The sequence below is a fragment of the Winogradskyella sp. genome (assembly GCF_028289625.1).
GTDB lineage: Bacteria > Bacteroidota > Bacteroidia > Flavobacteriales > Flavobacteriaceae > Winogradskyella.
Genome location: NZ_JANQOM010000040.1, coordinates 1 through 84,331 on the forward strand (window position 1 = coordinate 1; position 84,331 = coordinate 84,331).

General features: G+C 35.3%; 69 protein-coding genes, 2 tRNA genes and 1 rRNA gene. 44 read left to right on the top strand and 28 right to left on the bottom strand.

Annotated features, from left to right (window positions below):
- Positions 1-35: 35 nt before the first annotated feature.
- The 3 genes from rrf to Q0992_RS08695 all read left to right on the top strand — a co-directional run bounded on the left by rrf (position 36) and on the right by Q0992_RS08695 (position 3,648).
- Positions 36-143, top strand: a 5S ribosomal RNA gene (gene rrf, locus Q0992_RS08685).
- 209 nt (positions 144-352) lie between these two features.
- On the top strand, positions 353-2,452 hold the full coding sequence (gene pta, locus Q0992_RS08690; RefSeq protein ID WP_299522551.1) for a phosphate acetyltransferase: 2,100 nt from the start codon (positions 353-355) through the stop codon (positions 2,450-2,452).
- 2 nt (positions 2,453-2,454) lie between these two features.
- A complete protein-coding gene (locus Q0992_RS08695; protein ID WP_299522554.1) occupies positions 2,455-3,648 on the top strand; it encodes an acetate/propionate family kinase in 1,194 nt (397 codons plus the stop codon).
- A 50-nt stretch (positions 3,649-3,698) separates the two neighbouring features.
- Here Q0992_RS08695 and Q0992_RS08700 read toward each other — a convergent pair whose 3' ends face one another.
- Positions 3,699-4,841 (bottom strand): acyl-CoA dehydrogenase, encoded by a 1,143-nt coding sequence (locus Q0992_RS08700; protein ID WP_299522557.1) that lies wholly within the window; start codon positions 4,839-4,841, stop codon positions 3,699-3,701.
- A 91-nt stretch (positions 4,842-4,932) separates the two neighbouring features.
- On the opposite strand from Q0992_RS08700, the gene Q0992_RS08705 reads away from it, so the two are divergent.
- The 9 genes from Q0992_RS08705 (at position 4,933) to Q0992_RS08745 (ending at position 12,318) form a co-directional block, all read left to right on the top strand.
- A complete protein-coding gene (locus tag Q0992_RS08705; RefSeq protein WP_299522560.1) occupies positions 4,933-6,000 on the top strand; it encodes an anhydro-N-acetylmuramic acid kinase in 1,068 nt (355 codons plus the stop codon).
- Positions 6,001-6,073: 73 nt separating this feature from the next.
- Positions 6,074-7,300, top strand: coding sequence for a Glu/Leu/Phe/Val dehydrogenase dimerization domain-containing protein (locus Q0992_RS08710; RefSeq protein WP_299522738.1), 1,227 nt, complete (start codon positions 6,074-6,076; stop codon positions 7,298-7,300).
- A gap of 13 nt (positions 7,301-7,313) precedes the next feature.
- On the top strand, positions 7,314-8,705 hold the full coding sequence (nhaD, locus tag Q0992_RS08715; protein ID WP_299522563.1) for a sodium:proton antiporter NhaD: 1,392 nt from the start codon (positions 7,314-7,316) through the stop codon (positions 8,703-8,705).
- 63 nt (positions 8,706-8,768) lie between these two features.
- Positions 8,769-9,464, top strand: a complete 696-nt coding sequence (locus Q0992_RS08720) for a MotA/TolQ/ExbB proton channel family protein (protein WP_299522566.1) — start codon at positions 8,769-8,771, stop codon at positions 9,462-9,464.
- 1 nt (position 9,465) lies between these two features.
- Positions 9,466-9,858 (top strand): biopolymer transporter ExbD, encoded by a 393-nt coding sequence (locus tag Q0992_RS08725; RefSeq protein WP_299522569.1) that lies wholly within the window; start codon positions 9,466-9,468, stop codon positions 9,856-9,858.
- A 42-nt stretch (positions 9,859-9,900) separates the two neighbouring features.
- The gene (locus Q0992_RS08730) at positions 9,901-10,749 is read left to right on the top strand and encodes an energy transducer TonB (protein WP_299522572.1); all 849 of its coding nucleotides are present in this window, start codon (positions 9,901-9,903) and stop codon (positions 10,747-10,749) included.
- Positions 10,750-10,752: 3 nt separating this feature from the next.
- Positions 10,753-11,970, top strand: coding sequence for a folylpolyglutamate synthase/dihydrofolate synthase family protein (locus tag Q0992_RS08735; protein WP_299522575.1), 1,218 nt, complete (start codon positions 10,753-10,755; stop codon positions 11,968-11,970).
- A 77-nt stretch (positions 11,971-12,047) separates the two neighbouring features.
- Positions 12,048-12,122: transfer RNA gene (locus Q0992_RS08740), tRNA-Val, on the top strand.
- Between the two features lie 121 nt (positions 12,123-12,243).
- Positions 12,244-12,318 (top strand) — tRNA-Val (locus Q0992_RS08745).
- 285 nt (positions 12,319-12,603) lie between these two features.
- On the opposite strand, the gene murF is transcribed toward Q0992_RS08745, so the two are convergent.
- On the bottom strand, positions 12,604-13,887 hold the full coding sequence (gene murF, locus Q0992_RS08750; protein ID WP_299522578.1) for a UDP-N-acetylmuramoyl-tripeptide--D-alanyl-D-alanine ligase: 1,284 nt from the start codon (positions 13,885-13,887) through the stop codon (positions 12,604-12,606).
- A gap of 86 nt (positions 13,888-13,973) precedes the next feature.
- Positions 13,974-15,653 (bottom strand): gliding motility lipoprotein GldJ, encoded by a 1,680-nt coding sequence (gldJ, locus tag Q0992_RS08755; RefSeq protein ID WP_299522741.1) that lies wholly within the window; start codon positions 15,651-15,653, stop codon positions 13,974-13,976.
- A gap of 332 nt (positions 15,654-15,985) precedes the next feature.
- On the opposite strand from gldJ, the gene porU reads away from it, so the two are divergent.
- From porU to Q0992_RS08845, 18 genes are all read left to right on the top strand, one after another.
- Positions 15,986-19,837, top strand: coding sequence for a type IX secretion system sortase PorU (porU, locus tag Q0992_RS08760; protein WP_299522580.1), 3,852 nt, complete (start codon positions 15,986-15,988; stop codon positions 19,835-19,837).
- Positions 19,838-19,901: 64 nt separating this feature from the next.
- Positions 19,902-21,131: a type IX secretion system outer membrane channel protein PorV gene (gene porV, locus Q0992_RS08765; protein ID WP_299522583.1), complete on the top strand. Its 1,230-nt coding sequence runs from the start codon at positions 19,902-19,904 to the stop codon at positions 21,129-21,131.
- Between the two features lie 76 nt (positions 21,132-21,207).
- Positions 21,208-21,690 (top strand): cytidine deaminase, encoded by a 483-nt coding sequence (cdd, locus tag Q0992_RS08770; protein ID WP_299522586.1) that lies wholly within the window; start codon positions 21,208-21,210, stop codon positions 21,688-21,690.
- A gap of 93 nt (positions 21,691-21,783) precedes the next feature.
- Positions 21,784-22,782 carry a pyruvate dehydrogenase (acetyl-transferring) E1 component subunit alpha gene (gene pdhA / locus Q0992_RS08775; RefSeq protein ID WP_299522589.1) on the top strand — a complete coding sequence of 333 codons (999 nt, stop codon included), beginning with the start codon at positions 21,784-21,786 and terminating at the stop codon, positions 22,780-22,782.
- 3 nt (positions 22,783-22,785) lie between these two features.
- Positions 22,786-24,429: a pyruvate dehydrogenase complex dihydrolipoamide acetyltransferase gene (locus tag Q0992_RS08780; protein WP_299522591.1), complete on the top strand. Its 1,644-nt coding sequence runs from the start codon at positions 22,786-22,788 to the stop codon at positions 24,427-24,429.
- Between the two features lie 87 nt (positions 24,430-24,516).
- A complete protein-coding gene (locus Q0992_RS08785) occupies positions 24,517-25,482 on the top strand; it encodes a M20/M25/M40 family metallo-hydrolase (protein ID WP_299522594.1) in 966 nt (321 codons plus the stop codon).
- Positions 25,475-26,158, top strand: a complete 684-nt coding sequence (locus Q0992_RS08790) for an SDR family oxidoreductase (RefSeq protein WP_299522597.1) — start codon at positions 25,475-25,477, stop codon at positions 26,156-26,158. The genes Q0992_RS08785 and Q0992_RS08790 overlap by 8 nt, the downstream gene beginning before the upstream one ends.
- Before the next feature lie 92 nt (positions 26,159-26,250).
- Positions 26,251-29,025: a gliding motility-associated C-terminal domain-containing protein gene (locus tag Q0992_RS08795; RefSeq protein ID WP_299522600.1), complete on the top strand. Its 2,775-nt coding sequence runs from the start codon at positions 26,251-26,253 to the stop codon at positions 29,023-29,025.
- A gap of 10 nt (positions 29,026-29,035) precedes the next feature.
- Positions 29,036-29,950, top strand: coding sequence for a type IX secretion system membrane protein PorP/SprF (locus Q0992_RS08800; protein ID WP_299522603.1), 915 nt, complete (start codon positions 29,036-29,038; stop codon positions 29,948-29,950).
- Position 29,951: 1 nt separating this feature from the next.
- A complete protein-coding gene (locus Q0992_RS08805) occupies positions 29,952-31,985 on the top strand; it encodes an OmpA family protein (protein ID WP_299522606.1) in 2,034 nt (677 codons plus the stop codon).
- Between the two features lie 23 nt (positions 31,986-32,008).
- Entirely contained in the window at positions 32,009-32,647 is a 639-nt protein-coding gene (locus Q0992_RS08810) for an HAD family phosphatase (RefSeq protein ID WP_299522609.1), read from the top strand.
- 93 nt (positions 32,648-32,740) lie between these two features.
- Positions 32,741-36,712 (top strand): FG-GAP-like repeat-containing protein, encoded by a 3,972-nt coding sequence (locus Q0992_RS08815; RefSeq protein WP_299522612.1) that lies wholly within the window; start codon positions 32,741-32,743, stop codon positions 36,710-36,712.
- A gap of 158 nt (positions 36,713-36,870) precedes the next feature.
- Complete coding sequence (locus Q0992_RS08820) at positions 36,871-40,158, top strand: GEVED domain-containing protein (RefSeq protein WP_299522614.1); 3,288 nt, start codon at positions 36,871-36,873, stop codon at positions 40,156-40,158.
- A 73-nt stretch (positions 40,159-40,231) separates the two neighbouring features.
- Complete coding sequence (locus tag Q0992_RS08825; protein ID WP_299522744.1) at positions 40,232-41,236, top strand: glycosyltransferase; 1,005 nt, start codon at positions 40,232-40,234, stop codon at positions 41,234-41,236.
- Between the two features lie 2 nt (positions 41,237-41,238).
- Positions 41,239-42,195, top strand: coding sequence for a hypothetical protein (locus Q0992_RS08830; protein WP_299522617.1), 957 nt, complete (start codon positions 41,239-41,241; stop codon positions 42,193-42,195).
- A 1-nt stretch (position 42,196) separates the two neighbouring features.
- On the top strand, positions 42,197-42,790 hold the full coding sequence (coaE, locus tag Q0992_RS08835) for a dephospho-CoA kinase (protein WP_299522621.1): 594 nt from the start codon (positions 42,197-42,199) through the stop codon (positions 42,788-42,790).
- Between the two features lie 67 nt (positions 42,791-42,857).
- Positions 42,858-44,429 (top strand): sensor histidine kinase KdpD, encoded by a 1,572-nt coding sequence (locus Q0992_RS08840; RefSeq protein ID WP_299522623.1) that lies wholly within the window; start codon positions 42,858-42,860, stop codon positions 44,427-44,429.
- A gap of 9 nt (positions 44,430-44,438) precedes the next feature.
- A complete protein-coding gene (locus Q0992_RS08845; protein ID WP_111682981.1) occupies positions 44,439-45,149 on the top strand; it encodes a response regulator transcription factor in 711 nt (236 codons plus the stop codon).
- Between the two features lie 39 nt (positions 45,150-45,188).
- Here Q0992_RS08845 and miaA read toward each other — a convergent pair whose 3' ends face one another.
- The 9 genes from miaA to Q0992_RS08890 form a co-directional block, all read right to left on the bottom strand.
- On the bottom strand, positions 45,189-46,091 hold the full coding sequence (miaA, locus tag Q0992_RS08850) for a tRNA (adenosine(37)-N6)-dimethylallyltransferase MiaA (protein WP_299522626.1): 903 nt from the start codon (positions 46,089-46,091) through the stop codon (positions 45,189-45,191).
- Positions 46,084-46,917 carry an ion transporter gene (locus Q0992_RS08855; protein ID WP_299522629.1) on the bottom strand — a complete coding sequence of 278 codons (834 nt, stop codon included), beginning with the start codon at positions 46,915-46,917 and terminating at the stop codon, positions 46,084-46,086. Before Q0992_RS08855 ends, miaA begins: the two co-directional genes overlap by 8 nt.
- Before the next feature lie 24 nt (positions 46,918-46,941).
- A complete protein-coding gene (locus Q0992_RS08860; RefSeq protein WP_299522632.1) occupies positions 46,942-48,888 on the bottom strand; it encodes a DUF3857 domain-containing protein in 1,947 nt (648 codons plus the stop codon).
- 8 nt (positions 48,889-48,896) lie between these two features.
- Positions 48,897-50,258 carry an exonuclease domain-containing protein gene (locus tag Q0992_RS08865; protein ID WP_299522747.1) on the bottom strand — a complete coding sequence of 454 codons (1,362 nt, stop codon included), beginning with the start codon at positions 50,256-50,258 and terminating at the stop codon, positions 48,897-48,899.
- Positions 50,259-50,271: 13 nt separating this feature from the next.
- A complete protein-coding gene (locus Q0992_RS08870; RefSeq protein ID WP_299522635.1) occupies positions 50,272-50,934 on the bottom strand; it encodes a YggS family pyridoxal phosphate-dependent enzyme in 663 nt (220 codons plus the stop codon).
- Entirely contained in the window at positions 50,924-52,162 is a 1,239-nt protein-coding gene (locus Q0992_RS08875; RefSeq protein ID WP_299522638.1) for a DUF1015 domain-containing protein, read from the bottom strand. Before Q0992_RS08875 ends, Q0992_RS08870 begins: the two co-directional genes overlap by 11 nt.
- Positions 52,163-52,810 (bottom strand): M23 family metallopeptidase, encoded by a 648-nt coding sequence (locus Q0992_RS08880; RefSeq protein WP_299522641.1) that lies wholly within the window; start codon positions 52,808-52,810, stop codon positions 52,163-52,165.
- A 3-nt stretch (positions 52,811-52,813) separates the two neighbouring features.
- On the bottom strand, positions 52,814-53,701 hold the full coding sequence (locus tag Q0992_RS08885) for a 3-hydroxybutyryl-CoA dehydrogenase (protein WP_299522644.1): 888 nt from the start codon (positions 53,699-53,701) through the stop codon (positions 52,814-52,816).
- Positions 53,702-53,794: 93 nt separating this feature from the next.
- Positions 53,795-54,754 carry a Gfo/Idh/MocA family oxidoreductase gene (locus Q0992_RS08890; protein ID WP_299522647.1) on the bottom strand — a complete coding sequence of 320 codons (960 nt, stop codon included), beginning with the start codon at positions 54,752-54,754 and terminating at the stop codon, positions 53,795-53,797.
- Between the two features lie 142 nt (positions 54,755-54,896).
- Between Q0992_RS08890 and Q0992_RS08895 the strand changes: the two genes are divergently transcribed.
- Positions 54,897-55,541: a protein-L-isoaspartate(D-aspartate) O-methyltransferase gene (locus tag Q0992_RS08895; RefSeq protein ID WP_299522650.1), complete on the top strand. Its 645-nt coding sequence runs from the start codon at positions 54,897-54,899 to the stop codon at positions 55,539-55,541.
- Here Q0992_RS08895 and Q0992_RS08900 read toward each other — a convergent pair.
- The gene (locus tag Q0992_RS08900; RefSeq protein WP_299522653.1) at positions 55,538-57,373 is read right to left on the bottom strand and encodes a Xaa-Pro dipeptidyl-peptidase; all 1,836 of its coding nucleotides are present in this window, start codon (positions 57,371-57,373) and stop codon (positions 55,538-55,540) included. The two genes, Q0992_RS08895 and Q0992_RS08900, sit on opposite strands and share 4 nt — an antisense overlap.
- A gap of 187 nt (positions 57,374-57,560) precedes the next feature.
- Between Q0992_RS08900 and Q0992_RS08905 the strand changes: the two genes are divergently transcribed.
- On the top strand, positions 57,561-58,118 hold the full coding sequence (locus Q0992_RS08905) for a hypothetical protein (protein WP_299522656.1): 558 nt from the start codon (positions 57,561-57,563) through the stop codon (positions 58,116-58,118).
- 68 nt (positions 58,119-58,186) lie between these two features.
- Positions 58,187-59,767: a hypothetical protein gene (locus tag Q0992_RS08910; RefSeq protein WP_299522659.1), complete on the top strand. Its 1,581-nt coding sequence runs from the start codon at positions 58,187-58,189 to the stop codon at positions 59,765-59,767.
- A gap of 170 nt (positions 59,768-59,937) precedes the next feature.
- On the opposite strand, the gene Q0992_RS08915 is transcribed toward Q0992_RS08910, so the two are convergent.
- The 4 genes from Q0992_RS08915 to smpB all read right to left on the bottom strand — a co-directional run bounded on the left by Q0992_RS08915 (position 59,938) and on the right by smpB (position 64,066).
- Positions 59,938-60,459 carry a hypothetical protein gene (locus Q0992_RS08915; RefSeq protein WP_299522661.1) on the bottom strand — a complete coding sequence of 174 codons (522 nt, stop codon included), beginning with the start codon at positions 60,457-60,459 and terminating at the stop codon, positions 59,938-59,940.
- Between the two features lie 10 nt (positions 60,460-60,469).
- Positions 60,470-61,021 carry a hypothetical protein gene (locus Q0992_RS08920; protein WP_299522664.1) on the bottom strand — a complete coding sequence of 184 codons (552 nt, stop codon included), beginning with the start codon at positions 61,019-61,021 and terminating at the stop codon, positions 60,470-60,472.
- Between the two features lie 9 nt (positions 61,022-61,030).
- A complete protein-coding gene (locus Q0992_RS08925; protein ID WP_299522667.1) occupies positions 61,031-63,493 on the bottom strand; it encodes a DUF5686 and carboxypeptidase regulatory-like domain-containing protein in 2,463 nt (820 codons plus the stop codon).
- A gap of 114 nt (positions 63,494-63,607) precedes the next feature.
- Positions 63,608-64,066: an SsrA-binding protein SmpB gene (gene smpB / locus Q0992_RS08930; RefSeq protein WP_299522670.1), complete on the bottom strand. Its 459-nt coding sequence runs from the start codon at positions 64,064-64,066 to the stop codon at positions 63,608-63,610.
- A 108-nt stretch (positions 64,067-64,174) separates the two neighbouring features.
- Between smpB and Q0992_RS08935 the strand changes: the two genes are divergently transcribed.
- On the top strand, positions 64,175-64,930 hold the full coding sequence (locus Q0992_RS08935) for a DUF6503 family protein (RefSeq protein WP_299522673.1): 756 nt from the start codon (positions 64,175-64,177) through the stop codon (positions 64,928-64,930).
- Positions 64,931-64,988: 58 nt separating this feature from the next.
- On the opposite strand, the gene Q0992_RS08940 is transcribed toward Q0992_RS08935, so the two are convergent.
- The 8 genes from Q0992_RS08940 to deoC form a co-directional block, all read right to left on the bottom strand.
- Positions 64,989-65,762, bottom strand: a complete 774-nt coding sequence (locus Q0992_RS08940; RefSeq protein ID WP_299522676.1) for an SDR family oxidoreductase — start codon at positions 65,760-65,762, stop codon at positions 64,989-64,991.
- 29 nt (positions 65,763-65,791) lie between these two features.
- A complete protein-coding gene (locus Q0992_RS08945; protein WP_299522679.1) occupies positions 65,792-67,081 on the bottom strand; it encodes a carbamoyl-phosphate-synthetase in 1,290 nt (429 codons plus the stop codon).
- Between the two features lie 46 nt (positions 67,082-67,127).
- Positions 67,128-68,363: a glycosyltransferase family 2 protein gene (locus tag Q0992_RS08950; RefSeq protein ID WP_299522682.1), complete on the bottom strand. Its 1,236-nt coding sequence runs from the start codon at positions 68,361-68,363 to the stop codon at positions 67,128-67,130.
- A 5-nt stretch (positions 68,364-68,368) separates the two neighbouring features.
- Positions 68,369-69,193, bottom strand: a complete 825-nt coding sequence (locus Q0992_RS08955) for an SMP-30/gluconolactonase/LRE family protein (RefSeq protein WP_299522685.1) — start codon at positions 69,191-69,193, stop codon at positions 68,369-68,371.
- Between the two features lie 10 nt (positions 69,194-69,203).
- Positions 69,204-69,950, bottom strand: a complete 747-nt coding sequence (locus Q0992_RS08960) for an SDR family NAD(P)-dependent oxidoreductase (protein WP_299522688.1) — start codon at positions 69,948-69,950, stop codon at positions 69,204-69,206.
- A gap of 213 nt (positions 69,951-70,163) precedes the next feature.
- On the bottom strand, positions 70,164-71,054 hold the full coding sequence (locus Q0992_RS08965; protein WP_299522691.1) for a histidine phosphatase family protein: 891 nt from the start codon (positions 71,052-71,054) through the stop codon (positions 70,164-70,166).
- Between the two features lie 75 nt (positions 71,055-71,129).
- Positions 71,130-71,828: a purine-nucleoside phosphorylase gene (gene deoD, locus Q0992_RS08970; protein WP_299522694.1), complete on the bottom strand. Its 699-nt coding sequence runs from the start codon at positions 71,826-71,828 to the stop codon at positions 71,130-71,132.
- Between the two features lie 28 nt (positions 71,829-71,856).
- Positions 71,857-72,519, bottom strand: a complete 663-nt coding sequence (gene deoC, locus Q0992_RS08975) for a deoxyribose-phosphate aldolase (protein ID WP_299522697.1) — start codon at positions 72,517-72,519, stop codon at positions 71,857-71,859.
- 341 nt (positions 72,520-72,860) lie between these two features.
- Between deoC and Q0992_RS08980 the strand changes: the two genes are divergently transcribed.
- On the top strand, positions 72,861-73,481 hold the full coding sequence (locus tag Q0992_RS08980; RefSeq protein ID WP_299522700.1) for an OmpW family outer membrane protein: 621 nt from the start codon (positions 72,861-72,863) through the stop codon (positions 73,479-73,481).
- Between the two features lie 76 nt (positions 73,482-73,557).
- Here the strand turns inward: Q0992_RS08980 and Q0992_RS08985 are convergent, their stop codons facing one another.
- The 3 genes from Q0992_RS08985 to clpB form a co-directional block, all read right to left on the bottom strand.
- Positions 73,558-74,418, bottom strand: coding sequence for a TraB/GumN family protein (locus Q0992_RS08985; protein WP_299522703.1), 861 nt, complete (start codon positions 74,416-74,418; stop codon positions 73,558-73,560).
- A 194-nt stretch (positions 74,419-74,612) separates the two neighbouring features.
- Entirely contained in the window at positions 74,613-75,017 is a 405-nt protein-coding gene (locus tag Q0992_RS08990) for a hypothetical protein (protein ID WP_299522705.1), read from the bottom strand.
- Between the two features lie 113 nt (positions 75,018-75,130).
- On the bottom strand, positions 75,131-77,737 hold the full coding sequence (gene clpB / locus Q0992_RS08995) for an ATP-dependent chaperone ClpB (protein WP_299522708.1): 2,607 nt from the start codon (positions 77,735-77,737) through the stop codon (positions 75,131-75,133).
- 142 nt (positions 77,738-77,879) lie between these two features.
- On the opposite strand from clpB, the gene Q0992_RS09000 reads away from it, so the two are divergent.
- The 9 genes from Q0992_RS09000 (at position 77,880) to Q0992_RS09040 (ending at position 84,261) form a co-directional block, all read left to right on the top strand.
- On the top strand, positions 77,880-78,353 hold the full coding sequence (locus tag Q0992_RS09000) for an isoprenylcysteine carboxylmethyltransferase family protein (RefSeq protein ID WP_299522711.1): 474 nt from the start codon (positions 77,880-77,882) through the stop codon (positions 78,351-78,353).
- A gap of 79 nt (positions 78,354-78,432) precedes the next feature.
- Complete coding sequence (gene ytxJ / locus Q0992_RS09005; protein WP_299522714.1) at positions 78,433-78,810, top strand: bacillithiol system redox-active protein YtxJ; 378 nt, start codon at positions 78,433-78,435, stop codon at positions 78,808-78,810.
- A 35-nt stretch (positions 78,811-78,845) separates the two neighbouring features.
- The gene (locus Q0992_RS09010) at positions 78,846-79,412 is read left to right on the top strand and encodes a Crp/Fnr family transcriptional regulator (RefSeq protein WP_299522717.1); all 567 of its coding nucleotides are present in this window, start codon (positions 78,846-78,848) and stop codon (positions 79,410-79,412) included.
- Between the two features lie 67 nt (positions 79,413-79,479).
- The gene (locus tag Q0992_RS09015) at positions 79,480-79,740 is read left to right on the top strand and encodes a hypothetical protein (protein WP_299522720.1); all 261 of its coding nucleotides are present in this window, start codon (positions 79,480-79,482) and stop codon (positions 79,738-79,740) included.
- Positions 79,730-80,557: an ABC transporter six-transmembrane domain-containing protein gene (locus Q0992_RS09020; RefSeq protein WP_299522723.1), complete on the top strand. Its 828-nt coding sequence runs from the start codon at positions 79,730-79,732 to the stop codon at positions 80,555-80,557. The genes Q0992_RS09015 and Q0992_RS09020 overlap by 11 nt, the downstream gene beginning before the upstream one ends.
- Before the next feature lie 64 nt (positions 80,558-80,621).
- Complete coding sequence (locus Q0992_RS09025; RefSeq protein ID WP_299522726.1) at positions 80,622-81,134, top strand: DUF2147 domain-containing protein; 513 nt, start codon at positions 80,622-80,624, stop codon at positions 81,132-81,134.
- A 1-nt stretch (position 81,135) separates the two neighbouring features.
- Positions 81,136-81,855 (top strand): VOC family protein, encoded by a 720-nt coding sequence (locus Q0992_RS09030; RefSeq protein ID WP_299522729.1) that lies wholly within the window; start codon positions 81,136-81,138, stop codon positions 81,853-81,855.
- Positions 81,856-82,142: 287 nt separating this feature from the next.
- Positions 82,143-83,219, top strand: a complete 1,077-nt coding sequence (locus Q0992_RS09035) for a hypothetical protein (protein ID WP_299522732.1) — start codon at positions 82,143-82,145, stop codon at positions 83,217-83,219.
- A 148-nt stretch (positions 83,220-83,367) separates the two neighbouring features.
- Positions 83,368-84,261 carry a hypothetical protein gene (locus Q0992_RS09040; RefSeq protein WP_299522735.1) on the top strand — a complete coding sequence of 298 codons (894 nt, stop codon included), beginning with the start codon at positions 83,368-83,370 and terminating at the stop codon, positions 84,259-84,261.
- Positions 84,262-84,331: the final 70 nt, after the last annotated feature.

An 84,331-nucleotide genomic window follows, 5' to 3' on the forward strand; every position in this document is an offset into this window, starting at 1 on the left:
AGCTGGCTTCTACCGAATACTGGTTACCGACCTTTTAAGGTGGCTATAGCGTCGGGGCTCACCTCTTACCATTCCGAACAGAGAAGTTAAGCCCGTCAGCGCCGATGGTACTGCGTCCGTGGAAGAGTAGGTCGCCGCCTTTTTTTGAATCCTGGTTCTAGTTTATAGGACCAGGATTTTTTTGTTTAAACTTATTTAGAAACAAGACCTTTACCTTAATCGTCTAAGCTAGTTTTTCTTCAAGATTGGTACTTGTATTTTTATTGTTTTCTTCATATTAGATAGATAATTCTGAAGATTTATTTTGGTATCTTACCCAATAATTTTTTACCAGAATGCCGAAATCCCTACTATGAATAAAGCCATATATATTGCTTCAAATGGATCTGATAGTGGTAAGTCAATTCTTACTGTTGGATTAATGAATGCCCTATTAAGACACAAGCCTAAAGTTGGTTATTTCCGCCCAATTATTGAATCAACAGAAAATGGATTAAAAGATAACCACATCAATACCGTTTTATCATATTTTTCTATAGATATGGACTATAGGGATGCTTATGGGTATTCTAATAAGGAACTCGTTAAACAATGGAGCAACGGTAATAGAGAAATAATCCTAGAAACAATCATTACAAAATATAAGAAACTTGAGGAATCGTTTGATTTTGTAATCGTTGAAGGCAGTGATTTTTCCCACTTTAGTTCTATTATAGAATTAGACTTAAATATCCTTATTGCAAAGAACTTGGGAATCCCTGTTATAATTATTTCTGGGGTTTTAGACAAACCTGTAGAATCATTCTTGGACAGTTTGCAATTAACATATGATTCTTTTATACAAAAAGATGTTAATGTTATTTCTGTTATAGCTAATAAAGTGCGTAAAGAAGAAATGCGACTCATAGAGCAAAGTCTAAAATCTAGTCTCCCGAATGCAGTGATTGTTAATTCTATTCCAATTAACGAAAAACTTAAGAATCCAACGATGAAGGAGTTGTCAGACTTTATAGAGGCCGAAGTCCTTTTTGGGAATGATTTACTAGATAGACCAACTGGTGAAATTGCAATTGGCGCAATGCATTTGCAACATTTCTTGGAGCATCTTACGGAAGATGCCGTTATTGTTACTCCTGCAGATCGTGAGGATATCTTAATGGGAAGTCTTCAAGCTCATATTTCTGCTAATTACCCTAGTTTGGCTGGGGTAGTGCTTAGTGGTGAAATGGAGTTATCCGATTCTGTTATAAGGTTAATTGAAGGATTGGAAAAAATAATACCTATTGTAGCGGTCCAAGAACCTACGTTTAATATAGCGTTTCAATTAGCCAATGTACGTTCTCATATTTACGCTACAAATACCAATAAAATTAGAATGTCAATAGATATGTTTGAGAAATATGTTGATGTCGAGAAACTTATGACTCATTTAGAATCCTATGAAGTAAATAAAGCCATGACTCCTCGAATGTTTCAATATTATCTGATGAAACGGGCAATGCAAGAACGCAAACATATTGTACTCCCTGAGGGAAATGACGACCGTATACTTATTGCGGCTTCAAAGATTCAAGAGTTGGATATTCTCGATTTAACTATTTTGGGTCATCCTGATAAGGTGACAGCTTCAATAGAGCGCCTAAACATTTCTTTTAATTTTGAGAAGACACAGATTATAAATCCTGAAGAGTCAAAATATTTTCAGGATTTTACAAAAACGTTATATGAGCTCAGAAAACACAAAGGCTTAAGTCCTGCCATGGCAGAAGATTTAATGATTGATGTATCCTATTTTGGTACTATGATGGTCTATAAAGGGCTTGCAGATGGTATGGTTTCGGGCGCAGCTCATACAACCGCACACACCATTAAGCCCGCTCTTCAGTTTATTAAGACTAGACCAGGATTCTCAGTGGTTTCCTCTGTATTTTTTATGTGCTTAGAGGACCGTGTTTCTGTTTTTGGTGATTGTGCTATTAATCCCAACCCAACTGCTGAAGAACTCTCAGATATAGCTATAGCTTCAGCAGATTCTAGTATCGCTTTTGGTATCGATGCAAAAATAGCAATGTTGTCATACTCATCTGGTGTCTCAGGCAAGGGAGCTGATGTGGAAATTGTTAAAAAGGCCACAGCAATTGTTAAATCCAAACGACCTGACCTCAAAGTAGAAGGTCCAATTCAATATGATGCAGCCGTAGACCCTGAAGTTGGAAGAAAAAAATTACCCAATTCTGAAGTAGCTGGTCAGGCTAGTGTTTTAATTTTCCCCGACTTGAACACTGGAAATAATACTTATAAGGCTGTTCAAAGAGAAACAGGGGCTCTTGCTATTGGTCCAATGCTTCAAGGGCTCAACAAACCAATTAATGATTTGAGTAGAGGATGTACAGTTGAAGATATATTTAATACTGTAATTATAACCGCTATTCAAGCCCAAGACCAAAATTGATAATGAAATTATTAGTTCTTAATTCAGGCAGTTCTTCACTTAAGTACCAACTATTTTCAATGCCAGATGAAATAGTTTTATGCTCTGGTATTGTTGAGAGAATTGGATTAAGCGATTCGAAATACAAACATAAATCTCATAAGTATAGTTCAGAAGCAACGGTAGAAATTGCTAATCATAACCAAGGCTTGAATTATGTGGTAAATCTGTTATTAGATGAAGAGTTTGGTGTTGTTTCTTCAATTGATGAAATTGAAGCTGTTGGTCACCGTGTTGTACATGGTGGTAGTGCTTTTAAAGATACAATTGAAGTTACAGAAGAAGTAAAATCCACTATAGAATCTTTAATTCATCTGGCACCGCTTCATAATCCAGCAAATCTTGAGGGTATAAAGGTGTCAGAATCTGTTTTCACAAAAGCACTTCAAGTCGCAGTATTCGATACGGCTTTTCATCAAACAATTCCCCCTAAAGCCTATAAATATGCTATACCAAATGATTTATTAGATGACCATGATGTCCGACTATACGGTTTTCATGGTAGTAGCCATAAATACGTGTCAAAACGGGCTATTGATTATTTGGGTAGAAATCATTCAAAGATCATAACGATTCATTTGGGTAACGGATGTAGTATGACGGCTGTTGAAAATGGTCAAAGCATTGATCATAGTTTGGGGTTCTCTCCAGTTAATGGTTTAATAATGGGTACGCGTTCAGGAGATATTGACCACTCTTTGATTTTTTATTTAATTAATAATCTGAATTATGACCTAAATGAGGTGAACACATTACTACAATCAAAAAGTGGTTTATTGGGTTTAACAGGAATGAGTGATATGCGTGATATCGAAGCTGGGGCAAACAAAGGAAATTCTTTGTGCCAATTAGCTTTAGAAATGACCGCCTACAGAATTAAAAAATATATTGGTGCTTACATCGCAGCAATGAATGGTTTAGATTGCATTGTTTTTACCGCTGGCATAGGAGAGAATTCAGTATTAATGCGGCAAATGGTTTGTAGTGATTTAGAGACCTTTGGTATTGAGTTGGATGTTTCTAAAAATGAACAAAACTCACATGAAATAAAGGAGATTAACAAAGAAAGTTCTAAAATAAAAATTTTGGTCATACCAACGAATGAGGAATTGGAGATAGCAAGACAGACCTATCGATTATTCTCAGAAAGGCTATAAAAAACCGAGTAATCTACTCGGTTTTTTATATTCTTATGTATGAATTAATACTATCCTTTTATGACACCTCTAGAGATTACAATTTTCTGTATCTCCGAAGTACCTTCATAAATCTGGGTAATTTTTGCATCGCGCATTAAACGCTCTACATGGTATTCTTTTACAAAACCATTTCCACCATGTATCTGCACGGCTTCAACAGTCTGTTCCATTGCTACTTTACTGGCATAAAGTTTAGCCATAGCACTAGACATATCGTAATTATGACCTTGGTCTTTATCCCAGGCGGCTTTCATTACTAACATACGAGCAGCTTCAATTTCAGTATACATATCAGCAAGCTTAAACGCAATGGCCTGATGGTTTGCAATTTCGGTACCAAAGGCCTTTCGTTCTTTTGAATATTTTAAAGCCAATTCATAAGCACCTGAAGCAATACCTAAAGCTTGTGCAGCAATGCCTATTCTACCACCTGAAAGTGTTTTCATGGCAAATTTGAATCCAAAGCCATCTTCACCAATTCTATTTTCTTTAGGAACTTTTACGTCATTAAACTGAAGTGTATGTGTGTCACTACCACGAATGCCTAGTTTATCTTCTTTTGGACCAATATCAAATCCTGGCATCCCTTTCTCGATAATAAAAGCATTAATACCACGATGCCCTTTTTCCCTGTCTGTTTGCGCTATAACCAAATACACATCAGAGCGCCCACCATTAGTAATCCAGTTTTTAGTGCCATTAAGAATATAATGGTCTCCCATGTCAATCGCAGTTGTTTTTTGCGAGGTAGCATCACTACCTGCTTCTGGCTCACTGAGACAAAAAGCACCTATTTGCTCGCCTGTGGCAAGTTTAGTTAGATATTTCTCTTTTTGAGCTTCCGTACCAAAAGCTTCAAGCCCATAACAAACCAAAGAATTATTTACGGATACCATAACAGAAGCAGAAGCATCAATTTTGGACAATTCTTCCATAATCAGCACATAAGAAATAGCATCCATGCCACTACCTCCATATTTAGGGTCTACCATAATACCCATAAACCCTAGCTCACCCATTTTGCGAACTAATTCATCGGGAAACGTTTGTGCATTATCACGTTCTATAACACCTGGAAGAAGTTCGGTCTGTGCAAAATCTCTCGCCGCATCTCTAATCATTAAATGTTCTTCAGTTAAGCTAAAATCCATAAAGTAAGTTAATTATTGATTTGTTAAAAAATTCATGCAAAGATAACTTTTTCTTGCTGTATTTTCAACAAGGAATGTTATTTTTACTAATATGACAAAGTCTAAGTACAATGTGATAGCAGTAATGTCTGGGACATCTTTAGATGGTGTAGATATTATTCATGCAACTTACACATTCAATAACCATTGGTCATTCAAAATTCACCAGTCCGAAACTGTAAAATACTCAAAGCAATGGACGTCAATTTTGGGTCAATTGGTCCATAAGTCATCCGAAGAGTTATATAAAATAGATGTTAATTATTCAAAATATTTGGCCTCGGTAATTTCAGACTTTGTCAATAGACATGCCTTAGATCAAATTGATTTTGTGTCATCTCATGGCCATACCGCTTTGCATCAACCCGAAAACCAATTGACCTATCAAATTGGAAATCAACAGATTTTAGCTGAGGCTCTCAATAGAAAAGTGATTTGCGACTTCAGAATTCAGGATGTGGAACTTGGAGGACAAGGTGCACCTCTCGTGCCTGTAGGTGACCGATTGTTATTTGGCGAATACGATTTCTGTTTAAACCTAGGAGGATTTGCAAATATCTCCTTTGAAAATCAAGATGAGCGCATTGCCTATGATATATGCCCTGTAAATATTGTTTTGAACAACTATGTGAAGCAATTGAATTTGGAATTTGATGATAAAGGAGAATTGGCATCGCAAGGCACTATCAATGAAAGATTACTGAATCAACTCAATCAGCTTGAGTTTTATAATCAACTTCCGCCAAAATCCTTAGGTTTAGAATGGGTGAAGTCTGAAATCCTTCCAATCATTACGTCTTATCAAATTGAAATTAAAGATATACTTCGGACTTTTGTAGAACACATAGCAATTCAAATTTCAAAGGTTTTAAATATTGAAAATACCAGCGTCTTAGTTACAGGTGGTGGTGCATACAATGATTTTTTGATGGATAGGATTAAAATGCTATCAAAATCTGAAGTTAGTATTCCCAGTAAGGAAATCATCGAATTTAAAGAGGCATTGGTGTTTGGTTTATTGGGAGTTCTTAAAGATAGAGATGCGATTAATTGTCTTAAAAGTGTTACTGGAGCAAGCCAAGATCATTCTTCAGGAAAAATTTTATTTCCTAAAGCTTAAAATTAATATTTAATTATCTTTTAGGTATTAGAGTTTTTTATATTTGTTACAGCTAACTAATTAACATAAATTGATAAAGGAATTACTACACAAGTTCGAGAACAAATCTCCCGAAATAGTTTTTCAATGGAATGACTCTGAAACCGATGCCGAAGGTTGGGTCGTTATAAATTCGCTAAGAGGTGGTGCATCAGGTGGCGGCACGAGAATGCGAAAAGGATTAGATAGAAATGAGGTATTGTCACTAGCCAAAACTATGGAAGTGAAGTTCACCGTTTCTGGCCCGTCAATTGGTGGTGCCAAGTCTGGCATCAATTTTGACCCTCACGACCCAAGAAAAAAAGCAGTTTTAGAGCGTTGGTATGCTGCGGTTTCACCATTATTGAAAAGCTATTATGGAACAGGTGGCGATCTAAATGTGGATGAAATTCATGAAGTGATTCCAATCACTGAAGATAGTGGAGTATGGCACCCACAAGAGGGTGTTTTTGAAGGGCATTTCAAACCAACTCAAGCCGATAAAATCAATCGCATTGGCCAGCTAAGACAGGGTGTTAAAAAGGTTATAGAGAACCCAAAGTACTCACCAAATGTTTCTAGAAAATATACTGTAGCGGATATGATTACAGGATACGGTGTGGCTATTGCGGCAAAACATTTTTACACCATTTATGGAAGCACGATTAAAGGAAAACGTGTTGTGGTTCAAGGGTTTGGCAATGTAGGTGCTTCAGCGGCATTTTATTTTGCACAGATGGGTGCGAAAGTTGTTGGACTATTAGACAAAGAAGGCGGTTTAATAAAAACTGAAGGGTTTTCATTCAAGGAGATTACAGAACTTTATCTCAACAAAAGTGGAAATACTATGGTTGCAGACAATCTTATACCTTTTGAAGCGATAAACGAACAAATATGGTCTTTAGAAACAGAAGTTTTTGCACCATGTGCGGCATCGCGATTAGTTACGAAAGAACAGATTGACCAGATGATTGCTACTGGACTCGAACTCATTACTTGTGGAGCAAATGTACCATTTGCGGATAAGGAAATTTTCTTCGGGCCGATTATGGAACACACTGACCAAAAGGTAAGCTTAATACCAGATTTTATTTCAAATTGTGGAATGGCAAGAATTTTTGCCTACTTTATGGAACGCAAGGTGCAAATGACCGATGAAGCCATATTTAATGATACATCAAGAGTGATAAAAAAAGCGATAAAAGAAGTTAAAAAGAATAATCCACATAATATTGGCATTAGTGAAACCGCTTTTGAAATTGCACTAAGACAATTAATATAAACATCCTTATACTATGGAAACCGTTATAATTCTCGTGTTTGTTTTTGGTTATTTAGCCATTACGTTAGAGCATAATATTAAAATTGATAAGTTGATACCTGCTTTAGTAATGATGGCCATAAGTTGGGCATTGATTTCTCTGGGCATTGATGACTTTTCGCAATGGTTCGATTCAGCCAAGCATAGTTTGATGGATAATTTTGGATTGTTAGACCATGAGGAAAAAATGCATTTGATGGAAGAAACCTTACTCCATCATTTAGGTAAAACAGCAGAAATATTGGTTTTTCTCTTAGGAGCAATGACCATAGTAGAAATTATAGATTATTTTGATGGGTTTTCGACAATAAAATCTGTTGTTAATTTCAATAGCCGAAAGAAATTGTTGTGGATGTTTTCTTCATTAGCATTCATCTTATCAGCCATTATAGACAACCTAACCGCAACGATAGTTTTAATATCCATACTTCAAAAGATAGTTAAGGATAGAGATGTTAGAATCTGGTATGCTGGTTTAATAATAATAGCAGCAAATGCAGGTGGTGCATGGTCGCCGATAGGTGATGTTACAACAACCATGCTTTGGATAGGAGATAAAGTGTCTACAGGTAAATTATTTATTTATCTTTTCATTCCATCCTTATTATGTATGGTGGTACCAACATTTATTGCTTCACTTTTAAAACCTTTTAAGGGGGAATTAGAATTACAAGCTGATGATAACAAACCAAAGAGTAAGTTCGGTTCAACCATGTTATTTTTAGGGCTTGGTGCTATAGTATTTGTACCGATTTTTAAAGTGATTACACATTTGCCACCGTATGTTGGTATGATGTTGTCACTTGGTGTTGTGGCGGTTTTTGCAGAAATTTATAGTAATTCTAAGTTCGCTATATCTGCAGCAGTTTCAGAAGAACACCATGAGCATGCAAGCCATAGTCCAGTACATCATTCCTTATCTAAAATAGAATTACCTAGTATCCTATTTTTCTTGGGGATTTTAATGGCTGTTGCAGCATTAGAGTCTTTAGGCATTCTTTTTGGTTTTGCCAATACCTTACAAGATACAATGCCAATGTTGGGTACTGAATTACATGGAGAAGGTGTTTCTGATTTAGTGGTGCTTTTACTAGGCGTAGGTTCTGCAGTTATAGATAATGTGCCATTAGTAGCGGCAAGTTTAGGCATGTTCTCTGAGCCACTTGATAACGAATTATGGCATTTTATTGCCTACTCTGCAGGTACAGGTGGAAGTATGTTAATCATTGGTTCTGCTGCAGGAGTCGTTGCCATGGGAATGGAAAAAATAGACTTTTTCTGGTACTTAAGGAAAATAGCTTGGTTAGCACTTGTAGGATTTATAGCAGGTGCTGCAGCCTTTATGATAACAAGAGCTATTTTCTAACATACTTAAGTAAAAAACTTAACGTTATAACTTACAGAAACTTTTTAACTTAAAACTTATTATATGATATTACTAAGTAATATTCAAGACGAGGTAGAGGCGCTTACCGAAGGTGAGCAAGTTGAAAAAACCCTATCGATTATTGAGTTAATTACAAGCGGTGGTAGCTCAGGAATGGTGATTATTCTTATTTTGTTCTTACTGCTTATAATGGCGACCTATATTTATTTTGAACGAATTTTTGCGATTAAAGCAGCATCAAAAGTAGATTCAAATTTTATGAATCAAATTAAAGATCATGTGAGCCATGGTAAAATTGATTCTGCCCAGATGCTCTGCGCACAGCAGAATTCACCAGTTTCGCGATTAATAGCTAAAGGCATCACAAGAATTGGGAAACCTCTCGAAGACATTAATACAGCTATTGAAAATGCTGGGCGTTTAGAGATTTATAGTTTGGAAAAAAACGTCAGTATTTTGGCAACTATATCTGGTGTAGCACCAATGATAGGGTTTTTAGGAACCGTTGTGGGTATGATCCTGTCAATTTTTGAATTGGCAAATGCAGGTGGTACCATACAAATGGATGTACTGGCAAGTGGTTTATATACAGCGATGACAACAACCGTTGGTGGACTTATTGTTGGTATTATTGCTTACGTGGCCTATAATCACGTTGTTGTAAGAACAAATAAGGTCGTATATCAGATGGAGGCCAACTCTGTAGAATTTTTAGATCACCTAAACGAGCCTATCTAAAATGAACATTAGAGGACGAAATAAAGTCACACCAGAATTCAATATGGCATCCATGACCGATATTGTGTTCTTACTGTTGATCTTTTTTATGATTGCATCGACGTTGGTCACTACCAATGCCATAGATATCATATTGCCAAAAGCAAGTGGGAAGACCCAAAATAAGAAATCGACTGCAGTAAGTATCAAAAAGGATTTAACCTATTATATCGATCAGAAACGTGTAGGGGAGAGTGTTTTGGAAAGTCAATTAGTATCGATTTTATCAGAGCAAGAGCAACCAACGATTGTATTAAGAGCCGAAAAATCCGTACCTGTTGAGAATGTAGTAAAGGTTATGGATATTGCCAATAGGAATAAGTTTAAAGTCATATTAGCAGTAAAGCCCAACTAAACGGCATTGTTTTTGAAACGATACAAGTAAAGTGTATGTAAGATGAAATATTTTGAGACCAAACACCAACGTAATTCAGCAAGAATCACGGCATTAATTGCTTTGATTTTGTTCTTGCTGTTGTTTTATTTTGGTCCTCCGTATTTAGATCCACCTACTGAGTATGGTGTTGCCGTCAATTTTGGAACTACCGATTTTGGAAGTGGTAATAGACCTTTAGCCCAACCTAGAAAAGCCGTTGAAGAAAAAGTTGTGGAAGAATCCCAGCCTGAAACTTCTGAGGCCCAACCCACTGAGACTTCTACCAAGGCGGAGGAAGTTATGACCGAAGAGAATGCCGAAGCTATTGCTATAAAGAAACAAAAAGAAGCAGAAGCCAAAGCAAAGGCTGAAGCAGAGCGTATTGAACGTGAAAAGCGTGAAGCTGAAGAGCGAAAAAGAAAAGAAGAAGACGCAAAAATAAAAAAGCTGGATAATCTTATTGGAGGTGTAAAAAACTCCAATGGTAATGATAATGGTGGAGAAGGTCCAGATAATCGAGGTGGTAATAAAGGACAGTTAGATGGTGACCCTTATGCGCCTAGTTATTTTGGTGGTTCAGGACCAGGGAAAGGTGGAGTAGGCTATGGATTAGGAGGAAGAGGGCGACCATCAAAACGAATTTACAAGCAAGATTGCAATGAGTATGGTTTAGTTGTTGTTAGAATAGAAGTCAATCGACAAGGCAAAGTCATAAAAGCAGAACCTGGGATTAGAGGCACAACAAACACACATCCTTGTTTATTAGAGCCAGCTAAGAAAATTGCCTTATCTCACAAATGGCCAGCCGATGCAGATGCACCAGCAAAACAAATAGGTTTTGTGAGTATTAACTTTGATGTAGGTCAATAATCTATGAATTACCAAGATACAATCAATTGGATGTTTCAACAGCTTCCAATGTATCAGAATAAAGGTAAAGCAGCATACAAGGAAGATTTATCGAACACGATAAAGCTTGCAAAGCATCTTAAACATCCTGAAAGACAATTTAAATCCATTCACGTCGCAGGTACCAATGGCAAGGGCTCAACAAGTCACATGCTGGCTTCGGTCCTTCAAGAAGCAGGTTATAAAGTAGGCTTATATACCTCTCCACATTTAAAAGATTTTAGAGAACGTATTCGTATCAATAGTAAAGTTATTAGCAAACAATTTGTCATTGGTTTTATCGAGAGGAATAAGTCATTTTTTGAAGCCAACAACCTATCCTTTTTTGAAATGACTGTGGGTATGGCCTTCGATTATTTTGCCAAAAAAGATGTTGATTTAGCAGTGATTGAGGTCGGTATGGGTGGCCGTTTGGATTCTACAAACATAATCACTCCAGAATTGTCCATTATCACCAATATTGGGTTTGATCATATGCAGTTTTTAGGCAATACCCTTGAAAAAATAGCAGGAGAAAAAGCGGGAATTATCAAAAAAGGCATTCCAATAGTTATTGGCCAAACACAACCCGAAACCAAAGCTGTTTTTAACGATAAAGCCCATGCGAATGGTTCGGACATTTGTTTTGCAGATCAATTAATTGATGAGGAGCTAGAAAGTGATTTAAAAGGAAGCTACCAACACCATAACATTAAAACCGTGATGCAATCCGTGAAGCTTTTAAAGCAGATGGGTTTTAAAATTTCTAACGACCAGTTAAAAAAGGGATTGCTCAACGTCACAAAGCATACAGGTTTGCAAGGCCGTTGGCAAGTGTTGCAACTAAATCCTAAAGTGATTTGCGATACGGCACATAATAAGGAAGGACTGACTTATGTTATGGAGCAAGTGCAAACGGAGACTTTTAAGCAATTACATATCGTTTTTGGTGTGGTTAGTGACAAGGACCTAAATACCATAATTCCTTTATTGCCTAAAGATGCCGTTTACTACTTCTGTAAGCCTAACATACAACGTGGTTTAGATGCAGAACAATTAGCTCTGATTTTTAAGAAAGAGGGGCGAATTGGTAAAGCTTTTGAAAGTGTTGAAATAGCTTATAAAACGGCACTAAATAAGGCCAATAAAGATGATTTAATTTACGTTGGTGGAAGTACTTTTGTAGTCGCTGAAATAATTTGATTTTTTTGTAAAAAACCTTTTGAGATTTTAAAAACTAGTCTATATTTGCATCCCGATTGTTAACGGGACAATCATTAGGGCGCGTAGCTCAGTTGGTTCAGAGCACTTGGTTTACACCCAAGGGGTCAGGGGTTCGAATCCCTTCGCGCCCACGAATAAATCAAAAGCAAGCAAAATCATAAAGCTTGCTTTTTTGATTTTGTGAGGTTTTGATTTTCAAAGCTGAAAGCTTTGGGATATGTAATCCCTTTTTTATGTATATTGTAAAGCAAAGGGTCATTAACTCAGTTGGTTTAGAGTGTTACCTTGACAGGGTAGAAGTCACTGGTTCGAATCCAGTATGACCCACATCAAGCAGAAAATCCAAACGATAGTTTGGGTTTTTTTATTCATGAAAATTAATAGGATTGATTTTATGGAAGTTTCGTGAATAAAAAAACAATAATCGCTTCGCGATTAGGATTTTCTATTTGCAGTAGTGGATTTTATCTGGAACAAGGTTATTAATCCAGTATGACCCACCTTCGCTCGCCGAAGCTTTGTCAGAAGCGAAGGCGAGCTTTTTATTTTACTTCTATATTCTTCGATTAGAATGATGGAAGGCGAGCTTCGGCGGGTCAAGCCCACAGTATGCTAAATCAAATCCAAAATCCGTTCTAAGGCCATACCTCTTGAGCCTTTAATCAACACCGTTGTATTTTCAAGATTTAAGCTTCCGAGCATCGGTTTTAAATCTTCAAAGTTTGCAAATTTTTGAGCGGAGTGGTGGTGTGTTTCGGTTTTACAAAAGTTTTCACCAATTAAGTAAATGTGTTCTTCAAAATTAGCTTCAGCAAAATCAACAATGGCTTGGTGTTCTTGCTCTGCTTCATCACCTAATTCAAACATATCGCCTAAAAAAAGATATTTGGTGTCGGCTTGTAATTGCTTTAAGTTTTTAAGTGCGGCCAACATACTTGTTGGATTGGCATTATAGGCATCTAAAATAATTTGGGTCGTGTCTTTTTTTATGATTTCAGAACGGTTGTTCTTGGGTTGATAGTTTTCAATGCCTTTCTTAATTTGCACAGCAGATACTTTAAAATGGTGTCCCATAGCCACAGCTATGGCCATATTACCATAATTGTAATCACCAATAAGCTGACTGTCGATTTCTTTACCGTCATATTTTAAAGACACAAATGGATTGGCTTTTGTAAATTCTACAACACAATCGTTGTCAGCATCTTTGCCAAATGTTACTGTATTTGGATAATTGCCAATCTGTTTCATCTGCTTAGAGTCATCCGTATTTATAAAAACAGTTTTGCTGTCGTTCCTTAGATAATCGTATAATTCAGACTTTCCTTTGATAACGCCTTCAACACCACCAAAACCTTCTAAATGGGCTTTGCCAAAATTGGTAATGACGCCATAGTCTGGCAGTGCTATATTCGATAAAAACTCTATTTCCTTTTGATGATTTGCTCCCATTTCTATAATACCAAAGTCTTGGTCTTCTGTAAATGATAACAATGTGAGCGGGACACCAATATGATTGTTGAGGTTGCCTATCGTGGCCCTAACATTATAGGTGGTTACTAAAACAGCATAAATCAATTCTTTTGTGGTGGTTTTTCCATTACTTCCGGTTAGGGAAATAATAGGAACCTTAATGGCATTTCTATGGTATGTAGCTAATTGCTGTAGGGTAGTTAATACATCATTAACTAAGAAGCAATTGGCATTTATAACAGCCTTGTCATCATCAATCACACAATATTTAGCACCATTTTCAAACGCTTGACTTACAAATTGGTTACCATCAAAGTTGTCGCCCTTAAGCGCAAAATACATGGCATCCTTGTTAATTTTCCGTGTATCCGTGGAAACGGAAGAACTAGCTTTAAACTTTTGATATAATGTCTCTATGTCCATGGGCTTAAAAATAAAAAAGTCCTGATAAAAACTTATCAGGACTTTTAAAATATTAATACAATTTCGGTGGCTTAGACTGTTGAAGTCTAATTGCGTCTCTTTTGTGATTTCACGGATTTTGAACCTACTCTAGATACTGCACATCTAAATCCGATATAATCCGTTGCCATATCTTGAGGGAAATAACGACGTTGCGCAGGGTCAATCCAGTAAGCTCTGTCTCTCCAAGATCCTCCTTTAAAGACTCTTACTTCATCATTGATAAGGGAGGTTCTATTGTTGGATTTATCATATCCCCTAATCATATTCCCATCTGTAGAATCCATTTCAACTCTGTGCTTAGGTGAGTTGTACATTTTTCTAGTGACATCAACTCTATCTTCACCTTCGTCAAAATTTTCTCTGTAATAACGTGATGAACGCTTGTCACCATCTCTAAAGTTTCTGTTGTCACTCTTATCAAATTGTGTTCTTAGATAAGTGTCTTGGTCATCAACAGGTATTTTTGCGATTTCACCTGGAAGGTTTCTAGCGATGATTTTACCATTGCTTAAGGTATCATATACAATTTCATCGACAGTAACAACTTTTACGGTACCATCTTCATTTAAGGCATTTTTAGTATACACATTACCTCTATAATAGTTGAAGTCATTAAACTCGTCATCAACAATAGGACGATAAACGTCAGCAACCCATTCTGCTACATTACCTGCCATGTCATATAATCCATAATCATTAGGTTGATAAGATTTTACTTCAGCAGTAATGTCCGCACCATCATCAGACCAACCGGCAATTCCGCCATAGTCACCTTTACCTTGCTTAAAGTTGGCTAACTGATCTCCACGGTTAACACGCTTACCAGATCTTGTGTATTGGCCATCCCATGGGTATTTTTTACGTCCTCTATAAACATTATAGCTTCTTATTTCGCTCATCCCTAAGGCAGCATATTCCCATTCAGCTTCAGTTGGGAGCCTATACTTTACCGGAATTAAGCCAGATTCTCTATTAGCATACACATTAATTGGATTACCTTCTGCATCGGTTTGCTGTCTTCTTCTACCACCTTCTAATACTTCAGAATTTCCGCCGTAGGTTTGTGTCGGAGCATTAATATATGTATCGACATCAAAAGTACTTTCTGCATTTAAATCGGTAAGGTGAGCATCTCGTTTAATATAACCTGCTTCTTGTAAGGACATCTCAGCCACACGGTTAGATCTCCAGTTAGCATATTCAACAGCTTGGATCCAACTTACACCAACAACAGGGTAATTGGCATAACCTGGATGACGCAAGTAATTTTCTGTCATCATCTCATTATATCCTAAACGATTTCTCCAAACTAATGTATCTGGAAGTGCTCCTTTATAAATTAGAGCATAATTAGGATCATCTGGTGGATAAACACTCTTTAAATAGTGTAAATAATATAAATAATTAATATTAGTCACCTCACTCTCATCCATGTAAAATGATTGAATGTGTTGTTGGTTTGGAGTATTATTCCAGTCATGCATTGGGTCGTCCTGTACTTTACCCATTGTAAAAGTTCCGCCTTCTATAAATGCAGTACCAGGAGGTGTTTCTTGCTCTTTAAAATTAGTGTTGTACTGGAAACCACCATTTTTGTCGTTGATTTTCCAGCCTGTAGCACTATCTACATTACCAGAATTAGATGAACGCTTACAGCTAACTATGCTAGCACAAAGCGTAAATGCTATTAAAAATTTGAGGTTTGAGACATTTTTCATATCCATATGTTTAAGTAAGCTCATTAAATTTAGTTTCGCAATATAAGAATTAAAGGTAAACTGACAACTTTTTTTTGCTTGAAAATTCAAAAAAATATGCATTTCATCCTTTTTTTTATACACAATAACGGATTTTTGGCAATTTATCGAGGTATTTTGCTCTTTAATAACGGGTGCCAAAATAAATTATTGTTGTATTTTTGAAATAAAAAATAGAGCCTTATAATAACATAAAAATTTAGGCGTTATTTTACTGTGAATTTAGAGCTTTAATGTCGGGTTAGCGATATCCTAATAGTTTTGAATTTACTGCATACCAAAAACCACTAGAATCTTAAATGAAAAATTGCTACATTTTTATTTCAATGTTATTGACCTTATTCTGTTTTGGGCAACAAAAACAGTTTAATATTGAATGGAATGGGGAAACGGTACTGGAAACTGCTTTTGAAAAAATTACGGTTCCAAGCTTTGATGCTAAACATTTTAATTTTGATGATGAAAAAGGCTTGACGTTTTTCGCTCAATGGGAAAGTAATGGCGGATTTGTTGATGAGAATACAGTAACCGTATCAAATATCTCTTATGAGACCATTAGCCAATCCGAGCTTAAGAATTTAAATCCACAACTTATCCCTGATGAAATTAAGTACCGACTTGTAAATACGAAAGCCAGAAACAAAAGCGCCTATTATTTTGAAATAAGTCCCATTATTAGGGATAGAGGTATTTATAAAAAAGTTAAGTCCTTTACTGTAAATTATTCCACAGGGTCCAGTAGGTCATTTACACCTAAGACTTCAGAAATCACGAATTCAGTGTTAAGCACAGGTGATTGGTATAAATTTTATATTGAGGAAACAGGTGTTTTTCGATTAACCAGAGGATTTCTAAACAGCTTGGGGATTAACACCAACTCCGTTGACCCTAGAACCATAAAAATATATGGTAACGGCGGAAGGATGCTGCCATTATTAAATTCTGAGAATTATCCATTTGATGTTGTTGAAAATGCCATAAAATTTGTAGGTGAAGAAGATGGTAGTTTTGATAATGGCGATTATATTTTGTTTTATGGTGAAGGGCCAACTACATATAGTCAAGAGAGTCAAACCAATTTAAATTTATATACCGATAAGACCTATTATTATGTAAATGTCAGTTCAGGTAATGGTAAAAGAATTCAAGCCATGCCAAATATCGATGCACCTACCGATATTATAATTGACACTTTTCAAGACTATCAATTTTATGAAGTTGATGAACATAACTTGGCAAAATTAGGAAGGCGATGGTTTGGTGATGAATTTGATATTGAGAATCAGCGTGTGTATAATTTCCAGTTTCCAAATTTGGTGACTAGCCAACCGGTTCGTTTTGATATTGCTGTTGGCTCAGTTTCCGAGACATCTGGTACTACTATGGGCATTACTATCAACGGTAATTTTGTGTCTAGTTTAAATTTAGGTGTTATCAATCCTGGTTCAGTATTAGGAACATCGGCTTCGTATGGTGAAAACCTAACTATTTCTTCTGATTTAATAACAGTTACTTTAGACTATAGCAATAATGGAAACCCTTCAGCTAACGCGTATTTAGATTACATTAATATTGAAGCTACAAGAGCTTTAACATATGCAGGTGATCAATTGATTTTTAGCAATAGGGAAGTTATAACAACCTCAGGAATTGCAGAATATAATTTGTCTAATGCATCAGGAGTACAAGAAATCTGGGATGTCACCGATAGGTTTAACGTTACAAATTTTTTGAATTCAGAAAGCCAAAGCACAATATCCTTTAAAGCTTTATCAGGTGAAGAAAGAACCTATTTGGCATTTTCGTCTGGTAATTTTCTACAGCCATCCAGAGACTCTGATACAAGATTAGCTAATCAAAACTTAAAAGGAACGATTTTTAATAATTCTCAGGGAGCTTTTGAGGATATTGACTATATCATTTTATCACCAGCACAGCTTTTATCACAAGCAGAGCGATTAGCAGAAATCAATAGAAATTTATACAATCTTAATGTTAGGGTAGTTGATCTTCAAACTATTTACAATGAGTTCAGTACTGGTAGTCAAGATATAGCTGCATTAAGAAACTTTGTGAAGTACGTCTATGATAATGCAAGTATTCAAGCTGAAAGATTAAAATATTTATGTCTATTTGGGGAAGGGTCCTACGATTATAAAGACAGAATAAATAATAATACCAATTTAGTACCATCTTGGTATTCTACAAGTAGTTTTAGTCTCACCAATTCATTTGTTTCTGATGATTTTTATACTATGATGGACGAAAACGAAGGCTCAATGGGTAGTGCTGATAGAATGGACATAGCCGTTGGTAGAATCTTGGCAGAAGATCTTCAGCGTGCGAGAGAAATGGTAGATAAAATAGAAGCCTATCATCAACCTGAAGCTTATGGAAGTTGGCGCAATAATGTACTTCTTATTTCTGATGACGTTGATGAGTTATGGGAACGAATCTTACAAGAAACGACAGATGGTTTAGGTACAGAAATTGAAACGGAGAAACCATTTTTCAATGTCATTAAAATCCATTCAGATGCCTTTCAACAGGAATCATCTTCTGCAGGTGATAGGTATCCAGAAGTTAATAAAGCTGCTAGGGATGCAATAGAAGTAGGAGCCAGTGTGGTAAATTACTTTGGACACGGTGGTGAAAATGGACTAGCTAAAGAGCGTATTTTTGATATTTTTGATGCTCAAGAGATTAATAACATTTGTAAGTTTAATCTATTTGTCACTGTAACTTGTGAATATACCAAATTCGATGACCCAAATCGACCTACAGCTGGTGAGTTTACGTTTTGGAATAAAAATGGTGGTGCTATAGCTTTATTGACAACCACTAGACAAATCTTTGTAACTACAGGTGTTACTTTTAATAATGTATTAGACGATTATTTATTTGCTTTTGGATCCAATGACTATCCGACTATCGGTGAAGCATTACGTTTAACAAAGACGGATAATAGTTTAGGCAGTTCATCGCAAAAGCGACTGGTTTTTTTAATTGGAGATCCAGCCATGAAGTTAGCGTTTCCTGAGCCAGACATTAGGTTAACGAGAGTGAATGATGTAGATATCACACAACCTATCGATACCCTGCAAGCCTTAAGTTATACCAAATTAGCTGGCGAAGTGGTAGATACTAACGGTAATTTACTTGCAAACTATAATGGTACTTTAACGGCTACAGTATATGATAAAAGGATAGAACGACAGACCTTGGCAAATGATGGAGTTTCCGACAACAGCGGTCAAGTTATCTTAGATTTTACAACTCTTGGTGAGATTATTTTTAGAGGTCAGGCCAGTATAACCAATGGACAATTTGAGTTCGATTTTGTAGTGCCTAGAGATATTATTATTCCTGTAGGTAATGGAAAAGTAAGTTTTTATGCACAAACAACTAATCCATTGTCTAACCAGGCAGGTGCGAATTTTGATATTCAAGTCGGTGGAATAAATGAAAATGCTCCAGAAGATAATATCGGGCCAGTCATTAATCTATTTATGAATGACGAAAACTTTGTGTCTGGTGGTATAACCAATGAATCACCTAATTTACTGGCCAAGTTACAAGATGATAACGGAATAAATACGGCAAGTGGTATCGGCCATGATATCACGGCCATTATTGATGGTGATGAAACCAATCCCATAGTACTGAATGACTACTATCAGGCTAATATAGATGACTATACCAACGGCACCGTAACTTTCCCCTTTAGGGATTTAGAGCCTGGGCTGCACACACTAACTCTAAAGGCCTGGGATGTTTATAATAATTCCTCTACCTCAGAGATTCAATTTACAGTATTCGATAAAGACGAGGAGTTAGTTATTAATAATGTTCTAAATTATCCTAACCCTTTTGTCAATTACACAGAGTTTTGGTTTAATCATAATAGTGTTGAGCCTTTGGATATTTCGGTGCAAATATTTACAGTTTCTGGGAAATTGGTAAGAACATTGAATGGACAAACAACAGGTGGAAGTAAGTCTGTAAGTTCGTTATCTAAAGACATTGTTTGGGATGGTAGGGACGATTTTGGAGATAAAATCGGAAAAGGAGTCTATGTCTATAAACTAAAAGTGAGATCTAACCGTTTAAATAAGCAAGTTGAAAAGATTCAAAAACTTGTCATACTCTAATAATAAACTATATTTGCTAGCTGTTTAACGTTAAACACATAGCATTAAGAACTTAATATTCAATATGAAGAAATACGTATTAATCCTTGTCGCTTTAATAATATTCAATTTTTCTTTTGCTCAAGAAACCATAACATTCCCTGATCAATCTTCTGTAATTACTACTGGTGTTCCATTTATGCTAATTGCGCCAGACGCAAGGTCAGCAGCGATGGGAGATATGGGTGTAGCTACATCAATGGATGCATATTCCCAACAATACAATCCAGCAAAATATGTATTTTCCGAAGCAAAATCTGGCGTGAGTTTAAGTTATACACCATATTTAAGTAGATTAGTAAATGATATTTCAATAAGTTACGCTACTTATTATAACAGATTAAATGAATTCAGTGCGGTTTCTGCCAGCTTTAAATATTTTAGTTTAGGTGAAATTACCTTAACACAGGGTCAAGACGATCCTGGTATTAATGTTCAACCAAACGAGTTAACTGCAGATATAGCTTATACACTAAGGCTTGCCGATCAATTTGCGATGTCTGTGGCAATACGCTATCTAAGATCGGACTTAAGAATAGATCAAGTGGATCCGAATGCAGATGCTGCAGGTTCTTTTGGTGCTGATATAACCGGATATTATCAAAGTGAGGAAGAGGCTTATAATGATTTTAATGGACGTTGGAGGTTAGGATTTGCCATTCAGAATCTTGGTCCCAAATTTAGCTATGATGATGGTGGAAGGGAAAATTTTCAACCTACAATTTTAAGACTGGGTGGAGGCTTTGATTTTATATTTGATGAATACAGCAAATTAGCTGTTACTGCTGAGGTCACTAAGTTATTGGTGCCTACGCCACCACTATTCGGATTTGTAGATAGTAATGGTGATGGAGTCCAAACTGAAGATGATCCAAGTACACCTGATGTAAATGAAAATGAACCAACCATTATAACTCAAGGACAAGATAATGATGTTAGTTTTTTAAATGGGGTGTTTCAATCTTTTGGTGATGCACCAGGTGGATTTAGCGAAGAACTGAGAGAATTTACTTGGGCTTTAAGTGCAGAGTATACCTATCAAGAAAACTTTGCGTTTAGGGCAGGTTACTTTAATGAAGCTGAAGATAAAGGTGCACGTAGGTTTTTTGGCTTAGGTGCAGGATTTAAGTACACCACAATCAATTTGGATTTGTCCTATTTATTCTCGGCATCGCGAGTGCAAAGTCCGTTAGAAAACACATTGCGTTTTTCATTGACGTTTAATTTTGGAGATGGAGAATATGATGAATATTAGAAACAAATAAGTAAAGTATTTTAAAAACTATTGTCTCAAAAGCAATAGTTTTTTTGTCTAAAACAGATTTTGAAATATGAAGGAAGTAAGTATTGAAACTAAGCTGCAAGTTTTTGATGATGTTAGTGATCTTCCTGATAATGTTCAGAAATTAATGGCATCTGCTGCAGAAGCTAGGGATAATGCCTATGCGCCCTATTCAAAGTTTAAAGTTGGCGCGGCCATTTTGTTAGACAATAACGAGATTATTACAGGTAGTAATCAAGAAAATGCCTCTTATCCTTCGGGCCTATGTGCCGAACGTACAGCAATATTTTACGCAGGTGCAAAATATCCTGATGCTAAAATGCTTATAATGGCGCTTACAGCTTCCTCAAATAATCAAGTAACAGATAAACCAATACCACCATGTGGTGCGTGCAGACAAGCAATTGCTGAGTACGAGATAAAGCAAGATTTACCTATAGAGATTTATTTTATGGGTGCCACGGGAAAGGTTGTGAAATCAAACTCATTGGCAAATTTATTGCCATTAGGTTTCGATAGAAGTTTCCTATAACGTTTTCGTTTCAAAATTTACAATTTTCGGTTTTTTGGTTATTGACTAATATCTTATTTTTGTTATTCTGATTAAAAAGAACGAATCAAAAAAATGCAAAAGATAACTAAAGAAGTTTACCTAAAATGGTACGAGGATATGCTGTTTTGGCGTAAGTTTGAAGACAAACTCGCCGCAGTTTATATTCAACAAAAAGTTCGTGGATTTCTTCACTTATATAATGGACAGGAAGCAGTTTTAGCAGGTGCTTTACATGCCATGGATTTAACCAAGGACAAAATGATTACAGCTTATAGAAATCATGTTCAGCCTATCGGTATGGGTGTTGATCCAAAGCGTGTGATGGCAGAATTATTTGGAAAAGCAACTGGAACATCCCAAGGTTTAGGTGGGTCCATGCATATTTTCTCTAAGGAATATCGATTTTACGGTGGCCATGGTATCGTAGGAGGTCAAATACCTCTAGGTGCTGGTATAGCCTTTGGTGATAAATACCACGGTAGTGATGCGGTTACCTTATGTTGCTTTGGTGATGGTGCGGCCAGACAAGGATCGCTTCATGAAACGTTTAATTTGGCGATGCTCTGGAACTTACCGGTAATTTTTGTCTGCGAAAATAATGGTTATGCTATGGGTACTTCTGTAGAACGTACGGCAAACCATACAGACATCTGGAAATTAGGTTTAGGTTATGAAATGCCATCAGGTCCGGTAGATGGGATGAATCCTGTAAAAGTAGCAGAAGCTTTTGATGAAGCTATACAGCGTGCAAGAAAAGGCGGTGGACCATCGTTCTTAGAAGTTAAGACCTATAGATACAGAGGACATTCAATGTCCGATGCTCAACATTATAGAACTAAAGATGAAGTGGAAGAGTATAAGAAGATAGATCCAATTACTCAAGTTAAGGATGTTATTTTAGAAAAGAACTACGCTACTGAAGACGAAATAAAAGACATAGACAAACGTGTTAAAGCACGTGTTGCCGAGTGTGAAAAGTTTGCTGAAGAATCTCCTTACCCGGAAATAAATGTGATGTACGACTCAGTTTACGAACAAGAAGATTACCCATTTATACCACATAAATTATAAGCTATGGCAGAAGTGATTAATATGCCGCGTTTAAGTGATACCATGGAAGAAGGTACCGTAGCGGCTTGGCTAAAGAAAGTTGGTGATAAGATTGAAGAAGGCGATATTTTAGCTGAAATTGAGACCGATAAAGCCACCATGGAGTTTGAATCTTTTTATGAAGGCACGCTTTTACACATAGGCGTTCAAGAAGGAGAAACCACAAAAGTAGATCATTTATTGGCAATTATTGGTGAAGAGGGAGAAGACATTTCTTCATTGTTAAACGGAAACGCTGAAGTACAAGAATCTGATGCCATTCCAGAAGGAGAAGATTCCATTGCAGATGTTTCTGATGTTGATTTTGATGAATCTTCAGAGGAACTGCCAGAAGGTGTTATTGTCGTAACGATGCCTCGTTTAAGTGATACTATGGAAGAAGGTACTGTAGCGACTTGGTTGAAAAAAGTTGGTGATGAGGTTGAAGAAGGAGATATTTTGGCCGAGATTGAAACCGACAAGGCTACTATGGAATTCGAATCTTTCCAATCAGGGACATTGCTTCATGTAGGATTGCAAGAAGGAGAATCTGCAAAAGTTGATGCTTTATTGGCTATTATAGGGCCTGCAGGTACAGATGTGTCCAATGTTGCCAAAAACTTTAAGGCAGGAAGTGCTGAGCCAAAGCCAGAGCCAAAGACTTCAGCTAGCTCAGCCAACAAAGAAGAAAAGCCCGTTGAAGCTCCAAAAGCTATTGAAGCTAAATCAGAAGCTGTAGCGTTTGCAGCGCCTGTTACAAGTGCTAATGGTAGAATTTTTGTTTCTCCATTAGCCAAGAAAATGGCAGCAGAAAAAGGCATTGATTTATCGCAAGTTAAAGGTTCGGGGGAAAATGGCCGAATCATTAAAAGGGATATTGAGAGCTTTACACCTTCGGCTGCAACTCAATCTTCTGCTCCGGTTGCTAAGTTTGTGCCTTCGGGTCAAGAAGACTTTGATGAAGTTCCTAACTCAAATATGCGAAAGGCAATTGCTAAGAATTTAGCCAAGTCTAAATTCACAGCTCCGCATTATTATCTAAATGTGGAATTTGATATGGAGAATGCTATCGCGTTTAGGGCACAGTATAATTCTATACCTGATACTAAGATATCTTACAACGATATGATTGTAAAAGCTTGCGCCTTAGCATTAAAGCAACATCCGCAAGTAAACTCGCAATGGTTTGATGATAGAATGAAGCTCAACAATCATGTACATATCGGAGTTGCTGTAGCAGTGCCTGACGGTTTGGTAGTCCCTGTTGTGAAATTTGCTAACGAGCAGAGCTTAACGCAAATAGGAGCAGCTGTAAAAGAATTCGCTGGTAAAGCAAGAAACAAGAAGCTAACCTTGGATGAAATGGAAGGAAGTACGTTTACTATTTCTAACTTAGGTATGTTTGGTATAGAGAGTTTCACTTCCATTATTAATCAACCTAACTCAGCGATTCTATCGGTTGGAGCTATAGTATCCAAACCAGTGGTAAAAAATGGTGAAGTGGTTCCAGGTAATACAATGAAACTCACGATGGCTTGTGATCATAGAACGGTTGACGGAGCTACGGGAGCACAATTCCTCGAAACTTTAAAAGGCTACATTGAGAATCCGATAACTATGCTTGTATAAGAAAATATTAAATAAGTAATAAATTAAGAATCCTATTTCAATCCATTGAAATAGGATTTTTTATCTTTAAACCCAAAATATTCCAACGTGAAAAAAACGCTTTTACTTGTTACTGTTACACTATTATTTTCTTGTGGAGTCCAACAAAAAAGCGCGGATGAAGAAGGTTCAAAAAAAATAACCATCACAGTAAGGGACATTCAAGAGAGTATGGAATTTCTAGCTTCTGATGAATTGGAAGGACGTGCAACAGGAACTGAAGGTATAGAAAAGGCAGCCGTTTTTATTGAAAATTACTTCGAAGAGAATAACATCAAACCTTACTTTGAGACCTATAGGGATTCCTTCAATATTGGAGAAATCGTTGGTTATAATATTGTAGGTATGATTGAAGGTAACGACCCAGAACTGAAAAATGAATTTGTAATTCTTGGTGGTCATTACGATCACATAGGAAAGGGGAAAGAAGTTGATGGAGATAGTATTGCCAACGGTGCTAACGATGATGCTTCAGGAACTGTTGCTGCCATGAAGTTTGGTAAATATTTTGCCAAATCAAAAACCACTAAGCGTAGTATTCTGATTACTTTGTATGCAGCAGAAGAAATGGGTCTCAAAGGATCTGCACATTTAGCCGAGCGATTGAAGAACAAGGGGTTGGATGCTTACACTATGATTAATTTTGAAATGATTGGTGTACCAAGGGCAGCAGACAAGGCTATGGCGTACATGAGCGGTTATAATCGCTCTAATTTTGCACCAACATTAAATAAATATGCAGGTGAAAAGATTTTAGGCTTGTTTCCAAAGGCGCAACAATTTAAACTATTCTATAGATCGGATAATTTTCCGTTTTACCAGGCTTTTAACATGCCAGCGCATGCGATATCTACCTTTGATTTCACCAATTTCGACTATTATCACCATGTTGATGATGAGCCTGATAAAATGGATTATGAGCACATGACAAGTTTTATAACTAAAATGATTCCTGCATTAGAAGGTATGATGAATGCACCAACTAAAGAAGTAGTATTGACAGAAGATGAATAAAAATATAATTATAACAGGAACGAGTAGAGGTATTGGGTTTGAATTGGTAAAGCTTTTTGCAAGTCAAGGACATCATGTTTTGGCATTGTCAAGGAATGCCAAACCTATTCAATCATTAGATTTAAGTAATGTAAAATCTTTTGAGTGCGATTTATGTGCCATTGAAGATTACACTAGGGTTGAAGCATTCATTTCAGAAGAGTGGAAGCACGTAGATATACTTATAAATAATGCTGGTACATTACTAAATAAACCTTTCTCTGAAACCACTATTAACGATTTTGAACAGGTTTATAAAACCAATGTTTTCGGTGTTTCAGAAATGACTCGGGTCGTGCTTCCATTTATGAAAAATGATAGCCATGTCGTTACTATAAGTAGTATGGGAGGTATACAGGGCAGTATGAAATTTCCGGGTTTAGCAGCTTACAGTTCTAGTAAAGGTGCTGTAATAACGTTAACAGAATTGTTGGCCGAAGAATATAAAGAAACAGGTCCACAGTTTAATGTATTGGCCATAGGAGCTGTACAAACCGAAATGCTAAAAGAAGCCTTTCCAGATTATCAGGCACCAACAACGGCTTTAGAAATGGCCATGTATATTAAGGACTTTGCGCTTACGGGTAACAAGTACTACAATGGTAAAGTGCTTCAAGTGTCTAATTCTACACCTTAAAATCTTTTTTAGGATTAATTTGTCAATATTTTGAAAGTAATAGTCCACAATTATTTTTTTGTTTATCTTTTCCGAAAATTATTAGTATACATTTGAACAACTTTAGAGGTATGGTATTGTTCATGGCTATATTTTCGTTTATAGCCGTGAGTGCACAGTGTAACCTACAGGAAACCATAGTTATTTGTGACATGACACAAATAGATGGTGATAACGATGGCACACCAGACGGAATCATTAACTTATATGATGAATATACTAATCTTACCGGTAACACCATACAAGCAGGTACATGGTTTGATCCAAATTTTACTTTTGCGTTAAATGAAAATACGGGTGATTTATCTCTTTGGGACTTAAACGAATCATCAACATCTCCAACCGATTATAGTTTTGAACTTACCAATAGTAATTGCGGTTCGGCAGATGTTGCATTAACCATTAATTTGGTTCTTGGGCCCTTTTCGGGTATAGCTTTGCCAACAAATTTAGATGGTGTCAACGTGCAGGTTTGTGATCAAGGATCAACACCTGTGGATTTATGTATTCCATTACCAGATATGGATCTTTTTGAGGCCTTGGAATCTTTGCCTAGTCCTCATGCAAATGGACAATGGATGTATGAGGGCAGTAGTCCTAATTTTAATGGTATTAATGGGTCTGAATTATCTGTCACTGTTCCTTATGCTCCAGGCCCTCCTTTAGTAGATGAAGAAACGTTTGAGTTGGTTTACAGAGTCCAAGGCATTGCACCATGTGACCTTGTTCAGGAAACCAGAGTTAAGATTTCTGTAGTTCGACAGGTGTTTTCAGGATTAGCCCAAAATCAAAGGGTTTGTGAAACATCAATCTTAAATGGAGATTTTGATAATGATATAGACCTAACCGATGACCAATTTTTATTTCTGGAAGACATAGAGGGAACTTGGGAAATGGATATGTTTGGTCAGGTGACTTCCCTAGGAGATTCAGAAATAAATATCAATGATATCTACCAACAGATTGTAACCAATAATCCCAGATTTGGATGTGTAGATATTGATTTTACGTATGCTGTAGAACAACGGTCCGGTGTTTGTGAAGACGCTTCTACGACCATTAGTTTTAAACTTTACGAATATTTAAGACCTTTCTCTCAGGATAATTTCCCAGAGTTCTGTGAAGATGATTCGTCTTTGCCTGCAACAATTAATCTCTACGATCAGTTAGCATTTACAAGCGAAAACGGTGTTCTTTTCGATTATCCTTCAAACGCCTGTACACAATGGAGTTTGGTTTCAGGTCCTTCAGACTTAGGTCTGGTAACTAATGGTGGAGGTTGTACACCAACTCCCGGATATTCGTATCTTGGACAGGTTAATTTAGTTGGAGCAGAACCTGGAACTTATACTTTTAGATATACGGTAAGCCCAGAAGTCAATTGTAATCCAGATAACTTTACGGCTGTCGATTATATAGACGCATGTACTTCAACTCCAGATCTTACTGGCTTTTGTGATGCGGAATCTGCTGAGGTGGTTATAGTCATCTATCCCAAGAATTATGCAGGGGAAGACACTATTGGGCTTTCCTTTTGCGAAACTGATCTTGGTAGTTCAATCGATTTAATTACGTTATTAAATACCAACGGTATTGATGATCCCATATACGTTGGGCCATTAGGAAATTGGTTCGATTTGGATACAGGTAACCCAGTTACCAACCCTTTTGTTATTCCAGAAATTAACGATCAGCAGACATTCAATTTTGTTTATTCTACAATGACACCTAACAATTGTTTGGATAGAGCAGACCTTTCATTTACAATCTATGAGCAATATCTATCTGGGACTGATAATGCTGTACAAGTGTGCAACGATGAATCCGCCTTCAATTTATTTGATTTATTAGGAAGCGATGTTAGTACTATTGGCAGTTGGGCAGGACCTAACGGATTTGTTGCCACGACTAACGACGTATTTTTCGACCCATCATCATTTGATGCTGGCGACTATATCTATACAGTTCCTGATAACGGTGACGCTACTGTTTTTTGCACTGGCAGCCAAGCTATAGTGACCGTTTCAGTTGTTCAAAATGCCAATGCAGGAATGGACATGCAAACCATGGTTTGTAGATCAGATCTTCAAGTCGATTTACTCAATGTACTAGATGCTTCTGCAGATTTGGGTGGAATCTTTGAGGATATCGATAATACAAATGCACTTAATGGGAGTATAGTCGATGTTTCTTTGTTAGATGAAGGCGATTACAATTTTCAGTATACCGTACAAGGAGATTCACAATGTAACGCTTCAATGGCAATCCTAACGGTAAGCGTTATGGATGTCGAAGCTCCAAATGCGCAAAACCAAACTTTCTGCCTCACAGATGCTGCAACTATTACGGATTTAGAAATTTTAAGTTCAGCCTTTGATTTTAATTGGTACGATACCCCAGAATCCACGGATATTTTACCATTGGACTTGCTCTTGGTAAATGGAGAAGATTATTATGTTTCTGCATTAGACAGTGATGGGTGTGAATCTGCTAGAACTCAAATTACAGTTACCTTACTGCCTTTTAATGATAGCACCTGTGACGATTGTGAAATTAACGATGGTATTTCAGATAACAACGATGGCGAAAATGAAGTACTGGATTTATGTAATTTGCCAGACATCTTTCCAGCTTATGAAATTGAGATATTTAACCGTTATGGCACTTTGGTTTTTAGAGGCAATAATAGCACAGGATTATTTGATGGTACTTCTAACGTGTCCTTAACTATAGGAAATCGACTCCCGTCTGGGACTTATTTCTATGTGTTTAACCCAAATGATGGCATAACCGACGCATTTCAAGGAAGCCTATATTTAAGTAGATGAGAGCAATAAAATGAAAATAAGACTATACTATATTTTAATCTTTTTTTGCTGCACTACACTATATGCGCAACAAGAACCACATTACACACAATACATGTATAATATGAGTATTGTTAATCCTGCATATGTGATTAATGAACCAAGTTTTGTTGAGGTGGGTACACTATATCGTACTCAATGGGTTGGTATCGACGGTGCACCTAGAACAGCCAACGCCTTTGCTAATATTCCCTTAAGTGATAAAATAGAGATAAGCCTTAACTATCTTAATGATGAAATAGGAGATAATATAAAACAAACCGAAAACATGTTTAGTGTGGATTTTGCTTATAAAATTAAGCTTAACGAGACCCTAAATATGTCTTTTGGAATGCGAGCGGGTTTTGATCATCTGAGCACAAATGTTTTTGAAAGTAATGTGAGCGGTGATTCTTTTTTTGATAATACGCAGAAGACTGTTCTTAATATAGGTGCAGGAGTGTTTATGTTTCACGAAGATTATTACGTAGGTCTATCGTCACCAAACTTATTACCGAATGAAATAGATGCAAACAACGATGTGTTTTACCAAAATGAACTTCATCTGTTTCTTATCGGTGGTTACGTTTTTGACATTAATAGTGATTTAAAACTGAAACCCTCAACAGTTGTGAAGTATGTTAATGGTGCGCCATTATCCTTTGATATTTCGGCAAATGCGTTATATCAAGAGAAGTTTGAATTAGGTGTGTCTTACAGATATGATGATGCCTTTACAGCTATGGCAGGTGTAGAAGTATTTACAGGTTTAAGATTTGGTTATGCGTACGACTTTAATACCAATGCGCTTAATGACTTTAATAACGGCAGTCACGAATTTATCTTAACCTATCGATTTGATGTCCTGGGATTAAGTAAAAAGTATTCATCTCCGAGATTCTATTAATATGTTAAAAAAAATTATTTTATTCATACACTTGATAGCTGTTTCGCAGTTTGTGTTTTCCCAAGGAAAATCCAGAGCAGATCGCTTTTTCGAAAAAGGAGATTATATCAATGCAGCAAAGTATTATGAAATTGATTTAGAAGATGAAAACCATAAGAAAGATCTGGAGAATATAGTCATCTCTTATTATAATATTTTTGAATACAGAAGGGCGTCACGTTATTTAAGACAATTGGTTAATGGAAGATTTGTAGAGACAGACAAAGCCTATGATAACGAGTTCAACTTTAAATTCTATCAGGTATTATCGGCTTTGGGCGATTATGAAAAAGGGCTTGATTATTTAAAGCTTTACAAAGAGAACAATTCAAAATCTTTTAATAAAGAGGAGACTATAAATACCATTGAGGATTTTAGACTCATGGATTCTGATTATAAGATTAAATTGGCAGATTTTAATTCGTTGGCATCAGATTTTGGTGCCGTTCGTTTCAACGATCGTGTATACTTTACCTCCGACAGGGAAGACAATGCAAATGCATTATTTGAAAAGAAATTTAAATGGACACAAAGACGATTTTTAGACCTATATTCCATTAAAGTTTCAGAAAAGAATGAATCTCAAGGCGCAGCGTTAAAATTATCGGAGACTATTAATTCTAAATTCCATGAGGGTAACTTTTGTTTTAGTAAGGATGGCAAAACGCTATATATATCCCGAAGTAATGTCACAAAAGGTAAAAAGGAATTTGACGACAGTAAAAACAATAATATCCATTTATACCAATCAAATTTTATTGATGGTGAATGGTCAGAACCAGAAAAATTGTCCTTTAACAAAAAAGAATTTTCTTATCAACATCCTGCATTAAGCCCAGATGGAAAAAGATTATATTTTTCTTCGAACCAAGAAGGCGGTATCGGAAATTTCGATTTGTATTATGTTGATATCAATGCAGACGGTAACTTTAGCGAACCTATAAATTTGGGACCGACTGTTAATACCGAAAATAGGGAACATTTTCCCTTTATAAATAGTGAAGGCCACCTATTTTTTTCTTCAAATGGCCATTTAGGTTTAGGGATGCTAGACATCTTTGTGTCGGAGTTTGTGAATAATGAATTTACCCGACCTATAAATCTTGGAGCTCCTATCAATTCTCAATATGATGACTTTAATTTAAATTATTACAACAATACTCAAGGTTTCTTTGCTTCAAACAGAAAGCGAGCAGACGACAATATTTATAGTTTTAATCAAACAGGTGAGATTTTTATTAGGGAATACATTAATAAGTTCGTAATAAGGGATAAGGAAACAGAACAATACGTGCCAAATGTTTCCGTTACTTTAGCGGATAAAAGGGGAAATAAAATTTATGAGAATGTATTAGACTCAATAGCGCGTTTTAATAAAAACCTCTTGGCAGGCAATTATGTATTAAATGCTACTAGCGAAAACTATAAAGAGGGTGCATTAAGGCTAAAGGTTTTGGAAGAGCAAGATCAAGAGCATATTTTATTACTTAATAAAATACCGCCTCCGCCACCACCAGATCCCGTAGAAATTATAATTGCCGAGAAAAAAATCGATGAGGATTTAAAAGAAGAGGATCCTAAACGTTTCGAAATGCTTACGGACATTGAAGGTCCGCCTATCGTAGAAAAGGACGGTAAATTGTTCTTTGAGCTAGAGCCTATTTATTTTGATTTCGATATGTGGAATATCCGCGAAGACTCTAAATTAGTATTAGATGAATTGGCCAAAAAGTTAGAGCGTTATCCAGATATCTACATTAAAATCAGTGCCCATACGGATAGTAGAGGTACTGCGCGTTATAATCAAATTCTTTCAGAGAAGCGTGCTGAGTCTACAAGAAACTATTTAGCATTGGTTGGCTACGTCAATGCAAGACGCATTAAATTTCAAGGATTTGGTGAACGTTTCCCGATTGTGGAATGCCCCGACAATGATTGTACAGAAGAAGAGTTTCAATTGAATAGACGCAGCGAGTTCGAAATCGTTGAATATTAGACTTCGTAAATTCAACAGCTAATATGTCCAAATACAAGTGTATTATTTTCGATTGTGATGGGGTTTTAGTAGATAGCGAGCCATTAAGCAATCAGGTTATGGTAGAATTGGCCAACGAGCTTGGTGCAAACATAGATTTAGACTATGCTTATCAACACTTTAAAGGAAATTCATTTCAGAATTGCTCAAATCAAATTTCGGCATTAATAGGGAAAGAAGTACCAAAGGATTTAGAGCTTCAATACAGGCAACGTTCTTCGGAAAAATTCAAGGCCGAAATTCAACCCATCGATGGTGTAAAAGAGTTATTGAGTAATTTAAGTATTTCTTATTGTGTGGCCTCAAGTGGTCCTAAGAGTAAAATTCGACTTAATTTACAACTCACAGGGTTGCTGCCTTATTTTGAAGGAAATATTTTCAGTTGTTATACTATTCAAAAATGGAAACCAAATCCAGCAGTATTTCTATGGGCAGCAAGGACCATGGGATATGATTCAAAGGATTGTTTAGTGATAGAAGACAGTCTAACAGGAGTTGAGGCAGCGGTAAATGGAGGTTTTGATGTATTTGGATTTACCGCTCACGATTATAAGGACGAATTACAGAAAAAAGCGACCAAAACTTTCAAAAGTATGATTAGGTTACCAGAATTATTAGATTAAAAGGGTAATTTCTATATTTATGAAAAAATAGGGTTTATGCTAAGAAAATTATTCTACTACAATTTTTTCCTTTTTTCCTATCTACTTACAGTAATGACTACTTTTATAAGCTATGCGCAAACTTTTGATCGTGTAGAAGATATTGTTGGCTTAGGTGTGTTAGAGGACAATAACGGAGTTGCCGTTGCAGATTATGATGGGGATAATGATTTAGATATTTTTGTTGTTGCCAAAGCAAAGGATAATCCACAAAATCCCCGAACAATAAGCCGATTATTTCGTAATGATAACGACGGTTCATTTACAGATGTAACTCTAATAGCGGGTTTTACAGATTTGTATACAGATAGTGATTCAGATGATTTTTTGGGATTAGCAGGCTTTAAATATGGGGCTTATTGGGGGGACTATAATAATGATGGTTTCCCGGATTTGTTTATGACCTTTCTAGACAGGGTGCAATTATGGCGTAATCAGGGAGATGGTACATTTACCAATATAATACAATCTTCAGGAATCACTGAGGTCAATGGATGCGGCAATACGGGTGCTACATGGTTTGATTATAACAATGACGGTTTTTTAGACCTCTTTATTGCTGATTGGCAACGCTGTGGTCAAAATAAACTATATCTTAATAATGGCGATGAGAGCTTTCAAGCTATTGGTGAGTCGACAGGTATATCTAGCACTGAAAACTATGCTAGTTTTGTTGGGTTACCATTTGATTTTAATACAGATGGGTTTATCGATTTATACGTAACTAACGATGTACACCATCCCAATGAATTGTTCATTAACCAAAATGGATTTAGTTTTTTAGACGAGGCTGCTAACTATAATATAAATACTACGGGTGAGGATATGGCCATTACTATAGGTGATTATAACTTAGATGGTGATTTCGATTTTTTTATAACAGCAATAGATTTAAACTTTTTGCTAACAAATAATGGTGATGGAACATTTACTGAGACCGCATCAGATTTTGGTATTAATAATACCTTGTGGTCTTGGGGCACTAAGTTCTCTGATTTCGATTTAGATAGTGATGAGGATTTGATCATTGTAAACGGTTATTTTTTACAAGATAGAGCAAACGAACCTAATTTTTACTTCAAGAATTTGTTTGCAGAGGGACAAGCCACGTTTCAAGATATCTCTACGAGTTTAGGTTTAGATGAATTGGGAACAAGTGTTGAAGCCTTGGATTTTGATTACGACAATGATGGAGATATAGATTTATTGGTTACTAACAGTAATAAAGAATGCTTTTTTTATGAAAACAGGCTTTTAAATTTTGATGATACCGAGACGTCCCAGAACTGGCTGAAAGTCCAATTGGAAGGAACAACATCAAATCGAGATGCCATAGGGACAACCTTGACCATTACTACGGCCAACGGTATCCTTAAGCGTTATTATTCTGGTGTCGGGTTTTTGGGTCAGAGTTTGCAGGGCGTTCATTTTGGGCTTGGTAATGCCACGGAGGTCCTTAGTCTGGAAGTTAAATGGCCTTCGGGTGTATCAGATATTTATAATAATATAGGTACCAATAAAACCATTAAACTAACCGAGGATGTCGATTTGGAAGTATTGGACATCCTACCGAGCCAAAAGATTTATGGTTGTACAGATTCGGTTTCGTGTAATTATAATCCAGATGCTGTTCTAGATGATGGTTCTTGTGCTTATTTGCCATCTCAAGATATTGTTGGCAATACAAGTTCTTCATTTTTAAGGACAGAGACCTATACTTATAACATTTCTCCTGGTTCCACAGTTCATTGGCAAGTTATGGGAGGAGAAATATTAGAGGGTGAAGATACTGACACGATTTTAGTGAGATGGCATTTGGAAGAAACAGGTCGTGTTTCTGTAATTGAGTCAGACAATCAGTGTTCAAGTTTGGTAGTGGCTATTGATATTAATTTAGGTGTAGGCAATTTGCCTGAAGATATATCTATTGCTAGACTCTGGAATGAAGCCCTATTGGAAGCTATTAGGGATGATTTTGCAAGACCGACGGTACACGCCAGAAATTTATTTCATACCAGTTTGGCGATGTATGACATTTGGTCAATTTATGATGATATGGCAACGCCTTATCTCATTGGAAATACTGTAAATGGTTATTCAAGTGCATTAGAAGATTTTATCCCAAGTGAAGACTTAGAGATCTCTGTAAATAAATCAATAAGTTATGCAATGTATCGTCTTTTGTCGCATCGTTTTCAAAACTCGCCTGGTGTCGATGAAACACAGTCACGATTAGATTTGTTAATGGATAGACTTGGTTATAATACAAATTTCATATCGTTGATGTATGAAGACGGAGATGCAGCCGCCTTTGGTAATTTTGTAGCTCAGACAATCATAGATTATGGTTTGCAAGACGGGTCGAGGGAGGCTACTGGATACGACAATGCTTATTATGAACCTGTTAATCAAGCTTATGCACTTGATATTAACGACAATCCACCTATTAATGACCCAAATCGATGGCAACCTTTGGGCCTCGACACCTTTATAGATCAAGGTGGTAACCTAGTAGATGGCAACGTACCGCCGTTTTTAAGCCCGGAATGGGGAAATGTGTTTGGATTTGCCTTAAAGGAAGAGGATATGGTGGTATATGAAAGAGATGGGAATAATTACAATGTTTTTCATGATCCATCACATCCACCCTATATAAGTTTAACCGAAGATAATACTGATAGTGACCATTATAAATGGGGATTCACTATGGTATCTGTTTGGCAAGCACATTTAGACCAAACTGATGGTGTGATGTGGGATATTTCACCTAATTCAATAGGTAATGTGGATATTAGTACATTTCCAACCAATTATTCAGATTACCCAAGTTTTTATGATTATTTCAATGGTGGATCCAATAGTAACGGTCATGCCTTAAATCCCATAACTGGAAGTCCTTATGAAGTAAATATGGTGCCGAGAGGCGACTATGCCAGAGTTCTTGCTGAGTTTTGGGCTGATGGGCCTGATTCAGAAACGCCACCTGGCCATTGGTTTACTATATTAAATTATGTAAACGATCACCCTTTATTTGAAAAACGATTTGAAGGTGTGGGTGAAATATTAAATCCATTAGAATGGGATGTTAAGGCCTATTTTATTCTTGGTGGTGGTATGCACGATGCCGCAATTTCTGCTTGGAGTGTAAAGGGATGGTACGATTATATTCGCCCTATTTCAGCAATACGTGCTATGGCAGAGCGTGGTCAGAGCACTGATAACACCTTACCAAATTATGATCATGGTGGAATACCATTGATAAATGGTTATATAGAAGTTGTTGAGATGGATGATCCATTAGCTGGGTCTGCCAATCAGCATGTTGGAAAGATAAAGCTTTACACTTGGCGAGGTCATGATTTTATTGATGATACAGAAACAAATCAAGCTGGAGTAGGATGGATTCTGGCTGAAGATTGGTATCCATATCAGCGCCCTACTTTTGTTACGCCGCCCTTTGCAGGCTATGTTTCGGGACATTCTACATATTCTAGGACCGCTGCAGAGTTAATGACCATGATGACAGGGAGTGAATTTTTCCCAGGTGGTTTAGGTGAATTTGTGGCAAAGGCCAACGAGTTTTTGGTTTTTGAAGATGGCCCTTCGGTGGATGTAGTGTTGCAATGGGCAACCTATAGAGATGCTTCAGACCAAACCAGCCTTAGTAGAATTTGGGGAGGTATCCATCCACCAGCGGATGATATTCCTGGACGCTTTATTGGACAGGCTGTTGCAGAGGATACTTTTGATTTTGCTGTACCTTATTTTAATGGTTCGTTGAGTATCGATGAGCATAAACAACCAATGACTCTTTATCCAAACCCAACAACCCATAGAGAGATTTATATCACTAATACCAATGGTGCGGAGAACATAGAGGTCTTTGATATTAGCGGCAGAAAAATAGATTTGGCGAACAGAACCCACAATGGCAGTATTACAAGGTTGGAATTCGGGAATACGGCTTCGGGCCTTTACGTGTTGAAAATTGATAATACTTCAAAGATGATTGCAGTGAATAGGTAACACCTTATCACTTAGATTCGATGTAAAATTCTTTCATTTTTTATAATTCCTCCTTAAATAACTTTTAGTCGATTTTTTATGTTTTTAATCGATTTGCAAGATTGATGATAAATAATTAACATATTTTTAATGAATTACTAACTTTAACATATGCTTTTATGAAAAAAATTACGTTTTTATGTCTTGTTATGTCGATTTTTTGCTGGCAAGGCCATGCGCAACTTGTTCCTGATGATACTTGTACTACAAGTTTTACAGATATTAGTGGCACTGGCACAGATTTAGCTTTGACTGATGAAAGTGAGGCCAACATTACTTTATCTTTTGCTTTTGAATTAGACGGTGTATCATCATCAGATTTACGTGTCGGTAATAATGGTGGTGTATTGTTTAATGCAACTACAGGTGATGTAACTACAACATCGAGCCCAACAGCCCAAGGTTTTTATCCTTTAGCTACGGATATAGGTGATGATTTTGGTGCTGTATACTGGGAAGAAATAGGATCAGCTCCGAACCGTATTTTAGTAGTACAATGGAATGATAGACCGCATTATGACGCCGCTACATTTGGTCAAACTACAGGAGGTGGTACGTTTCAATTACTTTTGTATGAAACAACTAATGAAATTAGATTTATTTATGAAGATTTGATTTTTGATGATCCTACTTTTGATGATGGTATAACAGCAGGTGTTCATGTAATTGGTGCTAATGGTACTTATACTTACTCATTAGAATCTTCTCTTGCAGGGATATCTTGTGTAGAATGGAACGCGCCTGCTTGTCCTTTTCCTTCAAACTTAACAGCAACAAGTATTAGTACAGATAGTGCTCTTTTAGGTTGGACAGAAACAGGTTCTGCTACAACTTGGAATATAGAAGTTGTAGATGTAGATGCTAATCCTCCAGGAACTTCTACAGGAACACCTACTGAAACAGGTGTAACAAATCCTTACATGCAAATGGGTTTAACATCAAATACTAATTATGAATTTTACGTACAAGCCATTTGTGGAGGCGATACTAGCGAATGGGTAGGTCCTTTTGCTTTTGCAACGGAATGTCTAGTGTTTACACCAGATTATAGTGCAGATATGAGTACGAATGTCCCTGACTGTTGGGAAGAGGCTGGTAGTGGTACTCCAGCAACCGGACCTGGTGACTTTGGTAGTGGTCTTTGGTTTGCGAGTAATCATAATGGCACACCTAGTAACGTAATTAATTTGTTTTTTGACAATAGAGAAGACTGGATTATTTCTCCAGAATTTGACTTATCTTCAGCCACAGTACCTGAGCTTGTTGTTTATGTGGCTTTAACGGAATCTACTACTAGTGGATCTGGAGCAGATTTAGGCTCCGATGATTTAGTAGCATTATTAATGACTACTGATGGTGGGGCTAATTGGACTACGATGCAATCTTGGGAACAGGGAGACGTACCTACGGATGTAGGCGAACAAATAACCTATGATTTATCTGCCGTCACCGGTAATGTGCAATTTGCCTTTTACGGGAGTGATGGTCCTGTAAATGATGATGAGGACATCTATTTTCATGTAAGTCAATTTACTGTTAGAGAAGCACCTACCGCCGCACCAGACTGTCCTGCAAATGTAGTAGGAACTCCTGATGCAAGTTGCGGTAATTTTGTAAACGATATATCTTGGATGGCTAGTACCGGTGCAGATGGTTATAACATTACTCTAGGTACAACACCAGGTGGAAATGATGTAGAAGATAACACGGACCTAGGTGATGTAACCAATTATACATTTGAGGGTACAGCAAATACAACGTATTATTATACTATTACTGCATATAATAGTTTTGGAAGTTCTGCTGGTTGTACTGAAGGTGACTTCACTACGGCAATGGACACTTGTTACTGTATTCCACCTTCAACTAGTACCAATACTACTACATTGATAGATGATGTAACAACAACAGGTGCACTATCGGATATATCTAATACAGATACTGGTCTATCGATGGATCGTTATGGCGACTTTACAGCAACTAATTCTGTTACAAGCTTTGCAAATGGTACTTTTGATTTTTCAGTTGAAATTGAAGGTGGAACGGTTGGTTGTGCGATTTGGGTTGATTGGAACAATGATTTCGTATTTGATCCTTCTACAGAAGTTGTGTATAATACAACAGCTTTTGGAAGTGGACCTTTTACGGGCACGATTACTGTTCCAGGTAGTGCAGCTAATGGAGATTATAGAATGCGTATAATGATAGATTTTAATGATTCTAATCCAGATGACGATGCTTGTGCTTATAATTTTGAAAGAGGAGAAACGGAAGATTATACACTAACTGTAACCGATGCTCCAACAGATACATTTGATTTTTTCAATCTTCAATTTCCAGCAACAGGTAATATTGAAACAGGTGATGAGTTTTTGGTATTTGCACAGGCCTTTGAATCGGGTCTTACCGATGCCTCGGATATGCCTGCAACAGGTGTTGAAGCTTGGATAGGTTACAGCACAGTAGATTCAAGCCCAGATACGGATGCTGACTGGACTTGGGTAGCTGCTGCCACTAATCCTGGTTTTGATTTTACACAAAATAACGATGAATATTTCTTAGATCTTGGAGCTGAAGTAGGTGCGGGCACCTATTATTATGCAAGCAGATGGAGGCTTAACAGTGGGCCTTTCACTTATGGCGGTATTTTACCCGATGGTTCCAATGGTGGTGAATGGGGTACTGGTGGTTTTGCATCTGGTGTTTTAACCGTGACTGACCCTCCACCTCCTGCGAATGATGATTGCTCTGGTGCAATTGCACTTACACCAGGAGCTATTTTTGATGATAATCCTATTGATGGGACGGTAGCCTTTGCTACTGCTGATGCCGAGGATGTAGACACTTGTGGTGAACCTGGCCCAGGTGTATGGTATTCAGTTGTTGTTCCTGCTAGTGGTGATATTACCATCGAAATAGGAGATACTTCAGGTGGTGGTACAGGTTTTGATTCTGTAATTGAAGCCTTTTCAGGTACTTGTGGGGCCTTAACATCTATCGATTGTGACGATGATGGTGTTCCTGGTTTTGCTGATAACTATTCATTGTTAGAGCTTTCAGGGCTTACACCTGGAGAGACAATATATATTAGAGTATGGGAATATGATGGTGATGAATCAGAGCCTTTCTCAATATCTGCATACAGTGCTACTCTAAGTACAGGTGATTTAGATAATGAATCTGCATTTACGTATTATCCGAACCCAGTTAAAAATACATTAACACTTAATGCACAAAATACTATTGAGAATGTGACCATGTATAACATGCTAGGGCAGGAAGTATTGAGAGCTACACCTAATAATGTAGATAGCGTACTAGATATGTCTAGCTTACAAAATGGTACTTATTTTGTAAAAGTTACCATAGCTGACACTACAAAAACAGTTAGAGTAATAAAACAATAAACTAAACGCTTATAAATTGCCAAAAGCCACCTTTAAGGTGGCTTTTGTATTTTCTTTGGTTACATTTGCAGCTATGGCGACATTAGACTTCTCTTTTATTATACCTGTGTTTAATAGGCCTGGCGAAATCAGGGAACTTCTAGACAGTTTTGTGAAGCTAGAAGGTAATCTCGAGTTTGAAATTGTTATCGTAGAGGATGGGTCTACAGATACTTCAGAAGCAATTGCAAATAGTTTTGGTTCTAAATTAAACATATCATATTATTTTAAAGAGAACTCTGGGCCAGGTGACTCCAGAAATTTTGGTATGCAAAAAGCAAAAGGGGATTATTTTATCATATTGGATTCCGATGTTATTTTGCCTTCTAACTATTTATTGGAAGTAAATACTTTTTTAGCGACTAACTATTACGATTGTTTTGGTGGGCCTGATGCTGCACATAAGTCATTTTCTAATCTTCAGAAGGCTATTAATTTTGCCATGACTTCTTTTATAACTACTGGTGGTATAAGAGGTGGAAAGCAACAATTAGAAAATTTTCAACCTCGAAGCTTTAATATGGGTTTATCTAAAAAAGCATTTATGGACTCTGGAGGGTTTGGCAAGATACATCCAGGAGAAGACCCTGATTTGTCATTACGATTGAAAAAAATGGGTTATAAGACAACGTTAATAGCAAATGCTTATGTATACCATAAACGTCGAATATCTTGGTCTAAATTTTATAACCAGGTGCATAAATTTGGTTTGGTAAGACCCATTCTTAACGAGTGGCATCCTAATTCTAAAAGTATAGTGTATTGGTTTCCAACATTATTTTTATTAGGGTTATTGATTTCTATATTACTTTTGATTTTTGATATTAGACTTCCTTTGTATATATATCTTTTTTATCTTGTTTTAGCATTTATCCTGGCATTAATATCTACTAAGAGCATTATTGTAGCCACACAGTCTATATTGGCTATTATAATACAATTTTTAGGTTATGGTTACGGTTTTCTTAAATCTACATTTGCCCTTTCGGTTTTGAGAAAAAAACCAAAAGAGGCGTTTCCTAATTTATTTTTTAAATAAGTATGGGTTCAAGAAGTAAGTCGAACATATTTAGTATTCTGAAAAAGCGCGATGTAAAGCGTTTTAGCATATTTATTTCTATTGCCTTTATTTTCTTAATTATTTCTAAGCTTTCTAATGATTATAAGCAGCTAATAAAACTTAAGGTCAATTTGACTGATACTGAAGAAGAAGTAATTCTTCAACAAGACTCTTCAAATGTTATTGACGTTTTAGTAGAAGCTAAGGGTTTTGCCTTAGTACCTTATATTTTTAATAAGTATAAAACAATTGTTTTAAGTTCAAAGACCGATATGGTTACTAAACCCTCTCATTATCTATTTGATGTACAGAAAAATAGATTTCTAATCGAGGGACAATTGGGGTCATCTTATAATGTATTATCCATTAGTCCAGATACGCTAATATTACCATATTCTAAAAGGGCTTCGAAATATATTCCTGTGGATTTGGATGCAAATATTGAATACGCTACAGGGTTTGATATAAAAGGTGGGTTTACGTTTAGCGTAGATAGTGTTAAAATTGTCGGTGCACAGGATAAGATTGAAAATGTGAACACTATCTCAACCAAAGAATTAAAACTAAGTAAAGTTAATAGTTTTATAGATGAAGACATTGAAATAGAAGCTATTGATGATATTGATGTATTTCCTAAAGTGGTCAATGTTAAAGCAGATGTAAAGCGTTTTACTGAAGGGACCATTGAAGTGCCTGTAACCATAACTGGCAAGCCAAATAATATTACAATTAATTATTTCCCCAAAACTGTTACGATTTCGTATTATGTGGATTTGGATAGTTATAGCTCAATTTCTACTAATGATTTTGAGGTAGAATGTAATTTTAATCAAATTGATGAAGACCAAACCTTTTTTTTACCAAAAATCACAAAAAGTCCTAACTTTATTAAGCGTGTAAATATTAAACAAAAGCGTGTAGATTTTATAAAATTATAACATGGTAATAGTTGGTCTTACAGGTGGAATAGGTAGTGGTAAAACCACAATTAGTAAGTACTTTGAATCTTATGGTATACCTATTTATATCGCCGATAAAGAGGCCAAGGCCTTGATGAATCGCTCTAAAGTTGTAAGACGAAAACTAATTCAACTTTTCGGTCAATCAGCCTATAAAAATGGTGCATTAAACAGGGAATATTTGGCCACTAAAATTTTTAGCGACAAATCGCTTTTATCTAAGATGAATGCTATTGTACATCCCAGGGTAGCATCGCATTTTAAGCGTTGGTTAAAAAAACAGGATGCCCCTTATGTAATTAAAGAGGCTGCCATCATTTTTGAAAATGATTTAGAATATCAATATGATTATACCATCACTGTAGTCACTAATGAGGATTTGAGGATAGAACGTGTTATGAAACGCGATAATGTATCGGCTGAAAAAGTTAAATCCATAATAAGAAACCAACTTTCTGATAACGAAAAGATTAAAAAATCAGATTTCGTTATAGAGAATAATGACTTAGAAACTTCAGAAAAACAGGCACTAGAAATACATCAAGCCATACTCAAAAAAACATTACAATCTTAGTCATTCCGTTTGTTAATGTAAGGTTAAACATAATTTATGCTAAATGTTAAAATGTTAAATTTGGTCGATGGGTAAAAGACTATTCATCTTATTGGTGGTTTTAATGAGTTTATCGCTCATTGGAATCATCTTTGTGCAATCATTTTTTATTAATAATAGTTTAGAGAATGAGGAAAAGAATTTTACCCGAAGCGTTACAATAGCTCTAAGTTTTGTATCAAGAGATATACAAGATTATGAGATAAAAAGATTTTATGGTTTAATTCAGCCTTATTTAGCAGAAAATAAGGAGCCGGATTCTACAATCATAAGACAGCTTTACATTACTACAGAAGACGATATAAATGATCAAACCATCATACATCGTAATACTGTATTGGAAGAACGGTTTAAAGTGCCGCCTTCATTGTTCTTTGAAATTGATGCAGACAGCATAGATGTAAGTAATTTTACTAGCGAGCGCACTACGAATTATTACGAAAGGTCTACAATAGATGGCGGTTTGGCTATAAAGCCAACCAAAACCTTAGTAGAGTATTCTAATCTACCAGAAATAGGAAAACAAATCTATAAAGATTCATATAAAACTTTGCTCAGAGATGTTCCGATCTACAAAAGAGTTACGTCCCACCAGGTCGAGACTTTACTAAGACGACAACTCAAGGATGAGGGTATAGAATTAGATTTTGAGTTTGCTATATATGATGATGATTTAGCTACTAAAGTACATACAAGAAACTTCGACAAGAGTGGTGCTTATATTGGCGTTCCAATTTTTTTGGATAATAATAATGAAAGCAATTATAGGCTTTGGGTAGATTTCCCTGATAGAAAAAAGTTTTTACTGTCATCAATACTATGGATGATACTATTGTCAATATTGTTTACAAGTGTTATTATAGTAGCTTATTCCAGTGCGATCTATCAGTTAATAAAACAACGTCAAATATCGCAGATAAAGACGGATTTTATTAATAATATGACCCATGAGTTTAAAACACCAATCGCCACTATAAACCTAGCTTTGGATGCGATAAAAAACCCTAAGATTATTGCTGATCAAGATAAAGTAAAACGCTATTTGGGTATGATTAAGGATGAAAATAAGCGTATGCATGCACAAGTAGAAAATGTACTGAGAATATCCAAGTTAGAGAAAAACGAACTCAATATCAGTAAGGAACGCTTAAAATTGCACGACTTAATTGGTAATGCTGTTGATCATGTAGCGTTAATTGTAGAAGATAGAAAAGGTTATGTGAAGACACATTTGGAAGCTGCAAAGTCATCAGTTTTGGCTAATGAAACACATTTTACGAATGTAATAGTCAATATTTTAGATAATGCTATTAAGTATTCAGATGATGCCCCTAAAATTGATGTTTATACCGAAAATATCGGTAATAACATCATCTTGAAGATAGCCGATCAAGGTAATGGTATGTCTAAGCAAGTTGCTAAGCGTGTGTTCGAGAAATTTTACAGAGAACATACAGGTAATGTACATAATGTAAAAGGACATGGACTAGGGTTAGCTTATGTTAAACGAATAGTGGATGATCATCAAGGTCATGTATCAGTAGAAAGTGAAAAAGGAAAGGGCAGTACTTTTATTATAAAGTTGCCATTAATATCATAAAAACGAATTATGGAAGAACAAAACAAGAAAATTCTTTTGGTTGAAGACGATCCAAATTTTGGAACTGTTCTAAAAGACTATTTAATGATGAACGATTACGACGTTGTCCATGCCAAAAACGGAATGGAGGGTTTTGAAAAGTTCAAAAAAGATGATTACGATCTATGCATTTTAGATGTAATGATGCCTTATAAAGACGGATTCACATTAGCTAAGGAAATCCGCGAAAAGAACACGGATGTGCCTATCATATTTTTAACGGCAAAAGCTATGAAAGAAGATGTATTAAAAGGATACAAAGTAGGTGCAGACGATTATCTTAATAAGCCTTTTGATAGTGAGGTTTTACTCATGAAGATTAAGGCGATTATGCAACGCAAAGCAACTGACTCCGTCGCAGACAGCAAACAATTTGAGTTTAAGATTGGACGTTTTGATTTGAATTCTAAGCTTCGTTTTCTAAAATTTGATGGTGGCGAACCGACAAAGCTTTCGCCAAAAGAAAATGAATTGTTGCGTTTACTAGCACTGCACGAAAATGATTTAATGCCAAGAGAATTAGCACTGACCAAAATATGGAGAGATGACAATTATTTTACATCTAGAAGTATGGATGTATACATTGCAAAACTTCGTAAATATCTAAAACCAGACCCTAAAGTAGAAATTTTAAATATTCATGGTGAGGGATTTAGGTTGGTCATCAATAAAGACAGTTAATTCTAAATATATATCTATCCGGCCAAGTGCCGGATTTTTTTATAACTGATTTTCAATATAATTTATGATGTCTTTGGTATTGGTTTTATAATCAAACCATTTAATACCAACATCTTTTCTGAACCAGGTGAGTTGACGTTTGGCAAATCGTCTTGTATTTTTCTTTATTTCTGAAATGGCAAAGTCTAGAGTATAATGCCCTTTAAGATATTGAAATAATTCTTTATAGCCTACTGTGTTCAATGCATTAAGATGTCTAAGCGGAAATAAGTTTTCAGCCTCTTTTATTAGCCCATCTTCTATCATTATATCGACACGCTGATTGATTCTATCGTAGATGATGGAGCGATCAGCATCCAATCCTACCAAAATGGTTTTAAAAGGACGCTTTTTTTCTGGGTTTGTTAAAAACGAAGAATAAGGTTTATTGGTACCTATGCAAATTTCTAGAGCTCTAACAACACGTTGTGGATTATCTATGGCAATGGTTTCGAAAGCTATCGGGTCCAATACCATTAACTTATCCTGTAACGATTGAATACCAAGGGATTTAAGTTCTTTATTAAGTTGGTGCCTAATCGTTTTGTCTACCTCGGGAAAATTATCCAGCCCTTTGGTTACCGCTTTAACATATAAACCAGACCCTCCAACCATAATAGCGGAAGGATTGTTTTTGTGAATACCTTCAATAGCCTCTATAGCATCCCTTTCAAAATCTCCTACTGTATAATCCTCTTCAACGGATTTGTGCTGTATAAAATGATGTTTAGTAGCTTTTAATTCTTCAGGTGAAGGTACGGCAGTTCCAATATACATTTCTTTATAAAACTGCCTTGAATCTGAGGATATAATTTCTGTATTAAAATATTGGGCTAATTTTATACTTAATGCTGTTTTGCCAATAGCTGTAGGTCCTACTATGGAAATCAGTATTTTAGTCATAATGCAACTTGTGTCCACAATTGTAGCAGAATTCTGCATCATCACGATGATTTTCGGCTAGGCAGTTTGAACAGCATTGTGTATTTGTATGTACGTTACGCTTATTAAACTTGGTCATTTCTGATGATACAATTCCGGTAGGAACCGCAATAATAGCATAACCCATAATCATGATTAAGGATGCTATTAATTGACCAAGAGGTGTTGCCGGTGCTATATCTCCATAACCGACAGTCGTTAATGTAACTATGGCCCAATATACACTTCTGGGTATACTAGAAAAGCCACTACCTTCTTCACTTTCTACCAAATACATTACTGTACCAAGTATAACGCACAATATAATCACGAATAACAAGAAAACACCAATTTTAGCACGGCTCGTTTTTAAAGCTCTAATGAAGTTAGTAGATGCGCCTATATAGCGTGTTAGTTTTAGAATCCTAAAAACCCGCAATAGTCTTAAGGCCCTTAAAGCTACAAGCGAATGTGTACCAACAAATATTAAGGACAAATATTTAGGAATGGTTGACAACAAGTCGATAACACCATAAAAGCTGGTAATATATTTGATAGGTTTTTTTACTGAAACAATTCTTGCAATGTATTCTATTGAGAAAAGTATCGTAATAACCCATTCTGAGATATTTAGAAAATTATGAAATTTTTCATCAAAACTTTTTACACTTTCCAGCATAACTAAAATGATACTTGCTAGAATGGCAATTAGTAAAACAACATCAAACAACTTTCCCGCAGGTGTGTCTGCTTCATATATTATCTCATGGAGTCTAGTTCGCCAAGTATGTTTGGTTGTGGGTTCCATATGCTAAAAATACAAAAAGTAGGCTTATTGTTTTTCTAATACAATTATGCTGTTCTTTTGAGTTTCTACCACCTTATCCATAAATGTCTTTAAATAAGCATAGTATCCCGATTCGTAAATGGCTTTATCGAATTTAACCTTAAAGTATAGTGATAATTTATTGTCCTTTACTTCAAAATTACTGACAAACGAACCAGCCTTATCAGGTAATGCATAGTTTAGAGATTGAGGTATCTCAAGGATTTTTAGATTATTTCCAAGATCAATGCTCATAACATATAAATATGAATCCCTATATCCGAAGTCGATAGGATAAGTTCGCTCTTGTAGTTTAAACGGGTTTTCTTCAAAAAATGTTATTAGAAAAGGATTGAGATAGATTTTATTACCAATAAATTCAGGTTCAAATGTAAAATTGATATGTTCTTTAAGACTGAAATCTTTTTTATCAAAATCGATGACTTCAAGATTATCGATTTCAAAATTAGTGTAATTCTCAGCTTTGATTTTTTTGTAGTCTTGGACATTTTCATCAAATCTACGCTTTAACAAATGTGAATGATAGCCTGAAAAATTACTCTCCAATTCGCCAGAAATAGATGTTTCGTCAAAAGTATTGAGTTGAACCCTATGTTGTCTTACAGAATATTTTTTAGGGTCAATATCTACCCAATAACTCCCATCTTTAAAATCAATAAGTCTACCATATTGGTTGAGGCATCTGTAAGGAAGTTCACCAAAAGATAAATATGGATTAGTGGCATCTAGTAAATAATTAGTCCCGTTAACATTCACGCTGACAATTACATAATTAAATTCAGTAAGTATAGGATATAATTTAGTAGCTAGACCACGTTCTCTAGTAGACAATAGAATAGGGTAAACCTCATAATTCTCATTAAACAGTAGATTAAGTAACAACAGATTAATTTCAAAAGCGTTACCTACTTTATTGTTTAACAAATCCTTTACCGAAACTTCAAATCGACCGTATTTTTTATCCCATCTGTAATTATCTAAAACATAATTATATATCGCTTTCGTCTTATCAAGTGGGTTTTCAATGTTACTTATTTCTGCTGGTAATACTTTTTTAACAAGGCTTTTTTTATTGATTTGTCGGCCGAAATCAGAATCATTTTTTAACTCCTGGTCTGTATATTCCCATGTGTTAGTAATCCTGTCAACACTACCATCAAAACCACGTACTACACTGAGCTCATACTCAATTCTCGACATGTAGTTTAGCGGAGTTGTTGTAAAGGCCTCAGCTTTATATGCAGGAATATTTTTCATTACATATTTTGACATAGAACAATCGGCACTTCCACCTCCTCCAACCTCCAAACAGTTCTTCTCTAACCAAGATTCATTAGTCTCTAAAGGAATACTACCCACTAGTTTTGTATGGTATTCATAGTTTGCGGGTATACTAGTATTATATTCACTATATAGTACTGGATCTGGACCTTGAAAATACCATGGTTGATATTTCGAAATAAATCGTGATTCGGTCTCGTAACTAATGGTTATGACACTGCCTACTTTAACTTTCGGTAGTACAATCTTAACTAATGTATAGTCTTTATTATCTTCTTCAAAAATACCACTTTTTGTTAGCTTGGTTCTTTCCATGTCACCATCAACGAGATTATAAGTTGCACCTTTAATATTCTTTATAGATTCTTTTGAAGATTTTCCTTTATAGAGTCTAACTTCAAATTCACCACGTTCAATGCCTTCAGCCTTTAATATTTTAATTTTTTGCTTTAGTTGAAATACTAACTTAAACGTTTTTCTGTCGATATAGCTATTTCCGTAATCGTAAATTACTAGTGCATTGGCAGTAGAATCTTTTTTGTAAGTATTAAGCAATAAATCAGGTCTTAAAACCTGCATGTCAACGTTGTAACTCTGGCCAAAACAAAATGCACTAATAATAAGAAGGATTGATACAAAGTTTAATTTCATAATTAGGCTTATAGTTGAATGATTTTCAGTCTTTTGTTCTTTCGCATATAACTTTGAATAATATGCTGGGTGTCTCTGTTGTTCTCCATTGGAGTTATGAGTGATTCCAAGATGTCTCGATTATTAATCTGATAGTTTAAATCAAAAAAACCAATACCTTTAAAGATACCATCTTCTATGAGAATAACACTTCTCTCGTCAATATCTCTTCCTCTATCAATAAGAATCATATCTTTATTGTTATATGAGTTTTTTTCAATGACGGCCATGGTACGTTCATTATAGGTTTTAGGCGCTTCTTTATTGATGCATGCGCCATTGCAGTTTTCGATTTCGTAATTAAAACAGCTCGTTTCTGATTTTTCCAAACCACATAATTTAGTGCAGAGTTCGTAGGTTTCAACCATTCTGCTCAGAAATGAAACAGCACTTTTTCTATTTGTAAATGTAGTAATGGGCTTTTCGCCTTTTTTTATTTGGCTTATACGAAGATTAATGTAACCATCATCATCTATAAAGCTGTATAGCCCTTGAGAGAATTGATTGCGTTTTAGAGCTCTATTTAGAACAGGTTTATTTGTTTTTATTTCTTCATTCTCCTTTAAAAGTGCGATAAGTTCGCTACCTGTTTTCTCGTAGGTGACCGCTGCGACTTGAACTTGAATCTTCTTTGACTTTGAATTTCTATTCGTAAAATGTTGTGTTATACGTTTTCTTATATTATTGCTCTTACCAATGTAAATAATATTACCATTTTCATCATGAATGTAATACACTCCAGTATCACTTGGTAACTCTTCAATGATATCTTTAAGATTAGATGCCACCTTCGATTTTTTCTCAACTTTTACAGCATCTTTAATAATCTTTTTATCACTATCCTTGCTCAACAAGGTCTTGAATAACTTTACGGTTGCCATGGCGTCACCATTGGCTCGATGTCTTTCGCTTACAGGAATGCCAAGGGCTCTAGTCAATTTACCCAGACTATAAGACTCCATTTCTGGTATAAGTTCTTGAGATAATTCTACGGTACAAAGGGTTTTGCGTTTAAAGGCAAAACCTAAGCGTTTAAATTCAGTTTTTAAAATCCGATAATCAAAATCTGCATTGTGTGCTACTAGAATACAATCTTCAGTAATTTCTACGATACGTTTGGCAACTTCATAGAATTTAGGTGCGTTTCTAAGCATGTTAGAATTAATCCCTGTAAGATTTACCACGAAAGGTTGAATTTCGCGCTCAGGATTAATTAAGGAAATAAACTGGTCTGTGACCTTGTGACCATCAAATCGATAAATGGCAATTTCAGTGATACCTTCTTCATTGTATTTGCCGCCAGTAGTTTCTATGTCTAATATTGCGTAAATACTTTAGTTCTTTTTAGTTCATATAGTTTCTTGCTCCAAATATACTACTTCCTACACGTATCATATTACTCCCGCAATCAATGGCTAATTGATAATCTCCGCTCATGCCCATGGAAATAATTTTAAGCTTTGGGCATTGAATTTTTAATTCGTCAAAAGTTGATTTTAAGAAATTAAATTCATTTTCTATTTGCTTCATATTATCAGTAAATGTAGCCATTCCCATTAAGCCTAGTATGTTAATGTTTTTTAATTCTGAAAATTCTTCAGATAGGAGTAGTGCAGAAGCGTCTTTGGCAGACATGCCAAATTTACTATCTTCTTTAGCAATCTTAATTTGAAGCAAACAGTCAATAATTCTATCATGTCTTTTGGCTTGCTTATCTATTTCACTCAGAAGTTTAAGACTATCTACACCGTGAATTAGGCTGACAAATTCAGCCATGTATTTAACCTTATTTCGCTGCACGTGACCAATCATATGCCATTGAATATCTTTTGGCATTTGTTCGTGCTTTTCCACCATCTCCTGGATTTTATTTTCTCCAAAAATCCGTTGACCAGCATTATAGGCTTCCATTAAGTTGCTCACTGGCTTTGTCTTTGATACTGCAACTAAAGAGACATGTTCAGGTAAGGATGATTTTATTTCCAGTAGATTTTTACTAATACTCATAAATCGTAATTCCACTTCGCAATTTAGGCAAAATATAAGTACTTTTTGGTGGCATTTTTAGACCTTCATCCGCAATTTCCTTCATTTGTTGTACCGTAGCTGGGCACATGCCAAAACCTACTTTAAATTGGCCACTGTCAACACTGGTTTTGATGGTAATCATTTCGTGTTTGCCATGCACATATTCAATTCTGCTATCATTTCTTAAATCGTCTATGCCTAAAATCGGTTGTAAAATAGTTTTGTAAAGCAGTTGGGCGTCGAGCTTATCAAGTGCTGTGTCGAATTTGTAGTTGGCTTTTCTTAAATAAAGTGAATAAAACTCACCGTCTAAATACATACTAAAATGATGTGGTTTAGAAGGGTGGTAAGGTACTGTACCACAATTGCTTATTCTAAAATTTGCATCGAGTTTGATAAGGAATTCCTCTTTAGTTAAACCATTTAAGTCTTTGATTAATCGACTAAATTCTTGTATCACCAAATCAGATTCTGGGATAAGGTAAGACATGAAAAAGTTATAAGATTCCGAACCATTGTGATCGGGATTCTTTTGCTTTTCATCCTTATAAAGTAAAAATGATGAAGCTGATCTATGGTGACCATCCGCAATATATATGGTTTTCATTTTTTTAAATTCTTCCTGAATAATTGCCATGGTTTCTTCATTATCAATTTTCCAGAGGTAGTGTGTATCTCTGTAGGTCATTGTAAACTCAAATTCGGCATGATTCTTTTGAGCATCTTCTATGATATCGGAAATGATGGTATTATCAGGATAGGTGAGTAGCACAGGCTCTGCATTAAAACCTACGGTTTGCAGATAGTTTTTAAAGGTTTGCTCGCGTTTGGCTATAGTTTCTTCATGTTTTTTTATGATGTCGTTTTCATAGTCTTCTGCACTTGTGGCCGCAATAATGCCGCTAAAGACCTGTTTGTGTCTGTTCACTATTTTATAAACATAAAATGATGCTTTTTGGTCCGTAACAAAAATACCATCCTCTTTAAACTCTAAATAACGATTTCTAACTAGCTTATAACGTTCATTACCAGTAACTTCCTGAGAATACTTATAACCGGGATTTACGACATGAAGAAAACTGTATGGATTGTAGTCCATACGAGATTCGCGTTCGTCAACGGTATAGCTTTGATAGGGACGTGCAGCCACCAAGCCTACGATGGCTCTTGTGGGTTTTACTGCTTTAAATGGAATTATTTTTGCCATTTAATTTCTGTTTTTTCTAATAAAATCTGTTGGCTCTAAATATCTGGCGGTGTCATTTGTGTAACCACTACCAATTTCCAAATCTAAGGAATCTCTGATTTCAAAATGTAAATGGGTATGATATAATTTATTACATGTGATAATCGTTCCAATTTGTTCACCTTTTTTTATAAACTGATTTGGTTTTACCAGCATTGTGTTACAATGGGCATATAAGGATTCATATAAATTTCCATCCAATAAATGAACGATTCTTATTACATTTCCCCACTTACTAACATACGCTTTTGCTTCACTTATATAGCCATTTCCTATAGCATATACAGGTTTGTCCATATATATGCTTTCTTCACCAAATCCATTCGAGCCATCTATAAGATGCCTATTAGATCCCAATTTCTGTTTGTTGAAATAACCCATACCCATAGCATTTGGTTTTATAACAGGAAAATCAAAATCTTTTGCAATGTATTGAGGATTATCCGTGAATAATGATTTATAATCGATTTCCTTTTTATCAATCTCAATGTTACTTTCTAATGCCACATGTTCCTCAGAAGAAGAGATGTTTTCAATATTAACCTCCTTATTGTTCTCACAAGATGTAATTACAATTGTAAAGAATAAATATTTGAAAACTTTAGTCATTAACTATTGAAACTGTTTCGAAACGTTTTCAGCCTTTCTACTTTCAGAATAATCATAAAAACCTTCACCAGATTTTACACCTAGCTTTCCTGCTCTTACCATATTTACAAGAAGAGGGCAAGGAGCATACTTTGGATTTTTAAAACCATCATACATTACATTTAATATAGACAGGCAAACATCTAATCCTATGAAATCTGCTAATTGTAATGGGCCCATTGGATGCGCCATTCCTAATTTCATAACCGTGTCGATTTCTTGCACACCAGCTACGCCATTGTATAGTGTTTCAATGGATTCATTAATCATTGGCATCAAAATACGATTGGCCACAAACCCAGGGTAATCATTAACTTCTGTAGGAACCTTACCTAAAGTTTTGGATAATTCCATAATGGTGTTTGTAACTTCGTCACTTGTACTATAACCTCTAATGATTTCTACCAATTTCATAATTGGTACGGGATTCATAAAGTGCATCCCAATAACCTTATCCGGTCGTGATGTTACGGCAGCGATTTGAGTAATAGAAATAGATGATGTATTGGTTGCCAAAATAGTATCCTCTCCACAAGCCTCATCAAGTTGCTTAAAGATTTTTAATTTTAAATCTACATTTTCGGTTGCAGCTTCAACAACTAGACTTGCATATTCAACACCTTCGGTAATATCTGTAAATAAAGTGATATTGTCTAAAGTCGCTTGCTTATCGGCCGCAGTAATTTTTTCTTTGGCCACCATTCGGTCTAAGTTTCTCGAAATGGTTTCCACACCTTTTTTAAGGGATATCTCGTTAATGTCTATAAGTTGTACTTTAAATCCAGATTGCGCAAAAGTATGGGCAATTCCGTTTCCCATGGTTCCTGCTCCAATTACGGCTACGTTTTTCATATTAATTATTTTGGTGACTGAGGCTCTCAAAGTCACATCACATTAATATTATGGTCACTTCGAGAGCCTCAGTGACCAGTAATTTTTAAGAATTTAAAACTGATTTATAATCATTGTTGCCACTCGCAAAGCTTCTGTACCATCATGCAGTGTTACAATAGGTTTTGTGTTGTTATTGATAGCATCAGCAAAAGTTTCGAGTTCATCCAAAATAGCATTATTATTCTCTATTTCTGGATTATCAAAATAGATTTGTTTTTTTACTCCTTCTGCATTTTGAAGAATCATATCAAAATCACCAGGGTTCTCAGGCGCATCCTTCATTTTTACAACTTCGCATTTTTTCTCTAAGAAGTCAACAGATATATAGGCATCCTTTTGGAAAAAACGCGTTTTACGCATATTCTTGAGAGAAATGCGACTTGCTGTGAGGTTTGCAACACAACCATTTTTAAACTCGATGCGTGCGTTAGCAATATCTGGTGTTTCACTTACCACAGAAACACCACTAGCAGAAATGTGTTTTACGGGTGAATTTACAACACTTAGAATAATATCTATATCATGAATCATTAGATCCAAAACCACAGGTACATCTGTACCACGAGGATTAAATTCAGCCAAGCGATGAGTTTCTATGAACATCGGATTTTCAATCTTATCACTTACTGCTATGAAAGCAGGATTAAAGCGCTCTACATGGCCTACTTGTCCTTTAACTCCATGTTCTGCTACTAATGTTCTAATGGTCTCAGCTTCTTCAACAGTATTTGTAATTGGCTTTTCAATAAAAATATGCTTCCCTTTACTAATCGCTTTTTTTGCACACTCGTAATGTGAAAGGGTAGGAGTTACAATATCTACAACATCAACAGAGTCTATTAGATTATCGATGGAATCAAAATAGGTGTACCCAAATTCTTCGGCTACACGTTTTGCATTTTTGGTATCTGCATCATAAAAGCCAACAAGCTCATACTTATCGGATTGATTGAGTAACCTTAGATGAATTTTTCCCAAGTGACCAGCACCAAGAACACCAGCTTTAAGCATGTTTTTCGATTTTTAACAAAAATAGGCGTTTTGCATCAAAAATTTAAAAAAGAACCTATAAAAAACTACGAATTCAATAATTGAATTTTGAGATAGGAATTTGCTTTTCTTTGGGTTAATTTTGTGTGAAACTAAACTAAATTTGAAAGATACATTTAAGCATAAAGGGATGCGTCAACAATTGGTTGACTCCATAAGAAAACATGGTGATATTAAAGATGAAGCTGTACTCGAAGCTATTAATAAAGTCCCAAGGCATCTTTTCATGGATTCGGGCTTTATAGATCATGCTTATGTGGATAAAGCTTTTCCTATTGCCGCAGATCAGACCATTTCACAACCTTATACTGTAGCGTTTCAAACCGAATTATTACAAGTGAAACCAGGCCATAAAGTTTTGGAAATTGGTACAGGCAGTGGCTACCAATGTGCTGTTTTGATTGAGCTAGGCGCCAAAGTTTATAGTATAGAACGGCAACAAGAGCTTTTTAAAAAAACATCTAAGTTTTTGCCTAAAATTGGATACAGAGCCAAAAAACTAGTTTTTGGGGATGGCTATAAAGGTTTACCAGAAGAAGCACCCTTCGATGGTATAATTGTCACAGCAGGAGCTCCTTTTGTCCCTAAAGCTCTGTTAAGTCAACTTAAAGTTGGTGGACGATTAGTAATTCCCGTTGGTGAAGACGTACAAACCATGACACTTTTTATAAGAAAAGGGCCAAAGGAATTCGAAAAACATGAGTTTGGGAAATTCAGATTTGTACCTCTATTAGAGGATAAAAACTAATCGGTAGCCTTCTTGTAGGCTTCCGCACCTCCAACAATGGGCAGCGTTAAGGTTGTTTTATCTAATTCAATGGTCAATTCCGTTCCCGGCTTCGGATGAATCGTAAAATCTTGGTCACTGGAAAAAATCATCAATCCGATTTGTTGATTTGCTTTAATAATTTGATCATCTGGTTGTAATTCAAAATTCACTGTATAAGAACGTCCAGGCACCAAATCTTCTTCATCAGTTAAGGACTCATGGTTTTTCGGATCTGCCCAACCTCGAGTTATGATATTATCCGTAATTTTTTCTGCCGTATCATCCCAAGGTAATGCCACTAACCAAACGGATAGATTCGCTGCTGGTTTATTACTTGACAATGTAATACTCACTTTTGGAACTCCTGAAATATGAAGGTCACTTTTCAGTTTGGGTGTTGCGTACAATAATCTATGCTTGGAACTTTCGGCCTTGGCAAGATCTTTTCCTGAAAAAGATACATCGTCTGTAAGAGTTTCTTTTATTTTAGAACTTTTGTTAAGAGTTAAACCGCCAGAAGTACCGTTACCATCAGAAGTAAGATTCAAAGTAATATCTTTGGCCTCAGGATTAGGATAATCTAAGTAGGCTGTGGGTTGTTGTCTGTCATCATACTCTCTAACGATATAAGCTTTATTTTGCTCTTTGTCAACTCCGTTATCAACTCCATGAAGATATTTTGTAAACCATTTGTTCATCATAGAAGTTGGTGGTGGTCCACCATGGCCATTTTGATGATAATAAATTTGGTGTGGTAAACCTTTTTCTTTGGCAGCTTTGTAAATGCGATAGCTATGCTCTGGCATTACATTCCAATCGTTAAAACCATGGGACATCAATAGTGCGGCTTTCATATTATCCATTTGATTAAGGTAATCGCGTCCAGCCCAGAAATCATTATAATCACCTGTTTGCCTATCCATCCCATTCATCATTTCGGTGTCACGTACTACTTTATTATTGTAAGCACGCTTAGACTCATCACCACTGTGTATAAAATCATAAAGCACATCGATATCTTCTCCCAAATAACCACCTGGAGAACGTACTAGACCATTGGAACGGTAATAATGATAGTATGATGTATTTGGAGCAATGGGTATAATAACTTTCAGGCCTTCGACACCTGTTGTTGCTGCTGCTAGAGGTAAAGTACCGTTGTATGAAGTCCCTGTCATACCAACTTTTCCTGTAGACCAGTAAGCTTTGACTTCTTCGTTGCCATTACGTTCGGTATAACCTTTTGCACGTCCACACAACCAATCAACCACTGCCTTTGGTGCTAAGGATTCGTTGGGTCCACCAACTGTAGGAGCTCCATCAGATAAACCTGTTCCTGGTGAAGATGAATGCACTACTATATAGCCTCTTGGCACCCATTTTCTAAGGTGTGAGTTAGAAATAATTGGGCGTTGCCCACGACGTTTCACTTCTGGATGTGTACGTTCTTTGGATTTCCCTCCAAGCTCACGCTTTACATCCCACATAATACCAGGTACATCACCAGCTACTCCCGCAAAATATGGACTTGTGACATAAATAACGGGAAGTTGTAAACCTTCGGTTTCGGTTTGTTCTGGCCGTGTTACCGAAACGTGCATACGATCTAACTCTCCATCACCATCGGTATCAAACTCAGTCTCTACCCAAAGGTCATGACGTAACCATTGTTCTGAATCACTAAACGCTTCGATAATTTGTGCTTCGCCATCTTTAAAAATAGGTGCTGCTTTTTCTGTTGTGTTTTGAGCACAGTTGAGAATGGTAAAGCTTAATGCTGCAATTAATAAGAAGTTAGATTTGAAAGTCATAGATATTTTGATTCGAAATTTTTATAAAAATAAGCACTATCTCTTAGTCGTCAAATTCTTTAAGATAAGTTTCATAAACTTTTTAGGTTTTAGCCAATGGTAGTGATTTTGACTTATTAAATTTGTATCGAGAACTTAAATTTATTTAAAAGTTAATGCTACAAGTTGTAGCCAATTAACAGAAAGTATGAAAAGACACGTCTTACTTTTATTATTTTCAATTACAGTAATTTCTTGTGGGCCTTTCTTAAAAGTTAGTGAACTTAAGAAGAATGGGAGATTCAAAGCCAGCAAAGTAGCTACAACCCTAAAAAGTGTTCCTTTTGATTTAGATACGCACAAGGCCTTATTAGTTGTGCCACAAGACGAATCCAAGTTTTTTATAGGAATGGCTAAAAACATCAGTTATTTTGATAGGGTTATAACCTTTGAAAATTTAGAAAAAGAAATTGAAAAAGCTGGAAACTTGGATAAAATTAGTTCTTTACGTGGTCTTGATAGATGGAGTAAAGCCTATGAAATTTATCAACCGTTTCTTATTCTAACAAATGATTTTAGGGACGAGGATGAAACGTATTGGCAATTAAAATTAATCAATCCCGCAAATAACGAAGAATTGTTTGTAAATGAAATACCTTATGACTTTGACAAAATTCTTTGGATAACTGATAAGAACACTTATAACCCTACTTACAATGGACTTATTGAGTACATTGAGTCTAATTCTACAACTTATAATAAATAAAACTCATGTGATAGAAAGATTTAATTTTTTTAGATTTATAGGGATGTTTATTACTGTATATTAAACCTATGATTAGACCAATTACCTTACTTTTCCTTTTATGTTCAATTACAACGTCAGCCCAGTTCAAGGCAGGTAATATTGAACTGAATTTTGGTGAAAGTACTCCTAAAGAACTTGGGAATGTAATGACCATTGCAGGCCTAGCAAATGATTCAATCTTTACTTTAAGTAGAACAAAAAAGGAATTCTTTTTTCAAACTTTTGATGCTAAAACTAAGCGCTTGACATCGAGCAAACCTTTTGAAATACTTAGAGATTATGAAATAAGAGACTATATTTTTGTTGGTAAAAAGCTATTCTTAATGCTATCTGCTTTTAATGAAGCCACTAATAACTACCATTTTATTGCTAAAGAAGTTAAGAACAATGAAATAGTAAATAGTACTACAATCCTTTCTATTAATGCCAAGCGTAGGTCAAGAAAAGGGGAGTTTTTATATAAACGATCAAATGATGGCCTAAAATATTTGGTGACACATGTAAACAAAAATTACAGAAACCCTAACGTAGTTTATACTCTAGTTCTTGTAGATGAAAATCTTAATAAAGTTTTTACAGATGAAAACACTATAATATCTGAAGAGAAACGTGTGTGGTCATTTAAGTTCTCTGATACAAAATTTACCGATAAAGGTGATATAGTTTTCGCTGTTACTGAAAGTTATAGAAACAGAAAAGAAAAAAATAAATATAATGAAGTTACAGTTTTTTCATACCAAGCAAAAAATGCCTTTCATAGAACGCAAATAGAAATAGAACTAAAAGATAATTATATAGCAGATTGCACAGTAGTTCCAACTAAAGATAATCGGCTACATGTTACTGGTTTTTATTCCAAATTGAATAAAAGAGGGAAAAGACAATGGGAATTTGAAGGCATATATGACATTGTTATTGATGACAAAAAGGGAGAGGTACTTAGCACAACATTTAATCGCTTCCCTTGGCACATAAGGATTTTAGGCGATTTTTATCACGATTTTTATAAAAATATAGCATTTATTGAAAGAGATAATGGCGGCATCATTGTATTGTCAGAATATGATGTAAAAGGAGAGCCAAGCACGCTTGACATTTGGCCTTTAGCATGGGTAACTTATTCTTTTGATTCTGGAAGTGTAATAATCACAGCCCTAAACCAAGATGGTAAATTAGATTGGTCAAATGTTGTCCCAAAACTTCAATGGATGAGCATTGATATTATTGGAATTCAGTTAATACCTAGCCCAAATTTTACCCAACCTGGAACTATGAATTTTCCTTTGGTGGAGATGGGGACTGGAGAAGAATATTTAAGTATACTTCCAATATATAAAAATGGTAAGTTGACCGTGTTCTATAATGACCATCACAAAAGTACAAGTGAGAAATTAAGAACTTTGGAAGGCCTAAATCGGATGACAACAGTTGCCTCCACATATGATTATGAGAAAGCTGAGTATGAATATATTAAACCAGAAGAGTTCCAAAAAGGACAAATTAATTTAAAGCCTTTGATAAATTATAAAATTTCAGACAACAGATATTTAATTTATGGAGGGAATAAAAAAGAAAACGCACTTGGTGAGTTGAGAATTATGGAATGAAATAAAACTGGCTTTAACGATGTGTATAGTTCATTATGGCTGAATTTTCGGTAGAAAATTCAGTCCTATTCGTTGTCTTTCGGTCACGACGAAAAAATCAGCTATGATATTCCGCGACAAGCCAAAAAAAGCCAATGACTCCATCTTTTAAATTGGTAATCATAAGGGATTTATCCTTTCGGTAAATAGACTTCAGGAATAGGATGTGCTTCAGATTCTTGCATCCAAAAGATATTGATAATCCACCAACGCTCACCGTCATTCATCAATTGAATGCTATTAATTCCTCTCATAAAAGGTTCTTTATCATCTTTTTTTCTAAAGGATTCGTAGGTGCTAAAAACCTGTGTTATATTGCCAAAAGTATCGACCTCTCGATTTAGTTCTACTTCATAAAAACCATTTTCAAACAACCATTTGCCAGAGCTATTTATATAGTCATCTGGTGTCATATAACGTGCGGAATGCTTGCCTTCTTGGGTTTTACCAATCGGAATCAACTTGGCCTCTTTATGGAATAGATACTTAAACAATTCCCAATCGCGTTCTACACCTGCGTCACCAGAAATCACAGCGTAAAGCGTTTCAATGGTGCTATCTAAGGATGCGACATGTTTGGAGTAGCCTTTGGTTTCTTCTTGGGCATAAAGCCCAATGGAAAATAGACATAATTGAAGCATAAGTTTTTTCATGAGGATTTATTTAAGCAATCCATAAAATGACTTTCGTCAGAACGTTCCATTTTCCATGTATTCTTTCGAAAATGATTATATCAGAACCGGCACATCTACCACCACAATAGTAATTATATCTTAATGCTGCTAAATTTCCTGAATAATTAATTTTGCACAGTCTGATGAAAAATCTAGATCTTATTTGATTTTTATCTTCTTTACGCAATTCAAGTGCTTCATTTCGAGTTAGAATTTTTAAATAAATATTCAGAGAGAGTAAAGTGTCATTTTTAAAAGTATTTTGATCCTCAAAATTTTGAATAATGTTCTTCATATCACTTTTAAAAATAGAGTCAGTATTAATTCTGTTTGATACTATTGAATCTATTTCAAATCGCCATAGATCAATATGATTCCGATTTAACTTTTGCTCTTCTATTATTAAAGTGTCTATATGTTTATTTTGACCGAACCTTAAATCATCCGAGAATACTTGAAGGTAGATTTCCAAATTATCATTTTTTGTTTGAGCATATCCAGCATTAAAAATGACTCCTACAAAGAATAATAAATATTTCATCTTATAAAGTTAAAAGAATTTCAACCCAAACAAAATAGCATCTCCCTGAAAACCTCCTTGGTAGGAGCGGATATAATCAAACCTTAAGAACCGGAATTTTCCCCAACCAATATTATCGATACCTATGGTAAATTCTTGGTAAGGTTTGTTATCTGGTATGGCCAAATTATGGGCGCCTACAATAAGATTGAAGTTGAGTTTATTCAACAAAGGTATTTTACCCAATATAAAGCCATTAAAATCGTGTTCGGCATGCATTTCTAAATAGCTGTCATTGGTGCTTAAATCGTAGTACCCTAAATTATTGAATACATCGGTATAATTGCCACGTGTGCTTATACTAATTTGGTTGCCGTTAAAGTGTTGAAAATCCATAAAAGCGATATCATCCGCATTAAAGAACTTACCCGTTCTTATGTTGTACCTAAAACGACCTTTATCGGCAATATTGAAAGATTGGTATAATCTGGCTTTTATTTGATCAAAATTATAATCGTCAGTAGTTGCGTTAAATCCCTTTTCATAACTCAATACAAGGGTTGGATAAGCATCATTACTAATATTGAATTTACTGTCAGGGTAACTCAGGTATTTCTGTCCAAAATTAAACCGACCAGTGACATTTAATTTTACAATATTATGATTATCAAACGGAGCATCCGTACTTGTTGGTTCTAAGGGATTGTTGCTTAAATACTCTTGATCAGCTCTTGGATAGAAGGATTGGTCAGTGGTATTAAAAAGCGCGTTTCTTTGCTCATAAGAGATACTGGAAAACAATCGAAACCCATTAAACAATTCTTCGGAATAATTGAGTTGAATAAAACGACGTTCGTAAAGCTTCATGTAGTTTTCCTCAAGAAATAATGTTGCAAGAGTATTACCTAATGGTGTAATGGGATTAGCAGGATTGAACTGCTGCACTTGTTCACCGCCAGACAAGGTTATAATACGTCGATTGGTGTCATTAAATTTGTACGTCAATGATCCGGTAAGGCGTAAGCGTTCATCCGAAAAGCCATATTGTAGACCTGCATTAGCCGTAAAGTAACGCCTAAATTCATCATAACGTTGGGTAAAGAATAGATTTACCTTTCCGGTATAACCTTGAACCGTATTAAACTGAATACCTCCTAAAGGAATATCAAACCCTACACTATAATTTTTGTAGGTGTTTCGGTATGTGTATCCTAAGATATCGCCTAGCTTCAATTTATTTTCAGCACGATCTACAGAATCCAAATAGGTTTTTGATTCTCGTACTATTTGAATGCTATCTTTTTTAATGTAATCCGTACGTTCCTCTAATGTTAAAGGGACAGGTCGTATTTGCTTCCAGAATATGGAGTCTTTTTTATTAGCTTCGTTTTCAAACGCTACCAATTCTGGTCCAAAATCTTTTCGAGTCAGCCCAGAATTGAATTCATAATTACTGTAAACGGCAGTAAAACGGCCTCCTCCTTTGATGCCTAAAATGCCATATTTAAAATCAATACTTTGCGAAATCAAAGCCCATAAACTGTCATTTTCTGAATATGAAAAGCTTTGCTTTAGCGATATTAAATCAACTGCCGGAATCCTAGCTTGTGTTCCTGTAATATCGAGCTCAATGGCGTATATGGTCCATTGTTCATCAACGATATAAATCGAACCCGAAAAAACAGGATCGTTTTCTCGTTTAGGAATAACATTAACTTTGTTGATAAGATTACCACGGTCATCATAAAAGACTCCTTCTAATTTATAGCGATAATAACCAAAAGCATTATTGGCAATAGGTGATACAATTTCGTTTCCGAACTCTATGGTATTATTGTAAAAATTGAAGTCAACGTCTTGGGCATTGTTAAAGCTAAACCCACTATCGTTACCACTTACTTTTGAAGCTGTAATTTTTTCTTTGAGCAAGTTTGGTCTTAAATATTGAATCTTAGAAATAGTCTCTGACAAATAAATAATGCCACTTCGTGTGGAATCTAACCCTCCTCCTAAATCGCCTACCTCTTGACCAAGTATTTTTTCTGGTGCATCTTTTATTCGGATCAATCCACGTGAATAAAAATCAGCTTTAAACGAATTTATTTTTTCAAGATTTTCTTTTCGTTTGGCAATGGCTTGCCTAATGATGGTATTAGCAGGATTGTCCTCTGCGTTAACTACAACTTCACTTAGCGAGACCGATTCCTCTTCGAGCATAACATCGATTTGATAAGGGAATTGATTGATGTCAACCGTCTTTTTTACTGTTTTATACCCTAAATACGTATAGACAATGGTATAAGCCTTAGCTTCTGATATATTGAGTTCATAATAACCGTCGTTATTGGTGGTTGTGCCTTTATAGGTGTTTTCAATAATAACATTAACAAAAGGGAGCGGTTGATTTTTATTATCGGTTATGGTACCTGTAATTTGGGCTAAGGCTACTGTACTAAATACAATAAATAGTAAGCTTAGTAAAGTTTTGTTCATGTATTACGATTGATGGTTATACTAGTACAGACATAAAAATTAAACGAATGGTTGCCTATATTGTTTCAAACATAGACTAAAATTAATAGTAGAAAGGTTATAGCAATCTTAAAGTTATCGAAAACTTTTCTTAATGCGGTCTAAATTGCGCTTATTGTCTCGGTCTTTAATAGTTTCACGCTTATCATAGAGTTTTTTTCCTTTTGCCAATGCGATTTCTAGTTTTGCCAGACCTTTATCATTAATATATAAAACCAGAGGGATAATGGCATTACCCTTAACGTTAACTTCGCGTTCAAGCTTTTTAAGTTCACGTTTATTAAGTAGTAATTTACGCTCTGCTTTAGGTTTGTGGTTATAATAGTTACCAAAAGCATACTCTTCAATGGTCATATTAATCACAAAAAGTTCACCGCTTTCATTAAATTCACAAAAACTTTCGGCAATAGAAGCTTTGCTCGCTCTGATAGATTTAATTTCAGTGCCAGTAAGTACAATTCCAGCCGTATATTTATCCAATATCTCATACTGAAATTTAGCTTTTTTGTTACGTATGTTAACCGTTTTTTGCATGGAGGGCAAAGGTAGTTGTTAAAGTTAAAAGTTAAAAGTATTACGTTAAAAGTTGAAAGCTGTAATCAAATCTTTAGCTTTACGACTTTCAATGTTCAAATATCAAATATGAAATATACATATATTATACTGTTAATATTTTTAGTTCTTAGCTGTAAAAATGAGCAAAAACCAAATCCATTAACTGCTGATGAAATAATCGGTGAGTCCATTGCTGTATCTGGTGGCGAAACGTTTGAAAATTCGGTTATTAGATTCGATTTTAGGGATAAATATTATGTCGCCCGGAGACATAAGGGTAACTTTTCGTTAATTAGAATTTTTAAGGATGGTAAGGATTCGGTTTTTGATTTACTGTCTAATTCTGGCTTTGAACGTTCAATAAATAACAACCGTGTGAGACTTGAAGATTCCATGGCGGTTAGATATTCGGCTTCTGTAAATTCTGTGCATTATTTTTCAATATTACCATACGGATTAAAAGACGAAGCGGTGAATAAGTCTTTAGTAGGTGAGGAAAAGATTAAGAATAAGGAGTATTTTAAGGTTAAAGTAACGTTTAATGAAGAAGGTGGGGGCGAAGATTTTGAAGATGTATTTATCTATTGGATTAATAAAGATACATTTAAAGTAGATTACTTGGCTTACTCTTATAATGAGGATGACGGAAAAGGCATGCGTTTTAGATCGGCTTATAATGAGCGTTACATCAATAGCTTACGTTTTGTGGACTACAATAATTACAAGTCTGAAGATAGCACAGCATCACTTCTAGAATTAGGGAAAGCATTTAGTAGCAATCAATTAAAACTATTATCTAAAATTGAGCTAAACAACATAGATGTAGATTTAATCAACAAATAAAGGTGAAGCTTCTTATGAAATAAATTACTTCACCCTTTATCATAAATATTTGCACAATTCAGCGACCTAAATAACCACCATCTACTGGGATTATAGTGCCTGTAACATAATCACTCGCAGAAGATGCTAAGAATACTGTAAGTCCTTTTAAATCTTCACCAGTTCCCCATCTTTTCATCGGAACTCTCATGAATACTTCTTCAGTTCGTTTCTTATCATTAATTAAGGCTGTATTTAATTGGGTGTCCATATACCCAGGAGCTATAGCATTAACGCAAATACCTTTTGCAGCGAGATCATTTGATAGGGCTTTTGTAAGTTGGCCTACGCCACCTTTTGAGGCAGCATATGCTGGAATTGTTATTCCTCCAAGGAAACTCATTAATGACGCGATGTTTATAATTTTCCCACCATTGTGCTGTAGCATGGTATTAATCGCGTATTTACAATAATAGAAAGTCGCATCTAAGTTAATAGCTATAACTTTACTCCATTCTTCTTCTGGGAAGTCTTCACTAGGATACCTTCTTTGAATACCAGCGGAATTCACTAGGATATCTACTTGTCCACCAAGCAGTTCTAACGCCTTACTGTAAGAACTTTTTACTTCTTCAATCTTACTTACATCAGCTTTTATTGGGTCGACGTTTAGATTATTATCCTTGAAAGTTTTGCAAATGTCATACATTCTTTCGTCGAGGTCAATGATAACAACTTGGGCTCCAGCTTCAGCTAAACCTTCGGCTATTGCTTTACCAAGGTCGCCAGCACCACCGACTACAATTGCTTTTTTGCCATTTAGTTTAAATTTTTCTAATATGTTTTTACTCATTTTAATTTCATAGGTTAGGGTTATTATCTTTAATAATGACTATAGTCATCGGGATTCCATAACTCAGTCCATTCCAGAACCATATCTTGTCCTTCTTCGTCTTTTATTTCTAAGATATTTTGAATGTCTAAAATAGTTTGATTGGTTTCAGCTACTGAATCTGAAACTGTATAAATTCTATAAAGTACTTGTCTTTCAGTTCCTATCATTGCGGGCTCTACCACATCACCTTCTTTAAAGCGCTCTACAACAAAGATGACGTTTTTATGATTTTTAAGTTCTTCTAATCCTTTTATTGATGCAATTTTTCCGGCGTTAAGCAATACCCAAATTGAACATGCTTTTTTCCCCCGCATCATATAATCATTTTGTTCCGCAAAATTAGGTTCACCAAAAACTCCTGTTAAAGCGAAATTTAACAACATTTTTCTATGGTCAAAGCCATTGACATGTGCCAAATGTATATGAGGAGCTTCACCTTGTAATCTAAAACCAGGGTCGTAACTATAAAACTCTCCATTTTCCACAAAGAATTGAACATTTAAGACTCCATTCTTCACATTAGTGGCTTTAAATAATTCACAAAGTTTTGGATGAACATTTTCCACAAATTCATTGGTGAGTTTAGATGGGTAGATTGTGGCTAAACCAATAGGACTCGAATTACCCTGAATTCTTGTTAAGCATCTGTCATACACAGCCGATAAATAGGGTTCTCCATCTTTAAATGTGTAGTAAGCTGCCATATCATCACAATTAGCATCCATATATTTTTCTACCAAGACTACACCCTTCTTAGAGAATTTTAATGCGTTTCTTACAGTATCATTATAATCGGCTTCATCTCGACAAATCTTCATGCCAACACCTCCACCGCTGTCCACAGGTTTTACCATTAATGGAAGATTCACATTTTTTGGTTTACGTATTTCTTCACCTTTCTGAATGTATATACCAGGTATATCTTGTACGCCATATGCTTCGCAATAGCGTTTATACCCATCCTTACTGCAAAAAGCTTCGATTGTACCGTCAGTAGCATAGCACGGAAATCCAAGTATTTCGCAAATTTCTTTGTAAGGTTTTACAAGGATGTCAGCAACTCCAACAAGGACACCATCTACATTTCTATCCTTAGCAACTTTTACAATACCATCAATATCAAAACCGTCTATATTATAGGTTTCCGCTGCAAACTTTTTAGCAGGTGCATCTGGATTAGGATCAATTACAATGGTGTGTAATCCCATATCATTGGCTACTTCAACTAATACACCTGTTTCGGGATTTCCGCCTAGTATGATTATTTTCTGTTTCATTATTATTGATTTTTTAAGGGATTTAAGTTAAACATAGATAACATCTTTATTGGTGTTGGGTGAAAATAAAATTTTGGTCAAAGCCTAAATCTTTTATTAGGGTTTCAATTTTAGTTGTATCTGTGTTAATTTTTACAATTTTTGAGCTATCAATACCCATTAATTCTAATTCTACCTTCAAAGATTTATGAATTAAAGGGTTAATAGTTGCTATGACTAAATAATCAAATTCATCATTCTGAATACTACTGATAGGATTTACGGTATTTTCTCCAACTTTTAAATCGTGAAAATCTACGTCAATCCATTTAATGATTTTAAAGTAATCTGTCTTTAAATTGGTAGATAATATGTGCTGTCCAAAAGAACCAGAACTATAAACAACAATTTTTGAACCTTTCTCAGTATTTAGAAAAGGATTAAACCAATAGCCCTGTTTTTCATTATATATAAGTCCTCCAGACCTTACTAATATCTGTGAATATAGATAATAAGTGATTTGGTTATTAAGGTTTTCCTCATCCAATACAGGACTTAACTTAGTTTTAAGATAATTCATTAAAAGTCCTAATCTATAATATTCAATTTTAGGATTTTCAATTGATTTTACAATGGAGTCATGCCTTTGTCTATAATAGTAAAGCGGTATTTTACTAATAGCTAATCGTTTTGAAAGTGCTAGGTAAGAATATGTAATTGCCGCATCTTCTCCCATAATGACTTCGTTAGGGATGCCGTATAAGACTTGTTTTAGAAGATCTTTTCTGAACAGTTTATTCCATACATAGGTGGACATGCCATGTTCACAAAATTCGCCGTTAAAAATAGCATTTGGCAAAATTTCGGATTTAATTTTGACTTCATCATAGAAACCAGGATTCTTTGGTTTTATGGTTTCTATTTTACCATCAAATTCTCTAAAATGACCAGTTACTACTAAATCAGCATCATTAGCTATAGCTAGTTTGTATAAAGTGTCGAGATAAAAATGATCCACCCAATCATCACCATCAACATAAGCAATATAAGTTCCCAAGGCGGCATCTAATCCTGCTTTTCTGGCTGATAAGAGTCCTCCATTAGGTTTATGAATTACTTTAATCCTGTTATCAGTTTCTGCATATTCATCACATATCTTAGGGCAATTATCAGGACTTCCATCATCTATTAACAACAACTCAAAGTCCTTAAAAGATTGCTCTAATAGACTTTCTATACACTTGGGCAAGTATTTTTCTATACGATAAATAGGAACAATGACACTAATTTTAATAGTACTCATAGTTTTTAAATTTTATTTAATTCAATATAAAACAGACCACTTCCGTTAGTATAATCTGATTTGTTCTCATCCCTTGCCGTTGTGACATAAAGGTTGCCCACATTATCAAAACAGCAGGAGGTTACATTTATAAAAGGGAGCTCAACTTTTTTTAGTTGTTCGCCATTCAAAGGATTCCATTGCGACACACAGGCACCACCCCATTCTGCAATCCAAAGCATTCCATTTTTATCCATGCACATTCCATCCGGATGACCAATATTATTAAATTCAATTACATAATCCACAAAGACTACATCACCTGTGTCAATATTATAATTGTATTTCGCAACCTTTTTGATTGGGGTATCAATAAAGTATAGCGTGCTGTTATCATTAGTAAAAGCCAATCCATTTGAAATGGTTGTATTTTTTATAATGGTTTTAGCAGTGCCATTATGATAAGAATATACATTACCAATGCCCTCAACTACTTTAGGGTAACCCATAGTGCCAATGATATATCTTCCTACAGCATCTTTAATACCATCATTGTAACGTACGTTATCGTTAATATCAATTTGAAATTTAAAAGACGATTTTAAGGTGCTAAAATCAATCTCATAGAATCCATTTTTAGAGGCAACTACGACCAGCTTTTTTGATTTGAGATAGACATTGCTTGTTGGGGAATCTAACTTAACACTGAGAATTTCTTTTGTTTTTGGATTATAGCAATACACAAGGTTGTCTAGTATCGAAACAAAATAAAGAAGTTCATTGTCCAAATCAAAAATTGGTCCTTCAAAAAGTTCGGCAGATTGGGAAAAGTAAATTAAGTGCGACGTCATTACAAATGATCTATATAAATTCTCCTCCAGTTACGCGCATAATTGATCCTGTAGTCATTGCAGAGTCATCTGAAATGAAGTGCATCACAGCAGGAACAGGATCGTAGGGATTTAGCATGCGTCCCATAGGAATAATTTCACTAGCATTAGCTTTTAATTCGTCTTCACTGATGCCTTCGCTTGCCCTTAACTCTAATTCACCTTCGGTATGAGTCCAGCCCATAACTAAATAATTGGATCTTATGCCATATTTTGCATAATGATGTGCCAAATGATTGGAAAGTGTGTAAAGGGCACTTTTGGTTAAGGCATAAGCTGTCCTATCTTCCTGTCCATAATCCATATGTGCTGAACCAAAAAATATTATCGACCCAGACTTATGTTCCATCATTGACTTTAATACATGCTTCAATAGAAAATATGGCGCCTTAAGATTAATATTAAAAACACTATCGAAGGTATCTTCATTCGTATCTATAATTGGCGATACAGGAGTTATACCAGCATAAAGCACTAGTGCATCTATTTTTTTAAATCTTTGAATAGTCTGATTATAATAGTCTTTTATACCGTCAATGGCATTGAGATCGATTTGATGAAAATATAATTGATTTTTAGAGTTGTAAGATTGAATAAGGTCTTCACCAAGTTTAGCATCACGACCACAAAAAGCAACATTATAGCCTTTGTTTATACATGATTTGAGAATTTCTTTTCCGACACCTTTGGTGCCGCCTAATAGCATAACAGTTTTCATAAAAACACTTGGCTAACTTGGTTAAGTTTATTGCGTCAAATCTAGCTATTTATTTTTAGTTTTTGAATCTTTTGTCTGTGTATTGGCGCTAAAATCCCATGAAATGTGAATAACTGATTTTTTTATCGACAAAAGTTGTTAGTAAAGGGCTTTTAACTCCGTTTTTTAGAATGCTATTGTTTAAACTCTGGGTATTAAGCATTTGATTTTGAGTTAATCAACTCTCAAAAGTGAGCTAGATTTTGAATCTCCAGTTATTGTGACGATGTAAAGATCTGCATTGTTGTCCTCATCCATGGTCTTGTATTTGTTATCACCTAGAAGGCCATTTGTAAACATTGGTGTTGTATTGCTATGCCCAACAATTAAAACTGTTCTGCCTTTTGTAGACGCATAGAATTCATTGGTATCCATTTTTCTAGGATCGTAATATGTAATTTCGATATTGTTGGCTTCAGCAGTAGGCTTTGCCGTTTCTTTTGTTCTGTTGTAATTGGTAGAATAGACCATATCAAATTTTATATTGTTGAACGTATTCGCCCAATTCTCGGCTCTTTTTTTCCCTGCTTCTGTTAGATGTGGGTCTTTATTAAATTTGTCAGACTGGTCTTTTTCGGCATGTCTAATCAGATAATAAGTTGTTGTTTGAGCTTCTTCAATAAATTTTTCTTCAAAAGGCCCTTCCCATATGACTTCTTCAATCATCCATTTGCCATCATCTTTCGATAGTAGCACATAATCAAGCCCCCAAGCTGCAGTCACTTTAGCTGCTGCAATATGATTGCTGATTTCCAATACCTTTACGCTGCGCATTTTTGTTTCGGTTCGTGTGCGCCCTTGATCTTTTAGGGTTTTAGCTAGCTTAAGCGCATTTTCATAACTTAAATGCTGATAGTATTTAAATTCTCCCGTTTCCTTATCCCTTAAATAACCAAACTTGTAGAGCCGTGGCTTAATGGCTGCTTTTAATTTAGTGGTGTCTCCTTGATAAAAACCATCAATATAGTTGTTTAGTGTAGCTTCTATTTGGGCTTTGTCTTGGCTTTCTTGAGCGTATAGCAAGAACGACAATAAAAATGACAGCGTTATGAGTAATGATTTCATCTTGTGAGTGATTGGTTAATTCACTCAAAAATAGTTTAAAAAAATGGTTTCTATTTAAAAGAATGTTAAATGAACTTATGCCAAATCTAAGGCAATCTCGATCATACTTTTAAAGGTGGTTTCCCGATCTTTACTTGTAGTGCGTTCACCAGTAACCAAAGAATCTGAAATAGTAAGAATTGCTAATGCATTTACATTGTGTTTAGCAGCTACGGTATAAAGACCTGCGGCTTCCATTTCAACACAAAGCACACCAAACTTAGACCATTTTTTGTAAGACTCGATATCATCCTCGTAGAATTCGTCCGATGATAAAACATTGCCTGCTTTTATAGGAATATTTTTGACTTTAGCTGCTTCGACGGCTTTAAGGAATAATCCAAAATCTGCTGTTGGTGCATAGTCAGCACCACCAAAACGCAATTCATTAACTCCAGAAGTAGAGGAGGCTGCCATAGCCAAAACAACATCCCTAATCTTTACGTCTTTTTGGTAAGAACCAGCACTTCCAACTCGGATTAAGTTTTTAACACCGTACTCTTTTATAAGTTCATTAGCGTAGATGGAAATACTTGGAATACCCATACCGCTTCCCATAGCTGAAATACGCTTGCCTTTATATGTGCCAGTATAGCCATACATGCCTCTAACTTCATTAAAGCAAAAATAATCTTCAAGAAAAGTTTCGGCAATCCATTTGGCACGTAATGGGTCACCTGGTAATAAAATAGTTTCTGCAATTTCGCCTTTTTTGGCACCAATATGTACACTCATGCTGTAAAGTTACACAAAGTGTTTTAAACTAATAGGCAGAATGTGAGGTTTGATTGGTCATCATCGCCACTCCTGAAGAAGCACCGATTCTATGTACTCCAACTTCTATATACTTTAAAGCGGTTTCTGTATCCCTGATTCCACCTGAAGCTTTTATTTTCAGTCGATCTTTAACACTCTTTTTCATAATCTTCACTGCAGTTAGTGTAGCACCACTTTTAGAGAACCCAGTTGATGTCTTTACAAAGTCTGCTTTCGCGTCTATACAGATTTCACAAGCTTTGACAATCTCATTCTTAGAAAGTTCACTAATTTCCAATATCACTTTTAGTGGTATTGGGCCAATGGCACGTTTTACATTGCTAATATCTTTAAGTACGGCGACGTAGTTTTTACTCTTTAAGCGACCAATATTCATTACCATATCTATTTCTGAAGCTCCTTCTTCAATGGCTTTTTTAGCCTCAAAAATTTTTGCTTCGGTGGACATCGCACCTAAAGGAAAACCAACAACTGTACAAACCTTAATATCAGAACGTCCTAATGCCTGTTTTGCAATAGGCACATAACTGCTATTAACACAAACAGAATAGAAATTGTATTTTAATGCTTCTTGACAAAGGTTAAGGATGTCGGCTTCTGTTGCAGTTGGACTCAGCAGGGTATGATCTATGTATCTATTTAAATCCATTTATTATAAGTAGGGTTTATAAAATGATTAACTATAGTAATTCCCTTTCTATCAGAGGGAAACTAAACAAGATTAATTAAACAATAAGTGTGTTGGAATTAAATAGCTCGATAAAATTAATGATTTATCCGTTAAAGTGTATGTTAAAATTTAAAATAAATTGTGCATTTCGTCGAAAAAAGTGTGTATGTCGATGCAAATACCTATAAAACAGAAGCTTATTTTATTACTTGTTATTTGCAATAAATTAGTCTAGAAAATTAAAGTTTTTTATTCATGATATTTATCAGTATTTAAGGCATTTGAAGCATTTATTTTTGTGGAAATTTAAATATTATACCATGAGAAATTTATTATTATATGTTTTACTACTAGGTTTTGTTTTTAACCTAAATGCACAAGAAACCGATACTACTGACGATTATAACAAATGGCAAGCGCGTGTTAGATTGATTTCTGTAATTCCATCACCTGGAGATGATATTGAGGGGGCTGATGTTGATATTAGTACTGCTTTTGTACCTGAAATAGATTTCACGTATTTCTTTAACAAAAATCTAGCTGTTGAGTTAATTTTAGGTACTGCTAAGCATGATGTGGATTTGAATATTGATGGAGGTGGCTCTCTTGATTTGGGGCATGTTTGGTTGTTGCCACCAACATTAAACTTACAATATCATTTTTATGCCGATGATTTTAAACCTTATGTTGGTGCTGGTGTAAATTATACTATATTTTATGGTATTGATGAAGGCGACTTAGATGACATAGATTATGATAACTCATTTGGTTTTTCCTTACAAGCAGGTTTGGACTATAATTTGAACGATAAATGGTTCTTAAACTTAGACTTAAAGAAATTGTTCCTTAAAACCGATGTAACCGTTAATGGCAGTCCAGATACTTCAGAAGTTAACATAGATCCTTTTATTGTTGGTCTCGGTGTTGGAATGAAATTCTAAAACTAATAATCTTATTGAAATAAAGAATAGCCTCACGTATTGAGGCTATTTTTTGTTGTAACCATTCTACCAAACATTATTGAAAAGCAGTAACCGTATAACCAGCTTGTCTCAGTAAATTAATTACTCCATTTTCACCTGCAAGATGCCCAGCTCCAACACCAAAAAATGTCGGTTGTTCCTTGGCAAAATCTCCGATTTTAGAAATCCAATTCTTATTTCGATTTTCTAGAAGTATATCTTGGTGATTAGAAACTGTTTTGTTGTTCTCATCGTTCATCATTTCTAACATTAATGAGATGTCTTCACTTTGATAAACCTCTAGTATCTTAGCAAAAATGGTTTTATCATATTCAAGATTATCTTTTGCCATTCTAATTAAATCAGCATACTGGTCTTCTAGAGGGATATCTTCAAAAACTTTAAGTTGCTCTTCAATAGTCTCCAAACCAAATATTTCCTCGTCTTGTTCTTCCGCTACTTTCATTAACTCAAGTTCGAAGGATTGCATTGGGCAATCAATCATTTGAGGATAAAACATAGATGTCAAATAAAATGGTCTAACGTTTTCCATCATTTTTAATGACATGTCCATGTTATTAATAAATAATGAATCTACAATTATGTAGTCCTCTTTTGAGACAAAGTCTTTAATAGTTTTACCATCAGAAAGATACATGTTAGTCAACATTTTTGCCTGCATACTAGGGTCGTCCATATCTAGTTCCATGACAATCTGAGAGGTTTCATCTAAAGCTTTTACAACATCGGCTTCCAAGGTGGCATCGCATGTTATGTGAATAGTGCCAAACAGATATGATGGTTTTTCTAAACCATTACCTTCAATTTTCCATAAGGTTGAATTTTCTAATTTTTGGGCATTTATAGTGAATATTGTGAGAAGTGTTACAATACTTAGCGATAAAATTCGTTGCATTAGTTAGAGTTTAAATTTTAAAGCATTTGTAGCCTTAAAACTAAATTTGTTACAAAAGGAAAGCAACACATCAAACTACCGATAGCTATTCGGCTTGAAATCTGTGTTGCTTAAACCAACCAATCATAATATAGACTGATTATAAGCGTTATTGTTACAGTATATTTAATTCAAGAAAGTCCTTTTTCAAAATGTCAGTCATTTGTTATGACTTGCTTACTATTCTCTTTTTCAATTATTTTATGTACCCATTTTATGGCCTTACTTAGATTATCAAAAATTCCAAACGGTTTATTGTAAAACTGACGTTCATATTCAGCATTGGCACGCATTTTAGGAGTTGCGGGAATTATCGCGACAGCTACCATATTCGATATTTTCTCAGCTTCTTTGTAAACCAATGGATTAACCGAGTAAGAGGTAATTCTGTTAGAAATATAGGCCATATTTTTATTCTTGAAATGCTTTTCTAGTACTTCATTAAAAATTTCGAGTTCTTCCTTATCTATACTTTCTCCTTCCTTGATTTGTTTGACTAAAAAATCATCAAAAACAAATATTTCAGCATGCCCAGAGTTGTAATAATGAAACAATCCCATATTGGTGTATATTTTGATTTAACCTAAGATACGAAACCTAGCCATAAAATAAAAGCAGTATAATTTTTACTCAAAACCATACTGCTCTTAATAAATTAGTCTGATTTACCAATTTAGAGTTCTTCAACTACAAGGTCCCCTTGATTTCTAAATACTAATTTATCATCAAATTCATCGAGTAAAATAATACTATCTGTTGTAACACGGCCAGCTAATATTTCTTTACTCAATTGATTCAATACTTCTTTCTGAATTACACGTTTTACAGGTCGTGCACCATACTCAGGATTATAGCCTTTTTCTGCTAAATATGCCCTGGCTTCTGGTGTCGCATCAAAAGTAATGCCTTGTTTGGCAATCATTTTAGTGACGCTCTTCAGTTGAAGCCCAACGATATCCACGATATTTTGCTTCGATAAAGGTGTAAACATGATGGTATCATCAATTCTATTCAAAAACTCTGGCCTAACACTTTGCTTCAGTAAACCAAGAACATCTAATTTAGCACTTTCAATGGCTGTTGGGATATCCTTTGTCGCTTCAAAACGCTCTTGGATAATCTGACTTCCTAAATTAGAGGTCATGATGATGATGGTATTTTTAAAGTCTGCGATGCGTCCTTTATTATCCGTTAAACGACCTTCATCTAATACCTGTAATAGGATATTAAAGGTATCTGGATGCGCTTTTTCGATTTCATCTAGCAGAACCACAGAATACGGCTTGCGTCTTACAGCTTCCGTTAACTGACCACCTTCATCATAGCCCACGTATCCAGGAGGCGCACCAACCAATCTACTCACGGCATGGCGCTCTTGATATTCGCTCATATCTATACGTGTCATGGCATTTTCATCATCAAATAGATATTCTGCTAAAGCTTTCGCTAGTTCGGTTTTACCGACTCCTGTAGTTCCTAAGAATAGGAATGTCCCAATAGGTTTATGAGGATTTTGTAATCCTGCTCTAGAGCGTCTTACGGCATCGCTCACTGCTTCAATAGCTTCTTCTTGACCAACAACACGCTTGTGTAGCTCATCTTCAAGTTTCAATAATTTTTCGCGCTCACTTTGAATCATCTTAGTCACTGGAATTCCTGTCCATTTGGCGACAACATCAGCAATATCTTCATAAGTCACCTCCTCTTTAATCAAAGCGGTTTCTTGTTGCTCTACCAATTGTTTTTGGAACTTTTCAAGTTGCTCAGTCGCTCCTTTTATTTTTCCGTAACGGATTTCGGCAACTTTGCCATAGTCACCTTCACGCTCGGCACGTTCAGCTTCTAGCTTATAGTTTTCAATATCTTGTTTTATATTCTGAACATTTTCAACGATTTCCTTTTCACTCTTCCACTTGGCATTCAACTCGTTACGCTCTTCTTTAAGATTTGCCAAATCCGCTTTTAAAGATTTTAATTTGATTTCATCTTTTTCGCGTTTAATAGCTTCGTGTTCAATTTCCAATTGCATAATCTTTCTGTCTAGAACGTCTAGTTCTTCTGGCTTGGAATTGATTTCCATACGTAGTTTTGAAGCAGCTTCGTCCATAAGGTCAATCGCCTTGTCTGGTAAAAATCGATTGGTAATGTAGCGGTTTGACAGCTCTACAGCACCAATAATAGCTTCGTCTTTAATTCGTACTTTGTGGTGTGTTTCGTAGTTGCCTTTAATACCTCTAAGGATGGAAATCGCACTTTCAGTATCTGGTTCTTCCACCATTACCTTTTGAAAACGACGTTCTAGCGCTTTATCTTTTTCGAAATATTTTTGGTATTCATCTAAGGTAGTAGCTCCAATGGCTCTTAATTCTCCTCTTGCTAGAGCAGGCTTTAGAATATTAGCCGCATCCATGGCTCCTTGGCCACCACCAGCACCAACTAAGGTGTGAATTTCATCAATAAAGAGTACAATATCTCCTTCGCTTGTAGTAACTTCCTTAATAACGGCTTTTAATCGCTCTTCGAATTCTCCCTTAAACTTGGCTCCTGCAATTAAGGCTCCCATATCCAAAGCAAAGATTTGCTTATCCTTTAAGTTTTCTGGAACATCGCCATCAATAATACGATGTGCTAAACCTTCTGCAATGGCAGTTTTACCTGTTCCTGGTTCACCAACTAGAATTGGGTTATTTTTGGTACGACGCGACAAAATTTGAAGAATTCTACGAATTTCTTCATCACGACCAATGACTGGATCGAGCTTAGCATCGCGTGCCAGCTGATTTAAGTTCTTTGCATATTTATTGAGGGAATTATAGTTGTCTTCTTGACTTTGGGACGTCACCCTATCTCCTTTACGTAATTCTTCTATACTAGCATTTAATCCTTTTTCGGTAACACCTTGGTCTTTTAAAATCTGAGCGATTTTGCTCTTCGATTTAAAAATCGCGAGAATGAGATGCTCTATGGATACGAAATCATCATTCATTTTTTTGGCGATAATAGAAGCTTCGTTTAGTGCTTTACCAGCTTCTCGAGACAACATAAGGTCTCCGCCCGAAACTTTAGAGAAACGCTCTAGTTCTTTGTCTAAAATCTGTTGAAGCATAGAGACGTTAACATTCAGCTTTTTTAGCAAGAACGGTAACACGTTTTCATCAACATCGAGAAAGGCCTTAAAAATATGCTCGTTCTCTATTTGTTGATGTCCAAAACCTTGGGCGAGTTGTTGTGCTCGCTGTATGGCTTCTTGTGATTTAATGGTATAATTATTAAAATTCATCTTTTTATTTGTTATTCAATTTTTTTGTTGTGTTTGACTATCTTTAGTCAATAATCTTACCATAGGAGGTTGGTAAGAAAAAAACGACAAAATGTCTGGTATAGTGTGCGATAGCGTGACGTTTTGTCTTTTTTGGTAAGCTATGTTATCACTCTATATTAAGAACCTCATATTTTTTATTCTCCAACCTGGGCTCGTGGTGGGTTTAATCCCATACATGTTGGTACGTTCAAAATTAAAAGCCATTTTAAACGATGATTTTGGCTTCTTAAGTTATTTGGGTATTATATTCATTATTTTAGGATTATCAATTGTTATCTATTGTATTTATAGATTTATTGTGGAAGGTAAAGGCACCTTATCACCAATACATAGAACAAAAGCATTGGTGGTAAAGGGAATTTATAAATACACTAGAAATCCTATGTACGTTGGAATTTTAATAGTGCTTATTGGTGAGGTTCTTTTTACAAGTTCTTTACGGCTTTTAGTTTACACCATTGTCGTGGCTGTTGCTTTTCACCTGTTTGTAATTTTTATAGAAGAACCTAGACTAACCAGAGATTTTAAAACCGACTATTTAAAATATATGAATAAAGTGAACCGTTGGTTTTGATTATAATTTAGATTCCTGCCTTGCGCCTCCGCTAAAGCTTCAGCGAACGCGGACGCAGGAATGACAAAAAAAGAAAAAGATGTTTAAAAAATGGTTTGGTTCTAAAGAGCCTAAGGAAGAAAAGATATTGCCATGGATCGCGCTTAACTCAGTTGAGCAACTCAATGCCATAGAAGAAAGATCTAAAACCAAAACGCAATTGATATTTAAGCACTCAACACGTTGCGGTATCAGTAGAATGGTGGTGAACCAGTTTATAGAACTATATGATTTAGAAACCAATGCCGATTTATATTATCTCGATTTATTGAATTATCGAGAGGTGTCTAACGAAACGGGTTATAAGTTTCAGGTGATGCACCAATCGCCTCAACTTTTGGTGATTAAGAATGGAGTAGTGGTGGCACATGCGTCTCATGGAGCAATTAATGATATGGATTTGGCTAGATTTGTATAAACTTAAATTAAATCTTCATTGATTTTAACTCAATAATGGAAGACCTTTTATACAATATATCTCAACATGCTTACTTAACACCAGAACTACAAAGGGCCATTTCAAATGCTTTTCAGCCCGTTGAGACTAAAAAAGGGGACAAAATTCTGCAAGAAGGTGAACGAGCTAACTATCTTTATTTTATTGAAAAAGGCATGCTACACAATTATTACTTTCATGATGATGGTCGACAGGTAAGCTCTTGGTTTTATTCTGAAAATCAATTTATAACAGCTTGGTCGAGCTTTTATTTGCAAAAACCAAGTTTTGAAACCATTGAATGTTTAGAAGACTGTGTACTTTATCATGTTAGTTTTACTGATTTTCAAAAACTAATCGCGGATTTCCCTGCTTTTGGAAATTTTGCACGTTTATTGGCCGAAGACATACTAGCAACCTTAGATGAATTTACCAAAAGTTGGTCTTTTCTCTCAGCAAAAGAAAAGTATCAATTATTGCTAAAACACTTTCCTCAAATAGAACTGCGGGTAAAACTGGGTCTCATCGCTTCTTTTTTGGGGATATCTCAAGAAACGTTAAGCCGAATACGGGCTCAACACTAATTTTTTGATATAGCTCAAAAAAATACTGTTTTTCCAATAGTACATTGCAGATCTAAATTTAAGATTTATGAGGTATTGGAAATCCATTATCGCCTTGGTCATTATGCCATTTGCTTTTTATTTTAATTGGGGTGCTTTCTATTTTGCTATTGTCTTTTTAATATGGAGTATTCAAGGAATTAAATCAAAAGTCGCTGTTTTTCTAGACCATGTTCCAAAAGATAAAAACCCATTTTTATTTTGGCTGATTTCCATAGTTTGGCTTGTGCTATCGTTGTTAAGTCTCGTTTATTCTGAACCGATAATGGATAGCTATTATGGATATTAAAAAAGTATTTAAAAGGTATAAATTTAGGTTATCGCTAACCTTATTTCTAATTCTTACTGAAGCTTTCATTGGTATTTTGGTACCGCTTTTTATTGGTTATGCTATAGATGGTGTCATAAATGAGGATTATTCATCCATATATTATCTTGGGGGTTTGGGTGTTTTACTAGTCATTATTGGCGGCGTACGACGATTTATGGATTCTCGTTTTTATGCCAAAATATATATTGATTTAAGCGCCAAACTTATGGTTGACAATTCTAACGAAGTATCTAAAAAAACGGCGCGTCTCAAGATGCTCAATGAAATTACCGAATTTATGGAAAACCAAATTCCAGAGCTGATTCAGCATACTATAGGATTATTTGGGGTAGCGTTTATTATTCTTTCACTCAATACCTATATATTTTTGATGGGCCTGGCTGCAAGTTTATTTGTACTGATAGTGTACTGGTTGAGTTCAAAAAAAATAACGACTTATAATTCCGATTACAATAATGAATTGGAAACACAAGTGAATACCTTAAATCTGTCGTCACAACATGAATTACAAAATCACATTACACGACTCACAAAAATCAATATCAAACTTTCAGATTTAGAAACTGTCAACTTTTCATTGAGTTGGATGATGATGATCGTTTTTTTGCTCCTTGCCATTGTCATTTCGGTTGCTGAGGGTATTACAGAATACGGTGCTTTATTTGCACTAATAATGTATGTTTATCAGTACATAGAAAGTGTAGTCAGTTTACCGTTATTTTATCAACAATGGTTGCGGTTAAAAGAAATTTATAAGAGGATAAACACTTTTTGATTTAAATCAAAAACTAACTTGGGTTATGGTTTTAACTTTGAGGTATAATTTGAAACCAAAACAGATGAAAACATACCATTTTAGCTTTATCGTTTTATTAGTGATTTTATCCTCTTGCAAGGATAACATACCAAAACAGAAGGAGCTAGCGATTGAAAGTCGAATTTCTTTAATGAAGCAACAAATAGACTCTACAAAGCAAGAGACTTTAAAAATTGAAAGCAAAACAAGGGTAAATAGCTTAAAAGCAGATCAAATACTAGGTGTTTGGGAAGTGAGAAGTGATCATAATATGGGTATTTATGAAATTGAAAAGCATAAGGATACTTATAGAGGAAAAATCCATTATTATAATGATGGAACGAATGAATATCTAGGAAATAACGATACATCCGATTACTTTTTGAGTGACTTAGTTTATGAAGATGGCATCTATCATAATGGTGAACTTTTCATGCCTGATGGTACAAATTATAAAGTTCGAATGCGCTTAAAGACAAATGAAGAATTAGAACTAAAAATGAATGTAGGTGTAGAGCCATACACTGAAATTTGGAAACGACAAAACAACAACTAAAATGAAACCCAATGCTATAATTTTTGCGGATTTATCTACTTATACACCAAAGACTACCATGGCGTTTTATGAAAATATATTCGGTTGGCGTTACTATAAAGACTACGATTATTATGTAGCTTATAAAGGTGATAAGGATGTTGTGGGCTTATACGAAACACCTGAAAAGTTTAAACAAATGCGGATGCCACATTTTTGGATGACCTATATTCAAGTGAATAATATAGAACGTACAGTCGCTAAAGCTCGTGAATTGGGTGGTATCATAGAAATGGAACAAACTATAGAGGGCTTAGGTAAGGTAGCTTTAATAAGAGATCCACAAGGAGCCGGATTTACCATTTATGAAGGCGACCATCTAAAGTCAACTAGAACTGAAGGTGAAGCCAATACCTTGATTTGGAACGAACTTCACGTTTCCGATGCCAAAAATACCATTCCATTTTACGAAAGTATTTTTGATTGGACTTTTATAAAGACCAGTAGTGACCATTATAAAATCTATACTCAGAACGACAAGCATATTGCTGATGCACTACAAATCCCAAACGACTACAAAGGCAAATATGAATATTGGGTTTGTACTTTTGGGGTTAGGGATTTGAAAACTACTAAACAAAATATTTTAGACCATGGTGGAAGCTTAGTAATCGATGAAGGTGAACGTATCCTACTTACCGACAATTCTGGGCAAGCCTTTTTCTATATCCAAGAGGTGTAGCACATAATTTCCTTAAAATTACGTAGTTCTACGTATTGCTTGTTGAACGTAAAACAGCTAATTTTATAAACGTATTGAAAAGCTTTTTATATCGTGCCCTAATAGGTTTACATTGATACATGCATTTTGTATAACACTATATCTTAAGAAAAACAAATGATATACAAAATGCATGATTTCGGATGTGTAACAATTCTAGTATTTATAAAGGCTAAGATATAAAAGTAATAAGCTAGTAAAGTATATAAAATACAGACTTATTTACGAGTTGGCATTAATTTGAGAAAATGAACAAATTCCTAATAATATTTTTCATTACCATATCCTGTTTGACTTTTGGACAAGCAGAACAGAGTATATTTTATCAAGACAAGGAAACTGTTCTCGAATATTTTCGGACAGAAACGATAAACGGAAAACTTGACTTTGAGTTAAAAATGAAAGAGGATGAAGCACCATTCTATCGTGTTGGAAATATTCTATATAACAGAAAAGATTTTGGAATTTTACTTTGGGCTCAAGCTATTAAACAAACCGAAAAGTTTTCAATAAAAGAATCCATAAAATTATGGGAAGAAATAAAGCAACGAAAACTTACTAAACCAGAAAAACGAGCTTTCAAGAAAGGGTTTAGTATGGAATTGGAAAAACCAAAAACACCCAAACAATCCGAATCAAAAATCGACTCTGATTTTATTGACTATGTAAAAGCTAAATGGAACAGACAGATTTTTGAGAAAGTGGAATTACCAAAATTTAATGGAATAAATGAATTTTATACACAATTAGGTAAACGGAATGAAGAAATACTATCTGACAAGTTTCTTAAAGTTCCGAGTTCTGACCTTTTGTTTGCTCATTATCTTGACATAAAACTCAAATGGAATTCATTCAATCGTGGAACTGATAAACTTTCCGTTGAACAAGTAATATCAAAAACGCTAGAGGAAAATCCCGAAAAGAATGAAATGCTTGCTTTTTATTACAAAACTATTTTTGCAAGTATTTTAAATAATCAAAGAAATATAGAATCTTATGATAAGAATATTGACTTTGAAAAATTAGGTTTAAACAATCAAGAGAGTTCAATATTGCTTTTATGTGCAATGAGACATTTAGGAAATCAAATGTCCGGATATTCATCAACAAATTTTCCTGATAACTGTTTTCGTGCAGATTTATTTCTAACTAAAATACCAAAGTTTAATGGAAAACTTTATTATGAATTCGAATTACCCGAGTTTGACGATTTTTCGATTAGAGTAGATAAAAGATATCCGAAAGTTAGCTTCAAAAAGAGATTTATTCCTGAATTTGAAAAAGCAAAAACGGAATATAAAAAATGTTTAAATAATAAAAACTAATGCAACAATGGCATAAACAATTGCTATTACAAGCTTATCCTGAAAATTCCGCAGGAATTTTCAGCTTGTCGTGTACTTGCAAAAGTTAGTGCTAACAAACGCAACTGTCCATAGCCGAGACCGTTGTAACCAATATTGACAAACGCCTATGGGAACTTGGGGAACAGGAATTTCTTCAAATGACGTTTACGAAGACATCAATTATGAATTCTTTGAATTGTACAATCAAGGAATGGAAGTTTCTGCCATAACCGAAAAGTTAATCAAGGAAAACAAAAAACTGATTGACTCTCACGAAGACCAAAACAATTTTTGGATTACCATAGCAAAATCTCAATGGGAATGTAAAGCTCTTGACCCGAAAATCTACAATCGAATTAAAGACATTGTGGAATCCGAAAAGGATATTGAATTATGGAAAGAACTTGACGCCTCGAAATCGGATTTGACAAAGCGGAGAAAAGTATTAGAAAACTTTCTGGAAAAAATATCAACCGAAAAGAAAACTGCACGAAAGAGAAAGGTTAAGAAAAAAAGGGATGCGATTTTCCAAAAAGGAGATTGTTTAATATTCAAATTAAGTGAAGGAGATTATTGTGGAGCGTTTGTCCTTGAATCAGAAAAAGAATCTGAATTCGGACTTAATTTGGTTGCGGTTACTGACATAAAAAAATCTGACAAACCAACTGAACAAGATTTTGAAAATGCCAAAATTCTTTTCGGTATGGAACAACATTCTAAAACCGAATACAGACCAAAAGAAAGAATAAGTTGGTATTACGCTCAACATTACAAAAAAGCAGAAATTGAAATCGAGATAATCGGACAATTAGACGTTGACAAGTATTATTCATCTTCGAGACATTATCAAAGCTTTTCGAATTGGGATAACCTGAAATTATTGCAAGACAGCTATTACTCGGACTTGGAAAAAAACAAGTGTGACGCGAATGTTCCACTAAAAAGTTTAAGAAAAAATACTGGTTACAACAATGACTATAATTCATTGTGGCAACGAGTTAAAACGAAGTTTAATTTATAAACTAAAGGTCTGGATTTCGTTGTGGAATAATCCTGCGGATGATTCCACAACGAAATCATAGCCGAGACCG

Excerpts from the sequence above, each read along its gene's own strand:
- gldJ (WP_299522741.1), bottom strand. The coding sequence starts at position 15,653 with ATGGATATGAAAAATGTCTCAAACCTCAAATTTTTAATAGCATTTACG.
- Q0992_RS08985 (WP_299522703.1), bottom strand. The coding sequence starts at position 74,418 with ATGCAACGAATTTTATCGCTAAGTATTGTAACACTTCTCACAATATTC.
- Q0992_RS08900 (WP_299522653.1), bottom strand. The coding sequence starts at position 57,373 with ATGACTTTCAAATCTAACTTCTTATTAATTGCAGCATTAAGCTTTACC.
- Q0992_RS08910 (WP_299522659.1), top strand. The coding sequence starts at position 58,187 with ATGATTAGACCAATTACCTTACTTTTCCTTTTATGTTCAATTACAACG.
- smpB (WP_299522670.1), bottom strand. The coding sequence starts at position 64,066 with ATGCAAAAAACGGTTAACATACGTAACAAAAAAGCTAAATTTCAGTAT.
- Q0992_RS08925 (WP_299522667.1), bottom strand. The coding sequence starts at position 63,493 with ATGAACAAAACTTTACTAAGCTTACTATTTATTGTATTTAGTACAGTA.
- Q0992_RS09040 (WP_299522735.1), top strand. The coding sequence starts at position 83,368 with ATGGGAACTTGGGGAACAGGAATTTCTTCAAATGACGTTTACGAAGAC.
- Q0992_RS08965 (WP_299522691.1), bottom strand. The coding sequence starts at position 71,054 with ATGAAATCATTACTCATAACGCTGTCATTTTTATTGTCGTTCTTGCTA.
- pta (WP_299522551.1), top strand. The coding sequence starts at position 353 with ATGAATAAAGCCATATATATTGCTTCAAATGGATCTGATAGTGGTAAG.
- Q0992_RS08870 (WP_299522635.1), bottom strand. The coding sequence starts at position 50,934 with ATGAGTATTAGTAAAAATCTACTGGAAATAAAATCATCCTTACCTGAA.
- coaE (WP_299522621.1), top strand. The coding sequence starts at position 42,197 with ATGGTAATAGTTGGTCTTACAGGTGGAATAGGTAGTGGTAAAACCACA.
- Q0992_RS08730 (WP_299522572.1), top strand. The coding sequence starts at position 9,901 with ATGAAATATTTTGAGACCAAACACCAACGTAATTCAGCAAGAATCACG.
- Q0992_RS08720 (WP_299522566.1), top strand. The coding sequence starts at position 8,769 with ATGATATTACTAAGTAATATTCAAGACGAGGTAGAGGCGCTTACCGAA.
- Q0992_RS08705 (WP_299522560.1), top strand. The coding sequence starts at position 4,933 with ATGACAAAGTCTAAGTACAATGTGATAGCAGTAATGTCTGGGACATCT.
- Q0992_RS08860 (WP_299522632.1), bottom strand. The coding sequence starts at position 48,888 with ATGAAATTAAACTTTGTATCAATCCTTCTTATTATTAGTGCATTTTGT.
- Q0992_RS08735 (WP_299522575.1), top strand. The coding sequence starts at position 10,753 with ATGAATTACCAAGATACAATCAATTGGATGTTTCAACAGCTTCCAATG.
- Q0992_RS08700 (WP_299522557.1), bottom strand. The coding sequence starts at position 4,841 with ATGGATTTTAGCTTAACTGAAGAACATTTAATGATTAGAGATGCGGCG.
- Q0992_RS09020 (WP_299522723.1), top strand. The coding sequence starts at position 79,730 with ATGGATATTAAAAAAGTATTTAAAAGGTATAAATTTAGGTTATCGCTA.
- Q0992_RS08800 (WP_299522603.1), top strand. The coding sequence starts at position 29,036 with ATGAAAATAAGACTATACTATATTTTAATCTTTTTTTGCTGCACTACA.
- clpB (WP_299522708.1), bottom strand. The coding sequence starts at position 77,737 with ATGAATTTTAATAATTATACCATTAAATCACAAGAAGCCATACAGCGA.
- Q0992_RS08825 (WP_299522744.1), top strand. The coding sequence starts at position 40,232 with ATGGCGACATTAGACTTCTCTTTTATTATACCTGTGTTTAATAGGCCT.
- Q0992_RS09025 (WP_299522726.1), top strand. The coding sequence starts at position 80,622 with ATGAAAACATACCATTTTAGCTTTATCGTTTTATTAGTGATTTTATCC.
- miaA (WP_299522626.1), bottom strand. The coding sequence starts at position 46,091 with ATGACTAAAATACTGATTTCCATAGTAGGACCTACAGCTATTGGCAAA.
- Q0992_RS08920 (WP_299522664.1), bottom strand. The coding sequence starts at position 61,021 with ATGAAATATTTATTATTCTTTGTAGGAGTCATTTTTAATGCTGGATAT.
- Q0992_RS08855 (WP_299522629.1), bottom strand. The coding sequence starts at position 46,917 with ATGGAACCCACAACCAAACATACTTGGCGAACTAGACTCCATGAGATA.
- Q0992_RS08905 (WP_299522656.1), top strand. The coding sequence starts at position 57,561 with ATGAAAAGACACGTCTTACTTTTATTATTTTCAATTACAGTAATTTCT.
- deoC (WP_299522697.1), bottom strand. The coding sequence starts at position 72,519 with ATGGATTTAAATAGATACATAGATCATACCCTGCTGAGTCCAACTGCA.
- Q0992_RS08950 (WP_299522682.1), bottom strand. The coding sequence starts at position 68,363 with ATGAGTACTATTAAAATTAGTGTCATTGTTCCTATTTATCGTATAGAA.
- Q0992_RS08990 (WP_299522705.1), bottom strand. The coding sequence starts at position 75,017 with ATGGGATTGTTTCATTATTACAACTCTGGGCATGCTGAAATATTTGTT.
- ytxJ (WP_299522714.1), top strand. The coding sequence starts at position 78,433 with ATGTTTAAAAAATGGTTTGGTTCTAAAGAGCCTAAGGAAGAAAAGATA.
- pdhA (WP_299522589.1), top strand. The coding sequence starts at position 21,784 with ATGCAAAAGATAACTAAAGAAGTTTACCTAAAATGGTACGAGGATATG.
- Q0992_RS08875 (WP_299522638.1), bottom strand. The coding sequence starts at position 52,162 with ATGGCAAAAATAATTCCATTTAAAGCAGTAAAACCCACAAGAGCCATC.
- Q0992_RS08885 (WP_299522644.1), bottom strand. The coding sequence starts at position 53,701 with ATGAAAAACGTAGCCGTAATTGGAGCAGGAACCATGGGAAACGGAATT.
- murF (WP_299522578.1), bottom strand. The coding sequence starts at position 13,887 with ATGGACATAGAGACATTATATCAAAAGTTTAAAGCTAGTTCTTCCGTT.
- Q0992_RS08805 (WP_299522606.1), top strand. The coding sequence starts at position 29,952 with ATGTTAAAAAAAATTATTTTATTCATACACTTGATAGCTGTTTCGCAG.
- Q0992_RS08840 (WP_299522623.1), top strand. The coding sequence starts at position 42,858 with ATGGGTAAAAGACTATTCATCTTATTGGTGGTTTTAATGAGTTTATCG.
- porV (WP_299522583.1), top strand. The coding sequence starts at position 19,902 with ATGAAGAAATACGTATTAATCCTTGTCGCTTTAATAATATTCAATTTT.
- Q0992_RS08695 (WP_299522554.1), top strand. The coding sequence starts at position 2,455 with ATGAAATTATTAGTTCTTAATTCAGGCAGTTCTTCACTTAAGTACCAA.
- Q0992_RS08915 (WP_299522661.1), bottom strand. The coding sequence starts at position 60,459 with ATGAAAAAACTTATGCTTCAATTATGTCTATTTTCCATTGGGCTTTAT.
- porU (WP_299522580.1), top strand. The coding sequence starts at position 15,986 with ATGAAAAATTGCTACATTTTTATTTCAATGTTATTGACCTTATTCTGT.
- Q0992_RS08820 (WP_299522614.1), top strand. The coding sequence starts at position 36,871 with ATGAAAAAAATTACGTTTTTATGTCTTGTTATGTCGATTTTTTGCTGG.
- Q0992_RS08845 (WP_111682981.1), top strand. The coding sequence starts at position 44,439 with ATGGAAGAACAAAACAAGAAAATTCTTTTGGTTGAAGACGATCCAAAT.
- cdd (WP_299522586.1), top strand. The coding sequence starts at position 21,208 with ATGAAGGAAGTAAGTATTGAAACTAAGCTGCAAGTTTTTGATGATGTT.
- Q0992_RS09035 (WP_299522732.1), top strand. The coding sequence starts at position 82,143 with ATGAACAAATTCCTAATAATATTTTTCATTACCATATCCTGTTTGACT.
- Q0992_RS08880 (WP_299522641.1), bottom strand. The coding sequence starts at position 52,810 with ATGACTAAAGTTTTCAAATATTTATTCTTTACAATTGTAATTACATCT.
- Q0992_RS08790 (WP_299522597.1), top strand. The coding sequence starts at position 25,475 with ATGAATAAAAATATAATTATAACAGGAACGAGTAGAGGTATTGGGTTT.
- deoD (WP_299522694.1), bottom strand. The coding sequence starts at position 71,828 with ATGAGTGTACATATTGGTGCCAAAAAAGGCGAAATTGCAGAAACTATT.
- Q0992_RS08955 (WP_299522685.1), bottom strand. The coding sequence starts at position 69,193 with ATGACGTCGCACTTAATTTACTTTTCCCAATCTGCCGAACTTTTTGAA.
- Q0992_RS08935 (WP_299522673.1), top strand. The coding sequence starts at position 64,175 with ATGAAATATACATATATTATACTGTTAATATTTTTAGTTCTTAGCTGT.
- Q0992_RS09030 (WP_299522729.1), top strand. The coding sequence starts at position 81,136 with ATGAAACCCAATGCTATAATTTTTGCGGATTTATCTACTTATACACCA.
- Q0992_RS08960 (WP_299522688.1), bottom strand. The coding sequence starts at position 69,950 with ATGAAAACTGTTATGCTATTAGGCGGCACCAAAGGTGTCGGAAAAGAA.
- Q0992_RS09015 (WP_299522720.1), top strand. The coding sequence starts at position 79,480 with ATGAGGTATTGGAAATCCATTATCGCCTTGGTCATTATGCCATTTGCT.
- nhaD (WP_299522563.1), top strand. The coding sequence starts at position 7,314 with ATGGAAACCGTTATAATTCTCGTGTTTGTTTTTGGTTATTTAGCCATT.
- Q0992_RS08780 (WP_299522591.1), top strand. The coding sequence starts at position 22,786 with ATGGCAGAAGTGATTAATATGCCGCGTTTAAGTGATACCATGGAAGAA.
- Q0992_RS08980 (WP_299522700.1), top strand. The coding sequence starts at position 72,861 with ATGAGAAATTTATTATTATATGTTTTACTACTAGGTTTTGTTTTTAAC.
- Q0992_RS09000 (WP_299522711.1), top strand. The coding sequence starts at position 77,880 with ATGTTATCACTCTATATTAAGAACCTCATATTTTTTATTCTCCAACCT.
- Q0992_RS08810 (WP_299522609.1), top strand. The coding sequence starts at position 32,009 with ATGTCCAAATACAAGTGTATTATTTTCGATTGTGATGGGGTTTTAGTA.
- Q0992_RS08945 (WP_299522679.1), bottom strand. The coding sequence starts at position 67,081 with ATGAAACAGAAAATAATCATACTAGGCGGAAATCCCGAAACAGGTGTA.
- Q0992_RS08830 (WP_299522617.1), top strand. The coding sequence starts at position 41,239 with ATGGGTTCAAGAAGTAAGTCGAACATATTTAGTATTCTGAAAAAGCGC.
- Q0992_RS08815 (WP_299522612.1), top strand. The coding sequence starts at position 32,741 with ATGACTACTTTTATAAGCTATGCGCAAACTTTTGATCGTGTAGAAGAT.
- Q0992_RS08890 (WP_299522647.1), bottom strand. The coding sequence starts at position 54,754 with ATGCTTAAAGCTGGTGTTCTTGGTGCTGGTCACTTGGGAAAAATTCAT.
- Q0992_RS09010 (WP_299522717.1), top strand. The coding sequence starts at position 78,846 with ATGGAAGACCTTTTATACAATATATCTCAACATGCTTACTTAACACCA.
- Q0992_RS08940 (WP_299522676.1), bottom strand. The coding sequence starts at position 65,762 with ATGAGTAAAAACATATTAGAAAAATTTAAACTAAATGGCAAAAAAGCA.
- Q0992_RS08725 (WP_299522569.1), top strand. The coding sequence starts at position 9,466 with ATGAACATTAGAGGACGAAATAAAGTCACACCAGAATTCAATATGGCA.